This window comes from Nocardiopsis coralli (assembly GCF_014892575.1).
In the GTDB taxonomy this organism is placed as follows: domain Bacteria; phylum Actinomycetota; class Actinomycetes; order Streptosporangiales; family Streptosporangiaceae; genus Nocardiopsis; species Nocardiopsis coralli.
Genome location: NZ_JADBGI010000028.1, coordinates 1 through 89,544 on the forward strand (window position 1 = coordinate 1; position 89,544 = coordinate 89,544).

The 89,544-nt window shown below is 71.4% G+C and carries 70 protein-coding genes, 1 tRNA gene, 2 pseudogenes and 1 riboswitch; of the genes and pseudogenes, 44 read left to right on the forward strand and 29 right to left on the reverse strand.

Translation table 11 applies throughout. The annotated features are described in order from the left end of the window. Positions 1 to 99: 99 nt before the first annotated feature. From serB to IDM40_RS23890, 3 genes are all read right to left on the reverse strand, one after another. On the reverse strand, positions 100 to 1,323 hold the full coding sequence (gene serB, locus IDM40_RS23880; RefSeq protein WP_193124311.1) for a phosphoserine phosphatase SerB: 1,224 nt from the start codon (positions 1,321 to 1,323) through the stop codon (positions 100 to 102). A 101-nt stretch (positions 1,324 to 1,424) separates the two neighbouring features. Beyond that, positions 1,425 to 2,078, reverse strand: a complete 654-nt coding sequence (locus tag IDM40_RS23885; RefSeq protein ID WP_193124312.1) for a DUF1707 SHOCT-like domain-containing protein — start codon at positions 2,076 to 2,078, stop codon at positions 1,425 to 1,427. 182 nt (positions 2,079 to 2,260) lie between these two features. After that, positions 2,261 to 3,034, reverse strand: coding sequence for a hypothetical protein (locus IDM40_RS23890; protein ID WP_193124313.1), 774 nt, complete (start codon positions 3,032 to 3,034; stop codon positions 2,261 to 2,263). A 56-nt stretch (positions 3,035 to 3,090) separates the two neighbouring features. On the opposite strand from IDM40_RS23890, the gene IDM40_RS23895 reads away from it, so the two are divergent. The 3 genes from IDM40_RS23895 to IDM40_RS23905 all read left to right on the forward strand — a co-directional run bounded on the left by IDM40_RS23895 (position 3,091) and on the right by IDM40_RS23905 (position 6,052). Further along, positions 3,091 to 3,876: an ABC transporter ATP-binding protein gene (locus tag IDM40_RS23895; protein WP_193124314.1), complete on the forward strand. Its 786-nt coding sequence runs from the start codon at positions 3,091 to 3,093 to the stop codon at positions 3,874 to 3,876. A 315-nt stretch (positions 3,877 to 4,191) separates the two neighbouring features. Beyond that, entirely contained in the window at positions 4,192 to 5,118 is a 927-nt protein-coding gene (locus IDM40_RS23900) for an SPFH domain-containing protein (protein WP_193124315.1), read from the forward strand. A gap of 175 nt (positions 5,119 to 5,293) precedes the next feature. Beyond that, complete coding sequence (locus IDM40_RS23905) at positions 5,294 to 6,052, forward strand: sulfite exporter TauE/SafE family protein (RefSeq protein ID WP_193124316.1); 759 nt, start codon at positions 5,294 to 5,296, stop codon at positions 6,050 to 6,052. Between the two features lie 6 nt (positions 6,053 to 6,058). Here the strand turns inward: IDM40_RS23905 and IDM40_RS23910 are convergent, their stop codons facing one another. Together IDM40_RS23910 and IDM40_RS23915 are read right to left on the reverse strand one after the other, a co-directional pair. Further along, the gene (locus IDM40_RS23910) at positions 6,059 to 6,682 is read right to left on the reverse strand and encodes an HD domain-containing protein (protein ID WP_193124317.1); all 624 of its coding nucleotides are present in this window, start codon (positions 6,680 to 6,682) and stop codon (positions 6,059 to 6,061) included. Between the two features lie 421 nt (positions 6,683 to 7,103). Continuing rightward, entirely contained in the window at positions 7,104 to 7,694 is a 591-nt protein-coding gene (locus tag IDM40_RS23915) for a TetR/AcrR family transcriptional regulator (protein ID WP_193124378.1), read from the reverse strand. A gap of 486 nt (positions 7,695 to 8,180) precedes the next feature. Here IDM40_RS23915 and IDM40_RS23920 point away from each other — a divergent pair, with 486 nt between their 5' ends. The 3 genes from IDM40_RS23920 to IDM40_RS23930 all read left to right on the forward strand — a co-directional run bounded on the left by IDM40_RS23920 (position 8,181) and on the right by IDM40_RS23930 (position 12,814). Next, a complete protein-coding gene (locus IDM40_RS23920) occupies positions 8,181 to 9,641 on the forward strand; it encodes an aldehyde dehydrogenase (NADP(+)) (RefSeq protein ID WP_193124318.1) in 1,461 nt (486 codons plus the stop codon). Between the two features lie 65 nt (positions 9,642 to 9,706). Beyond that, complete coding sequence (gene add, locus IDM40_RS23925; RefSeq protein ID WP_193124319.1) at positions 9,707 to 10,756, forward strand: adenosine deaminase; 1,050 nt, start codon at positions 9,707 to 9,709, stop codon at positions 10,754 to 10,756. 90 nt (positions 10,757 to 10,846) lie between these two features. Beyond that, positions 10,847 to 12,814, forward strand: coding sequence for an APC family permease (locus IDM40_RS23930; RefSeq protein ID WP_235997896.1), 1,968 nt, complete (start codon positions 10,847 to 10,849; stop codon positions 12,812 to 12,814). Between the two features lie 23 nt (positions 12,815 to 12,837). Here the strand turns inward: IDM40_RS23930 and IDM40_RS23935 are convergent, their stop codons facing one another. Continuing rightward, the gene (locus tag IDM40_RS23935; protein ID WP_193124320.1) at positions 12,838 to 13,947 is read right to left on the reverse strand and encodes a CapA family protein; all 1,110 of its coding nucleotides are present in this window, start codon (positions 13,945 to 13,947) and stop codon (positions 12,838 to 12,840) included. Positions 13,948 to 14,746: 799 nt separating this feature from the next. On the opposite strand from IDM40_RS23935, the pseudogene IDM40_RS28385 reads away from it, so the two are divergent. From IDM40_RS28385 to IDM40_RS23960, 6 genes and pseudogenes are all read left to right on the forward strand, one after another. After that, positions 14,747 to 15,088, forward strand: a pseudogene (locus IDM40_RS28385) (chaplin family protein); the annotation flags it as partial. A 30-nt stretch (positions 15,089 to 15,118) separates the two neighbouring features. Beyond that, complete coding sequence (locus tag IDM40_RS23940) at positions 15,119 to 16,198, forward strand: chaplin family protein (protein ID WP_407940042.1); 1,080 nt, start codon at positions 15,119 to 15,121, stop codon at positions 16,196 to 16,198. Between the two features lie 161 nt (positions 16,199 to 16,359). Beyond that, positions 16,360 to 17,226 (forward strand): SURF1 family cytochrome oxidase biogenesis protein, encoded by an 867-nt coding sequence (locus IDM40_RS23945; RefSeq protein ID WP_193124322.1) that lies wholly within the window; start codon positions 16,360 to 16,362, stop codon positions 17,224 to 17,226. 37 nt (positions 17,227 to 17,263) lie between these two features. Next, complete coding sequence (locus IDM40_RS23950) at positions 17,264 to 18,097, forward strand: class I SAM-dependent methyltransferase (protein ID WP_193124323.1); 834 nt, start codon at positions 17,264 to 17,266, stop codon at positions 18,095 to 18,097. 67 nt (positions 18,098 to 18,164) lie between these two features. Then, complete coding sequence (locus IDM40_RS23955; protein ID WP_193124324.1) at positions 18,165 to 18,614, forward strand: GNAT family N-acetyltransferase; 450 nt, start codon at positions 18,165 to 18,167, stop codon at positions 18,612 to 18,614. 43 nt (positions 18,615 to 18,657) lie between these two features. Then, positions 18,658 to 19,590 (forward strand): quinone oxidoreductase family protein, encoded by a 933-nt coding sequence (locus tag IDM40_RS23960; RefSeq protein ID WP_193124325.1) that lies wholly within the window; start codon positions 18,658 to 18,660, stop codon positions 19,588 to 19,590. A 38-nt stretch (positions 19,591 to 19,628) separates the two neighbouring features. Here the strand turns inward: IDM40_RS23960 and IDM40_RS23965 are convergent, their stop codons facing one another. After that, a complete protein-coding gene (locus IDM40_RS23965; protein WP_193124326.1) occupies positions 19,629 to 20,252 on the reverse strand; it encodes a MerR family transcriptional regulator in 624 nt (207 codons plus the stop codon). A gap of 102 nt (positions 20,253 to 20,354) precedes the next feature. Between IDM40_RS23965 and IDM40_RS23970 the strand changes: the two genes are divergently transcribed. Genes IDM40_RS23970 through IDM40_RS23980 form a run of 3 tightly spaced genes read left to right on the forward strand, consistent with a single transcriptional unit; the run spans position 20,355 to position 22,092 of the window. Next, positions 20,355 to 21,371 carry a hypothetical protein gene (locus tag IDM40_RS23970; protein WP_193124327.1) on the forward strand — a complete coding sequence of 339 codons (1,017 nt, stop codon included), beginning with the start codon at positions 20,355 to 20,357 and terminating at the stop codon, positions 21,369 to 21,371. Then, positions 21,308 to 21,559 carry a Smr/MutS family protein gene (locus IDM40_RS23975; protein WP_017615318.1) on the forward strand — a complete coding sequence of 84 codons (252 nt, stop codon included), beginning with the start codon at positions 21,308 to 21,310 and terminating at the stop codon, positions 21,557 to 21,559. The genes IDM40_RS23970 and IDM40_RS23975 overlap by 64 nt, the downstream gene beginning before the upstream one ends. 14 nt (positions 21,560 to 21,573) lie before the next feature. Continuing rightward, a complete protein-coding gene (locus tag IDM40_RS23980; RefSeq protein WP_193124328.1) occupies positions 21,574 to 22,092 on the forward strand; it encodes a GNAT family N-acetyltransferase in 519 nt (172 codons plus the stop codon). A gap of 9 nt (positions 22,093 to 22,101) precedes the next feature. On the opposite strand, the gene IDM40_RS23985 is transcribed toward IDM40_RS23980, so the two are convergent. Then, positions 22,102 to 23,430: an outer membrane protein assembly factor BamB family protein gene (locus tag IDM40_RS23985; protein ID WP_193124329.1), complete on the reverse strand. Its 1,329-nt coding sequence runs from the start codon at positions 23,428 to 23,430 to the stop codon at positions 22,102 to 22,104. Positions 23,431 to 23,629: 199 nt separating this feature from the next. After that, positions 23,630 to 24,571 (reverse strand): PfkB family carbohydrate kinase, encoded by a 942-nt coding sequence (locus IDM40_RS23990; protein WP_193124330.1) that lies wholly within the window; start codon positions 24,569 to 24,571, stop codon positions 23,630 to 23,632. A gap of 175 nt (positions 24,572 to 24,746) precedes the next feature. On the opposite strand from IDM40_RS23990, the gene IDM40_RS23995 reads away from it, so the two are divergent. Continuing rightward, complete coding sequence (locus IDM40_RS23995) at positions 24,747 to 25,541, forward strand: VOC family protein (RefSeq protein WP_193124331.1); 795 nt, start codon at positions 24,747 to 24,749, stop codon at positions 25,539 to 25,541. A 131-nt stretch (positions 25,542 to 25,672) separates the two neighbouring features. Beyond that, the gene (locus IDM40_RS24000; protein ID WP_328807113.1) at positions 25,673 to 26,743 is read left to right on the forward strand and encodes an ArsO family NAD(P)H-dependent flavin-containing monooxygenase; all 1,071 of its coding nucleotides are present in this window, start codon (positions 25,673 to 25,675) and stop codon (positions 26,741 to 26,743) included. An 85-nt stretch (positions 26,744 to 26,828) separates the two neighbouring features. Here the strand turns inward: IDM40_RS24000 and IDM40_RS24005 are convergent. Next, positions 26,829 to 26,915: transfer RNA gene (locus IDM40_RS24005), tRNA-Ser, on the reverse strand. 384 nt (positions 26,916 to 27,299) lie between these two features. On the opposite strand from IDM40_RS24005, the gene IDM40_RS24010 reads away from it, so the two are divergent. Next, positions 27,300 to 32,807, forward strand: coding sequence for a COG1361 S-layer family protein (locus tag IDM40_RS24010; RefSeq protein ID WP_193124333.1), 5,508 nt, complete (start codon positions 27,300 to 27,302; stop codon positions 32,805 to 32,807). An 83-nt stretch (positions 32,808 to 32,890) separates the two neighbouring features. Here IDM40_RS24010 and IDM40_RS24015 read toward each other — a convergent pair whose 3' ends face one another. Next, entirely contained in the window at positions 32,891 to 33,418 is a 528-nt protein-coding gene (locus IDM40_RS24015; RefSeq protein ID WP_193124334.1) for a SigE family RNA polymerase sigma factor, read from the reverse strand. 241 nt (positions 33,419 to 33,659) lie between these two features. Here IDM40_RS24015 and IDM40_RS24020 point away from each other — a divergent pair, with 241 nt between their 5' ends. Both IDM40_RS24020 and IDM40_RS24025 read left to right on the forward strand, forming a co-directional pair. Then, complete coding sequence (locus IDM40_RS24020; protein WP_193124335.1) at positions 33,660 to 34,631, forward strand: hypothetical protein; 972 nt, start codon at positions 33,660 to 33,662, stop codon at positions 34,629 to 34,631. Then, positions 34,628 to 35,626 (forward strand): MauE/DoxX family redox-associated membrane protein, encoded by a 999-nt coding sequence (locus IDM40_RS24025; RefSeq protein WP_193124336.1) that lies wholly within the window; start codon positions 34,628 to 34,630, stop codon positions 35,624 to 35,626. The genes IDM40_RS24020 and IDM40_RS24025 overlap by 4 nt, the downstream gene beginning before the upstream one ends. 22 nt (positions 35,627 to 35,648) lie before the next feature. Here IDM40_RS24025 and IDM40_RS24030 read toward each other — a convergent pair whose 3' ends face one another. Next, positions 35,649 to 36,407, reverse strand: a complete 759-nt coding sequence (locus tag IDM40_RS24030) for a hypothetical protein (protein ID WP_193124337.1) — start codon at positions 36,405 to 36,407, stop codon at positions 35,649 to 35,651. A gap of 104 nt (positions 36,408 to 36,511) precedes the next feature. Between IDM40_RS24030 and hisC the strand changes: the two genes are divergently transcribed. Continuing rightward, positions 36,512 to 37,591: a histidinol-phosphate transaminase gene (hisC, locus tag IDM40_RS24035; RefSeq protein ID WP_193124338.1), complete on the forward strand. Its 1,080-nt coding sequence runs from the start codon at positions 36,512 to 36,514 to the stop codon at positions 37,589 to 37,591. Positions 37,592 to 37,679: 88 nt separating this feature from the next. On the opposite strand, the gene IDM40_RS24040 is transcribed toward hisC, so the two are convergent. From IDM40_RS24040 to fbaA, 7 genes are all read right to left on the reverse strand, one after another. After that, complete coding sequence (locus tag IDM40_RS24040; protein WP_193124339.1) at positions 37,680 to 38,945, reverse strand: transcriptional regulator; 1,266 nt, start codon at positions 38,943 to 38,945, stop codon at positions 37,680 to 37,682. A gap of 249 nt (positions 38,946 to 39,194) precedes the next feature. Then, complete coding sequence (gene murA, locus IDM40_RS24045) at positions 39,195 to 40,490, reverse strand: UDP-N-acetylglucosamine 1-carboxyvinyltransferase (RefSeq protein ID WP_193124340.1); 1,296 nt, start codon at positions 40,488 to 40,490, stop codon at positions 39,195 to 39,197. 375 nt (positions 40,491 to 40,865) lie between these two features. After that, complete coding sequence (locus tag IDM40_RS24050) at positions 40,866 to 41,771, reverse strand: phosphoribosylaminoimidazolesuccinocarboxamide synthase (RefSeq protein WP_193124341.1); 906 nt, start codon at positions 41,769 to 41,771, stop codon at positions 40,866 to 40,868. 8 nt (positions 41,772 to 41,779) lie between these two features. After that, positions 41,780 to 43,039: a phosphoribosylamine--glycine ligase gene (purD, locus tag IDM40_RS24055; RefSeq protein ID WP_193124342.1), complete on the reverse strand. Its 1,260-nt coding sequence runs from the start codon at positions 43,037 to 43,039 to the stop codon at positions 41,780 to 41,782. Positions 43,040 to 43,094: 55 nt separating this feature from the next. Further along, positions 43,095 to 44,378: an adenylosuccinate synthase gene (locus IDM40_RS24060; protein ID WP_193124343.1), complete on the reverse strand. Its 1,284-nt coding sequence runs from the start codon at positions 44,376 to 44,378 to the stop codon at positions 43,095 to 43,097. Between the two features lie 195 nt (positions 44,379 to 44,573). Continuing rightward, positions 44,574 to 44,990, reverse strand: coding sequence for a DUF3151 domain-containing protein (locus IDM40_RS24065; protein ID WP_193124344.1), 417 nt, complete (start codon positions 44,988 to 44,990; stop codon positions 44,574 to 44,576). Positions 44,991 to 45,086: 96 nt separating this feature from the next. Next, positions 45,087 to 46,109, reverse strand: a complete 1,023-nt coding sequence (gene fbaA / locus IDM40_RS24070; RefSeq protein WP_193124345.1) for a class II fructose-bisphosphate aldolase — start codon at positions 46,107 to 46,109, stop codon at positions 45,087 to 45,089. A gap of 291 nt (positions 46,110 to 46,400) precedes the next feature. Between fbaA and IDM40_RS24075 the strand changes: the two genes are divergently transcribed. Continuing rightward, positions 46,401 to 46,784 carry a RodZ domain-containing protein gene (locus tag IDM40_RS24075; RefSeq protein WP_193124346.1) on the forward strand — a complete coding sequence of 128 codons (384 nt, stop codon included), beginning with the start codon at positions 46,401 to 46,403 and terminating at the stop codon, positions 46,782 to 46,784. 37 nt (positions 46,785 to 46,821) lie between these two features. On the opposite strand, the gene pyrE is transcribed toward IDM40_RS24075, so the two are convergent. After that, complete coding sequence (gene pyrE / locus IDM40_RS24080; RefSeq protein ID WP_193124347.1) at positions 46,822 to 47,355, reverse strand: orotate phosphoribosyltransferase; 534 nt, start codon at positions 47,353 to 47,355, stop codon at positions 46,822 to 46,824. A gap of 66 nt (positions 47,356 to 47,421) precedes the next feature. Between pyrE and cutA the strand changes: the two genes are divergently transcribed. Both cutA and IDM40_RS24090 read left to right on the forward strand, forming a co-directional pair. After that, positions 47,422 to 47,781 (forward strand): divalent-cation tolerance protein CutA, encoded by a 360-nt coding sequence (gene cutA, locus IDM40_RS24085; protein WP_193124348.1) that lies wholly within the window; start codon positions 47,422 to 47,424, stop codon positions 47,779 to 47,781. Continuing rightward, on the forward strand, positions 47,778 to 48,362 hold the full coding sequence (locus tag IDM40_RS24090) for a hypothetical protein (RefSeq protein ID WP_193124349.1): 585 nt from the start codon (positions 47,778 to 47,780) through the stop codon (positions 48,360 to 48,362). The genes cutA and IDM40_RS24090 overlap by 4 nt, the downstream gene beginning before the upstream one ends. Before the next feature lie 259 nt (positions 48,363 to 48,621). Here the strand turns inward: IDM40_RS24090 and IDM40_RS24095 are convergent, their stop codons facing one another. Continuing rightward, positions 48,622 to 49,347, reverse strand: a complete 726-nt coding sequence (locus IDM40_RS24095) for a hypothetical protein (RefSeq protein ID WP_193124350.1) — start codon at positions 49,345 to 49,347, stop codon at positions 48,622 to 48,624. A gap of 196 nt (positions 49,348 to 49,543) precedes the next feature. Here IDM40_RS24095 and IDM40_RS24100 point away from each other — a divergent pair, with 196 nt between their 5' ends. The 5 genes and pseudogenes from IDM40_RS24100 (at position 49,544) to IDM40_RS24120 (ending at position 59,307) form a co-directional block, all read left to right on the forward strand. Beyond that, entirely contained in the window at positions 49,544 to 52,507 is a 2,964-nt protein-coding gene (locus IDM40_RS24100; protein ID WP_193124351.1) for a sigma-70 family RNA polymerase sigma factor, read from the forward strand. 194 nt (positions 52,508 to 52,701) lie between these two features. After that, positions 52,702 to 54,465, forward strand: coding sequence for an NYN domain-containing protein (locus tag IDM40_RS24105; protein ID WP_193124352.1), 1,764 nt, complete (start codon positions 52,702 to 52,704; stop codon positions 54,463 to 54,465). Positions 54,466 to 54,494: 29 nt separating this feature from the next. Beyond that, the gene (locus IDM40_RS24110) at positions 54,495 to 55,043 is read left to right on the forward strand and encodes a hypothetical protein (RefSeq protein WP_193124353.1); all 549 of its coding nucleotides are present in this window, start codon (positions 54,495 to 54,497) and stop codon (positions 55,041 to 55,043) included. Between the two features lie 232 nt (positions 55,044 to 55,275). After that, a riboswitch (cobalamin riboswitch) is annotated at positions 55,276 to 55,466 on the forward strand. 156 nt (positions 55,467 to 55,622) lie between these two features. After that, positions 55,623 to 58,157: pseudogene (locus tag IDM40_RS24115) on the forward strand (ribonucleoside-diphosphate reductase subunit alpha); the annotation flags it as partial. Next, a complete protein-coding gene (locus tag IDM40_RS24120) occupies positions 58,048 to 59,307 on the forward strand; it encodes a ribonucleotide-diphosphate reductase subunit beta (protein ID WP_268959394.1) in 1,260 nt (419 codons plus the stop codon). The pseudogene IDM40_RS24115 and the gene IDM40_RS24120, both read left to right, overlap by 110 nt. A gap of 108 nt (positions 59,308 to 59,415) precedes the next feature. Here the strand turns inward: IDM40_RS24120 and IDM40_RS24125 are convergent, their stop codons facing one another. Continuing rightward, on the reverse strand, positions 59,416 to 59,742 hold the full coding sequence (locus tag IDM40_RS24125; RefSeq protein ID WP_193124356.1) for a CU044_2847 family protein: 327 nt from the start codon (positions 59,740 to 59,742) through the stop codon (positions 59,416 to 59,418). Positions 59,743 to 59,863: 121 nt separating this feature from the next. Here IDM40_RS24125 and IDM40_RS24130 point away from each other — a divergent pair, with 121 nt between their 5' ends. Then, complete coding sequence (locus IDM40_RS24130) at positions 59,864 to 60,145, forward strand: DUF397 domain-containing protein (protein ID WP_193124380.1); 282 nt, start codon at positions 59,864 to 59,866, stop codon at positions 60,143 to 60,145. Here IDM40_RS24130 and fxsT read toward each other — a convergent pair. From fxsT to IDM40_RS24145, 3 genes are all read right to left on the reverse strand, one after another. Beyond that, entirely contained in the window at positions 60,082 to 63,915 is a 3,834-nt protein-coding gene (gene fxsT / locus IDM40_RS24135; RefSeq protein WP_193124357.1) for an FxSxx-COOH system tetratricopeptide repeat protein, read from the reverse strand. The genes IDM40_RS24130 and fxsT overlap by 64 nt on opposite strands. Positions 63,916 to 64,094: 179 nt before the next feature. Then, entirely contained in the window at positions 64,095 to 65,960 is a 1,866-nt protein-coding gene (locus IDM40_RS24140) for a VMAP-C domain-containing protein (RefSeq protein ID WP_193124358.1), read from the reverse strand. A 21-nt stretch (positions 65,961 to 65,981) separates the two neighbouring features. Continuing rightward, positions 65,982 to 66,158 (reverse strand): hypothetical protein, encoded by a 177-nt coding sequence (locus IDM40_RS24145; protein WP_193124359.1) that lies wholly within the window; start codon positions 66,156 to 66,158, stop codon positions 65,982 to 65,984. 331 nt (positions 66,159 to 66,489) lie between these two features. Between IDM40_RS24145 and putP the strand changes: the two genes are divergently transcribed. The 5 genes from putP to IDM40_RS24170 all read left to right on the forward strand — a co-directional run bounded on the left by putP (position 66,490) and on the right by IDM40_RS24170 (position 72,240). After that, the gene (gene putP / locus IDM40_RS24150) at positions 66,490 to 68,073 is read left to right on the forward strand and encodes a sodium/proline symporter PutP (protein ID WP_193124360.1); all 1,584 of its coding nucleotides are present in this window, start codon (positions 66,490 to 66,492) and stop codon (positions 68,071 to 68,073) included. 101 nt (positions 68,074 to 68,174) lie between these two features. Beyond that, the gene (locus IDM40_RS24155) at positions 68,175 to 68,756 is read left to right on the forward strand and encodes a putative glycolipid-binding domain-containing protein (protein WP_193124361.1); all 582 of its coding nucleotides are present in this window, start codon (positions 68,175 to 68,177) and stop codon (positions 68,754 to 68,756) included. A gap of 117 nt (positions 68,757 to 68,873) precedes the next feature. Then, positions 68,874 to 69,713, forward strand: coding sequence for an ammonia-dependent NAD(+) synthetase (nadE, locus tag IDM40_RS24160; RefSeq protein WP_193124362.1), 840 nt, complete (start codon positions 68,874 to 68,876; stop codon positions 69,711 to 69,713). Between the two features lie 280 nt (positions 69,714 to 69,993). Continuing rightward, positions 69,994 to 71,325: an acyltransferase family protein gene (locus tag IDM40_RS24165; RefSeq protein ID WP_193124363.1), complete on the forward strand. Its 1,332-nt coding sequence runs from the start codon at positions 69,994 to 69,996 to the stop codon at positions 71,323 to 71,325. Positions 71,326 to 71,418: 93 nt separating this feature from the next. Further along, complete coding sequence (locus IDM40_RS24170) at positions 71,419 to 72,240, forward strand: alpha/beta fold hydrolase (protein ID WP_193124364.1); 822 nt, start codon at positions 71,419 to 71,421, stop codon at positions 72,238 to 72,240. Between the two features lie 84 nt (positions 72,241 to 72,324). Here IDM40_RS24170 and IDM40_RS24175 read toward each other — a convergent pair whose 3' ends face one another. Next, entirely contained in the window at positions 72,325 to 73,170 is an 846-nt protein-coding gene (locus IDM40_RS24175) for an SDR family oxidoreductase (RefSeq protein WP_193124365.1), read from the reverse strand. Between the two features lie 187 nt (positions 73,171 to 73,357). Here IDM40_RS24175 and IDM40_RS24180 point away from each other — a divergent pair, with 187 nt between their 5' ends. The 3 genes from IDM40_RS24180 (at position 73,358) to IDM40_RS24190 (ending at position 77,542) form a co-directional block, all read left to right on the forward strand. Beyond that, positions 73,358 to 74,617, forward strand: a complete 1,260-nt coding sequence (locus tag IDM40_RS24180) for an AGE family epimerase/isomerase (RefSeq protein ID WP_193124366.1) — start codon at positions 73,358 to 73,360, stop codon at positions 74,615 to 74,617. Further along, positions 74,614 to 75,600 carry a carbohydrate kinase family protein gene (locus IDM40_RS24185; RefSeq protein WP_193124367.1) on the forward strand — a complete coding sequence of 329 codons (987 nt, stop codon included), beginning with the start codon at positions 74,614 to 74,616 and terminating at the stop codon, positions 75,598 to 75,600. Before IDM40_RS24180 ends, IDM40_RS24185 begins: the two co-directional genes overlap by 4 nt. Before the next feature lie 487 nt (positions 75,601 to 76,087). Beyond that, entirely contained in the window at positions 76,088 to 77,542 is a 1,455-nt protein-coding gene (locus tag IDM40_RS24190; RefSeq protein WP_193124368.1) for a phytoene desaturase family protein, read from the forward strand. Positions 77,543 to 78,040: 498 nt separating this feature from the next. On the opposite strand, the gene IDM40_RS24195 is transcribed toward IDM40_RS24190, so the two are convergent. Further along, a complete protein-coding gene (locus tag IDM40_RS24195) occupies positions 78,041 to 79,186 on the reverse strand; it encodes a carboxylate-amine ligase (protein WP_193124369.1) in 1,146 nt (381 codons plus the stop codon). 342 nt (positions 79,187 to 79,528) lie between these two features. Here IDM40_RS24195 and IDM40_RS24200 point away from each other — a divergent pair, with 342 nt between their 5' ends. The 6 genes from IDM40_RS24200 to IDM40_RS24225 all read left to right on the forward strand — a co-directional run bounded on the left by IDM40_RS24200 (position 79,529) and on the right by IDM40_RS24225 (position 87,304). Beyond that, positions 79,529 to 82,381 carry a LuxR C-terminal-related transcriptional regulator gene (locus tag IDM40_RS24200; RefSeq protein WP_407940041.1) on the forward strand — a complete coding sequence of 951 codons (2,853 nt, stop codon included), beginning with the start codon at positions 79,529 to 79,531 and terminating at the stop codon, positions 82,379 to 82,381. A gap of 92 nt (positions 82,382 to 82,473) precedes the next feature. Continuing rightward, complete coding sequence (locus IDM40_RS24205; protein ID WP_193124371.1) at positions 82,474 to 83,265, forward strand: ABC transporter ATP-binding protein; 792 nt, start codon at positions 82,474 to 82,476, stop codon at positions 83,263 to 83,265. Further along, the gene (locus tag IDM40_RS24210; protein ID WP_193124372.1) at positions 83,262 to 83,978 is read left to right on the forward strand and encodes an ABC transporter ATP-binding protein; all 717 of its coding nucleotides are present in this window, start codon (positions 83,262 to 83,264) and stop codon (positions 83,976 to 83,978) included. Before IDM40_RS24205 ends, IDM40_RS24210 begins: the two co-directional genes overlap by 4 nt. Positions 83,979 to 83,988: 10 nt before the next feature. Further along, complete coding sequence (locus tag IDM40_RS24215; RefSeq protein ID WP_193124373.1) at positions 83,989 to 84,840, forward strand: branched-chain amino acid ABC transporter permease; 852 nt, start codon at positions 83,989 to 83,991, stop codon at positions 84,838 to 84,840. Between the two features lie 3 nt (positions 84,841 to 84,843). Further along, a complete protein-coding gene (locus IDM40_RS24220; protein WP_193124374.1) occupies positions 84,844 to 85,917 on the forward strand; it encodes a branched-chain amino acid ABC transporter permease in 1,074 nt (357 codons plus the stop codon). A gap of 46 nt (positions 85,918 to 85,963) precedes the next feature. After that, positions 85,964 to 87,304 carry an ABC transporter substrate-binding protein gene (locus IDM40_RS24225; RefSeq protein WP_193124375.1) on the forward strand — a complete coding sequence of 447 codons (1,341 nt, stop codon included), beginning with the start codon at positions 85,964 to 85,966 and terminating at the stop codon, positions 87,302 to 87,304. A 94-nt stretch (positions 87,305 to 87,398) separates the two neighbouring features. Here the strand turns inward: IDM40_RS24225 and IDM40_RS24230 are convergent, their stop codons facing one another. Beyond that, positions 87,399 to 87,983 (reverse strand): ATP-binding protein, encoded by a 585-nt coding sequence (locus IDM40_RS24230; RefSeq protein ID WP_193124376.1) that lies wholly within the window; start codon positions 87,981 to 87,983, stop codon positions 87,399 to 87,401. Next, a complete protein-coding gene (locus tag IDM40_RS24235; RefSeq protein ID WP_193124377.1) occupies positions 87,980 to 88,684 on the reverse strand; it encodes a hypothetical protein in 705 nt (234 codons plus the stop codon). Before IDM40_RS24235 ends, IDM40_RS24230 begins: the two co-directional genes overlap by 4 nt. Between the last annotated feature and the right edge of the window lie 860 nt (positions 88,685 to 89,544).

The window sequence follows — 89,544 nt, forward strand, 5'->3', positions numbered from 1 at the left end:
TTCCCCTTTTTTTGTGCCCACACTTGTGAACATGTGAAAGATAGTCGGATGCAGAAAAGGGGCCGCACCTCGGTGCGGCCCCTCCATGGAAGAATGCGCTCAGTCGTGCGAGCCGTCGTGCCGGTCGGCCTCGTCGATCTCCTCCCGGGTGACCCCGAGGATGTAGGCGATCGTGTCCAGGTACGGCACGTTCACTGCGGCGTCGGCCTGCCGGCGCACGACCGGTTTGGCGTTGAAGGCGACACCCAGCCCTGCCGTTTGCAGCATGTCCAGGTCGTTGGCGCCGTCACCGACCGCCACGGTCTGGCTCAGCGGGACGCCGGCCTCTCCGGCGAACTGTTCCAGCGTGATGGCCTTGCCCTTGCGGTCGATGATCGGCCCCACCAGCTTCCCGGTGAGCTTGCCGTCGACGATCTCGAGGGTGTTCGCGGCCGAGTAGTCCAGGCCCAACGACTCGACGAGTCCGTCGGTGATCTGGGTGAACCCGCCGCTGACGATGCCGCACTCGTAACCGAGACGCTTGAGGGTGCGCACCAAGGTGCGGGCGCCGGGGGTCAGCTCGACCTCGTCCCGGACCCGGTCCAGAGCCGAGGCGTCGACACCCTCCAACAGGGCGACCCGGCGGCGCAGGGACTCCTCGAAGTCCAGCTCGCCGCGCATCGCCTCCTCGGTGACCCGGGCGACCTCGTCGGCACAGCCGGCATGGGCGGCGATGAGTTCGATGACCTCGCCCTGGATCAGGGTGGAGTCGACGTCCATGACGATGAGGTGCTTGGCGCGGCGGTGCAGGCCGCTCGCCTGGACGGCGACGTCCACCCCCTGGGTGGAGCCCTCCACGGCGAGCTCGGCACGGAGCTGCTCGGTGTCCCCTCCGGAGATCTCCATCTCCACGGAGGTCACGGGGTAGGCGGAGAGCCGTTCGATACGGTCGATGTTGGCGCCGGAACGTGCGACGCAGGAGGTCAGGGCGCCCAGAGCGCCCGGTCGCAGAGGCGCGGCGAGCACGGTCACATGGAGCTGTTCGCCCCCTGTGCCCTTCACTCTGCCGTTGCCCTCCGCGTACTCGACCACCACCTCGAGGTCGATCGCGGTCTTGTCGAGGGCGGCGCGGACCTCCTCGAAGACCCGCTTGCGGCTGACCCCGGGTGCGACCCGCTCGTCCACGTCGATGACCGTGCCCAGGACCAGGCGTCCGGCGAGGACGACCTGCTCGAGGTCGACGACGGTCACGGGAAAGACGGAGAGGGTGCTCAACAGGCGTGCGCTGATGCCCGGGCGGTCGCGTCCGGTCACCGTCACCAACAACGTGGAATCATCATTCATGGCGTCATCCACGGTACTCGGGCCGAAGGCGGTGACTGCGCGCAGGGAGCCCCTACGACCAGCGATGTCACTATGTGGACGGTCACTGGTCGGGGTCCGTATCAGTCCTGCTTACGGCCCTTCTTGCGCTTTGGGCCCTTGGCCTTGACGTCGACACCGCCGAGCATGCAGGTCCCCGTCAGCCGGACGACGGGGGCGTTGGGGTCGACGATCTGGTCGGTCCCGTGCAGGTCGGTGCCGCCGAGGATCGCCGAGGTGTTGTTGATCACCCGGACCCCGTTGGGCACGGTGATGTCGACGCCGCCCATGATCACGGCGAGCTGGATGGTCACCTCGTGCTGGCTCAGCACCGCCTCGCGCAGGTCCAGTTCCACGCTCCCGCACAGCACCGACGCGTTGGTGCGGGGTTCGACCAGCCACCGGCCCTTGCGCTCGCACGAGCCGAAGACCGCGACGAGGTTCTCCGAGCCCTTGCTCTGCCCGGCGAGGTCGCGGGCCTCGCTCCCCAGGACCTCCATGCTGCTGGGCTCGGCGAAGGAGGAACGGTCCGGGGAAGAGAGGAAACCGGGCGCGCCCGCACCGGGCAGATCCTCGGTGATGGGGGCGAGCTCGCCGACGGTCTTGGCCTTGTAGAGGGTGTCGAGGCGCTCCTCGTGCTCGCTGGGGCTGAGCCTCCCCTCGGCCAGGGCCTCGCGCAGCCGTTCGGCGACCTGGTCACGGTCGGAGTCTGAGGCTCGAATGTGCTCGGGCTGCATGATGGCGGGTCTCCTCTGGCTCCTGTCTGCGGGCAATGCCCTCTTCGGCCACGTCCCCAGTATCGTTCTTCCCGTCCTCCGGGCGGATCAGGTATCTCCCCTGGATCAACCCGGAGTCGGTGCCCCGCCTTCCCAGGGTCCCACCGGCATGGGCCCCGAGAAAGGGGCGCCGGGCGGCTCTGTCAGCCCGGGCGGCCCGGCTGCAGCACGGCTGCGTGCGCGGCGACCATGGCCCGGCGCACCGCGGCGTCCAGACGGCGCAGCGCCTCGACGCGTGTGTCGATCTGGTGGACGCTCAGCCCCCTCGCCCCGGTGGGGTCGGCCAGCTGCACGACCTTCGCCAGACGTTCGGCCTGTGTGGCGACGCGGTGGGCTCGCGGCGGGTACCCGTGCGCGAGGGGAGGGGCCTCCCGGGTTCCGAGGTCGCCGAGCTCCCGGTGCACGGACGGGGCGAACGAAGCGACGTCGTCGACCCCCTCGAGAGCCTCCGTGACCTGCACGAGCGTGAGCTTCATCTCGGTCTCGGCCTCGGGGAGCGAGGGGATCTGGGGGCGGGTGTCCTCCGCCCGATACGGGGTCCAGGAAACACCGACATAGGATGAACCACGCCGGTCGGCGGAGGGCACCAGGCCCACCTGCTGATCGGTGAGCTGCACCAGGACCCCCTCTCCGGCCTCGATGGCGGCCTGGTTGAGCTCCTTGGGTCCGACGAGGCCCAGGGGGTCACCCCAGGTGGGGAGCGCCAGGCGGAAGGCGGACAGGCCCAGGCCACGCAGCCGGATCAGGGCCGCTCGCAGCGGTACGTCGCTGTCGAACGGCAGATCGCTTGCGGGTACTGTCCCGATCAGGTTGGGGCCACCGCGACGCTCGACCGCGTCGACGGCGTCGTCCAGCCCGACGTGTCCGGTGAGCCAGGCGTTGCCCCAGGCGACGAGCGGTGCGGACGTCAATTGCATTGCTTCAGGGTAGGGCGGCCCGTGCACCTGCGTGGGACGTGTCGTGAAGGAGGACTATGGACGGGCGAGTACTCGGCCTGGACGGGGTCACGGTTCGGCGTGACAAGGCGGAGCTGCTCAGCGGCGTCGACTGGTCGGTCCGGGAGGGCGAGCGCTGGGTCGTGCTCGGCCCCAACGGTGCGGGCAAGACCACGCTGTTGAACGTGGCCCACACGCAGCTGCACCCCACCGAGGGCCGGGTGGAGGTGCTCGACGAACAGGTCGGCGAGGTCGACGTCTTCGAGCTTCGCTCCATGGTGGGTTACGCCGGTGCCGCGGTGGCAGCCAAGGTCGAGGAGGGCACGACCGCCCTGGACCTGGTCGTCAGCGCCGCCTACGGGTACGTGGGCCGGTTCCGCGAGGAGTACGCCGGCCCGGACCTGGGCCGTGCGCGGACGCTGCTCGGGCACTGGGGCGTGGGCAGCCTGGCCGAGCGCACCTTCCACACGCTGTCCGAGGGCGAGCGCAAGCGTGTGCTCATCGCCCGTGCGCTCATGGCCGACCCCGAGCTGCTGCTTCTGGACGAGCCGGCGGCCGGACTGGACCTGGGTGGGCGTGAGGACCTCGTGCGCCGCCTGGGCAAGCTGGCCCTGGACGAGGCCGCCCCCTCCCTCGTGGTCGTCTCCCACCACGTCGAGGAGATCCCCGTCGGGTTCACGCACGCCCTGCTGCTGCGCGACGGCAGGACCGTCGCGGCCGGTCCGCTCGACGAGGTCATGACCCCCGACCTGCTGTCGCAGACCTTCGGGCTCCCCCTCAAGGTCGAGCGCGACGGTGAGCGCTGGACCGCACGCGCGGCCTGACGACGAGACTCGGGGGCCGGGTGGGATCTGTTCCCGCCCGGCCCTTCGTCGATAGGGAACGGGACAATGTGGAGAATCTATTGTCCAAAACCGTAATTGTGGTCCATATATGGCTCACCGGTTCATTCATGGGGTAGCGTCGACGATCGGTGAGCGGATCGCTCCATTCCGGCACGCCCGGTGAATCGCAGGGTCGGTGGGTCGGACATGCGGGCTCCGCACCCCCAGCACCGGACGCCCCCGTCAGGAGACCCTCGGAGCCGCCCAGATGTCGCCCTCGCCCCTCGACCCTCGGCACGTTCACGGGGGTTGCGCATGACCTCGATCATCATCGTTGCGCTTTTCGTAGCCGTCCTCCTGGTCATCTTCTGGCGCAGTGTGCGCATCGTGCCGCACTCGATGGAGGACGTGGTCGAGCGGTTCGGTAAGTTCCACCGCACCCTGAGTTCCGGTTTCAACGTCGTCATCCCCGGCGTCGACCACGTGCGCGAGCGCATCGACCGCAGGGTCCAGGTCGTGAGTTTTCCGCCGCAGTCGGCCATCACCGAGGACAACCTGTCCGTCGAGGTCGACTCCGCGGTCTACATCCGGGTCGTGGACGCCTACCGGGCCACCTACGAGGTCGCGAACTTCATCCAGGCGGTAGAGCAGCTCACTCTGGCGACGCTGCGCAACGTCATCGGTGGCATGAACCTGGAGGGCACGCTCACCTCCCGCGACCAGATCAACCGCGAGCTCAAGTCCGTGCTGGACGAGGCCACCGCGAACTGGGGCATCGAGATCAGCCGTATCGAGCTCAAGGGCATCGAACCGCCCTCCTCCGTGCAGGAGGCGATGGAGATGCAGATGCGCGCCGACCGGGAGAAGCGTGCGCAGCTGCTCAGCGCCGAGGGTGAGAAGCAGTCGGCGGTCCTGCGCGCCGAGGGTGAACAGCAGTCCGCCGTGCTCAAGGCCCGCGGTGAGGCCGAGGCGATGGAGCTGACCGCGACCTCGGACGCGAAGGCGCAGACCACGCGGGCCCGCGGTGAGGCCGACGCCATCCACATGGTCTTCAAGGCGCTGCACACCAGCAAGGTCGACCCGGACGTGCTCGCCTACCACTACCTGCAGAAGCTTCCGGAGATCGCGCAGGGCGACGCCAACAAGGTCTGGATCGTGCCCGCCGAGATGGGGCAGGCGCTGCAGGGTGTCGGCAGCGCGTTCGACCGGCTCAAGGACGAGGTCGTCAAGGTACCCGGCTGACCCCAGGGCAGGCCCGCCCGAGTGCGCCCCCTCCCGTGCCGCTGCGGGGAGGGGGCGTTCGCCGTTCCGGGTGCTGTGTCCGGGTCACCCCGGTCCGATCGCCCCATGACCCGCTCTCGTAGTCTGTTGGCGCCCTCGGGGGTCGAGGGCTCAGCGCGTGGAAAGGCTGGGGCGCATGGAACTGTGGGAGGCGGCGCTGATCCTCCTGGCCGGTGTGGCCGCAGGGGGCATCAACGCGGTGGCCGGTTCCGGCACCCTGTTCACCTTCCCCGTGCTGCTGGCGCTCGGCTACCCGCCGGTGGTGGCGACGGTCTCCAACAGCATCGGCCTGGCGCCGGGGAGCTTCAGCGGCACGTGGGCCTACCGCCGGGAACTGGCCGGACAACGGGCCCGGGCGCTGCGGCTCGGTGTGATGTCCTTCCTGGGAGCGGTGACCGGTGCGCTGCTGCTGATCTCGCTGCCCGCGGGTGTGTTCGAGTCCGTGGTGCCGTTCATGATCGGCCTGGCGTGTGTGCTGATCATCCTCCAGCCGCGCATCACCGCGTGGGTGCGTGCGCGCCGGCCCAGCCGCGAGGACGGGGGGCCGCTGCTGCCGCTGGGCGCCTACGGTGCGGGCACCTACGGGGGCTACTTCGCGGCGGCGCAGGGGATCATCCTCCTGAGCATGCTGGGCACGGCCATCGACGACGACCTGCAGCGCATCAACGCGCTGAAGAACTTCCTGACCACGATCGCCAACACCACCGCTGCGGCGTTCTACATCGTGCTCGCCTCCCCGGCGTGGCCGGTGGTCGGGCTCATCGCGCTCGGCGCGATCACCGGCGGGTACCTGGGGGCGCGGTTCGGGCGGAAGCTGAGCCCGACGGCGCTGCGGGTGTGTGTGGTGATCGTGGGTCTGGCGGCGGCCGTGCAGCTGCTCCTGGGCCGTGTCTGAGCCGGATCAGGACGCGAAGTACCCGCGCCGGTCGGCGTCGTCGATGAGCGCGGTGGCGTATGCGCCCAGGGCGTCGGAGCCCTCGGCGATGAGCTTGACCTTCTCCATGATCTCGGCGCGGGTGACACCGAAGCGCGACCAGGTGCCGCCCTCGTTGTGCCAGTTGGCGAGCATGGGGTGCAGGCGGTCGATGGCCCGGGCGAAGCGGGCCTCGGAGGTCTGCCGCGCCTCGAACTCCTCCCAGACCTCGCGGGCGCGCTGGGCCTGGTCCTCCGGCAGCAGCGGGAAGATGCGGTCGGCGGCCTCGCGTTCGCGGGCGGCCTGGGTCTCGGCGTCGGCCCGGTCGAAGACGAAGGTGTCGCCGGCGTCGATCTCGACGATGTCGTGCAGGACGAGCATCTCGGTGACACGTTCGATGTCGGTGCCCGGGGGTGCGTACTCGGCGAAGGTGCGTGCGAACAGGGCCAGGTGCCAGGAGTGTTCGGCGGAGTTCTCGCGGCGGGATCCGTCCACCAGCAGGTTCCGGCGCAGGACACGCTTGAGCTTGTCCACCTCCAGGAGGAAGCGGAGTTGCGCGTTCATGCGTTCGTTGTCGACCCCGCTGGCAAAGACCGGTGCCGGTTCCGTCACGTGGTTCGCCCTCCTGAGGGATGAGTCGGAACTGTCGGGTGAGGGCCGCTTCACGGCCGTCCCTGGATGATCCCATGGACCACGGACCGTCCTGGGCGCCGGAGTCCGCGGGGATCGGCACCGCGCGTGCAGGAGGGGTCGGGGGGTGCCGGCTGCGGGGCGCGGTGGCCCTGACGGTACCTCTCGTACGGACCGCTCGGGTGGTCTGCGGCCGGACCTGCGCCGAAGTGGTGGTGAACGCGCGGGCACCCGCGGTGGTGGAGCGGTCGGCGAGCTCCCCGCCGGGGTCGGGGGCGGAGGTCTCGGCTTGGGGTGGGGGCCGATCACGCGGCCGGGGTCGGGGGCCACGATGTGATACAGCGCATGTTCGGGTGGCTGGGGCAGGGTGCCGTCCACGGGGTGCCCGGTCGGGGTGATGCGGTCACTGCGGCGCCGTGTCCGCGGCGGGTTCCGAGAACTGGCGCAGGTAGCTGCGGACCAGGCGCTTGGCCTCCAGGACGAGGAGGGCGTCGCCGTCGGGGTCGTTGCGGAAGGCGAGCTTGAGGACCGCGTCGGCGGCCTCGACGGAGACGTGCACGGCCCGGTCGAGCTCCTCGCCGTCCTCCAGTCCGTGGTGGGCGACGATGATCTGGCGCAGCCGCACCGAGATGACCCGGTTGTTGTCGGCCCCGCGGTCCAGGAGCTGGGGGTCGACCACGTCGCCGAAGTGGAGGCTGCGGAACCCGGTGACGGTGCGGTGCATGTCCACGTACTCGTCGACGATCGCGTCGACGACGGCGGTCCAGTCGGAGCGGTCGGCGCCGGCGAGGCGGTCGGTGATGCGGGTGGCGAACTGGTCGAGGAAGCGCAGTCCCAGGGCCTGGGTGATGGCTTTCTTGTCCGGGAAGAACTGGTAGACCGAACCGATGGCCACGCCTGCGCGTTCGGCGATGCGTGTGGTGGACAGGTGGGCGTAACCGACTTCGTCGAGGAGTTCGGCGCAGCAGTCCAGCATGCGCTGTACCCGGAGCATGCTCCGCTGCTGCGCGGGCAGGCGTCGCAGGGGCGCCTGCGCGAAGCCGAGTTCGGCATGGGCGAGGCCGTCCTTGCCGCGGATGGGTCGCTTGCCGTGGCCCCGGGCGGAGGCGGTGGCGCGGTGGGGCCGCGGTGGTGTGGAGCTTCGGGAATTTGTCGTCACGAAACCTATGATGCCTTTCCGGAATCACCTGGTTCCGGGGAAATTTGAGTTTCGGTCCGAAGAATCGTCTGGAACCGCTCCCGGTGGGGGTGGTTCGGGTGTTCTCCGAGGTCGTCGGCGGGGTGCCGCTGTTCTGTTCCGCCGTGGCCACATGTGGCAAATGTGACCGATGTCCATTTCTGTGGCGGAGGGGGACGTATGCGATCACGGACGTGCCCCATCGGCCCCGACCCGGCACCCCCGCCCCGGAGGGCGCACGTGACATGGTGGGAACGACGGTGCCCGACCCCGTGCCCGCACCCCTCCAGGAGGAACACAGCCATGACGACCCCCCGCACCGAGACCTCACCGGAAGAGCTCGACACCACCGTCGAAGGGGCCGCCGCCGCTGCCCCGCTCCTGGCCGCCTTCGCCCCCCACGACCGGGCCCTGCTCCTGCGGACCGTCGCCGAGGTGCTCGATGCCGGCGCGGACGAACTCGTGCCCCTCGCCATGGCCGAGGCCCACTACCCCGAAGCGCGCTGCCGCAGCGAACTCGCCCGCACGACCTTCCAGCTCCGGCTCTTCGCCGACGTCCTGGAGGAGGGCTCCTTCCTCGGCGCCTCCGTCGACCCCGCCGACCCCGAGTGGGGCACACCCCGGCCGGACCTGCGGCGCCTGCTGCTGCCCCTCGGCCCCGTCGCGGTCTTCGGCGCGAGCAACTTCCCGTTCGCCTTCTCCACCGCCGGCGGCGACACCGCCTCCGCCCTCGCGGCCGGGTGCCCCGTCGTGGTCAAGGCCCACCCAGGCCACCCCGAGCTCGCCCGCCGCACGGCGGACCTCGTCGCCGTCGCCCTCGCCGAGGCCGGGGCGCCCGACGGCACCTTTGCGCTCGTCGAGGGGGTCGATGCCGGGCGCCTCCTCGTCACCCACCCGCTCGTCCGCGCCGTCGGGTTCACCGGTTCCGTCTCCGGCGGCCGGGCTCTGCACGACCTCGCGGTGTCGCGCCCGGACCCGATCCCCTTCTACGGCGAGCTCGGCAGCATCAACCCCGTCTTCGTCACCCGCGCCGCCGCGTCCGCGCGCGGGGCCGAGATCCTGTCCGGGTACGCCGAGTCGGCCACCCTCGGTTCCGGCCAGTTCTGCACCAAACCCGGCGTGCTCCTTCTGCCCGAGGAGACCGACCTCGCCGCGCTCACCGGCGACGTCGCCGAACGCGGCCCCGCGCCCCTGCTCAACGACCGGGTCGAACAGGGTTTCACCGCCACCCTCGGGACCCTGGCCGAGCACCCCGCCACCGAGGTGCTCGTGCGCGGAGGCCCCGGCGACGACGGGTGGACACCGACCCTGCTGCGCACCGACCTCGACTCCCTGATCCAGAACGCCGACGTCCTGTTGGAGGAGTGCTTCGGGCCGGCCACTCTTGTGGTCACCTACCAGGACGAACGCCGACTCCTGGAGGCGGGAGCTGTGCTGGGCGGCCAGCTCACCGTGACCGTGCACGGCGAGGAGACCGACCTCATCGCCCCGTCCCTGCTCTCCCTGGGCGCGTCGCTGGCCGGCCGGGTCATCTGGAACGGCTGGCCCACCGGGGTCGCCGTCACCCACGCCATGACCCACGGCGGCCCGTACCCCGCGACGACCGCGCCGACCCACACGTCGGTGGGCACCGCGGCGATCACGCGGTTCCTGCGCCCGGTCAGTTTCCAGTCCGTGCCGCAGTCCCTGCTGCCCCGGGCGCTGCGCGACGACAACCCGCTCGGTGTGCCCCGGCGGGTGAACGGGGTGCCCGAGCAGTCCTGACGGGTCGTCGTCAGGCTGTCCCGCCACAGGTGGGGAGGGCCGTCCGCCGCGCGTACGCTCACGGCATGGACTCCCTCCTCACACCGCCCGACGTCGACGCCCTCGTCCGCGACCTGCCCAAGGTGGAACTGCACGTCCACCTCGAGGGCTCGATGCCGCCCGAGACCTTCTTCGAGCTCGCCACGGCCCACGGCCTCACCGACGTGCCGAGCACGCTCGAAGACCTACTCGACTGGTACACCTTCAACGATTTCCCGCACTTCGTCGACGTCTACCTCGCCTCGGTGCGCGCCCTGCGGGACGAGGACGACTTCGCGCTGCTGGCCTCGGCCGTGGCGCGCCGCCTCGCCGCGCACAACGTCCGCTACGCCGAGATGCACGTCAGCCTCTACGCCCACCTCGTGCGCGGGGTCCCGGCAGAGACCGTGTTCAACGGGATCGAACGCGCCCGGGTCGAGGCCGAGCGCGAGCACGGGATCCAACTGCGGTGGATCCCCGACTTCCCCGCCGACTTCGGTGTCGAGGCCGCCGAACGTACCGTCGCCGCCACCCTCGAGCACGGCCCGCCCAGTGTCGTCGGGTTCGGCGTCGGCGGGGTCGAGACACCCTTGGAGCAGTACGCCCACGTCTTCGACCGCGCCCGCTCCGCCGGGCTCGCCAGCCTGCCGCACGCCGGGGAACACGGCGGGCCCGTCCGTGTGCGCGAGGCGCTGGACGTCCTGGGCGCCGAACGCATCGGGCACGGCATCGACGCGTTGCGCGACCCCGACCTGGTCGCCCGCCTCGTCGACGAACAGATCCCCGTCGACGTGAGCCCGACCTCCAACGTGTGCACCCGCGCCGTCGACCGGATCGAGGAGCACCCGTTGCCGGCCATGCTCGACGCCGGGCTCCTGGTCACCCTCAACACCGACGACCCGCCCATGTTCGGCACCGACCTCACGCGTGAGTACCGCACCGCCCACGCCCTGGGGCTGCGCCCGGCCGACCTGGTCCGGCTCGCCGCGAACGGGGTGCACGCCTCCTACCTCGGGGCCGCCCGGCGCCGGGTCCTGCTCCGCGAGATCGACGGTGTGGCCCGCCGGCACGGTGTGGATCTGCCCGCGCTCGTCTGACCCCCCGGAGCCACGGCCGGGCGACACGCTTCCGCGCAGGTCGGCGGTGGCCCCGGGGCCACCCAGCAGACTTGGGGCGGGGGTGGGGAGATGGCGGAACCGAACACCGGGGACACGGTCTGGGACGCGCCGAGGCAGGGCTCGTCCGGCCGGGGACGGCTGGGGCGGTGGCTCCTGCACCAGCGCGTCCAGGACCTGGGCGGGCCCGGGTCGCGCCCGCACACCGAGCGCCAGCACCCGTGGTGGAAGGTCATGTGCCTGACCGGCGTGGACTACTTCTCCACGCTCAGTTACCTGCCCGCCATCGCGATCCTGACCGCCGGCGCGCTCGCGCCCGTCGCGACGCTGCTCATCGTCGTGCTCACGCTGTGCGGGATGCTGCCGATCTACCGCCGCGTCGCCGAACGGAGCCCGCACGGGCAGGGGTCGGTGGCGATGCTCGAACACCTGCTCCCGGAGTGGCGCGGCAAGTTCCTCGTCCTGTGCCTGCTGGGGTTCGTGGCCACGTCGTGGATCGTCACCATCACCCTGTCGACCTCCGACGCCACCGCGCACCTGCTCGCCAACCCCTACACCCCGGGTGTGCTGGACGGGCAGGCCGTACCGGTGACACTCGTGCTGCTCGGGCTTCTGGGCGGGGTGTTCCTGGCCGGGTTCAAACAGGCGGTGCGCATAGCGATCCCGCTGGTCGTGCTGTTCCTGGCGCTGAACGCGGTCGTGGTCACGGCCGGGGTGTCCTACATCGCCGCGCACCCCGAGACCCTCGCCCAGTGGGAGGGATCCCTGTGGACCGGCGGGCCGTGGTCGGTCACCGTCACCGTGATGGTGGCGTTCCCGCTGCTGGTCCTGGGGTTGTCGGGGTTCGAGACCGGGGTCAGCATGATGCCGCTCGTGCGTTCGGAGGGCGCCACCCGCGAGGAACGCCTGCGCGCCCGCATCACCGCGACCCGGCGCCTGCTCACCACGGCCGCCGCGATCATGAGCGTGTACCTGCTCGCCACGACCCTGGTCACCGGTGTGCTCGTGCCCCGTTCGGCCGTGGAGGAGGGAGGGCCGGCCGCCGACCGCGCGTTGGCCTACCTGGCGCACGAACTCCTCGGCAACGGATTCGGCACCGCCTACGACGTCAGCACGATCCTCATCCTGTGGTTCGCGGGGGCGTCGGCGATGGCCGGTCTCATCAACATCGTGCCCCGCTACCTGCCCCGGTACGGGATGGCCCCCGCCTGGGGCGCCGCGGTGCGCCCGGTCGTTCTCGTCTACACGGCCCTGGCCATGGTCATCACGGTGCTGTTCGGCGCGAGCGTGAACGCGCAGTCGGGGGCCTACGCGACCGGGATCCTCGCGATGCTGGTCACCTCGGCCGTCGCGGTGACGCTCATCGTGCACCGGCAGCGCCGGAGGTGGGCCGCTGCAGGGTTCGGCCTGCTCACGGCGGTCTTCACGTACGCCCTGCTCGACAACGTGGTCAACCGGCCCGACGGTCTGCTCATCGCCGTCGCGTTCGTGTTCTTCATCGTGCTGGTGTCGGTGGTCTCGCGGGCCCTGCGCACCACCGAGCTGCGCACCGACCGGGTGCGTCTTGACGCCGCGGCTCTGCGGTTCGTGCGGGAATCGGTCAGCCACGGCAAGCTCCACCTGTTCGCCAATCACCCCCGCACGGGTGAGGCGGACGAGTACAGCGACACCGAGGCCGAGCGGCTGCGCCTGGACCCACTGCCGCCGTCGGTGCCCCTGCTGTTCGCCGAGGTCCAGGTGCACCATCCCTCGGAGTTCGCCGAGACCCTGGAGGTACGCGGGGTCGACGTGCGCGGCCACCGGGTGCTGAGGGTGACCAGCCCGGCGGCGGCCAACGCGCTCGCGGCGGTCCTGCTGTGCCTGCGCGACGTCTCCGGGGCCGTCCCGCACTGTTACTTCGCCTGGTCGGAACTGCCGCCCGCCCGCGCCCTCTACCGGTACGCGGTGCTGGGCGAGGGCGAGACGGCCGCGTTCACCCGGGAGATCCTGCGGGAGGTCGAGCCCGACCCCGCCGCCCGCCCCGTCGTGCACGTGAGCTGAGTGGCGGGGCCGGTGCGCGGTGGTCAGGCCGGGGAATCGCTCAGGTCGAGGCCGCACTCCTGGCGCATGTCGACCCAGGCGGCGTGGGCGTCCTCGGCGTCCTGGCCCTCGTAGGGGACCGGAACCCCGTCCCGGATCTGTGCCGGCGCCCAGTCGGAGTCCGTGACCGAGCCGCCGTCGAAGGTCAGGGTGAGCACGCCGGTCTCGGCGGTCGGGCCGGAGAAGTTGTAGAAGACGAAGTTGCCCAGCCCGTAGTGCACGTAGGAGTCGCCGAGGAACCCGCCGGGGGAGAGCACGTGCGCGTGCCCGCCCACGACCGCGGCGGCCCCGGCCGCGGTCAGCTCCTCGGCCAGGTCCGGCGCGTGCGGCAGCGGGCAGTGGGCGCCCTCCAGTCCCCAGTGCAGGTACACGGCGACGTTGTCGTACTCCTGGGAGGCCTGCTCGACCGCGTCGACCAGGTGGTCCTTCATCTCGTTCTTCGTGGTGGCCAGGCCGGGGGAGTCGTCGCCGGCGGTCCACTCGGGGATCAGGTGTTCGTCGAGCACGTCGGTGGCGCCGAACACCGCGAGGCTCTGGCCGTTGACCTCGGCGGTGAAGGGTTCGTAGGCCTGGTCGGCGTCGCGCCCGGCACCGACCAGGTCCACCTCGGAGTCGTCACCGTGGTCGAGGGTGTCGAGGAGGCCGTCCTCCCCGTAGTCCATGCCGTGGTTGTTGGCGAGGGTGGCCGCGTCGATGCCCGCGTGTTCCAGGGCCTCCAGGGCGGTGGCGGGGGCGCGGAAGACGAAGTCCTTGCCTGCGACGGCGGTTCCGCCCTCGGTGACGGCGGTCTCGAGGTTGACCATGGACAGATCGGCGGCGGAGAGCTGTTCGGAGATCGGGTCGAGCGCCGTCTCGGGGTCGTCGAGCCGGGGGCGGAGCAGGCCCTCGAACATGACGTCGCCGCCGAAGGCGACGGTGACGGGGCCTTCGGCGGATCCCTCGTCGGCGACGGTCTCGTCGGGGGCGAGGGCGCCCTCGTCGACCTCGGCGGGATCGCCGGGGGAAGTACAGGCGGCGGTCAGAGACAGGGCCAGCAGGGCGGTGCCGGCCTGGAGGTTCGTGCGTGCGCGGGGGCGCGTGCCTTCGGGCAGCATGCGTGCTCCAGTTCGCCAGAGGATGCGGGTGCATCCCCTCGGTCGGATGCACGCCACGGCTCCGGGGTGGCTGTTGTGACCGGTTCCGGCCTCCGGTGCGGGCCCACCTGTCACGGAACGGTCAGGAGGTGCGTCCGGTCCGGGGTGCGGAGAATGAACGACTTTGGTCGGTGGAGGGCGGGACGTTCGGCGGGGTCACTCCGCCGCTCCGTGGGGGTATCCCTGGATGACCAGCGCTCTTGTGTTCACAGGGGTCTGGTCGTGTGCCGCGGACGCCGGGTGGTGGGTGCCCGGCGTCCGCGGCGCTCCGATGTCCGGCGCGACACGGGGCAGAATGGAACCTTCGTGCCTTTCCCGGCATTTCGTGTTGCAAGGGATGAGGCGCTGAAGGGCGCCCGAAAAAATGAACCGACTAAGCTCTTTAGTGTGTTCGTCGTTCTGGTTCACTCGCATATTTTTCTTCTTTTTCCATGACTCTCGGCTATGGATTATGTTCCCAGGGTTGCTTTGCATGCAGCCTTGAGCTGGCTATATGACACAGTGCTGTTGGCCTGTGTCTGAGAGTATCTGCACGTGTGGCGCCCGTTTTCCGAAAACGCTTGTGTGTCCCGTGTGGCTTGCTAACGTTTCGGTCCGTCGGCAGTTCGACACGGAATGCGACCCCCTCGTGGCCGCACCGGCGTCCCTGTCCGAAGCGGGTCACCCCGCCGTCCCGCCCCGCACGCGGTGACGGACCCGCCCCCGCCGCCCGAACGGCCGGCGGCAGTCCCCTGCGTTCGTCCCTGCGAAAGGCAGCACCATGCGCAATACGCTCCGTTACTCCTTCGCCACGGCGCTCACCGCCGGCCTGGTCGTGACACCCATCGCCGCCGCCTACGCCGACACCGTCACCGACGGATCCGGCGGGGTCGGCAGCGGCAACCAGATCAACGTTCCCGTCGACATCGAGGCCGACCTGTGCGGCAACTCGCTCGCCGTGCTCGGGATCTCCCAGGCCGAGTGCACCAAGGTCTCCGAGGTGCTCTACGAGTCCAGCGGCCAGGCCGAGACCGACGGCTCGGGCGGTGTGGCCAGCGGGAACCAGATCGTCATCCCCGTCGACGCCGCCATCGACGCCTGCGGCAACTCGGCCGCGGTCGGCGGTGTCTCCGAGGCCGACTGCGTCGAGGTCGTGGAGAAGCTCGAGGAGGAGGTCGGCGGCGAGGCCTCCGACACCCTGAGTACCGACGGTTCCGGCGGTGTGGCCAGCGGGAACCAGATCGACGTCCCGGTCGACGCCGCCCTCGACATCTGCGGGAACTCCGTGGCCGTGCTCGGCGGGTCCAGCGCCAAGTGCACGACCGTCATCAACGTCATCCAGGCCTCCGACGCCAACTCCGCCGAGGGTGAGGGCGGCGGTGACGGGGGCACCTCCACCGACGGTTCCGGCGGTGTGGCCAGCGGGAACCAGATCGACGTCCCGGTCGACGCCGCCATCGACATCTGCGGGAACTCCGTGGCCGTGCTCGGCGGGTCCAGCGCCAAGTGCACGACCGTCATCAACGTCATCCAGGCCTCCGACGACAACTCCGCCGAGGGTGAGGGCGGCGGTGACGGGGGCACCTCCACCGACGGTTCCGGCGGTGTGGCCAGCGGGAACCAGATCGACGTCCCGGTCGACGCCGCCCTCGACATCTGCGGGAACTCCGTGGCCGTGCTCGGCGGGTCCAGCGCCAAGTGCACGACCGTCATCAACGTCATCCGGGCCTCCGACGACAACTCCGCCGAGGGTGAGGGCGGCGGTGACGGGGGCACCTCCACCGACGGTTCCGGCGGTGTGGCCAGCGGGAACCAGGTCAACGTCCCGGTGAACGCGGCCCTCGACATTTGCGGCAACGCGGTCTCCGTGCTCGGCGTCGCCGAGGCGCAGTGCCTCGAGACCATCTCCGAGGAGGAGCCGCCCGAGGACGGCAAGGAAGAGGTGCCCGAGGACGACGGCCCGGGCGAGGTCCCCGAGGAGGACCCCGAGGAGCCCCCGCGTGAGGAGGAGCCGGGCGACGACGGCAAGGACGAGGACCCCGCCGACGACGGTGCGTCCGAGGCCCCGGCCGACGAGCAGAAGGCCCCCGAGGAGGCCGCCGCCGAGCTGCCCGTGACCGGTGGCGCCCTGACCGGCCTTGTGGCCGCCGGCCTCGCCGCGATCGGTGCCGGTGGCGCCGGTCTCTACTTCACCCGCAAGCGCAAGGCCGCCGCGGTGGGCGCCGAGGACTGATCGGGGAGCCCCGAAGAACAGCCCGCCTCCCCTCTTCCCCAGGGGAGGCGGCGCGATCCCCCGGACGGCGCGGGGTCACCGGAGCGCTCCGGTGACCCCGCGCACGTGTGTCCGGCGGGGGCGGTGCGGACCGGCCGCGACCGTCTCCTAACCTCGAAGACGTGCTCAAAGTCCTGTTCTCCTCACGCATGCTGGCCTTCCACGCGCTGGTGATCCTGGCCGTGCCCAGCTTCATCTGGCTGGGTTTCTGGCAGCTCGACCGGTGGGAGACCCGCAGTGCGCAGGTGAACCTGCAGCAGGACAACGTCGCCGCCGAGGCCGTCCCCGTCGAGGACCTCACCTCCGTGGGCACCGACGTCGCCTCCGACGACCGCTGGCGCACGGTCGAGGCCACCGGCACCTGGGACACCGACAACGAGGTGCTCCTGCGCAACCGCGACGGGTCGCAGGGTGTGGGCTTCCACGTCCTGACCCCGCTGGTCACCGACGAAGGGCCGGCCCTGTTGGTCAACCGCGGGTGGATCGAACGCGGTGAGGACGCCCACGACACCCCCGAACCGCCGGCCGTGCCCGACGGCGAGGTCACGGTCCAGGGCCGCCTGCACTACTCCGAGAACGAGGACAACACCGGCCTGTCGAACCGCGACGACCTGCCCGAGGGGCAGATCATGATCGTGGACGTCGACGAGCTGGACGAACGGCTGCCCTACGACGTGTACGGGGGTTACGCCGAGCTCACCGACCAGGACCCCGTCCCGGAACACCCGCCCGAGCGGGTCCCGCTGCACGAGGAGGACTCGGGGATGAGCGCCTCCTACGCCGTCCAGTGGTGGGTTTTCGCCGCCGTGGCCGTCGTCGGATGGATCGTGCTCATGCGGCGCGAGGTCCGTGACGCCCGCGAACAGGAGGCCGCCGGCGGTGACGGGGGCGAACCCGGGCCCGGACCCGCGGACGGCACCGGCGGGCCCGACGACGGCCCTTCCGACAGCGGGGCGGACACACCCCGCGCCCAGGCAACGGTGGAGTGACACGGGCCCTCGCGCCCGTGGATTCGAAGGGGACAGCGTGCCCGAGGAGACCGACTACCCCGAATCCGGGCGTCCCGCGCGCCGTGGAGTGGGGCCGACCGAGAGCGCCCGCGCCGGACGCCACTGGTGGGACGGCGCCGCCGACGCCTACCAGGCCGAACACGGCCCCTTCCTCGGCGACGCCGACTTCGTGTGGGGTCCCGAGGGGCTGACCGAAGCAGAGGCGCGCCTGCTCGGCACCCCCTACACCCTGCGTGATGCGCGTGTACTCGAGATCGGGTGCGGCGCCGGACAGTGCGGACGGTGGCTGCGAGCTCAGGGTGTGCGCCGTGTCGTGGGCTTCGACATCTCCCACCGCCAGCTGCTGCACTCCCGACGCATCGACGACGCCACCGGACACCAGCTGGCCTCAGTGCAGGCCGACGCGCAGTACCTGCCCTTCGCCGACGCCTCCTTCGACGTGGTCTTCTCGTCGTTCGGCGCGCTGCCGTTCGTCCCGTCGGCGGCGACCGCGATCGACGAGGCCGCGCGGGTCCTGCGCCCGGGTGGGCGGCTGGCGTTCTCGGTGACCCACCCCGTGCGGTGGGCGTTCCCCGACGACCCGAGCGAGCGCGGGCTCACGCTGATCCAGTCCTACTTCGACCGGACCCCGTACGTGGAGGAGGACGACGCCGGGCGTGCGGTCTACGTCGAGCACCACCACACCGTCGGCGACTGGGTGCGGGCCGTCGCCGGCGCGGGGCTGGCGCTGGCCGACCTGGTCGAGCCCGAGTGGCCCGAGCACAACACGCAGGAGTGGGGCGGTTGGGGGCCGGTCCGGGGGAGCATGCTGCCCGGGACGGCGGTCTTCGTGGCCGACAAGCCCGCCTGAGACCCGGTTTCTCTCGCCCGGGACGGGTAGGCCTGACGCGTCCTGTACCCCCCCGGAGGGAGCCCTCGTGTCCGACGTCCAGGTCCGTGCCGCCCGCCCCGAGGACCACGCCCGCATCGTCGCGGTCTGCGACGCCTGGTGGGGGCGCCCGGTGGCGCACATCCTGCCTCGGCTGTTCCTCGACCATTTCCACCGGACGAGTCTCGTGGCCGAGGGCGGGGACGCCCTCGCCGGCTTCCTGGTGGGGTTCCACTCGCCGTCCGAGCCCGCCACCGCGTACGTGCACTTCGCCGGTGTGGCTCCCGAGCACCGGCGTTCCGGTCTGGCCCGTGGTCTGTACCGTCGTTTTTTCGACGGGGCCCGGGCAGACGGCCGGACCCTCGTCCGGGCCGTCACCTCACCCGTGAACGAGGGGTCCATCGCCTTCCACCGTGGTATCGGGTTCACCGTGACCGGGCCGCACGCCGATCACGACGGCCCCGGCGTCGACCGCATGGTCTTCGAACGACCGCTGTGACCCGCATGGAATACGCGCTCCGAGGCGGCCGGTTGCCCCGGACATGAAGGCCGTAGGAATCACAGAAGCAGGAGACCCCGACGTCCTCCAGGTGCTGAACCTGCCCGAACCGCAGCCCGGGCCCGGGGAGGTACGCATCCGTGTGCGCGCGGCGGCGGTCAACCCGACCGACACCCTGTTGCGCTCCGGTGCGCGCGGCGCCCCCGACGGACCGGCCGTGCCGGGGATGGACGCCGCCGGAACCGTCGACCGGCTCGGGCCCGGCGTGGATACCGACCGCCTCGCCGTCGGGCAGGACGTCGTGGTGCTCGTCGTGCCCCGGGGCGCACACGGCGCCTACGCCGAGCAGATCGTGGTGCCCGCCGCCTCCGTCGTGCCCGCACCCGCGGGTGCGGAGCCCGCGGCCGCCGCGACCCTGCTCATGAACGCCATGACCGCACGCCTGGCCCTGGACGCGCTCGCGCTGTCGCCGGGAGACACCCTGGCCGTGACCGGTGCCGCCGGCGCGTTCGGCGGGTACGCGGTCCAGCTGGGCAAGGCGGACGGGCTCCGGGTGATCGCCGACGCCAAGGACTCGGACTCCGACCTCGTACGCGGGCTCGGCGCCGACGACGTCGTCGAACGCGGGGAGGACGTCGCCGACCGCATCCGCGGGCTCGTCCCCGACGGGGTTCCCGGGCTCGCCGACGGTGCGCTGCTCAACGACAAGGCGGTCCCCGCCGTGGCCGACGGCGGAGGGCTGGCGACCGTGCGCGGCTGGAACGGGCCCGCCGAACGCGGGGTGACGGTGCACCCGGTGATGGTGCCGGACGGCGCCACCGACACCGCCGGGCTGGACCGGCTCGCCCGCCAGGCCGAGGAGGGCGTGCTGAGCCTGCGCGTGGCGCAGGTGCTGCCCGCGGACCGCGCGCCCGAGGCGCACCGCCTCCTGGAGGCCGGCGGTGTGCGCGGGCGCATCGTGCTCGACTTCGGCTGAGTCCCGCGCCGACGTGTACGCGGCCCTGACCGCCCGGGTCAGGGCCGCTGCCGGTCCCGGGATGCGCTCGCCTGCGCAAGGCGCCGCAGAGAGGCCAACAGGCTGTCGCCCAGGACCGTCCCGACCACGGCTTTCTCGAGCAGTTCGTCGACGTCGGTGAGGCCCTCCACGTACTGCATGTCGGCCTGGGCCAGCTGTTCCGCGGCCTCGGCGTAGCTGTCGAGCCAGTCCCGGTCGAGCTCCATTCCGAGGCTCCGGAAGGTCGCCAGGATCTGTGCGAGGCGGTGGCGCATGGGGGAGTCCGGATAGACGAACCAGCCCTGCTGCTCGGCCAGGGCGTCGGCGAGTTCCAGATCGCCCCCCTCGGGGCCCGCGGGCTCGCGGCCGCCCGAGTCGACCGTCATGAGTGTGCGCCCGAGCAGGTCGTGGTTGCTGACGCTGTTCCCGTCGATGCCCTCCAACAGGGACCGGGTGTCGGCGAGGGAGAGGCCGCCGACCTCGGTGAGTGCGCGGATGAGACGGAGCCGGCGTACGTGGCTCCCGTCGTAGCGCGCCTGGTTGGGGCTGGTGCGTTCGCCCCGGTGGAGCAGCCCTTCGCGCAGGTAGTACTTGATGCTCGGTACCGGACTTCCCGAGTGCTCGCTCAGTTCCGAGATGCGCATGAGGTTCCTCCGTCGGTTCCGGCCCCTTGTGGTTCACGCCTCAAAGATGGATAGTGAAAGTATCGATAGTAGATACTCCGACTATCCATAAGAGGTTCCTCCATGGTAACGCTCCGGGAAATACGCTCCTGGCACCGCCCCCTGGTCGACACCGCCCTGCTCTGCGTGGTCCTCCTCCTCGTCTCCGCCGTCGGGCTGGCTCTCGACCAGCGCCTGATCAACGGCGAAGCCGCGTGGGCCAAGCCCGCCAAGTTCGCACTGTCCATCACCGTCTACAACCTCACCCTCGCGTGGTTGCTGCACCTGTCGCACCGGTGGCGGCGCCTGGGGTGGTGGATGGGGACCGCCGTCGCCGTGGCCACCGCGGCCGAGATGGCCCTGATCATCACCCAGGTCGTGCGCGGGCGTATGAGCCACTTCAACAGCGAGACCGTGTTCGACGCGGCCGTGTACTCGGCCATGGGCACCATGATCGGCGGACTCTGGGTCGCCACCTTCGTGATCGCCGTCCTGCTCATGTTCCAGCGCCTGCGGGACCGCTCCACGACCTGGGCGATCCGTATCGGTGTGTGGATCGCGCTCGCCGGCATGGCCGTGGGGCCGCTCATGACCGCGCCCACCCCTGCCCAACGAGAGGAACTCGTCGACGGGGGCGGTGTCGACGTCCTGGGCGCGCACACCGTCGGGCTGCCCGACGGAGGCCCGGGCCTGCCCTTCGTCGGGTGGAGCACCGTCGCGGGGGACCTGCGGGTGGGGCACTTCGTGGGGATCCACGGGCTCCAGGCGATGATCCTGCTGGCGTTCCTGCTCGTCCTTCTCGCGTCGCGCGTGCCCCGACTGAGCGACGAGCGTGCCCGCACGCGTGTGGTCGCGGTCCTCGGCGCCGCCTACGCCCTGCTGACCGCGCTCACGGTCTGGCAGGCCCTGCGCGGGCAGTCGGTCGTGGCCCCCGACGCCCTCACGCTCGCCGCCCTCGTCGCGCTCGGCATGGCCACGGCCCTGGGGCTCGTGTGGGCCCTGCACGTATCATCCCGGCAAAGCGACGAGGAGGAAGCGTGCGGCTCAAGCTCGACCTACACGACATCTTCAACAAGGGCCGGAGCATCGACCAGGCCCTGAACGACATCATGGACGAGGCCGAGCAGAAGAAGGCCAAGACGGTCGAGATCATCCCCGGCAAGGGCTCCGGCCAGCTCAAGAAACGCGTGCTGCGCTTCCTCGACCGCAAGGACGTCAAGGCGCGCTACCACCGGGTGGAGAAGGATTCCAAGAACTTCGGCCGGCTGTTCGTGCACTTCAAACACTGACCGGAGGCCCACCCGTGGGTGAGAGACAGAGCCGCCTGATCAGCGAACGCCTGGTCCTCGAGCCCTTGTCGGAGGCCCATGCCGACGCGGTGGTCGACCTGTTCGCCGATCCGGCCATGAGCCGCCTGTTGGGGGCCGACCTCTCGGACCCGGACCTCGCGCGCACGATGGTCGAGAACCGGCTGGCCTACGACGGCCCGCCGGAACTCGGGCACTGGGCCGTCCTGCTCGACCACGAGCTGGTCGGCCTCGCGCACCTTCGCCCCTCGGCCGAACTCCCGGGGGAACTGCCGGAGATCGGCTGGTACCTGGCCGCCCGCCACGGTGGAAGGGGGTTGGCGACCGAGGCGGCCCGCGTCCTGCTCCGGCACGGACTCGACGACCTGGCCCTGCACTCGGTGTGGGCGCTGGTCCACGTCGACAACGCCCCGAGCCTCCGCCTGGCCCAGCGCCTCGGGTTCCTGCCCGTGGGCGAGGGCCACCACTACAACGGCCCCCACCGCGTCCACGTCGCGCTTCCGGGACCCCGGTGAAGGAGTGCGTCACAGAGCGACGACGGTCGAAGGGTCCTCCTCCCAGTTCGTGGGCTCGATGAAGTACACACGTCCGTCCTGCCACCACACCTGGTCGGCCTCGGGGCGCTCGATGTCCTTCATCTGCCGCGTAAGGGGCTCGGCCTCCCCCGTCCGTGCGTCCAGCACGTAGAACTGCCATTCGCGGGGACCGGTCAGGAACCTGCACTTGTCGTCGGAGGGTCCTCCGCCCCGGATCACCAAGAGCTGTCCGTCCTGCACGGCGACGGCCGCATGGTCGTCACCGTCCCACGAGGTCTCCCAGAGCTCCCGCCCGTCGGACAGGTCGTGCGTGTGGACGGAGCCCCCGCAGGCGGTCCCCGCCCTCATGTGCACCCGGTCCTCGCCGAACAGCAACGGCGGCCCGTCATGGATGTGGTCGCCCACATTGCCCCAGGTGTCCGCCCTCGACCAGGTCAGGCCCCCGCTCTCGTCGAAGACCAGGACCTGCTCCCAGTGGGGGTCGTCGAACCCGTCATCGGTGAGATCGGGGTCGTGGTCGCGTTCGGGCCCGCGCCTGTGTCCGAGGTCCAGGTGGACCATCACGGGATCCGCGTTCAGCAGTGTGGTCGAGGCCAGATCGCGGTCGATCTCGACGGGTCCGCGGTCGAAGGCGAAGGACGAGGTCTCCTCCCCGTCACCGGCATCGACCGTGTGCACCGAGATCTGATCGCCGGCCCCGCAGTCCGCCGCCACCATCGTGTGTGTGCCGTCCTTGCCGAGGAGGTCGGTGGCGGGGCACGGGGTTCCGTCGACGGTGAACCCCTCGTGCGACCACGAACGCGAACCGCCGGAGAGGTCGAAGCCCTGCAGCTCACCGTCGACCCGCACCACGACCCCGCTCTCGTGCACGCTCACGTCGAGCTCCTCGAGGTAGCGCTCCTCGGGGTCCCCGTCCTCCAACAGCGGACCACTGCGCCAGAGTTCGGACCCCTCGTCGAGGTCGACCGCGAGCACGTCGTCGCACGAACGCTCCGGGTCCTCCTCGGTCCGGCGCGGATCGGGGTCCACGTGTTCTCCGTCCAGGAGCACCACCCCGACCCCGTCGGAGGGTTCCTCGGCCATGCCGCACACCCGGGTGTCGGGTTCCAGAGTCCAGAGTTCCTCGCCGTCGTCGGTCGCGACCGCCGTGAGCCCGCCCTCGGAGATCTGCACGATCCGGTCATCGGACCACCACCCGCCGACGTCCTCGCCCGGAAGCCCTTCCGCTGTCCATTCAGGGGATTGCGACACCTCGGGGAAGGGCACGATCCGGCCGCTCTGGACCATGGCGAGGACGCTCAGGACCAGCGCGCCCACCACCGGGAGGGCAAGGCAACCGAGACTGCGGTAACGCCGCCGTGGGGAGCTCACGTCCGGGGATCCCGCCGGGCCGGGGCTCCGTCCGGGGTCCGGCTCAGGGTTCGGGGCGGTGTTGGGGAAGGTCATGCTGCTCCCGGGGAACGGGTTCGGTACTGGTCCGTGCGACGCACCCCCGCCCGCCCCGGGTTCGCAACCGTCACACGCCGGTGATGCGGTTCTCCTCGGCGAACGCGGCCAGCTCGGCGCGGGTCGGCGCGGTCGCCGGGCCGCGCAGGGTCACCGCCCGCGCCGCCGCGGCGTTCGCGCGTCGGGCCGCCCCTTCCAGGTCCAGCCCCTCGGCGAGCGCGGCCAGCAGCGCTCCCACGTGGGAGTCCCCGGCCCCGTTCGTGTCCACGGCCGCCACCGGGACCCCCGGGACCCGCACCGGCTCCCGGTCGGCGACGGCCACCACACAACCGTCCACGCCGTCGCGCACCACCGCGGCCCCGCCCGGCCGCACCCGGGACGCAAGGTCCGCGGCCGCCCGCTCCGGCCCCGCGCCCCCGGTGAGCGCCGCCGCCTCGGTCGCGTTGGGGCTGAACACGTCCACGCGCTCCATCACCTTCGCCAGCAGCTCCGGATCGATCGCGCCGACCACCGGGGCGGGGTCCAGCGCCACCCGCACCTGCGGGTCCAGCCCGACGATCCACGCCGCCAGGTCCTCCGCGCGCGGTCCCGGGAGCAGCGAGTACCCGACCGCGTAGACCGTGTCACCGGGTCCGGGATCGAGGGAACGCAGCGCCGTGGCGGGCAGCTCGCTCTCCGCACCCAGGCTGGTGACGAAGGTGCGTTCGGCACCGGAGTCCACGAGCGCCACGCAGAACCCGGTGTCGGAACCCGGGAGTGGGTCGTGCACGGCCTCCACACCTTCCGCCCGCAGCGCCGCCCGGGCCAGCTCCCCGTTGGGCCCGGTGCCGTGCGCCCCTCCGTAGACCACGGGCATCCCGGCGCGGGCGGCCGCGGCCATCACGTTGAACCCGCCCCCGGGCAGCGCGACGGCACTGTCGGCGAGGGTGTCCCCGCCGGGCTCGGGAAGACGGTCGACGGTCATGACCAGGTCGATGATGACCGGACTCACATGGATCAGGCGGCCGTTCACGCACGCCCTCCTCTCGTTCGGGACACCCCCAGCATCCCGCTCTCGAGCCGCCCCCGCCACGCGCAGGCAATGGTCGGCAAGACCGAGTTGTGCGAGTTTTTGCCGTGGGGAACCCCTGAACGGTGGTGCTCCGGGTCAGACTCGTTCCAGGGCGCAAGCAGCGAGAGGGGATGGCATGATCACGACCGATTTCAGGCCGGGGACGCCCTGCTGGCTGGAGCTGAACACACCCGACGTGGCGGCCACGGCCGACTTCTACCACCGGGTGTTCGGGTGGACCCTGCACGAGATCGGGTTCGATGCCGGGGGGTATCAGTTCCTGCGCCGGGGGGACAGCGCCGCAGCGGCGATCGGCCCCCTGGAGCACGAGGAACAGCGCCCCGCGTGGACCCTCATCTTCGCCGTCGGCGACATCGAGGACGCCATCGACGAGACCGAGAACCGTGGCGGTTCGGTCTACGTGGAGCCCTTCGCGGTGCCTCCGGTGGGCCGTATGGCGATCCTCATGGATTCCCTGGGCGGGGTGTTCGGCGTCTGGCAGAGCCAGGAGTTCGGCGGGTTCGAGGTGGTCAACGAGCCGGACAGCTTCGGCTGGGCCGAGCTGTGGACACCCGATGCCGCGGCCTCCAGGTCCTTCTACAGCGGGGTCTTCGGCTGGCAGTACGAGATCCTCGACCAGGGTGAGAACGGCGAGTACGCGGTGGCCCGCAACACCGGTGCCCCGCTCGAGGAGTCGCACGGCGGGATCATGGAACTCGGACGCGAGTACCTGGCCGACACCGAGGGCGCGCCCGACTGGCACCCGGTGTTCATGGTCGCCGACTGCGACGCGAGTGCCCGCCTGGTGCGGGACAGCGGCGGGAAGATCTACATGGGGCCGGTCGACATCCCGCAGGCGGGGAGGATGGCGGTTTGTGCCGACCTGGTCGGCGCCGAGTTCGCCCTGCTCACGCCTTCGCCGGCCGGCTGACCCTCTCCCTGCGCGCCCCTCCGCCCCGATCTCCTGGGGGCGGAGGGGTTTTGCGTGCGCGGGGCCCGGCGCGGGGGCCGGTCATGGGGTTGGGATACTGGGCGTCGCTCCAGCGACCCCGGGAGGACACCGTGGACACGGCCGTGCGCACCGTCGACGTCGCCGTCATCGGCGGCGGCCCGGCAGGCCTGGCGGTCGGGTACTACCTCCGGAAGGCGGAGGCGGACTGCGTCATCCTCGACGGGCAAGGCGCCCCGGGCGGGTTCTGGAACGGTTCCTGGAACGAGTACTGGGACTCCCTGCGGTTGCTCTCCTCGGCCGAGCACAGCTCCCTCCCGGGATGGCCGATGCCGGAGGAGCCGGGGCAGGAACGCCCGTCGGCACAGCACGTCGCCGACTACCTGGCCGAGTACGAGCGCCGCCACGACCTGCCCGTGCACCGTCCGGTGACCGTGAGCGAGGTGCGCCGTGCCGGCGGGGCGCTCGAGGTGGTCGGCTCCACGGGGACGTGGAGGGCCCGGCACGTGGTCAGCGCGACCGGGACCTGGCGGCGTCCCCACACCCCCGACCACCCCGGCCGGGAGCTCTTCGAGGGCAGGCAACTGCACACCGTGGACTACCGCCGTCCGGAGGAGTTCGCCGGCCGGCACGTGGTGGTCGTGGGCAGCGGCAACTCCGCGGCGCAGCTCCTGGCCGAGCTCTCGGAGGTCGCGCACACCACGTGGGTCACCCGGCGCCCTCCGCGGTTCATGACCGGCGACGTGTACGGCCGTGTGCTGTGTGACACGGCCACCCGGCGCGCCCAGGGCGGGACGACACACGGGAGCGCCGGTTCCCTGGACGACATCGTCATGGTTCCGAGCGTGCGCCGGGCGCGGGACCGGGGCGTGCTCGAGGCGCGGCCGATGTTCGAGCGGCTCACCCGGACCGGGATCGCCTGGGCGGACGGCACCGAGCAGTCGGCCGACGCGGTCCTGTGGTGCACGGGGTTCCGCCCGGCACTGGACCACCTGGCCCCGCTGGAGCCGTTCGACGCCGACGGCCGGATCCCCGTCGACGGGAACCGCTGCCTCCGCGAGCCGTACCTGCACCTGCTCGGCTACGGCGGTTGGACCGGGGCCGCCTCGGACACGCTGCTCGGCGCGGGGCACACCGCCGAGGCCGCCGTCGACCGGATCGTCGAGGACCTGAGCGCGGGTTGAGGCCTTGTGCCGGGCCGCGGACACGACCGGTGGCAAAAAGAAACCTGGGGTCTCCCGCAGTGCGGGAGACCCCAGGTTCGGAGCGCGGAGGATATGGGATTTGAACCCATGAGGGGGTTGCCCCCCAACCGCATTAGCAGTGCGGCGCCCTAGGCCTCTAGGCGAATCCTCCTGGCTGCGCTCAGCCTACAGGGCGCCGAGGGGGCGCGCAAAACGGTTGCCCTGGTCGGGGCGGTCCTGTGGTGCGGGTCACGAGTCATGGGTTGCCTCCGATGCCCGTCACGCGGCTTTGTGTCCGTTGTGCCCAGAAAGGACTCATGGCCAAGAATGGGAGTTAATTCCACTCTGTGGCCCTTTAAGATCTGTGTTTGAAAATCCTCCATGGAGGTGCAAAGAAAGAACATTTCGGCTGGTCAAAGCGTTTCTTGCTGCGTTGGGTGTCCGAGTATTCCTCTGGGCTGATCCGGCCCTTGTGGTCGGCGATCGAGGGATCGGGGGAAAAGTGCGGCAAGAGAGTCTTCAGCGCTCGAAGAGGGGGCGCCGTCCGCGTGTGTTCATGGGTGGGGCCTTCGCCTGGCTTGCGATGTTTCTACTGCTCATGGGGTTGGCGCCGCCTGGTGCGGGCGCGGAGCCGGAGCGGGTGGCGCAGCAGCAGGCCATCCCCGACGAGGGCGGGAATCGACCCGGTGCGTCCGAAATGTGCAACGGGTACAATTTCATCGCGGCGTCCCGAAACTATGCGACGCCCCCGACGGAGATCTACCGTTCCGACCCCCTCACCGGTGCTCTCCAAAAACTCGGGGCCGAGGGTGATCAGATCGCCGAGGGCGCGAACGGGCTCGCTTTCAGCAACCTCGACGGATTCCTCTATGCCTTCGACATGGAGGGTCCGGAGGGGCAGCGCTTGCTGAAGATCTCTCCGGCCGACGGTTCGGTGGTCGAGCGGTTCGATCTGGACCTCTCGGACGAATCGATCGTCGACGCGACCGCCACACTCGACGGGACCGCGCTCATCACCCTCTCCAACGGTGGCCAGTACTGGCGCGTGGTCAACATCGACCCCGGAGCCGGCCCGGTCGGCGAGATCCTGGAGGAGTACGAGCGTCCCGAGGTCGGCGTGGTCTGGGACATCGGGCTCAACCCCGCGGACGGGCTGGTCTACACGGTCGGTGACGGCCACCTCAGGCAGTGGGACCCCGACAACGGGTTCCAGCTGCTCGACGAGGTCCCCGTGGACAACCCGAACTCCGCGCGCGGTGTCACCTTCGACGAGGTCGGCCACATGTTCGTGTGGAGCGACGGCCAGCCGAAACAGACGTACATGTTCGACCTCACCGAGGGGGACCTCGACACCCCGCCGGTGGCGCTGGCGCAGCAGGGATCGATCGAAATCGGCACCAACTACGCCCGTGAGGTCGATGCCGCGGGCTGCCTCATGTACGGGTCCTTCGGCGACGCACCCGACGAGAACCACGGCACGCTCCTGGCGTCCGACGGCGCGCAACACACCGGTGGCGGGGCCGTCCCCGACCCGGACGCCCCGCGGGACCTGGCCCTGGGCGATCGCATCAACTACACCGAGGACGCCGTGTACAACGACGGCCTCCCCCTCAACGGCCACAACAACCCCGGGCACGACGCGATCGACGCCATGCCGAACATCGCCCGTACCGCCGACTCCTACGAGGTGGACCTCAGGGTCACCAACAACACGGGGGAGGCGGCCACCCTGGCCGGGTGGATCGACTTCAACGGGAACGGCACGTTCGACGAGGACGAACGCACCTACGTCACCGTCCCACCGGGCGCCGGGTCGGCGACCCTGAGATGGGAAGACATCGGAACCGTGGCCGAGGGCGAGCTCTTCGCACGCTTCCGCCTGTACCCGGGCGACGTGGACCCCGGGGACCTGAGTCCCACGGGCACGGTCGTCGGCGGTGAGGTCGAGGACTGGGTGGTCCGCGGCGGAGCCGACCCCGAGACGTGGGTGCACAAGAGCGCCGACACCGACGAGGCCGTGGTCGACCAGCGGGTCGCGTACACGGTCGCCGTCACCAACGGCAGCTCCGGCCCCCAGACCCCGGACGTCAGCGACGACATCTCGGGTGTGCTCGACGACGCGGACCTCGACGAGGGGAGCCTGCGGGCCGAGATCGACGGCAGGGAAGTGAGCCCTCCGCGGTTCGACCCCGGATCAGCCACGTTGATCTGGTCGGGGAGCGGTGACGAGAGACTGGAACCCGGCCAGACCCTGACCATCACCTACGAGGTCACCGTGCGGGGCGAGCCGTACGACGCCCGGGACTTCGAGATGCTCAACACGGTCACCGTGCCTGGTACCAACTGCCCGTCCGGAGCGGTCGACCCCGCGTGCACGGCCCGTGTCGACATCCAGCAGGCCGACGTCGACGTGCGCAAGGCCGTCACCGGTTCACCGGCCGAGGTCGTCGCGGGTGAGCCGTTCTCCTGGACCACCGAGGTGACCAACCTGGGTGCCGACACGGCCGTGAACACCGTCGTGACCGACACCGTGCCCGACGGCGTGGACATCGAGGACGCCTACTACGAGACCCCGGGCGGTGCCAGGTACTGGTGTGACATCTCGGGTCAGGACGTCACCTGCGACCTCGGGGACATGCCGGCGGGAGACGTGTACACCCTCACCATCGAGGCGAGGGTCGCGCCGGACTCCACGGGCGAGATCCCCGAGAACACCGTCCGCGCTACGACCGACTCCGTCGACCTGGACCCGGAGAACGACGAGGACACCTCCGACCCGGTGCCGATCACCCAGAACGCTGACATGTGGGTGGAGAAACACGTGGTGTCGGGGGTCGTGCACCCCGGTGACCAGGTCGAGTGGGAAGCCACCGTCCGCAACGACGGGCCCTCCACCGCGACCGGCGTCGTACTCACCGACACCGTTCCGGACGGAGCCGAGAACGTCTCCGTGGCCGACGACGGCGGGATGAACTGCGAGGTGTCCGGCCAGGAGGTGCGGTGCGAGGCCGACCGGCTCGAACCGGGGGAGTCCCTCACCGTGCGGATCATCGCCGATGTGGTTTCCGGTACGGCCGGCATCGACGGGAACCCGGTTCAGGTCGAGAGCGAGACCCCGGACGGCAACCCTGACAACAACGAGGACACCAGCGAACCGATCGTGGTGGACCCCGCGGCCGACGTGTCCGTGACCAAGCAGGCCATGGACGACACACCTGTCGCCGGCGGACCGGTCTCCTGGACGCTCGACATCGCCAACGACGGGCCTTCCGCGGCCGAGAACGTCGTGGTCACCGACCCCGTCCCGGACGGTGTGACCGACGTGGCCACCGACGACCCCCGGTGCAGTGTCTCGGGCGGCACGGTCACCTGTCACCTCGGCACGATGGCCGAGGGCGAGAGCGTGCAGATCACACTGTCCGGAACCCTGTCGCCGGACGCACAGGAGCTGCCGGGCAACGAGGTCTCGGCCGGCTCCGACACCCATGACCCTGACGAGGAGAACAACACCGACGGGACCGACCCGGTCCCGGCCGACACCAGCGCCGACGTCTCCACCACCAAGCGGGCGGTCAACGAGTCCGTCGACGCCGGAGACGAGGTCAGCTGGGAGGTCGTCGTCGACAACGCCGGCCCGTCCGTGGCCCGGGACGTCACTCTCGAGGACACCGTCCACGACTCGGTGACGGGTCTGTCCGCGGAGACCACCGCCGGTTCCTGCGACGTCTCCGGTCAGGAGGTCTCCTGCAGCCTGGGCGACCTCGGGGTCGGTGAGCCGGTCACGGTCACCATCACCGGGACCCTGGACGGCGAGGCCACCGAACTGCCGGAGAACACCGCCAGGGCGGACAGCGGGACCGACGACCCGGATCCTGACAACAACGAGAGCACCTCGCCGCCGATCGAGGTCGGCACGTCCGCCGACGTCGAGGTCACCAAGGAGCTGCTGACCGACCGGGTCGTTCCGGGTGAGCAGGTCCAGTGGCAGGTCGTGGTCGGCAACAACGGCCCGTCCACGGCGATGGGGGTCGAGGTAGCCGACACCCTGCCCGCCGGCCTCACCGGCACCACCGCCGAGATCGAGGGCGGCACGGGCGACGAGTGCCTGGTCAGCGGGGAACGGGTCGAGTGCGCGCTCGGCAACCTGGCCTCCGGCGCGACCGTGACCATCACACTCACCGGAACCCTGTCGCCCGAGGCCCGTGTGCTCGGCGAGAACACCGTCGAGGCCGGTTCGTCGACCCCGGACCCGGAACCCGACAACAACACCGACACCACGGAGGAGACCGAGGTCCATCCGACGACCGACCTGGCCGTCACCAAGGAAGGGCCGGCCACCGCCACACCGGGCGGTCAGGTCCAGTGGAACGTCGTGGTCAGCAACAACGGACCGTCCGACGCCACCGGCGTGACGCTCATCGACACCGTCCCCGACGGGGTCACAGGCGTCAGTGCCACCTTCGGTGAGGAGACCGCCGAGTGCGCGGTCTCGGGCCAGGAGGTCACCTGCGACATCGGTGAGCTCGCTGCGGGCACGGGGACCCCGGTGACCATCACCGGAACCCTGGCCCCGGACGCGACCGTCCTGCCGGCCAATACGGCCGACGTTGTCGGTGACGACGAGGACCCGGACGAGGACAACAACACCGACACCTCCGAGGAGGTCCCGGCCGAGCTGTCCGCCGACCTGGCCGTCGACAAGACCCTGACCACCGACCCGGTCCAGGCCGGCGAGGAGGTCGCCTGGGAGGTCACGGTCACCAACAACGGACCGTCCGACGCGGCCGGCACGGTCGTGAACGACGTCGTCCCGGACGGGGTCACGGGGGTCAGCGCGTCGTTCGGCGACCCCGCGGAGGAATGCACGGTCGGCACCCGGCACGTGCAGTGTGACCTGGGCACCCTGGCCGGCGGGGAGACGGTCACCATCACACTGACCGGCACTCTGGACGCGCAGGCCACCGAACTCGGTTCGAACGTCGCCCGGGTGGGCTCCGAGGTCCCCGACCCGAACCCGGACGACAACGAGGTCACCACCGACCCGGTGGCCCTTGACCCCGTCGCCGATCTGTCGGTGCAGAAGGACCTGCTGACAGACCCGGTCGTGGCCGGTCAGGATGTGAGCTGGCAGGTCACCGTGGCCAACGCGGGCCCGTCGGAGGCCACCGGCGTGACCGTCACCGACACCCTGCCCGAGGAGGTCTCCGGGGCCTTGGTCACGTCCTCGTTGGGCGACTGCGAGGTGGACGGACGCGAGGTCACCTGCACGGTCGACACGATCCCGGCCGGGGGCTCGGTCGCGGTGTGGATCACTGCGCTGGTCGACCCGGACGCGACCGGGATCGGTGCCAACACCGCTCGGGTGGAGTCCGAGGTCACGGACCCGAACCCGGACGACAACGAGGTCACCACCGACCCCGAACCGGCCGTACCGGTGGCCGACGTCGGTGTCATCAAGGCGGTGACCACCGACCCGGTCGTGGCCGGTGAGGAGGCCTCCTTCAGGGTCCTGGTCACCAACTACGGCGTGTCCACGGCACGGGGTGTGAGCCTGGGCGACGCCGTGCCATCGGGCCTGAGCGACATCGAGGTCTCCGACCACGACGGCTGGGACTGTTCGGTCAGCGGCAACGACGTCTCCTGCACGGCCGACACGCTGGAGGTCATGGGCACGCTCGGGGTCACGATCACCGGCCGCCTGGCCGGCGACGCGACGGAGCTGCCGGCGAACACGGCACTCGTCTCCACCGAGTCCGAGGACCCGCACCCGGAGAACGACCGGAACACCACCGACCCGGTCCCGGTCGGGCCGGACCCGTCGCCGAGCCCGACGCCCACGCCCACGCCCACGCCGACTCCGACACCGTCGCCCACCGGACCCACGGGGAGCCCCGAGCCGGGGCCGGACGAGCCGACCGCGCCGCACGCCGACGGCGATCTGCCACGCACCGGCATGCTGCTCGTGCCGTTGGTCGGGGTCGGTGCGGTCCTCGTGGCCGCGGGTACCGCCCTGTACCTCGGGGTGGGACGCCGCCGCAGCAGCAGGGGGACGTCGATGGACTGATCCGCGGGTGATCGCGTGAGAGAAGGGGAGGGGCCCGGACCGGGTCCCTCCCCTCCTGTGTGCGGCGGCCCCGCGAGGGACGCTCAGACGGTCGTGCGCTCGATGATGAGGTCGGCGTCGTGGCGCAGTTTCTCGGTGGCGCGGGAGAGTGTGCTCTTGACCGTCCCGAGCGTGACACCGAGGCGTTCGGCGATCTGGGCCTCGGTGAGGTCGTCGTAGTAGCGCAGCACCACGGTGGCGCGCTGCCGGTCGGGGAGGCGTTCGACGGCGCGTGCCACGACGTCCGCGAGGTCGCTGCGCCAGGTGGGGTCGTCCACACGCTGCTCGGGGATCTCGTCGGTGGGGTAGACGTCGAGCCGGCTCCGGCGCCACTCGGAGATCTGGGTGTTGACCATCGCCCGCCGCACGTAGCCGTCCAGGGCACGGGGGTTGGTGATGCGGTCCCAGGAGAGGAAGGTCTTGACCAACGCCGCCTGCAGCAGATCCTCGGCGTCGGCATGGCTGTTGGTGAGGTTTCGGGCCATGCGCAGAAGTGCGGGTCCGCGCTCCGCGACGTATCCGCTGAAGTCGTCGAACCTGGGGCTCTGGGCGGTACCCGCCACGGCGCTCACCGACCCTCTCCGTGACGTGATGTTCCTTCTGTCCCGTTTCCTCCCCTCACTGTCACACAGCGTGAGCAAACGCTCGGGTATGTGGACTCCATGTGATCGCAAACGGCCGTCCGTGCAGGCCACGCCGTCGGCACGGCATCGACACGAACCGGTGCGTACCGGCGTGTAACCGGAGCTCGGAGGGCCACGTCGGCAGAATGGGCACTGAGGACGAGTCGGGTTACAGGGGGGCGCAAGCGACATGTCAGTGACGACCGAGAGCGGAGCGGACCGGGCGCGGTTCACGGCCGCGGTGCTCGGGCCCGACACGGCACCCGTGCCCACGCCGCTCGGGACCCGTGTGGCACGCGGTGTGGTGGTCGGCGTGACCTCCTACATGCTGTGCCTGGCCACCGAACGCGGCGAGGAACGGTTCCTGTTCGAACGCATCACCACGTTCTGGCGGGGCGGCGAGGTCGGGCCCGAGGACCTGAGGGTGGGCGACGACGCCGTGGTGCGCTGTTCCCACGACGGGCGCCTGGTGGCCGAGCGGGTCTGGGCACAGATCGCCCGGGCCGCCGGCGTGATCGTGTCCCGTCAGGGGGAGGCGGTCGAGATCGACCCCGGGCACGGGAAACCGCGCAGGAACGTGGTCCTGCCCTACCGCACCTCCGGACGCATCTCCGTCCGGCACCCGCGGCTGGAACCCGGCTACGTGTTCGACGCCGTCGGGGTATGGCGCGACGGCGAAATCTGGGCGGCCCGGCCCGCCACCACCCAGCCGCCGTATCCGCTGCGCTCCACACCGCGCCGACCTCCGGTGCGCACCCACACGGACACACTCAACGGCATCGCGACCTGGTACGACCCGTCGTGGGGCCGTGCCACGCACCTCGACCCGCGGGCCCTGGCCACCGGCGCGGCCTACCCCGTGCTGGACCGGGACAGCCACGCCGCGGGCTGCGACGCACGCACGTCGTGTGTGCCGCTGCCCCAGTTGTCGGTGGGTGCACGCATGACTCTGCGCAACGACTGCACCCGTGAGGCGGGTGTGCTGGAGGTGCTCGGCTGCGCCGCGGCCGACAGCTGGCTGTGCGACCTGTGCCCCACGTGCGGCGGCCAGGGCGCCGGGCGCGTCGCCTCCCTCACTCTGGCTTCCTTCGTCGCCCTCGGCGGGCGTCCGGAGGAAGGGTGCTTCAACGCCACCGTGACCGTAGCGAGCGGGGAGGGATGAGCATGCCCGCCGAGCTGATCCAGATCATCGAGGCCGCCAGGGAGGTCCAGCTGCCGCTCCTGGCGGTGCTGCTGTTCCTCGGGGCCGCCGCCAAACTCGTGCCGGGGAGCGCCGGGGGCGGACTCGGCGTCCTGGTGCCCCAGAGGCTCAGGACCCCGGCCACCGCCGCCGTCGGCCTGCTGGAAGCGGCGCTCGCGGTGGGCCTCGTCGTGTACAGCGGTGTGCTGGGTGAGACGGCCCGGGCCCTGACCGTGGCCATGTTCGCCGCGTCGGTGGCGGTGCTCCTGCTCGTGCGCCGCCGTGACCCGGAGGCCGGGTGCGGGTGTTTCGGAGGGCTCAGCCGTGAGCCCGTCGGGTGGCGCACCCTCACCCGGGCGGGCCTGCTCGCCGCGGCCGCAGCGGCCACGTTCGGCCTGGCCCCCACCGGGTGGGAGGTGGCCGCCTCGTTCACCTGGACCCACGCCGCCGTCCTGGGCGTGGAATTCCTCGTGCTCGCCGCGCTCAGCCCCGAGCTGCGCGCCCTGGCCGCCCGGTACCTGCGCAGGGAACCGTGCGAGCTGCGCCGCCACCCGGTCCGCCGGGCGCGGCGCCGCCTGTTCCGGAGCCAGGTGTGGCGCACCAACCGGCACGTGCTGCTGAACGAGGGTCCGGAGGATCAGTGGCGGCACGGCTGCTGGAGGTTCATGCGCTACGACGGCATGCGGTACGGGCGCAGGGTCGACGTCGTCTTCGCGGTCCGCTCGGGCGGAAAGCGACGCACCGCCGTGCGCGCCGCCGTCGTCGACCGTGAGAGCCAGGACGTGGTGGCCACCTACGGGGCCGTCTCGACCCGGCCGCTGCCCGGCCCGCCCCGCAAGCTCCCGGCCCCGCGCCGTGCAGCACGGGAGGAGTCCGTGCTCCGCGACGACGCCAAGGCCGAGCGCACGCTGCACGAGGCCGTGGAGAACCGGTCCGGCGAGCCCTGGAAGGACCTGGACACGGGCCGGCCGGTCTGAACACGGGGGAGGGCGCACCCCGCTAGAGGGTCTGGTTCTGCCGCTCGACGGCGGCCTCGGTGAAGCCGACCAGCATCTCCTCGTAATCGGCGAGGTCGCCCTCCCCCATCACGGTGGTCGTGCCCAGCACGTCGCCGTTGCGGTACAGCAGGCTGAGCATGGTGCTCGCCTGGCCCTCGGACTCGACCTCGATGGTGTGGGCGCGCGACTCGTCCCCCAGGTCCTGCACGTCGAGGTCGCCGATGTTGTAGTCGGAGCTCGTGCCGTCCTCGTACGTGGCGGTGTACTGCCCGCACTCCGCCGGGGGCTCCTCCGCGAGCGCGTCCGAGGCCTCCTCCGGGCCCATCTGGACCAGCATGCTGGAGACGGCGCCCTCCTCCCACTCGTAGTTGGCCACGGACGTCGGGGCCTCCTGGACCGTGTCGAGACCGGACCAGCGGTTGGTGGCGTCGACGCACTCGGGTTTGTCGAGTTCGGTGGCGTCGCGGATCTCCGCGCTGTACTGGACGGTGCTCAGTTCGGAGTAGGTCCCGGCCTCACCCCCGTCGGCCACCTGGGTGACGTCCTGGAACTGCAGGAGCTGGGCCTCGTGCAGCTCCTCGGCCGAACCCTGTTCCTCGGCACCCCCGCCGCCGCACGCGGCCAGTCCCAGGGCCAGGGCCGCGGCGGCCGTCGCGTGTACACCCCGCGGCCGGTGGGCGGATGACCGGATGTCTGGACGGTGTCCCTTGTGACCAGTGTCGACCTGGTGGGAGTGTGGGGGACGATGACCTGAACGCATGGTGTTATCTCCTCGTTTGTGCAATATTGCCGCTGGGAGCGGTGACCGACCCCAGTCGCTCAGCGTGATTCGGGGTTAGCACAAAGTATTGAGGAAGGACGAAGGTGTCGGAGTCGAAACCGCCATATCTGCGGTCCGTACTGGAGAGCATCCCGGCCTACAAGCCCGGGAAGAAGGTCGTCGGCCCCGACGGGCGCTCGATCAAACTGTCCTCCAACGAGAGCCCCTACGGCCCGCTCCCGTCGGTGCGCGAGGCCATCACGCGCGCCACCGCCGAGCTCAACCGGTACCCCGACCCCGGGGCGGCCGAGCTCACCGCCGCCCTGGCCGACCGCCTTGACGTGCCCGAGGAACACCTCGCGCTCGGTGCCGGATCGGTCGGCCTGCTGCAGCAGCTCCTCGAGGCCGTCGGCGAACCCGGCGCCGAGCTCGTCTACGCGTGGCGCTCCTTCGAGGCCTACCCGCTGCTCGCCGAGCTCTCGGGCGTGACCTCCGTGCGGGTGCCGCTGCGCGACGAGACCCACGACCTCGACGCCATGGCCGAGGCGATCACCGACCGGACCCGCATGGTCCTGCTCTGCAACCCGAACAACCCCACCGGCACCACCGTGGGCGCGGACGAACTCGCGGCCTTCCTCGACCGCGTGCCCGACCACGTGCTCGTCGTCCTGGACGAGGCCTACCGCGAGTACGTGCGCGACGCCTCCGTGCCCGACGGGCTCGACCTCTACCGCGACCGGCCCAACGTGGCGGTCCTGCGCACTTTCTCCAAGGCCTACGGCCTGGCCGCGGTCCGCCTGGGCTTCCTCGTCGCGCACCCGCAGGTCGCCGCAGCCGTCGGCAAGACCCTGGTGCCGTTCGCGGTCAACCACCTCGCCCAGGCCGCCGGCGTGGCCTCCCTCGCCGCCGAGGACGAACTCCTGGAGCGGGTCGCCGCCACCGTCAAGGAGCGCACGCGCGTGCGCGACGCCCTCCTCGACGCCGGATGGACCGTGCCCCCGACCGAGGCCAACTTCGTCTGGCTGCGCCTGGGGGACGACACCCTCGACTTCGCCGCCGCGTGCGCCGAGGCCGGTGTCTCCGTGCGCCCCTTCGACGGCGAGGGTGCCCGGGTCAGCATCGGCACGCCCGAGGAGAACGACGTCCTGCTGTCCGTGGCCACCCAGTACCCGAAGCGGCGCTGAGACCCGGCACGCAGAGACGCCCGAACATGACGGAGGGGGTGCCCCCGCTTGGGAGGCACCCCCTCCGTGTGTGTCCGGGAGCGGCCGGCTACTTGCCCGCCGCGTCCTTGTCGAGCTTCTCGACGATGAGCCGGTACAGCTGGCGCGGACGCCCCGGCTGCAACGTGCGGTTGGGCGGCAGGGGCCAGGCCAGGCCCTCCTCCACCAGGGTGCGCAGCAGGCGCCGTGCGGTGCGAGAGGTGACCCCGAGCATCCGCCCGGCGTTCTCGGCGTCCACGACGAGCGGACCGTCCTCCTCGGAGATCTTCTCCGACAACCGCATCAGGGTCTCGCGGCCCTTGGTGCGCAGCGGCTCGGAGGACTGCCGTGCGGGCGCGCGCTGGGCCGGGACCAGGGAACGACCCTCGCGGTCCACCGCGAAGCTCTGACGCGACGCCTGAGCGCGGTTCAGGGCGGCCCGCGCGTGGGTCTCGGCGTCCTGGGTGGTACGGCCCATGCCGATACCGACCTCGATCGCGATACCCAACTCGGCCTTGATGCGTTCGACGAACGGCGGCTGGCGGAAACCCTCGGTCGCCGTCACCAACGACCCGCGGGTCGCCGTGATCATGAACGAGTGGTCGTCCAGCCGGTGGGCGGTCGCGTTGATGCGGTGCGCCTCCTGCAGCAGCAGGCGGTGCAGTGACAGGCGCAGCTCCTCGCGCCAGTAACGCGGGGTCGAACGCCGGGAGGAGTCGCGCAGTGTGGGCACGTCGACCACGACCACCCCGAGCTGGGCCTCCTCAAGGCGGTGGTGCGCCCCCAACAGGCCGGCGGTCTGCAGGGCGCTGCGCACACCGGCGTTGGTCGGACGCAGGCGGATCACCGGGACACCGATGGCCTCAAGGCGCTCGGCGACCCCGCGCACGCACGTGATCGCCATCTTCGTGGCCTTGCGGCGCCACAGCCCCTCGTGGAACGAGGTCAGCTGCGCGGTGTTGGTGAGCTCCTCGTGCACGTGGATGCCGTCGACGGGCAGGTCGACCTCGGAGTAGGCCTCGACCACGTCCGCGCGCCCGAGCACGTCGAGGCTGGCTCTGGTGGGGTCGAAGCGGTCGTCCAGGGTCGCTCGGAGCAGGGCCTCGTGCAGGCTCGCACCGCCGAGCGGCACGAAGGTCGCCGGCATCGTCAGGACGCCGGCCTTCCGTGCGAACTCGTACGGCACCGGGCTGGCGAACAGGTACGCGTCGATCGCCGAACCCAGCCTGACGACCTTGTCCGTCGCCTCTTGCTCATCTCGGTACGCGGCGGCGATGAGTCTGGCGTTGAGGGGCCCAGTGGACCCCGGACCCATGAGCATGACGCGCTCGACCACCTCATGGGGTCCTATGACGCCGATCGTCAAATCGCCAGTACGCTGGGCACTCACCTCGGGCTGCTCCCCGCTACCATTCCACGCTCTTCACTATGTGCGCCCACTGGTTTTCCCGACCCGATCTCTGTCACGGCATGATTGCCGAGATCGTACCCATTGTGCGGGGCCCAGGAAGATCGTTTTCCACAACAACGCCGAAAGCCCGGGTGGGAGGGGACCTCCCACCCCGGCTTGATCTGCGTTTACGGCCTAGGAGAAGTTCACGCGCTCCACGTCCGCTCCGAGAGCGGCCAGGCGTGTCGCGAACTGGGCATGGCCGCGGTCCACCAGGTAACCGGGCGCCACGATTGTCTCACCTTCGGCGACCAGTCCGGCGAGGACCAGAGCAGCACCGGTACGGAGGTCGTGTGCGATGACCTCGGCGCCGCGCAGCTCGGTCGAACCGTGCACGATCGCGCGGGTGCCCTCGACCTCGATCTTCGCGCCCATCTTGTTGAGCTCGTCGGCCAGGGCGAACCGGCCGTCGTAGATCGCCTCGTGGATGTAGCTCTCGCCCTCGGCCAGCGTGGCCAGCGCCATCAGCGGCGACTGGAGGTCCGTGGCGAAGCCGGGGAACGGCGACGTGACGGCGTTGATCGGACGCAGCGGCACGGACGGGTCGCGCTGTACGTGCAGGACCGCGCCCTCCTGGGAGAAGCCCACACCCATCTGCTCGAGTTTCCAGCGGGCCACACCCAGGTGGTCCAGGTGGGCGCCGACCAGGCTGACCTCGCCACCGGTGGCGGCGACGGTCATGGCGAACACACCGGCGTCGATGCGGTCGGACATGATGGTGTGCTCGACGGCGGTGAGCTCGTCGACACCCTCGACCGTGATGAGGCCGGTGCCGCCGCCGCTGATCTTCGCGCCCATGGCGGTCAGGAAGTCGATGACGTCGAGGACCTCGGGCTCCAGGGCCGCGTGCTCGATGACCGTGGTGCCCGGCGCGAGCACAGCGGCCATGAGGAGGTTCTCGGTGCCGGTGTGCGACGGGGTGTCGAGGTACAGACGACCGCCGCGGAGGTTGGAGGCCTCCACGTTGATGTGGTTGCGCTCGGCGTCCTCGGTCACCTCGGCGCCCAGACGGGCGAAACCGCGGTAGTGGAAGTCCAGGTTGCGGCTGCCGAGGTTGCAGCCGCCCACACCCTCGATACGGGCCGAGCCGGTGCGGTGCATCAGCGCGGGGACGAAGAGGACGGAGCCTCGGAACTTGGCCGCGATGTCCGCCGGAAGGACAGCGCGCTCGGGGTCGTTGAGCTGCGACGCGTCGATGACGACGGTGCGCTCCTCCTCGTGGAAGGCCACCTTGGCGCCAACGTGCTCAGCGAGCTCCAGTGCGCGGTAGACGTCCTCGATGACGGGGACGTTCCGCAGCACGGTGCGACCCTTGGCCGCGAGGAGCGCGGCTCCGATCATCGGCAGGACGGCGTTCTTCGCGCCTTGGATGAACGCTGTTCCGCTGAGGGGGCGCCCGCCGCGGACGCGGTAACGAACCTCCTGGCCCATGCTCATGTGCTCCTTCGTCAGGCAGATGTGGTGAAAGGTCCACCCTCGTCGGGTTTCGCCTATGTGAGGTGAGACGCGGGTTTCCCCTGGAACGTTGCGACCATCTTGCGCGTGACCTGCGCGGCCAGTGAGCCGGTGACTCGCGATGACCCTATAGCAACGGTTCGCGTGTGACAGACCCAGAACGTGGTATACCCGCGGATCGCGGATGGAGTCCCGGCAAACGGCCAAAGTGGTATTCGTCCGACGGGAAAGACCAGGGATGCCGAACGCGTGGCTACCGACCGGGGGTCGGCGCGCACGACGCACACCACCATACGTGGTCTCGAAAGTGAAACGGCGCCCCCGTGTGCTGAATCACCGCACCAAGGGGACTCACAGAGAGGGTTCGCCGCCGGTCAACCGCCGATGGATCTCGGTGTAACGGCTCAGGGTGCGCTCCACCACGTCGTCGGGCAGCGCGGGCGGCGGGGTCTCCGAGGCGCGGTCCCACCCCGAGGCGTCCGAGGTGAGCCAGTCGCGCAGCACCTGCTTGTCGAACGAGGGCTGCGGCTTGCCCGGGACCCACTCGTCGGCCGGCCAGTAGCGCGAGGAGTCGGGGGTCAGGACCTCGTCGCCCAGCACCAGGGAACCGTCCCGGTCGCGGCCGAACTCGAACTTGGTGTCGGCCAGGATCACCCCGCGCTCCGCGGCGATCTCGCGGCCCCGCTCGTACAGGCGCAGCGTGATGTCGCGCAGCTCCGAGGCCAGGGCCGTTCCGTGCACGGACGCGACGGCGTCGAAGGAGACGTTCTCGTCGTGCTCGCCCACCTCGGCCTTGACCGCGGGCGTGAAGACCGGCTCGGGCAGCAGGGACCCGTCGGTGAGCCCGTCCGGGAGCGGGACCCCGCACACCGTGCCGTCGTTGCGGTACTCGGCGAGGCCGGAACCGGCCAGGTGCCCGCGGGCCACACACTCGACCGGCACCATCTCCAGCGGTCTGCACACCAGGGTGCGGCCCGCCCAGTCGGCGGGCGCGCCCTCGGGCGGGACGTCGGAGACCACGTGGTTCGGCACCAGGTCGCCCAGGCGCTCGAACCACCACAGCGACAGCTGCGTCAGGATGCGGCCCTTGCCGGGGATCTCGGTGGGCAGCACCCAGTCGTAGGCCGAGATGCGGTCACTGGCCACCATCACCAGGAGCCCGTCGGCGGTGGAGTAGAGGTCGCGCACCTTGCCGGTGTGCAGATGTGTGAGGCCCTCGACCCGGACGGGCTCCGGTCTGACCACGAAACCGCTCATGGTGCCCTTCAGTCCTGCAGCTCTGCGGCGGCGCGTTCGGCGATGTCGGTGCGGTGGAACGACCCGCGCAGCTCGATGCGCGAGGCCGCCTCGTAGGCGCGGTCGCGGGCCTGGCGCAGGTCGGCACCGGTGCCCACCACGTTCAGGACGCGGCCGCCGTTGGCCTTCACCCCGCCGTCGGGCGCCCAGGCCGTGCCGGCGTGCAGCACGTAGGCGCCCTCGAGCGCGTTGGCGGCGTCCAGGCCGTGCACGAGGTCGCCCTTGACCGGGTCGCCCGGGTAGTTCTCGGCGGCGACCACCACGGTCACGGCCGCACCCGGCTTCCAGTTGAGCGAACCGATCGCGCCCAGCCCGGCGGTGTCGGTGGCCTGCAGGACGGCGCCGACCGGCGTGGACAGGCGGTCCAGGATCACCTGTGTCTCAGGGTCGCCGAAGCGTGCGTTGAACTCGACCACACGCGGGCCCTTGGACGTCAGGGCCAGGCCCACGTACAGCAGGCCCTGGTAGCGGGCGCCGCGCCGGTTCATCTCCACGAGCGTGGGGCGCACGACCGATCCCATCACCTCGTCGGTGAGGCCGGGCGGGGCCCACGGCACCGGGGCGTAGGCGCCCATGCCGCCGGTGTTGGGGCCCAGGTCGCCGTCGTGGGCGCGCTTGAAGTCCTGGGCCGGCAGCAGCGGGAGCGCGTGCTTGCCGTCGCTCAGCACGAACAGCGACACCTCCGGGCCGTCGAGGAACTCCTCCACGACCACCCGGCCGCCGCACTCGCGCGCGTGGCGTTCGGCGGCCGCGCGGTCCTCGGTGACCACGACACCCTTGCCCGCGGCCAGGCCGTCGTCCTTGACGACGTAGGGCGGGCCGAAGGCGTCGAGGGCCTCGGCGACCTGGCCGGCGTTCCGGCACACCCGCGCCTTGGCGGTGGGCACGCCCGCGGCCTCCATGACCTCCTTGGCGAAGGCCTTGGAACCCTCCAGGCGTGCGGCGTCGCGGTCGGGGCCGAACACCGGGATGCCCCGGTCGCGCAGGGCGTCGGCCACCCCCGCCACCAGCGGCGCCTCCGGGCCGATGACGACCAGCTCGGCGCGGATGCGCGCGGCCAGTTCGGTCACCGCGAGGCCGTCGGTCACGTTGATGACGTGGTTCTCGGCCAGTTCGGAGATGCCCGGGTTGCCGGGGGCACTGTGCAGGTCGGTGATGCCCGGGTCCAGGGACAGGGCTCGGACGAGTGCGTGCTCGCGGCCTCCGCCGCCGAGAACGAGGGCTTTCACTACAGGGGGCCTCTTCGTGCTGGAGGGACTGGTGCGGACTGGGGACGGTCCGGGCTCAGACGAGAGGACGCAGCTGGAGCGTCTCGTCGCGGCCGGGGCCGACACCGATGGCGGAGATGGGAGCCCCCGCCATCTCCTCCAGAGTACGCACGTACGCCTGCGCGTTCTTGGGGAGTTCGTCGAATTCGCGGGCGCCCGTGATGTCCTCGGTCCACCCGTCGAGGTACTCGTACACCGGGGTCGCGTGGTGGAACTCGGTCTGGGTCATCGGGATGTCGTCGTGGTGCACCCCGTCGACCTCGTAGCCCACGCACACCGGGATGCGGTCCAGGCCGGTGAGCACGTCGAGCTTGGTGAGGAAGAAGTCGGTGACGCCGTTGACACGGGTGGCGTAACGGGCGATCGGGGCGTCGAACCAGCCGCAGCGGCGGTCGCGGCCCGTGGTCACGCCGTACTCGCCGCCGTGGGTGCGCAGCCACTCGCCCTCCTCACCGAGAAGCTCGGTGGGGAACGGGCCGGAGCCCACACGGGTCGTGTAGGCCTTGAGGATGCCCACGACCTTCGTGATGCGGGTGGGGCCGATGCCCGAACCGGCGGCGGCACCGCCCGAGGTCGGGGAGGAGGAGGTCACGAACGGGTACGTGCCGTGGTCGATGTCCAGCAGCGTGCCCTGGGAACCCTCCAGGTAGACCGTCTTGCCCTCGTCCAGCGCCTTGTTGAGGATCAGCGAGGTGTCGGCGACGAAGGGGCGCAGTTCCTCGGCGTAGCCCAGGTACTCCTCGATGATGGGCTCGGCGTCGAGGCCGCGGCGGTTGTAGACCTTCGTGAGGAGCTGGTTCTTGTCGTTGAGGGCCAGCTCGATCTTCTTGCGCAGGATCTTCGGGTCGAACATGTCCTGCACCCGCACGCCCTGGCGCGAGACCTTGTCGGCGTAGGTGGGGCCGATCCCGCGGCCGGTGGTGCCGATGCGGCCCTTGCCGAGGAAGCGCTCGCTGACCTTGTCGAGGGCCCGGTGGTAGGGCATGATCAGGTGCGCGTTCGCGGAGATGAGCAGGTTGGAGGTGTCGACCCCGCGCTCCTTGAGGCCGTTGAGCTCCTCGAGCAGCACTCCCGGGTCGATGACCACGCCGTTGGCGATGACCGGGACGACGTTCGGGGACAGGATGCCCGACGGCAGCAGGTGCAGGGCGTACTTCTGGTCGCCGATGACCACCGTGTGGCCGGCGTTGTTGCCGCCCTGGTAGCGGACCACGTAGTCGACCTGGTCGCCCACCAGGTCGGTCGCCTTGCCCTTGCCCTCGTCGCCCCACTGGGCACCCACGAGCGTGATCGCCGGCATTGGTTCTACCTCTTCGCTCGACACCGGAGCCGGGGTGCAACAGGCCCCGAACATGGATGAACCCCTGGCGCAAGGCAGCGACAGGGGCCGTTGCGTATTGAGCGTACACGACCTGCGGTTCCCGGTTAAGAGGAGGTCTGTCCGCCTCTTGCCGCCGGGCAGGTGGGATATGCCGCACGCTCACGCGGTGCGGTCTCAGGCGTTGAGGGCCTTGTCGGCCTCGGCGCTGGACTCGCGCAGGAACGTGGAGCAGCGCTCGGCCTCGGCGGTGTCCCCGATCCGCTCGGAGGCCTGGGCGAGGGCGTGCAGGGCGCGCAGGAAACCGCGGTTGGGCTCGTGGTCCCACGGGATCGGACCGTGGCCCTTCCATCCCGACCCGCGCAGCTGGTCGAGCCCGCGGTGGTAACCGGTGCGTGCGTAGGCGTAGGCGGTGACCGGCTGGTTGTCGGCCAGGGCGAGCTCGGCCAGGCGGGCCCACGCGGCCGAGTAGGAGGGGAAGCGGCCGGCGACCGGCGTCGGGTCGTCGGCGGCCTCGAGGGCCTCGCGCGCCTCCGCGTTGTCGGGCAGGCGCGTCTCGGGCGGCTCGTTGAGCAGGTTCTGGTGCAGGTTCATGCCTTCCATCCTGCCACCGGGCCGGAACCGCACACGCGGACGCCCGGCGGCCGGGGCGGCCGCCGGGCGTCGGGGGACACGTTCGTCCGGGTCGGTCTAGCGCAGCTTGGTGCCGGCCGACTTGAGGTGCTGGGCGGCCTCGACGACGCGGGCGGCCATGCCGGCCTCGGCGACCTTGCCGTAGGCGCGGGGGTCGTAGGCCTTCTTGTTGCCGATCTCGCCGTCGATCTTCAGCACGCCGTCGTAGTTCTTCATGATGTGGTCGACGACCGGACGCGTGTAGGCGTACTGGGTGTCGGTGTCGACGTTCATCTTCACGACGCCGTAGTCGATCGCCTCGTGGATCTCCTCCATGGTGGAGCCGGAGCCGCCGTGGAAGACGAAGTCGAACGCCTTGGCCTTGCCGTACTTCTCGGCGACGGCGTCCTGGGCGTTCTTGAGGACCTCGGGGCGCAGCTTCACGAAGCCGGGCTTGTAGGAGCCGTGCACGTTCCCGAAGGTCAGTGCGGTCATGTAGTAGCCCTTCTCGCCCAGGCCGAGCACCTCGGCGGTGCGCAGGGCGTCCTGGGGCGTGGTGTAGAGCTTCTCGTTGATCTCGCCGACGATGCCGTCCTCCTCGCCGCCGACCACGCCGACCTCGATCTCGAGGATCGTGTTGGCGGCCTTGGACGCTGCCAGGAGCTCCTCGGCGATCTGCAGGTTCTCCTCGAGCTCCACGGCCGAGCCGTCCCACATGTGGGACTGGAACAGCGGCTCCTGGCCCTTGGCGACGCGCTCCTTGGAGATGTCGAGCAGGGGGCGCACGAACCCGTCGAGCTTGTCCTTGGGGCAGTGGTCGGTGTGCAGGGCGACGTTGACCGAGTACTTCTCGGCGGCCACTCGGGCGAACTCGGCGAAGGCGACGGAGCCCGTCACCATGTCCTTGACGGAGGCGCCGGACAGGAACTCCGCGCCGCCGGTCGAGATCTGGATGATGCCGTCGCTCTCGGCCTCCGCGAAGCCGCGCAGGGCGGCGTGCAGCGTCTGGCTGGAGGTCACGTTGATCGCCGGGTAGGCGAAACCCTCGGTCTTGGCACGCTGGAGCATCTCGGCGTAGACGTCGGGGCTGGCGATGGGCATGACTTTGCCTCCCTGGGTTCGGCGGTGTCGTCCAAGTATCGCGAATCCCCGGAGCCGTTGAAAAGGTCTAGACCAAAGTGCCCGGCCTTGTCGGGTTCACGTGAGCTGCGGGGTGTCCGTTCCCTGCGGTTCTTCCGGGGGAGACAGGGGGCGGGATGATCTGTGAAGATGTGACCGAATTGTGTGATCGGTGGGGCTACTGGTCGACTGCTGTCGCTTTTTGCCGTGATACACGCTACATTCGACGCCGTGGGAAGGCATAGGAACGATCCTCGAGGCGTTGGTCAGGTGATGGCCATCGTTGTGGCCGTCGTGCTTTTGGTCGGCATGGTCGGCTTGGGCGTGTTCTTCTTCTACCGGTCACTGCCGTCGACAGACACCAGTGTCAACGCCAACGCCTCCGAGGCATCCGTCGAGGAAGAACGGCCCGACAACCTGGGCGCTCTGTACATCCAGGTCACCGGGGAGTCCAGCAACGTCCACGTCCGGGAGCCCGGCGGCGACGTCCTCCTCGACTACGAACTCAGACAGGGCCAGTCGGTGAACTACACGACCGCCGACGGCGGGCTCGAGGTCACCGTCGAGGACCCGACCGCGGTGGAGGTCTTCGTCAACGGCGAGGAGCGCGACATCTCCGACCGCGACCCGGAGTTCAGCTTCAGCATCGACGGCTGACCCCGGGCCACGGCACACCCCCGGGACGGGACGCCCCTCAGACGTCCAGGTCGGAGACCCCGTAGACCGACCGGTACTCCAGCCCCTGCGAGGCGACCGCCTCACGCGCGCCCCGGTCCAGGATCAGCGCCACGGCGACGACCTCGGCACCCTCCTCGCGCAGCGCCTCGACGGCGGTCATCACCGAACCGCCCGTCGTCGAGGTGTCCTCCAGCGCCAGGACCCTGCGGCCCCGCACGTCCGGACCCTCGATGCGCCGCTGCAGCCCGTGCGCCTTGCCGGATTTGCGCACCACGAAGGCGTCCAGCTTCCGGCCGCGGGCGTGCGCCGCGTGCACCATCGCCGTGGCCACCGGGTCGGCGCCCAGCGTGAGACCGCCGACCGCGTCGAACTCCAGGTCGGCGACGTTGTCCAGCATCACCGAACCCACCAGGGGCGCCGATTCCCCGTCCAGGGTCACCCGGCGCAGGTCCACGTAGTAGTCGGCCTCCTGGCCCGAGGACAGGGTCACCTTTCCGCGGACGACCGCCTTATCGTTGATCTGACGCAGGAGTTCATCACGTTCGCTCATGATGAGTGAGCCTAGAACACCGAGATCCCGGAACGACGCCGGGATCCCAGGTCGTGAGGGGTGACCATGACGAAGTCCGGCGAGACCGTCCGCGCCGACGGCACCGTGCGGGTCGAGACCACCGTCGACACCGAGGACGGAGCCCAACGCGTCGCCAGGGCGGTGATCGAGCACCAGGTCGCCGCGTGTGCCCAGGTCAGCGGCCCCATCACCAGCTTCTACCGCTGGGAGGGCGAGGTGCAGAACGACCCCGAGTGGATCGTGGTGATCAAGACCACCGCCGACCGCCTGGAGACGCTCACGGCCCGCATCCTCGACGTGCATCCCTACGACGTCCCCGAGATCGTCGCGGTCCCCGTCGTCGGCGGCAACCCCGCCTACCTCGACTGGGTGCGCGAGGAGACCCGGGCGGGCGGCACGGCGTGATCGCTGTCTGCCTCCCCCCGCCCCTGGGCACCCCCGGGCGCCTGGCCGAGCTCGCGCCCGAGCTGGCCGAACGCGGCCTCGACCCGGCCGTGGTCGAGGTGGCCGACGACGACCGTGCCCCCTACGCCGCGCGATACGTCGCCCGCGCCAGCCTGGAGACCGGCCGGGCCGTGCCCGCCGGCGACCCCCGCGCACCGCTCGCCCTCGTCGCGGAGGGCGGCGCCGGCCCCCTGCTCGGCGCCGTGGGCGCGGCCCAACGCGCCGCACACCGCCCGGTGTACGCCTACGTGTTGGTCGACGCGTGGCTGCCGCAACCGGGCAGCCCCACCCGCGCCGACATCGCCGCCCGCCAGAGCCCCGAGGGCGCGGCACCCGAGTTGCCGGACGCCCCCGACGGGTACCTCACCGAGCACCTGCCGACCGTCGCCGACTGGCCCGACGCGCCCTGCGGCTACCTGTGCGTGGACCCGGCCTTCGCGCACGTGGCCAAGCTCGCCGGGATGCGCGGGTGGACCGTGCGCGAGGCGCGCCCCGAGCACGCCGGCGCGGCCCTCGCCGAGCTGATCCACGCCCTGCGCTGACGTGGTGGAACGCAACCAGAAGAAGGGGGGACGCGCCGGCCTCCCCATTGCCGGCGCGTCCCCGGGCGCCCCGGGGCGCCCCTCTCCGGAGGGCTCACGGGCCGCCCCCGACGGGGCCAGAGGGCCCGGAGTCGCGCTCCGGCGGGGCCGGCCCCCGTTCCTCTCCCCTCACGGGAACGGCGGCCGGCTCGACCGTCCGGTGCGGGGTCCCGCTCCCCTCGTTGCGGGCCCGCGCGCCGCACCGGACGGCGCTTGTGGGTCAGGTGCCTGCCAGGATGTCGAGCAGGGTCACCGCCTCCCGGTGTGTGGCGGGCAGGGACACTTCGCACACCGACGCGCCCGCGTCGCGGCACGGCCCGGAACGCAGGGCCGACACCTCCGCGGCCGTCGTCGGGGCTGCGGGTACCAGGGCGGCGACGCGGCCGCGCGAGAGCACGCACACCGATTCGCCGCGGGTGAAGAAGCGGCCGAGCTCGTGCCCCAGCACGATCAGCCGCGCGGCGCGCCGCCACGGGTCCAGGCCGGCGGCGAGCGAGACCACGAGCAGGCGGTGGCGCGCGGCCGCGGGCTCGGCCTCCTCGGGGCAGCGGTAGAGCTCGGCCAACCGGGTGCGCAGGTAGGCGGCGTTGGCCAGGCCGGTGAGCGGGTCCTGGCACGTGTCGGCTCCGCGGCCCGCGTCGGTCCACCCCTCGGCCAGGGCACGGAGGAGTTCCAGGGGTGGTGTTTCCCACCCGGCCACGTCCGTGAAGGCGGCCAGGTCGATCATGCTCTGCCCCACACCGATGCCGCCGCGGGCCCGGGCGGCCCCGAGGCGGGTGCACGGTCCGGTCAGGTCCCGGCCGTCGTCGTGCGCGGCGCACACCGCGTCCACGGCTGGGGTCCACCAGTCCTCCGGCGGGTCCCAGCCCCGCGCGCGGCTTCGGCGCCCCCACGGAGCGCGCAGATCCAGGGCACGGGTCCCGGTGTCCACGTCTGTCTCGCCCACGTCAGTTCCCCCAGGTCGTTCGGTCACCTCGACGGCCCCGTCGAGGCCCTCCGTCACACGACTTACGGAGATCGGTGGCGGCTATGACGCGGATGCGGGATATTTTTCCGAGTAAGTTGTGCACGGGCTCCCTCGCCCTGTGCCGACCGCCCGTCTCCCGGTCTGCGGAGGGCTCCCCCCGAAGAAAGGACGTTGGGTGACCGACGCCCGAGGCAACGACACAGAGACACTCGTCGGTGACGCTGAGCTGATCGCTCAGGTACGCGACGGGGACACCGGGGCCTACGCGGTTCTGTACGAACGGCACTCGGCCGCCGGGCGCGGACTGGCACGGCAGCTCCTGCGGGGCGACGCCGAGGTCGACGACGCCGTGGCCGAGGCCTTCACACGTGTGCTCAGCGTGATCCAGCGCGGCGGCGGCCCCACCGATGCGTTCCGCCCCTACCTGCTCACCGCCGTGCGCAACGCGGCCCACGACCGCGGCCGCGGCGACAAGCGGCAGGTGGCAACCGAGGACATGGAGAGCGTCGCCCCGGGTCAGCCCTTCGTGGACCCGGCGCTGGAGGGCCTGGAACGCTCCCTCATCGCGCGTGCGTTCCTGTCGCTGCCCGAACGCTGGCAGGCGGTGCTGTGGCACACCGAGATCGAGGGCGCCAAGCCGGCGGAGGTCGGCCCGCTGCTCGGGATGAAGGCCAACAGTGTCGCCGCGCTCGCCTACCGTGCCCGCGAAGGGCTGCGCCAGGCCTACCTCCAGATGCACCTGGCCGGCGGCGCGGCACCCCAGGCGTGCCGTCCCACCATCGACCTGCTCGGTGCGTACGTGCGCGGAGGCCTGGCCAAGCGGGAGAGCGGCCGGGTCGACACCCACATGGACGGTTGCGGGCACTGCCGCGAGGTCTACGCCGAGCTCATGGACGTCAACGTCGGGCTGCGCGGGATCGTGCTGCCCCTGTTCGCCGGGTCCGGGGCCGCCGGCTACTTGGCGGCCGGTCCGGGCGCGGTCGGCGGCGCGGGCTGGAACCGCATGTCCAAGGGACAGCAGCAGGCCTCGGCCGGGGGAGTGGCGGCCGCCGCCGTCGCGGCCGCGGTCGCCCTGGCCCTGGTCAGCGCCGACGAACCGGTCACCCAGGACACACCCTCTGCCGCGGCGCCCGAGGCCCCGCCCGCCGAGGAGGACCCGCCGGCGCCGGACAGCCCCGACGACCCCGATGCCCCTGAGGACCCCGACGATCCCGACGACCCGGACAGCCCGGACGCCCCGGACGCCCCGGACGCCCCGCCGGAGGACGACGACGAGGAGCCCGCCCCGGACGACCCCGCGGCCCCCGACGACCCGGACACCCCCGACGACCCGGAGGAGGAGCCCGAGCCGCAGGAGGCGGTTCTGCCCGCCGACGTCCCCGAGGAGGACATCCCCGTCGACGACGAGTTCCCGGCCTTCGCCGCCGGGGTCGACCCCGTGGGCTCCCTGCTCCAGGGCTCCGACGGGATCATGGTCCTGGACGTGCGCAACATCGGTCAGGCCACCGCCGACGACGTGATCGCCGACTTCACGCTCCCGCCCGGCGTGACCCTGGTGGAGGCCGGCGGCGCGGGCAGCGCCCTCCCGGCCTCGTCGGGCACGGGCGACTGGAGCTGCTCGTCCGGGGGCGGCGGCGAGGGCACGTGTGTGCTGTCCGGGCTCGGCGAGGGGGAGAACGCCACCCAGTTCCTGGACGTGCGTGTGGACCAGGGCGCGCAGACCGACGTTCCCGGCTCGGTCACCGTCAGCTCGGGTGAGGTGAGTACGACCGTCGACGGTGAACGCGGTGTGGCCACCGAGGGTGTGGCCGCGCGGTACGCCGCCGCCGGACAGGTCAGCTCCGATGCTGTGGGCAACACCCTCATGACCTGCGTGGAACCGGAGAAGCCCGAGAAGCCCGAGCCCTGGTGGCCGTGGCCGCTGCACGGGTGGAGCCACCCCGGCGTCCCGGAGGGGCCCGACGCCCCGGAAGCCCCCGAGGACACCGAGCCCCCGGCCGAGGACACCGAACCCCTGCCCGAGGACACCGGGGACCTCAGCCGGGCCCCCGCCGACCCCGGCGACGGGGAACAGGGCACGGACCCGGAACAGGACCCCGGCGCCGGCCTGCCCGGGCTCCCGGACACACCCGAGACGCCCGAGCTCCCCGGCCTGCCCGACCCCGGTGACGGATCCGGCCCCGAGGAACCCGACCCCGGCGACCCCGACGCGCCCGACGGCGAACCGCCCGCGGAGACCCCCGATGCGCCCGACGCCCCGGAGGCCCCTGAAGCGCCCGAAACACCGGAGGCCCCTGAAGAGGACGCCGACCCGGACACCGGTCACCCCGGCCCCTGCGCCGAGGCCCGCGAACGCGGCGGCGAACACCGCGACAACGACCACTTCGAGATGGAGCCGCTCGACCGCGACCACGACCCCACCACGCAGGCGTCCAGCTCCGCGCAGTGGGAGATGCCCGAGGGCGGTTCCGTGCTCTGGGCCGGGCTCTACTTCTCCGGCGCCGGAGAGCCGTCGGCCCCCACCGCCCGGGTCAAGGGCCCCGGCATGGCCTCGTACACGACGGTCCCGGCGGCCGAGCACGACACCGCCGAGCTCCCCGGGTACGGCGCCTACCAGGCCTTCGCGGACGTCACCCCGATGGTCGCCGAGCACGGCGCGGGGGAGTGGTGGGTCGCCGACGTCCCGCACCTGGAGGGCACCGGGGTGCACGCGGGGTGGAGCCTGGTCGTGGTGCTCGAGGACCCCACGGTGGACGTGCACAGCCAGACTATGGTCATGGACGACACCGTGACCGTCTTCCAGGGGGCCTCCGACGCCCACTTCCCGGTGTCCGGACTGCTGCCGGGCTCGGTTCCGGGCGACCTGAACGCGGTGGCCTGGGAGGGTGACGCGGATCTGGGCGGGGACCAGGTCACCGCCGGCGGCACACCGTTGGCCCCGACCGACGGCCACCACGGCAGCGCGCAGAACGCCTTCGTCTCGTCGTCGCGTGGTGCGGTCGGCGACCCCTTCACCTTCGGGACGGACGTGGTGCGATTCGACCCCGTGGTCGGGCGGGATACGGATATCCGAATCCGGTCGGATCAGGACGCGGTCCTGGTGGGCGCGATCGCCCTGGACGCCCCCATGCGCCGCTGATCCGGGGGCCGAGGTCAGGGGCGGGTTCCGACCGGGGCCCGCCCGCTCGCAGCACACCCCCGAAAGGCAATCCGAGGGTAGTCGGACCGTAACTGTGTGTATTAAGAAGCGGCACGCAAAAGCATACAGAGTTGGCTAGGCTGAGCCCCGGTCATGGAGATGACCCCTCAGACGAAAGGGAAGGGGGCGGTGTCGTGGACCGCTGCGCGTTGTTCGTCGACGCGGGATACCTTCTCGCGGACGGCGCGATGGCCGTGCACGGAACCCGGAACCGGGGCTCCGTATCCTGGGACTACGCCGGACTCGTCCAGTTCCTCAACGAGGTGGCCCGCGACCGTACCGGTCTGCCGCTGCTGCGTTGTTACTGGTACGAGGCGGTCGCCGATGAGCGGCGGTCCCAGGAACAGGACGGCATCGCGGACATCCCCGGTATCAAGTTCCGGGGAGCCAGGATCAGACCCGGGCGCCGTGAGGGCGTGGAGAGTTACGTCCAGCGCGACCTGACCACCCTCGCCAGGACCGGGGTCCTGTGCGACGCCGTACTGGTCAGCGGGGACGAGGACATGTCCTCCGTGGTCGCCGACGTCCAGGACATGGGTGTCCGTGTCACCGTCGTGCACATCTCCGTGGAGGGGAACTGGACCATCTCCCGAGCCCTGCGCCGGGAGTGCGACGACCTCATCGAGATCGGCGCGGGCCACCTCCGCCCGCACGTCGAGCTCCTCGACGGCGGTGCCGCGTCCCAGGAAGAGGCGGCCAAGACCACCGACGCCTTCTCCACCGGCCGCCGCGCCGCACCCGAGACCCCCCACCAGGTCGCCGGCGCCTCCGCCGGTGAGCGGGTCGACCCGGCCACGCCCTCCACAGGCGGGCTCGAGGCCATGTTCGCCGGCACCGGCGGGACCCCTGCCCCCCAGGGCAGCGCGATGGACCAGCTGCGTGCCATGCGCCGCTCCATCGCCGAGCAGCGCGGCGGTGACCACCTCGCCGGGCCTGCCGAGGGCCGGCCCTCGGGCGGGATCGACGCCAACGGGTTCCCCTCCGGCCGGCAGATGCCGGTCGCCGGGACGGGTGCCTACCCCGGTGCCTCTCACCCCGACGCGGGCCGCCCCCAGCAGCCCCCGCAGCACCAGGGTCCGCCTCAGCACCAGGCACCCCCACAGCAGCAGGGGCCTCCGCAGCACCAGATGCAGCAGGCTCCCCCCGGGCACCCCGCTCCGCCGGGACAGGCACCGGCCGGTGCGCAGCCCGGCTACGGCTCCACCGGCGGGCAGCCCTCGATGCAGGGCATCGACCCCAACGGCTACGGTGCCCCCGGGCGCCCGCCCCACGGTCGTCCGATGACCGGGCCGCAGCCGCCCTATCAGCAGGGCACGGGGCCCCAGCCCTCGTTCGCCGCCGGGACCGGCCCCCAGCCGTCCTTCGCGGGTGAGGCACAGGCCGGGCACGCGCCACCGCCCAGAGACTCCCCACCGCCACCGCAGGATCCGCGGTTCGGTACCGGGGAGAACCCCGGATACGGGGGTGCGGCCGACCCAAACCCTACCTATGGGACCAGTACGGCAACTGAGGCCGCCCACGGCGGCGGGCCCACCCCACCGCACGGGGTGAGGCCACCGACTGGTCCCGAACACGACGCCGGTTTCGGCCCGCCCGTTCACCAGGAATCCGGGTCCGCTCCGGGATATCCCCAACACGGGAGGGCCGCCGCGCATACCGTTGAGGATGCGGTGCACGTCGCGCACGAAGAAGGAAGCGGCTTCGCGGAGTCGATCGCGCGCGAGGCGCCCGCCCTGTGGGTCGAGGCCGTCCTCGCCCGCAGGCCCCGGATGCCCTCCGACCTGGAGGCACGTCTGCTCCAGGGGTCAGCACTGCCGGTCGACCACCTGTTGCGCGACGAGGTCCGGGAAGGACTGCGTCAGGGGTTCTGGCAGGCGCTGGAGCGTGCCAGGCCCTGACCCCGGTGTGTGTGGAGTGCGAGGAGGGCATGGGGGCGATGCGCGTGACCCACGTGACGACGGCCGAACTCGACCGTTTGGAGTTCGACGCCGTTCGGTCCGGTGAGCACGGCAGGGTCGCCGCGCAACTGCACGACCTGGCCAACCGCGCCGATGCCGGAAGCGAGATCACCCGCGCCGAACTCTTCGTGCGCGCCGGTGAGCAGTGGGAGATCGCCCAGGAGTACGAGCGCGCCTGCGCGGCCTACCAGCGCGCCATCGACGACGGCGGGCGCACCGTCATCGACCCGCGGGCCCTGTGCGCCGGGGCCCTCCTGCAGATGGATGAGACCGAGCGCGCCCACGCCCACCTGCAGCGACTGGAGAAGGACGTCCTCGACGGTCTGCCCACCTACCTGCACATCGCCGAGGTGCTGTACGCCCACGGCGACCTCGAGGGCGCCGAGTGGTGGGCCACATCCGGCGCGCGCAGCCGCCACCGCGGCGGGGACGACCTGTTCGAGGAACTGCTGCGCATCAGGTTCCGGATCCGTTCCGATCTGGGGCTGGACGAGGACGATCTCGACCGCTCGATCTGAGTGCCGCGGCCGCTCGTTGCGCGGCCGGACCCGGACACCGTGCTCTCCCGGCCGCCGCACGCCGGTGCGGGTGCGCCGATCGGGTGCGCCCGGTCTGATTGAATGGGGCGCCCTTCCCCGCAGGCCTGCGCCCCTGTTTCCCCTTGCCCGGAACCCGGTGTGTGAGATGTGCCGGGCGGATCGGTGACACGCGATCATCTTGCGGTGTTTCAAGCTCCCCTCCCCCAGATGTAGTATCTGACCCGCCGATGGTTCACCCCGAGTGGGTGAGGCAAGAGGGAACCCGGTGAGAGTCCGGGACTGCCCCGCAGCGGTGAACGGGAACGAAGGCCGTCATAGGCACTGGGTCCGCACGGACCCGGGAAGCGACGGTTGTGTAGGACGCCCGTGAGTCCGAAGACCTGCCACCGGTGCACGCGTTCGACGCGTGCGACGCTGGGGGCTTCGAGGGCGAGCTCACCGCGACCACACCGGTCCCCACGACCGCTGCGCCCCGGGCGCACGAGGTCCCGCCGGTGTGTGCGCGCTTTCTCCTCGTCGGTCCCCGCAGGGACACCGATACGAGGTTGGAGCCGCTCTATGACCCTTGACGTCCAGGCCGCGCCCGAGGCCGCCGGGACCGCCGCGCCCCCCGCGGCCGTCGACCGGATCGAGAGCGTCGTGGCCGAGGCCTGTGCGCGGTTGGCGGGGGCCTCCGCCGACCGGGTGCTCGCCGAGGCCCGCCGCGGCTTCTTCCCGGGCATCTCCGACGACGAGGTCGAGCTCGCGCTGGTCATGGCGGCCCGCAGCTTCGTCGAGGCCGACCCCGACTACTCCTTCGTCGCGGCACGCCTGCTGCTGGACAAGCTCCGCCGCGAGGCCCTGACCCATGTCGCCGGCGCCCCCGACGCCGCCGGCCAGAGCGAGATGGCCGTGCGGTACCAGGGTTACCTCGCCGCGTACGTGCGCAAGGGCATCGCGCTGGGCCAGCTCGACCCGGAGCTCGCCCGTTTCGACCTCGACCGCCTCGGCGCCGCCCTGCACGCCGACCGCGACGAGCAGTTCACCTTCCTCGGCCTGCAGACCCTGTACGACCGGTACTTCCTGCACGACGACGGTGTGCGCTACGAGCTCCCGCAGGCCTTCTTCATGCGGGTCGCGATGGGGCTGGCCCTCAACGAGGACGACCGCGACGCGCGTGCGATCGAGTTCTACGAGCTGCTGTCCTCGTTCGATTTCATGGCCTCCACCCCGACCCTGTTCAACTCCGGGACCTCGCGCGCCCAGCTGTCGTCGTGCTTCCTCACCACGGTCGGCGACGACCTGGGCGACATCTTCCACGGCATCAGCAACAACGCGAAGCTGTCGAAGTACTCGGGCGGGCTCGGCAACGACTGGACCCCGGTGCGCGGCCTCGGTTCGCACATCCGCGGCACCAACGGCAAGAGCCAGGGTGTGGTGCCCTTCCTCAAGATCGCCAACGACACCGCCGTCGCCGTCAACCAGGGCGGCAAGCGCAAGGGTGCGGTGTGCGCGTACCTGGAGACGTGGCACATCGACGTCGAGGAGTTCCTCGACCTGCGCAAGAACACCGGTGACGACCGGCGCCGCACGCACGACATGAACACCGCGAACTGGGTTCCGGACCTGTTCATGCGCCGTGTCGAGGAGGGCGGCGAGTGGACCCTGTTCTCCCCGGACGAGGTCCCCGAGCTGCACGACACCTACGGCCCCGCCTTCACCGAGGCCTACGAGCGCTACGAGGCCGAGGCCGACGCCGGGCGGCTCCGCGTCTTCAAGCGGGTGCCGGCCGTGGACCTGTGGCGGCGCATGCTCACCATGCTGTTCGAGACCGGCCACCCGTGGATCACGTTCAAGGACCCCTCGAACCTGCGCTCGCCCCAGCAGCACGCGGGCGTGGTGCACTCCTCCAACCTGTGCACCGAGATCACGCTGAACACCAGCGCCGACGAGGTCGCGGTCTGCAACCTGGGCTCGGTCAACCTCGCCCAGCACGTGGGCCCCGACGGCATCGACCGCGAGCGCCTGCGCCGGACCGTGCGCACCGCCGTGCGGATGCTCGACAACGTCATCGACGTGAACTTCTACACGATCCCCGAGGCCGAGCGCGCGAACATGCGCCACCGCCCGGTCGGGCTGGGGCTCATGGGGTTCCAGGACGCGCTGTTCCGCCTGCGCCTGCCGTTCTCCTCCGAGGGCGCCGTGGACTTCGCCGACGAGAGCATGGAGCTCATCAGCTACCACGCGATCGAGGCCTCCTCCGAGCTGGCCGGTGAGCGCGGCTCCTACGAGAGCTTCGACGGGTCGCTGTGGAGCAAGGGTGTGCTGCCCATCGACTCCCTGGAACTGCTGGACGAGGCGCGCGGCGGCGCCCTCGAGGTCGACCGCGGCACGACCCTGGACTGGGACACGCTGCGCGAGCAGGTGCGCGAGCGCGGCATGCGCAACTCCAACGTCATGGCGATCGCCCCGACCGCGACCATCGCCAACATCACCGGCGTCAGCCAGTCGATCGAGCCCGTCTACCGGAACCTGTTCGTGAAGTCGAACATGTCCGGCGACTTCACGGTCGTCAACGAGTACCTGGTGCGCGACCTGCGCGACCGCGGCCTCTGGGACGAGGAGATGGTCTCCGCGCTGAAGCTGCACGACGGCAGCCTCGGCGAGATCGACCGTGTGCCCGAGGACCTCAAGGCCCTGTACGCGACCGCCTTCGAGGTCGACCCGACCTGGATGGTGGACGCCGCCGCCCGCCGCCAGAAGTGGATCGACCAGGCCCAGTCGCTGAACCTGTACATGGCCGGTCCGAGCGGCCGCAAGCTCGACAACCTGTACCGCCGTGCCTGGCGTTCGGGGCTCAAGACCACGTACTACCTGCGTTCGCAGAGCGCCACCCACGTGGAGAAGAGCACCATCAAGGGCACCGACGGCCGCCTCAACGCGGTCTCGGCCACCCCCGAGCCCGCCGCTGCACCCGCGGCCGCGCCGTCGCCGGGCCCGTCCCCTGCGCCCTCCCCGTCCCCGAGCCCGTCGCCGCGGCCCGCCCCGGCTCCGGCCGAGGACGAGTTCGACGTCGACGAGGACCAGGCCTGCGCGATCGACGACCCCGAGTGCGAGGCCTGCCAGTGACGGCCGGTCCGTCGCACGCGAGCCCGCAGACCCCACGCAAGGATCGGAACACCACCTCATGAGTACAACGAACACGGTCGACGCCGGCACCGGCCTCGGTGAGATCGAGAGCGGCGCCGAGCGCGTCGACGTCGGCGACAAGGCGATGATCAATGCCCGCGCGGACGTCAACCAGCTCCTCCCGCTCAAGTACACGTGGGCGTGGGACAAGTACCTGGCCGGGTGCAACAACCACTGGATGCCGACCGAGGTCGCCATGCAGGCCGACATCGCGCTGTGGCGGTCCGCGGACGGGCTCACCGAGGACGAGCGCCTCATGCTCAAGCGCAACCTGGGTTTCTTCGCCACCGCGGAGTCCCTGGTCGCCAACAACATCGTCCTCGCGGTCTACCGGCAGCTCACCAACCCCGAGTGCCGCCAGTACCTGCTGCGGCAGGCGTTCGAGGAGGCCGTGCACACGCACACCTTCCAGTACATCTGCGAGAGCCTCGGCCTGGACGAGGGCGAGCTCTTCAACATGTACCGCGAGGTCCCCTCGATCACGGCCAAGGACTCCTGGGCGCTGAAGTACACGCAGAACCTGGAGGACCCCGAGTTCTCCACGGGCACGCCCGAGGCCGACCAGGCGTTCCTGCGCGACCTCATCGCGTTCTACGTGATCTTCGAGGGCATGTGGTTCTACACCGGGTTCGCGCAGATCCTGTCGCTGGGCCGCCGCAACAAGATGGTGGGCATCGCCGAGCAGTACCAGTACATCCTGCGCGACGAGTCGATCCACCTGAACTTCGGCATCGACGTGATCAACCAGATCAAGATCGAGAACCCGCACCTGTGGGGCGAGGAGTTCCAGGCCGAGGTCCGCCAGATGCTGATCGAGGCCTGCGAGCTGGAGATCGCCTACGGCCGCGAGACCATGCCGCGCGGCATCCTCGGGCTCAACTCCGAGCTGTGCGAGACCTACATGCGCTTCATCACCGACCGCCGGGCCGAGCAGATCGGCCTGGCCCCGATCTTCGGGCAGACGGAGAACCCGTTCCCGTGGATGTCGGAGGTCATGGACCTGCAGAAGGAGAAGAACTTCTTCGAGACCCGCGTGATCGAGTACCAGACCGGTGGCGGCCTGGACTGGGACTAGGTCACGCGAGGGAGCCTGCGTAGGGCTTCGAGGGGCGTCGAGGACCGGTTCTCCCCGGAACGGTCCCCGGCGCCCCTTCGTCGTGTCCGGGGTCGGGCCGGGGCGGGCTCAGCTCCCCGACCAGGTGAGGGTGACCTTGAAGGTCGCCTCGCCGTTGCCCTTGATGATCACGGCGTCGGCCTCGGCGCTCACGCTGAGCCCGAACTCCACCTCCGCTCCGGAGGGCCCGCCGGGGATCTCGGAGAAGCCGTTGATCTGCTCGGAAACGGCCTCGGCGACCTTGCGAATTCGTAGGAGGACGTCGTCGAGGTGCTTTTGCCCGGTGGCGTCACCGGGCTGTTTTCCCACGTTGTGCGCCCCTTGCCTGCGCGGTTGTGCGGGTTCGATCTTGACGGTGGTTCCGTCGTCGGTGACGAAGTCGATCGCATTGTTCACCGGAGCACCTCTGGTGTGGTTTTATCGCGGACTTCCGTAATTGTCCGGTTGGAACGTAAAATGGTGGGATGTGCCGTCAAGCGTCGGTCGTCGCTCAGAGGAGAACGTGGGTCAACTGGACATGGCAACGCTGGAGGGCGAGACGTTGAACTGGGCCGACGGACGCCGGGCGGACACCTGGCGCAAGTCCCGCCGCTCGAACGACCAGGGTGCGTGCTGCGAGGCACGCCTCGGTCGCGGTACGACATACGTCCGGGACTCCCAGCATCCCGCCGGTACGGAGCTGGGGTTCCCGGTCGGGGAGTGGGCCCGGCTGCTGGCGGCCGTGCCCCTCCCGGGTCACCAGGAGATCGGTAGGAAGTCCGCGTCGAGCCGGACGACCCCGTCCATGCCCCGCACGTAGCGGTGGTCGGGGCCGTACCCGGCCACGAACTCGCTCCGCAGCTGCGCCCACTCCTCCCCGACGTCCGCGCCGAGGGCGCGGCGACTGATGAGCTTGTTGCGCCGGGCGATGAGGGTGAACAGGTGGTCGGGGCCCAGGCCGGCCTCGCAGGTGTCCAGGGCCTTGGTGTCCTGCTCCAGGGCCTCCTGGAGCCGGCCCAGGGCGTACAGGTCGTTGCCCAGGTTGATCTCCACGGGCGCCAGCGGCCCCGGTTCCGACGGGAGCAACCGGGCGAGGTTGTCCAGGGCGATCCGGTCCAGCTCCAGCGCATCGTCGAACCGACCGACCCCGCGCAGCACGATCGCGGCGTTGACCCGGGTGATCCACGGGGCGAAGTGGTGCTGCGCGTAGTGGTTGTCCACGGTGTGCAGGAGCCGCTCGGCGAGCAGCTCGGCCCGCTCGTGGTTCTTGGTGAAGGCCAGGCTCACCGCGTGGATGTTGTAGACGAACACCTCGGTGCGGTTGCGCAGCTGGTCGCGCAGGTAGTGTGCGTCGGCGACCCCCTGGGAGAGTTCCAGCGCCAGCTCGTGGTTGCCCATCCGCCGGGTCAGGAGCGACTGGAACAGGGGGATGTCCACCGCGTGCGAGCTGTCCGCGGCCTCCTCCGATTCGAAGCGGTGCAGGCAGTCCTCCAGCATCGTGGCCGCCTCGTCCATCCGGCCCAGGCCCAGCAGATCGATGGCCAGGGCCTGCTGTGAACGCAGGGTCGGGATGCCGTTGGCACCGAACATGTGGCGGCGCCGGCGCACGTTGGCCTCGTCGATCTCCAGGGCCTCGGCGAACCGGAAGAGCACGCGCTGTGCCACGGCGACGTCGTGTGCGGCCACCAGGGCGTTCTCGTCCTCCTCGGTGTAGAGCTCGACCACCCGCTCGCGGATGGCGTGGAACTCCTCCATCGCGTGCTCGAACTCGCCCAGGTGGCCCATGGCGATGGCGCGGGCGCGGCGGGCGCTCAGGACCTCGTCGCTGTCCTCGCCGTCGAGCTCCCGGCGCTCGGAGAAGATCCGGTCGGCCTCCTCCAGGGCGAGGGAGTACTCCCCCTGCAGGCGCAGGGTGGTGTTGCGCAGCAGTTCCATCTCGAAGCGCTGTGCCGGGTCGTCGTACCAGGAGCTGATCGCCGAGTCGATCAGCCTCTGGCCCATGATCGGGTTGTTGGTCTCCAACAGGTACACCGAGATGTTGCGCACCAGGTTGCGGACCTGCACGTCACGGCTGCGCCAGGCCTGCGATTCGACGGCGTGGGCGTAGTAGATCTGGTACTCGGGCCAGTTCTGCGGGTTCTCCGGGCCCAGCGGGTCGCTCTGGGCGAGCAGCCGGTGGGCGAGGTCGCGCAGGCGCACGCGCTCGTCCTCGGCCAGCTTGTTCCGCACGACCGCCTGGAAGCTCCCGTGGAACTGGAAGGTGTAGTTGCGGCGGTCGAGGTCGACGAGGCTGTGGCGGCTCATGTACCGCAGCACCTTGTTCAGGGTCCGGTCGTCGCCGAGGATCTGCGACAGTGCCCGGTTGTCGCTGATCCCGCGGGCGCGGTGGAACAGCGTGCGCTTGAGCGGGCGCGGCGCGAAGAACGAGCACAGCTGGATGAACTCCCGCACGAGCTGCTTGAGCTCCCGGTCGCGTTCGTTGCCGCGGCTCAGGTTCTCCAACTGCACGTTCCAGGCGGCGGCGAGGGGCTTGCCGCCGTGCATGCCCTCACCGAACTCGCTCACCTCGTCCACGAGCGCGTCGAAACCGTGCTCGAGCTGCTCGAGGAACTCCTCCGGGCTGATGAGGGAGTCGCGCAGGTAGGCGCCCATCTGTGCCAGGGCCAGGGGGAAGTACTCGAGCTTCTCGGCGATGCGCAGGGTGAGGACGTCGTCCTCCAGGCCCTGGGGGCAGACCCGGCGCAGCAGCGTGGCGCTCTCCTCCGGGGTGAGCGCCAGCACGGTCTGGCCGTCGCTGTGGCCCTCGTTCGTCCAGCTCTGCTCCCTGGAGGTGATGAGGATGTCGCCGCCGCGCCCGGTGGGCAGCCCCTGTTGGCGCAGGAGTTTGAGGTCCTCGACGTCGTCGAAGATCAGGAGCCAGTAGCCGACGTCGTCCCGGAACTGCAGGGCCTCGTGGACCCGCTCGACGGTGCGCTCGTAGTTGCCGAGGTCGCCCGGTATGCCGAGGAAGCGCGCCAGGTTCAGGTAGGCCTGCTGCACGTCGGCGTCGTTGTTGGCGGAGAACCACCAGATGAGGTCGTACTCGTCGCGGTGCTGGTGGGCGTACTGGATCGCGATCTGGGTCTTGCCGATACCGCCGCCGCCGGTGAGCAGGTAGAGCCCGTTGTAGACCTCGGGGGAGTCGAACGAGGACCGGATGTGCTCCAGGTATCCGGTGCGGCCGGTGAAGTGCCGGTTGTGCTGAGGGAGGCCGCGCAGTTGGGCGGAGCTGCGGCGGCGCCTGCGGCTGAAGCCTCCGGTCCGGCTGATGGGCTCCGAGCCGGCGGACTCCGTGTCGAGGGGGTCGGTGGTGCTCACGTCGGGGGTCTGCTCCTCTCGGGGGGACGGTGGTCCCTCGGGCTGTGGTTCGCGTGCTGCGCCGGGCGGGGCGGCACGGGGCATGGGCGGGTCGATCCCGAGGGCGTCCTCGATCCGGGTGGCGAAACGGCGGTACTCGCCGGGCATCTGGCGAAGTGCGGGCAGGACCGCCCGGGCCAGGCCCTCCTCGCGCTCGGGTAGGTCGATCCTGGGGGGCGCACCGGTCTCCAGGCGCGACAGCCACTCGTAGACCTGCGCGGCCTCCTCGAACTCGACGCCGAGGGCGAAGAAGACCGACCGCATCGTGCTGAGGTCGCCGAGCCGGCCGAGGAGCTGTTGGCGCAGCCCCGGCAGGAACTCCAGGGCCGCGGCGGCGGGGTCGTGCAGGTCGCCGGCGGGGCGCGTTGGGTCCAGGAGACCGCTGCCCAGCACCTCGGCGATCTCGGTGCGCCGGGTGCGCTCCTCGCCGGGGTCGCGGGGGATGCCCTGGTGGAGCATGTGGGCCACCGGCAGGTTGACGGGGGCCTGCGCGAGGCGTTGGGCGAGCATGCGCGCGCCCAACGAGGCGTGGGTGAGGAAGTGCGCGACGGGGTCGGGCACGAGGGTCGGGTCGTCGCTGCGGCTGCCGTCCACGGGCAGTGCCCACACGTCGGCCTCCCAGCCGGCGGCGGGGGAGGGCAGCAGGTGGTCCTCCTGCGGGTTCTCGGGCGACAGGACCGGAAGGGCGGTGGACCCCTCGGGCAGGACGGCGTCGTCGTCGGGGTGCGCGGGGGACCAGGCGGCCGGGTCGTTGGTGCGTGCCCCGGTCAGCCGCATGGGGAAGGGGTGGACCGGGCCGCGGTGCCAGGTGGAGCGGTCGAGCAGGTGCACGACGTGCAGGGGCAGGCGGGTGTTGAGCTCCGCGAGCCAGGAACGGAAGTGGGGCTGGCGCCAACCGCGGTCCTGCGCGTCGGTGATCACGAGCCCGGCGGTGGCCCCTGCGGGCAGGGGTGCGTCCAGGGGCCAGGGGCGGACGGCCCCGACGTCGCCGTCACCGTGCGCGCGGCCCAGGGGCGTGGGGGCGAAGGTGCGTACCGCGGTTCCGGCGTCCCGTGCCTCGCGCAGCAGCTCAGCGACCTCGTCCTCGTGCACACACATCAGGGGTGAGGTGTCGAGGAGGATCACCAGGTGTGAGGGGTCGCTGGTGAGGCTGCTGAGGGTGAAAGCGGGAATGTGCGTGTTCTGGGGTGTCATGTCGTATTTTGCCCCCGTCGTTCCTTTTCAAGGGCTCCTGGAAATCGGTACCCCGTCCTCGGACTTTCCGACGCACGAGTCTGCCGTCGATTCTGCCACCCGCGCGCGCTGGGGCGAAGAGTTCACCGAATGCGTTTCCGAGAAACACCGCACGTGTGTTCCTGCCGGGGAAAATGCGTTCACCGGTCCCCTGGTGTGTCCCTGAACAACGCGTCGCCGTGTTCGTCGTGCACCACCACGATCCCGTGTTCCTTCAGCTCCGCCTGTTCCCGCAGGAGCGCCGGCAGGGACAACACGTGGCGGCGGTCGTCAGGCCGCGCGCTGAGAAGCTCTCCGAGTAGGGTGGTCAGCTCCCGGCGCGGGCCGCGCAGGACCGTCGGGACCCCTGCTTCGAGCACGGCGTCGTACACGCTGTGGACATCGGCCCGGTCCGTCTCGACCAGACAGACCGTCAGCCTTCCGTCGGTGAGGTCGGCGCGAACCTCCTCCTCGACCCGGTCCCACGTGGCGAGCAGGGTGCCGGCGTCCAGCAGGGGGTGTTCGCGCTGGCGGGCCGTGCGTTGGCGCCACGGGCGCTCCCGCGCGGACACGGGTCTGGGCGGGCGCACCCGCTCGCGCACGTGGTAGACGAGCTCGTACTCCTCGGCGAGCGTCGGGGCGTCCGGGCGCTCGCCGTGGTGCCCCCTGAGCGAGCCCAGGTCCAGGCCGAGCAGGCGTTTGGGCAGCAGGAAACTCAGTCGCGCGGACCCGCGCCCGGGTACGACCCCGCCGGCGCGGCTCACGAGGTCCCCGACCCGGTCGCGCAATTGGTAGCGCTGGACCAGCACGGTCTCCTGTTCCCGGTGCTCGTAACCCCGCCCTGTGCGGTGGGCGATGCCGTGGGAGAGCTTGTAGGCCCCGGTCACCGGTTCCACCTCGAAGGTCAGGACCGTGCCGGACCGGTGACCGGACGCAGGAGCCTCGGGCCCGGGGCCGTCGGCGGGGGCGTCCGGCCCGGGGGAGGGGGCTGCGGCCCGCCGGTCCAGTTCGGCGTCGAGTATCTGTGCCCACTCGTCCCCGAGGTGCTCGCGGGACTCCTGGCCCAACCACCGGTCGGCGGCCTGCGGCACGGGTCTTTGGGCGCGCAGTTCCCGGAAGACGTGGTGCACCCACAGGAGCCGGAGCGGGGGAGTGTCATCGGTCGGGACGAGGTTCCACAGCCCCATCAGCACGTCCCACGCGGTGGGGTCCGTACCGATGCGTTCACGGGTGCGCCGGTACTCCTCGTCGTCGAGCAGGTGCGTGTGGGGGAGGGTCTCCGCGGAGACCGCGTCGAAGTAGTCGTGCAGGCGCTCGTAGACCACCGCGCCGACCTGTGCCTCGTCCCTCATGCGCCGGACCGGGGTCGAGCCGGGGTCGGTCGCGTCCTGCTCGCCGCCGGGCATGTCGTCGGTGGTCAGGAAGAAGGTCGTGCCGCTCGGGCGCCCGCTGTCGAAGGGATGGAAGTAGTTCTGCTGGACCAGCCCGACGAGCTCGGCGGACTCGGTGATGAGGCCGCAGCCGCTGAACCCTTCCCTGATCGGCTGGACCTCGTTCTCGGGCAGGGTCGCCTGATGGCTCGCGCGCGAAGGTCCTGCCGGCCCCACGTAGAGCAGGGACGAGTGCATGGCGAAACCCTCGGGGTAGCCGGTCGTGCGCAGGGGGTCGCCCTGGCGCAGCTGCGAACCGGCCATCAGTACGGGGTGGCCGGTGTCGGGGAAACCGGGGGAGGTCAGCCACAGTGCTGCCACGTCGATCTCCCCGTGGCCCGCGGACCACACCTCGACCCCGACCGAGGCCTCCCACGTGCGGCCGTCGGCCTGGCCGAGGAGGACTCGGGCGTCCTCACCGGGGTGTTCGGAAGAGTCGGTGGGCAGCCCGAGCGCGGTGTTGACCACGTGGGCACAGGTCACGAAGAAGCGCGGGGACAGGTGGACGGCACCGCCGACGGGGTGGCCGTCGGTTCCGAGCACACGCAGTTGCCAGGGGGGTTCGCTCTGGGGAGCGGGTCGGGGGGTGGGGGTCACGCTGGGGGCCTCTTCCACTCCTCAGGCCTGGGGATCCCGGTCGGCCTCCGGGTCGTAGTTGCGCATCGTCATCGAGTTGCACTTGGTGCACAGCCGCCGTGCCGAACCGGGTGACGCGGGTTGCCAGTCGTGTTCTCCCCGCGGGCAGATCCCCGAGGGGCCGATGCTGCGGCCGGTGGCGGCGGGCTGAGCGTCCATGCGGTCACCGTAGTCCGCGGCGGCCCCGAGCAACAGTCCGTTCCCGGATTCGGGCGGTCCGGTCCCCGGGGGTTCGGCTGTCGGGTGGAATTGCGCACATGCGGTACCGTCCCTGGCGCCCTGTATGTCCGATCGGACGAACACCGGCGCGCGCAGGTGGCCCACTGCACAATCTGCCCTGGTCAAGGACTCGACCGGGTATCGAAGCGGTGATGTTCCACGAACGACACGTTGTGCCGGGACGGACGAACGGACATGATCTCGGTCATCGTCCGTCAACCGCGCGTAGGGAGTCTCCGACCACGCGCCTGATCATGTGGGGAGATGCCGGTTGAACCCCGACTCCTTGCTGGAACCGGTCGTGGCCTTCACGATCTATCTCAGCCTGATGGTCGTCATGGCCGTCTACTTCTACAACAAGACGAAGTCGCAGTCGGACTTCGTCCTGGGCGACCGCAAGCTGGGCAGTTTCGTGACCGCCCTCAGTGCCAACGCCAGCGACTTCAGCGGCTGGCTGCTGCTGGGGTTGCCCGGTGCGATCTACGCGTCCGGTTTCGGTGAGGCCTGGATCGCGGTGGGCCTGGCCAGCGGTTTCCTGGGCAGTTGGATCCTGCTGGCTCCACGCCTGCGCGTCTACACCCACCGGGTCACCGACTTCCTCACCGGCGGCGAGTCCAACTCCCTGACGTTGTCGTCGTTCCTGGAGAACCGCTTCGCCGACCGCACACGTCTGCTTCGCGCGGTCTCGGCGATCATCATCATCGTCTTCTACTTCTTCTACGTCGCCTCCGGCATGACGGCGATGATGGCCCTCCTCGACCAGGTCTTCGGCCTGGGGCCGGTTCCTGCCGTGCTGATCGGGCTCGGGTTCGTCGTGGCCTACACCGTCATCGGCGGGTTCCTCGCCGTCTCGGTGACCGACACCGTGCAGGCGATCATGATGTGGGTCGCCCTTCTGATCGTCCCCATCGTGGCGATCAGCGCCATCGGCGGCCTCGGCGAGGTGCGCGACGGGGTCGCCGCGAGCAGTGAGTCCCTGCTGTCCGCGTTCGGCGGCGCGAGCCTCGACCCGGAGACCGGGACCTGGGACCCGACCGGAGCCCTGGGCTGGGTCGTCATCGTCTCGGGGCTGGCCTGGGCCTTCGGCTACTTCGGCCAGCCGCACATCCTCGCCCGCTACATGGGCATCCGCTCGGTCAAGCAGATCCCGATGGCCGCGACGGTCAGTGTCACCTGGGCCGTCACCGCCATGGCGCTGGCTGTGCTCGTCGGCTACATCGGGATCGCCTACTTCGACGCGCCGCTGAGCGACCCCGAGCAGGTCTTCCCGGCGCTCATCAACGCCCTCATGAACCCGTGGGTGGCCGGCTTCCTCATGGCCGCGATCCTGGCGGCCGTGATGAGCACCGCCGACTCGCAGCTGCTGGTGGCCTCCTCCGCCATCACCGAGGACGGGTACCGGGCGTTCGTCAACAAGCACGCCTCCCCGACGCAGCTCATGTGGATGAGCCGGGCCACCGTCGTGGTCGTGGCGGTCGTGGCAGCCCTGGTGGCCCTGTTCGGCGACCAGTCGGTCATGGAGCTCGTCGGGTACGCCTGGGCCGGGTTCGGTGCCGGGTTCGGCCCGGTGCTGCTCATGGCCGTGTTCTGGCGCCGCATGACCTGGGCGGGCGCGCTGGCCGGCATGATCGCCGGCGCCGGCATGGCCGTCGTCTGGGACATCTTCGACGAGAACGTCCTGGGCCTGGGCCTGTACGCCATGATCCCGGCCGTGGCGCTGAGCTTCCTGTGCATCGTGGTCTTCAACCCGCTGGGCAAGGTCACCCCGCAGATGGAGAGCGACTTCGAGGCCATGGAGCACGAGATCAAGCACGGCGAGCCCCCGGTGCGCCGGGAACCGGCCGCAGAGGCCTGATCCGGCCCGTGTGAGCCCGTCGGGGCCCGTGTCCGCGAACCCGGACACGGGCCCCACGTGCATTTCTGGCGCCCGTGGCCCCGCACCGGTAGAACGGTTGCATGTCGTCACAGACGGAACACCCCGCCGTGTGGACCCGTACCGATGTCCCCGAGGGCCTGGGTCTGGGGACGCTCACCCCCCGACCCGACGGTTACGGGCTGGAGGCGGGCGAGACCGTCATCGAGGACGGCGAGGCCTTCTCCACCCGGTTCGGTGTCGACACGGACCTGGCGTGGGTGACCCGGCGCGTGCGTGTGGAGGTGCTGTCCGCGCAGGGGAGCTCCCGGCTCGAGCTCACCGCACGCGACGGCAGTTGGGCGCTCGGCGACGGCACCCCGCTGCCCGACCTCCTCGGCTGCTTCGACGTCGACGTGGCCGCCACCCCGCTCACCAACACCCTGCCGATCCGGCGCCTGGGCCTGCGCCCCGGCGAGCACCGCGACATCGCCGTGGCCTGGGTACACGTCCCGTCGCTGACCGTGCGGCGGGTGCGGCAGCGGTACCTGCGCAACGGGCCCGCCGACGGCCTGGACCACTACACCTACTCCGACCCCGAGCACGGCCGGTACCGGCTGTCCGTCGACGCCCGCGGGCTGGTCGTGGACTACGAGGGTCTGGCCCGCAGGGTCCGGCGGCCGTAGACCCCGGCCCAGAAGCTCAGGGGTGGTGGCCGTCACCACGGGCGAACGGGGTACACGCGGGGCGCGCGAACCTGGATAATCGGCGGGCACGAGCACCACACCGACGGGGGGAACGCCGTGACCGACACCCAGTTGAGCCCGGAGCGCCGCGAGATCATCCGCGACCTCGACGTGGCCGCCACCTTCGACGCCGGGGTCGAGGTCCAGCGCCGGGCGGGTTTCCTCGCCGAACGGCTCATCACCACCGGCACCACCGCCCTCGTGCTCGGCATCAGCGGGGGTGTGGACTCCCTGACCGCCGGGCGCCTGTGCCGCCTCGCCGTCGACCGGGTGCGCGAGCAGGGCCACAACGCCCAGTACGTGGCGATGCGCCTCCCCTACGGCGAGCAGAAGGACGAGAAGGACGCCGCCCGGGCCGTGGAGTTCACCGAGCCCGACCGCGTCCTGACCGTGGACGTCGCCCCCGCGAGCGACGCCATGTCCGAGTCCGTCCGTGCCGCCGGGATGATGTTCGACGGCGACGTCTCCGAGGACTTCGTGTTCGGCAACGTCAAGGCACGCCAGCGCATGATCGCCCAGTACACGGTCGCCGGCGGGCTGCGCGGGCTCGTGGTGGGCACCGACCACGCCGCCGAGGCCGTCACCGGTTTCTTCACCAAGTACGGCGACGGCGGTGTCGACATCGTCCCGCTGACCGGCCTGACCAAGCGCCGGGTACGCGCCCTGGCCGAGTCGCTCGGTGCCCCGGCCGACCTCGTGGACAAGACCCCCACCGCCGACCTGGAGTCCCTCGCTCCCCAGCGCCCCGACGAGGAGGCGCTCGGCGTGAGCTACGACAGCATCGACGACTTCCTCGAGGGCCTTCCGGTGCCGGAGGACGTCGAAAGCACCCTCGTGGCGCGTTACCGGGCCACCGCGCACAAGCGCGCCGTTCCGACCGCCCCCTCGGCCCCCTGACCAGCGCTTCTCGCCCCGGTGGTGGTGCACGCACCACCACCGGGGGTCGGGTCCTCCGCATATGCTGCGGGGTGCGGGACCCATCGCGGGCACGTGTCCGGTGCACCTAAGGTCGTATCCGAACACGCGGTCGGGCACACGGACGTGCCCTCACCGCGACGCATCACCGCCGGTGCGCCCTTGACGTACCGCGACCCCCTGCAGCCGACCGGCCGAGCACCTTTCCCCCGGGCACGTGTGTGTCCACAGGGTGTGGGCGGCGGCGACGAAGGAGCGATCGATGGCCGTGACCACCCCGACGACAGCCGTGGCACCTGCGCCGGCACCGGCACCGGCGGTACCCGACCGGGACCGGTTCCTCGACGCGATCCGGCTGCTCGTCATGGTGCTCGTCGTCGCCCAGCACTGGTGGCTTCCGGTGCTGGCCGTGGAGGAGGGCACCGGGGTCCTGGATGCCGGGAGTGTGATCGCCACCGAGGGCGGGTTCGCGCTCACGTGGGTCTCCCAGGTCATGCCGCTCATCTTCTTCGTCGGGGGCGCGGCCAATCTCATCAGCTGGCGGGCCGCCTCCCGCCGGGGCACACCCGCCTCCACCTGGTACGCGAAGCGGTTGCGGCGGCTCGCCTGGCCGGTCGTGCCGCTCGCTGCCGTGTGGATCGTCGCCTGCCACGTGGCCGTCATGGCCGGGGCGCCCCACCAGCCGATCCTCGTCGGGGCCGGGGCAGCCGGGATGGTCCTGTGGTTCCTGTCGGTGTACGTGCTCGTGGTCGTGGCCACGCCCGTCCTGGCCCGTGCGCAGCGGTACCTGGGCTGGTGGGTGCCGGTCGGGCTCCTCGCCGGCGCCGCCGTCGTCGACGCCCTGCGGTTCGGCAGCGGGTTCGACGGCGTCGGGTACCTCAACGTCGCGTTCGTGTGGCTGGGCGTGCACCAGCTCGGGTTCCACTACGCCGACTCCACGATCCACCGCCGGTACGCCGTGGGCATGGTCGTCGGCGGCGCGGTCACGGCGGCGCTCCTGGCGCTGGTCGGACCGCACTCGCTCAACATGACCGGGGTCTTCGCCGCCGAGACCTCCAACGTCGCGCCGCCCACCCTGCTGCTGGCCGCGCTCGGCGTCCTGCAGGTCGGCGCCGCAGTTCTGCTGCGCGACCGCATCGCCGCCTGGACCGACCGCCCCGGGCCCGCCCGCCTGCTCGACCGGGTGTGCCCCCAGCTCATGACGGTCTACCTCTGGCACATGCTGCCGATCAGCGTCGTGGCCGGGGTGCTCGTCTTCGGCCTGGACATCCACACCCCCGAACCCATGACCGGGCTGTGGCTGCTGTGGGGCGTTCTGGGCGTGGCCGTCCTGCTGCCGCTGGTGGTGCCGCTCGCGCACTGGGCCGTGCGGTTCGAGAACCCGCCCGCCGCGCTGGACGGGGCTCCCGGCCTGGTGCGGGTGCTGCTCGCCGCGGCGCTCATCGGCGGGGGACTGCTCGCGCTGACCGTCGCCGGCCTGGGGACCGGGATCTCCACCCTGCTCGGACTGCTGGCGGTCCTGGCCGGGCTCGTGCTCACCCGGGCGCCCGCACGCGAGGCCGCGACCGCCCGCGGGGCCACGGCCGCACGGTAGGCGCGGCGGGGGCCGGGCCGCCGGTTCCGCGGTTTGACGGTCTCTTGGGGCGGTCGGCCGGGCCGGGCGCGGCGCGTCGGGTAGACCGAGTGCATGGATCCCACACGCATCGCCTACGAACGGCGCGGCCGGGGGCGTCCACTGCTGCTCCTGCACGGACTGGGGGACCGGCGGCAGAGCTGGACGGGTGTGATGCGCCGGCTCGTCGACACCTACGAGGTCATCTGCGTCGACCTTCCGGGTTTCGGCACCACGCCCGCGCCGCCGATCGGTGAGCCCTACAACGTGTACTCCATGACCGAGACCGTGCGGGAGTTCTGCGAGCTGCACGGGTTGGACCGTCCGCACCTGGCCGGGAACTCGCTCGGCGGCTCGATCGCCCTGGAACTGGCCGCCCGCGGCGCCGCCGGTTCGGTCACCGTGTTCTCGCCCGCGGGGTTCTCCGACCGGCTCGCACGCTGGGGCATGCACACCGTCGGGCGTCTGGCGAACGCGGCCGCGCAGCTTCCCACCGACGTCAAGGAACGCCTGGCCGACACCCCGCCCGCCCGCGCCGCCGCCCGGGTGGCGCTGCGGGGCGACCCGGCGTCGCCCGACGCGAAGGCCACCCGGTTCGGGGTGCAGGGGCTGGAACCCGGGGCACCGTACGTGCGGATGGTGCCGCGCATCGCCGAGTACTCGTTCGTGCAGCGCTACGTCGACTGCCCCGTCACCATCGCCTGGGGCGACCGGGACCGCACCCTGCTGCCGTCCAGCGCCGTGCACGCCCACGAGCGGGTGCCCAACGCGCGGATGGTCTCGCTCATCGGCAGCGGCCACATCCCGATGGCCGACGACCCCGTCGCCGTCGCCGAGCACATCCGGTGGACCTGCCGCTCCGCCGACCGCGGCCACGCCCCGCGGCAGCCGCGGTGAAACACGGAGGATCTTGCTACCAGAGCCGACTTCAGCGCCGATACCGGCTCTGGTAGCAAGATCCTCGGTGCGGTGCCCCGTGCTTCACACGCTGAAACCGCCGTCGGCGCTGATGACCTGGCCGGTGACCCAGGAGGCCTCGTCCGTGGCGAGCCAGGCAACCAGGCGGGCGGGGTCGTCGGTGGCGGCCATGCGCCCGAGTGCGAACTGCGGGGTGACCGCGGCGATGTCGTCCTCGCTCATGTACCCGGTCGGGACGGGGCCCGGGTCGACGACGTTGGCGGTGATGCCGCGCGGCCCGAGCTCCGCGGCCAGGGTCGGCGCGAGCTGGGCGATCGCGCCCTTGGCGGCCACGTAGGCGATCTCGCCGGGCATGCCCCCGTGCATCTGGCCCGAGGTCATGAGCACCAGGCGTCCGGCGGGGTTCCGGGGGTCGGCGTGGGCGGTGGCGCGGCGTGCGGCGAACGCCTGCGCGAGCAGGATCGCCGAGCGGGCGTCGACCGCCCAGTGGCCGTCCAGCATCTCCGGGGTCACGTCGGCCAGCCCCGCGTCTCCTCCGTTGCGGGCGTGGTTGGAGACCAGCACGTCCAGGCGTCCGAACTCGGCGAACGCCGCGTCGACCACACGCGCGGGCGCGCCGGGGTCGGCCATGTCGGCGCTCACGTGCGCCACCGTCGCTTCCGGGTCCCCCCGCACCTCGCGGAGCGCGTCGAGCACCGCGTCGAGGTCGTCGGTGCCCCACGGCATCTCTGCGTCGTGCGGGAGGAAGTGGTGCACCATCACCGACGCCCCGTACGCGGACAGCCGGCGGGCGGTGGCGAACCCGATCCCGTCGCGGCGGCTCGCCCCCGTCACGAGGGCGGCGCGTCCGCGCAGGGGCAGGGGATCGCGGGCAGGGTCGGGCAGGCGGTGTGCGTCGCCGCTGGTCATGGGGTTCCTCCTCGTCGCCGGGGTGCGCGGCCGACCCTGGCAGAACCGGCACCGGGACGCACGTGTTTTTCCGGCGCCGCGGCCCGGGCGGCGGCGGTTGTCCACAGGCACAAATCAGGGTCTTCCGGCACGGGGACCGGGCCCGATACCGTTGGCGCGCACTCGACCATGACGGAGGAGAGGGCCGTTGACCCCACACCCCGCCCCCGGCGCAACCGCATGGCTCCGGCAGGAGGAACACAGCCTGTTCGCCTTCGCCACGGCCTCCGCGGTCCCCGACGGTTTCGGCTGGCTCGACACCCGGGGCGCGGTCGTCGACGACCGGCCCACCGAGACCTGGATCACCGCCCGCATGACCCACGTCTTCTCCCTCGCCGACCTGCGCGGCGAACCCCGCGCGGGGCGCCTGGCCGACCACGGCGTGCGGGCGCTGGCCTCCGGTCTGCTGCACGACGCGGACCACGGGGGATGGCACGACGCCGTTCCGGGCGATGCGGGTTCGGAGGGCCGCGATCAGCGGGCGCGCAAGGGCGCCTATCCGCACGCGTTCGTGGTGTTGGCCGCCGCCTCGGCCACCGTCGCGGGGCGTCCCGGCGCACGTGAGCTCCTGACCCGTGCGCTCGGTGTGATCGAGGAGCACTTCTGGGACGAGGACGCCGGCGCCCTGCTGGAGAGCTGGGACCCCGCCTGGACCACCACCGAGGACTACCGCGGCGCGAACAGCAACATGCACGCCGTGGAGGCCTTCCTCGCCGCCGCCGACGCCACCGGGGACCACCGGTGGACCCGCCGTGCCCTCCGCATCGCCGAACGCCTCGTGCACGGGGTCGCCCGCGAACACGGGTGGCGCCTGCCCGAGCACTTCACCCCCGACTGGCAGCCGCTGCCCGACTACAACCGGGACGAACCCGACCACCCCTTCCGCCCCTACGGCAGTACCACCGGACACCTGATGGAGTGGTCCCGGCTGCTCGTCCACCTCGCGGTCGCGCTGGAACAGGCCGGGGAGCCCGTGCCGCCCTGGCTGGAGATCGACGCGCGTGCGCTCTACGACCACGCCGCCGAGCGCGGCTGGGGCACGGACGGCAACGACGGGTTCCCCTACACCCTCGACTGGGCCGACACCCCCGTCGTGCGCGAGCGCATGCACTGGGTCGCCGCCGAGGCCACCCTGGCCGCCTGGGCCCTGGACCGCCGCTTCGGTGAGGACGCGCGCGCCGGCCACTACGACCGTTGGTGGCGTTACGCGGCCCGCCACCACGTGGACACCGAGCACGGCGGGTGGCACCACGAGCTCGACCCCGAAGGGCGCCCCGCGGGCGGCGTCTGGTCGGGCAAACCGGACACCTACCACGCCTACCAGGCGGTCCTCCTGCCCCAGGGCACACTCGCGCCCTCGGTGGCCGGGGGCCTGCTGCCGACGACGACCCCCGGAGGGAACCTGTGAGCGACCCGCGCCTCGTCGTGGTCGGCGAGAACGTCATGGACCTGTTGCCCACCGCGCACGGCGCCGAAGTCGTGCGTGCTTCGCCGGGCGGGGGACCGGCCAACACCGCCGTGGCCGCCGCCCGCCTCGGTCTGCCCACCCGGTTCCTGGCACGGATCGGCAGCGACGAGTTCGGCGCACGGATCCGGGCCCGGCTGCTCTCCGAGGGGCTCGACCCGGAGGGGCTCGTCGAGGCCGAGGAACCCTCCGCGCTGGCCATGGCCACCTTCCGTGAGGACGGGTCGGCGCACTACGACTTCCGCATGGCCGACGCCGCCGACTGGTTCTGGCGGCCCGGCGAACTCCCCGAGCGCCTGCCGCCCTCGGTCGGTGCCGTGCACGCGGCCTCCATCGCGCTGTTCCGCGAACCCGGGGCCACCCTCATCGAGGCGTTGATGAGCAGGGAGAAGGACCGCGGGGAGGTGACGTTGAGCGTCGATCCGAACATCCGCGAGCAGGTCATCGGTGTTCCGGACACGGCTCGCGCGCTCGCGCTGCGCCACCTCGCACAGGCGCACCTGGTCAAGGCGAGCGACGAGGACCTCGGTTTCCTGTTCCCGGAACTCGGTGCCGAGGAAGCGGTGCGCGCCGTCGCCGACCTGGGGCCCTCACTGGTCGTGGCCACGCTCGGGTCGGACGGTGCTCTGGCTCTGCGCCGCGGAACCGGGACGGCAGGGGCGGCCGAGGCGCGGGTTCCCGCCCCGGAGGTCGCGGTCGCGGACACGGTCGGGGCGGGCGACTCGTTCATGGGCGCGCTCCTGCACTGGCTCGACCGCAACGGATCCCTGGGATCGGACCCGGCCGCGCGCCTGGCCGGACTGGGTGAAAGTGACCTCCGCGCGCTGCTCGCCCACGCCGCCGCGGCCGCCGCGCACACCGTCACCCGGGTGGGAGCCGACCCGCCGACCGAGGCCGAACTGGGCACACCCGACCGCACCGGGTGAGCCCGCGCCGGTTCAGGAGGGCTTCACCCGCGCCGGGCCACATGCGTCCGGCGGGGGCGGGCAGGCCGTTCACGCTCGGGTGGCCCGTCTTTCGGCGGGCGCGCTTCGCCCCTTCGGGCCCGGGGGATACCGGCTCTGCCGTGCGAGCGGCGGCCCTCGGCCGTGCCGGTTCGGTTTGCGTCCGGCCGACGGACGGGGCGCTGCCCGACGGGGTTCGCCCGCGGTTCGGTCGGCTCCGGTCTTGAGAGGGTGTGCTCGCCCCGGCACACCGGTGACCGGCTGATTGAGTGGTGGGCGGTCGTCGGACGGGGCGCTGCCCGACGGGCTGTGCCGGCGCTGATCCGCCGGATCGGGGCTGCGCCCCTGTGGACCCGAACGGGTCTGCCATGGGGCGCGTGAGCGGGGCACCGGTTCGGGTGTGCGGCATCGGGCAGGTGAGACCACCAGAGGGCGGGCGAACCCGCCGCCACGTGAGTGAGGGGGACCGATGAGCGAGGCCGAGCCCGACGCCGTTGTCGTCGGCAGCGGGCCCAACGGGCTCGCCGCCGCGGTGACCCTCGCCCGCGCGGGACTGGGTGTGCAGGTGTACGAACGAGCCGACACCCCCGGCGGCGGGCTGCGCACGGTTCCGCTGCTCGACCCCGACGTGGTGCACGACGTGTGCGCGGCGGTGCACCCCATGGTGTGGCCGTCGCGTTTCATGCGCCGCTTCGACCTGGAGGCGCGGGGCGTGCGGATGCTGCGCCCGGACCTCGCCTACGCCCACCCCCTGCCCAAGGGCGAACCCGGGCTCGCCCACGCCGACCTCGACCGCACCTGCGCCGGCCTGGGCGAGGACGGGCCGCGCTGGCGGCGGCTCATGGAACCCCTGGTGCGCCGCGGGCGCGGGGTGGGCGACCTGGTCCTGTCCGACCTGCGTTCCCTGCCCGCGGACCCGTGGGCGGCGGCGCTCCTCGGCCCCAGGGCGCTGGCCCAACGCGCGGGCGGGCGCCCCCTGCGCACCGAACGTGCCCGCGCCCTGCTCACCGGGGTGGCCGGACACGTCATAGGGCCGTTGCCGTCACTGCCCGGTTCCGCGGTCTCGCTCCTGCTCGGGCACCTCGCGCACACCCCCGGCGGGTGGCCGATCCCCGAGGGCGGGAGCGCGTCCGTGGCCGACGCGTTGATCGCGGACCTGCGCGCACACGGGGGACGGATCCACACCGGGTCCGAGGTCACCGACCTGCGCGACCTCCCTCCGGCACGCGCCATGCTGTTGGACGTGGCGCCGCGCGGGCTGCTCCACATGGGCGGGGGCCTGCTGCCGGACCGCTACCGCATGGCCCTGGAACGCTTCCGCTACGCGCCGGGGGCGGCCAAGGCCGACTTCGTGGTCTCCGGGCCGATCCCCTGGAGGGACCCCGAGGTGGGGCGCGCGGGCACGGTGCACCTGGGCGGGACCCAGGCACAGATGTTCCACGCGGAGTCCGAGGCGGTGCGTGGACGACAGGTCGAGGAGCCCTTCGTGCTGCTGGTGGACCCGGCCGTCACCGATCCTTCGCGCGAGGTCGGGGGGCTGCGCCCGGTGTGGGCGTACGCGCACGTGCCGAACGGGGACCCCCGCGACCCGGTCGACCTGGTGCGGCGCCGGATCGAGTCCTTCGCGCCCGGGTTCACCGACACGATCGTCTCCGCGCGGGGGGTGCCCGCCTCCCGGATGGCCGAGTACAACCCCAACCACGTCGGGGGTGACATCGCCGCCGGCGCGATGACGGTGTGGCAGACCCTCGCCCGCCCCGTTCCGGCGCTGGACCCGTACCGCACGCCTCTCACGGGGGTCTACCTGTGTTCGTCCTCGACCCCGCCGGGACCGGGTGTGCACGGGATGTCGGGCCACCTGGCGGCGCTCTCCGCGCTGCGCCGGGAGTTCGGGATCCACGAGGCCCCCGACCTCGCCCCCTGATCCAGGACCCTGACCCCTGAGGTCCACCCGGCCCGGACGCTAGCCGAACGGGCTCGTGCGCTCAAGTGTCGAGAGACCCGAGGACGCTCGGACCGTGGTGCGCGCGCAGAACGCGCGCCCCTACGCACGTCGGCCGGGAGCGTGCCGGGCGTTGCCCGTCGGGCCGGCCGGCATCCGCGCAGCGGCGTGAGCAGGGCGTCCGACGTCTGCCTCATGGCCGTCGCACCATGCAGGCGATCCCTCCTGATCCACGTCGTGCGCGGGGCTCGGCGTGCGTGGGGCTCGAGTATCGCGCCAAGTGCGCGCACGCCCGGGCGTGCAGGTGACCGGTACGCATGCTCCAGCCCACCGGTTGATGCGCCCGCGCATCCTTGGGCGCTGGGCGCGACCGGCCCCGTGCAGGTCGACCCCTCCGCCTGCATACGTCCCACCTGCGTGTGTCTTGCCCGTAGCGCGCTTCGACCTCGCGACGCGTTCGTCGCGTGGGAACGGAACGGATCAGGCCGGCAGACCCTCGCGGGTCTGCTCCGCGAGCATGTCGACCACGTCGGCCGGGCTCCGCCGGCGCTCGTACGCGCGGCGCTGGCGCGCAGCCCCCGACCCCGCGGCGTGCACACGTTCCAGCAGGTCCGCGGCGACCTCGGCGTCGTCGGGCGTCAGCCCCGGCAGCGCGGCGCGCAGCAACCGGTCGGCGGCGCGGTGCCCCTGCACCACGTCGCCGTTGAGCGGGTCGGGAACCTCGCCCTCCAGGCCGTCGCGGGCCGACCGCCACAGGGCGGCGCGCAGCGTGCGCCCCGGGATCGCCGGCGCGGGACGGCCCAGGCGCACGTCGGCCAGCGCACGGGTGGCCAGGCCCCGCGTGAGCAGCGTGACCAGCAGGGACTCCTCGGCGGTCGCGGCGACGTCGCCGACCCGGACCTCCAGGGTGGGCAGGTGGTCGGACAGCCGCACGTCCCAATAGACCATGTGCGGGTCCAGGATCGCACCGCTCTCCGCGAGCGCCCGCACCGCCCGGTCGTGCGCCCCCAGCGTGCGCAGCAGCGGGGGAGGACCGGCCGACGGCAACCGGGTCCACGTGATGGTGCGCCAGCTCGCGTGCCCGGTGTCGCGGCCGTCGTGGAAGGGCGAGTTCGCGCTCAGGGCCGTGAGGAACGGCAGCCACCGCCGCAGATGGTCGCTGACCTGCACGGCGCACGCCCGGTCGGGGATGCCCACGTGCACGTGGCACCCGCACACAACGTGGGCGTCGCGCAGCGCCCCGAAGTGGTCGGCGATGGCGGTGTAGCGTTCCCCCTCGCTGAGCCGGACCGTCGCCGGGTCGCCCAGCACCGGGGTCCCCGACGCCACGACCGCCAGTCCGGAACGCTCCGCGGCGTCGGTGAGGGCTCCCCGGGCGCTGATGAGGAACTCGTGCGCCTCGGTGCTGGTGGTGCACACGGGGCTGTTGGCCTCCAGCTGCACCTGCGTGAACTCCCCGCACAGCTGCGGGTCGCGCGTGCGGGCGAGCACCTCGTCGGCGCGGGAGGTGATGCGGCGGGTGCGCGGGTCCACGAGGAAGAACTCCTCCTCGACGCCGAACGTGGGCGGGGCCGCCGGGACGGTGGCGGGCCGGGGGTCGTCTGCGGCCAGGGAGTGGTGCTCCATGGATGGTGGTCCCTCCTGCCGTCGGTGCCCGCTCTGGATATCCCGGGACCGGGCGGCGGCGACAGTGTCGCGGGGAACACAAAGGGGTATCCCTGACGTCTTTGTCGCCTATGCACCCTTTGTCTGCCTCGCGGGATCGGGGGTCCCCGCACGTAACGTTGTGATAACCCGGCCGACGCATCACCGGGGTCCACGGGCGCCCTGAAGCCCCTCGAAAAGTGGCCCACGTCACTCGGAGAAATGCAGGTGGGTGCCGCACCAGGACCCCTGTCCCGCCCGCCTCCGACCCCCTCCCGCACCCGCCCCGGGACCCCCGCGCCGGGTATCGGTGAAACCACCAGTGTGCCCCCGCGCACCTGCCGCGACGCCGCCCCCGTGTGCAACGGTGAGCACGTGGACGCGATGCTCACGATCCCCCCGAGCGTGCGGCTCCGGGGGAGGGACACAGAACTGCGGGTCCTGGGCGCGGCACTGGACGGCGCCAGGGCCCGGCGCGGCACGTCCCTGCTCCTGACCGGCGGCCCCGGAACGGGCAGGACCGCTCTGCTCGACCACGTCCGCGCCGACGCCGACGACTTCACCACCCTGTCCACCGCGGGCGTGGCCGACGAGGCCGACGTCCCCCTGGCCGGGCTCCAGCGCCTGCTCACCCCGATCGAGGCCGCCGTCGACCTGCTCGCCGAACCCCGGCGCGGGCGCGTACGCGAGGCCCTCGTGCAGGGGAACCCGGGGGACCGCTTCGGCCTCGGAACCGGCGTGCTCGACCTGATCGCCCGCGCCGCCGAGGAACGCCCCCTTCTCCTGACCGTCGACGACGCCGACCTGCTCGACCGGGACTCCCTCGACGCGCTGGCCTTCGTCGCCCGCCGTCTGGACTCCACCCGCGTCGCGCTCGTCATGGCCTCCCGGCCGGCCACCCGCGCCCCGGCCGACGGCCCCCGCCCGCTGGTGCCCGGGGTCGACGAACACGTGCTCGCCCCGCTCGGGACCGGCCCCGTGCACGACGTCCTCACCTCCGCCGCGCCCGTCACCCTCGCCCAACCGGTGCGCTCGGCGCTCGTTGCGGCTTCCCACGGCAACCCCGCGGCACTGGTCGGCCTCCTGGACGCGCTCACCCACGACCAGCTCACCGGCGCAGAAACCCTGCCCGATCCGCTCCTGCTCCCCGCACGGCTGCGCGCACAGCTCCTCGGCCCCGTACGTGACCTGCCCGGACCCACCCGCCGCCTGCTCCTGCTCGCCGCCCTGGGCAGCGAGCGAAGCCTCACCGATCTCCTCGACGCCGCCGGGGACACCTGCTCCGAGGCCCCGAACGCCTCCGCCCCCGGCCCCGCCGGTCTCGAACCGGCCGAGGAACGCGACCTCGTCCGGGTGCACGACGACACCGTGCGCTTCACCGATCCCCTCCTGCGCGACGCCCTCGCCCAGGACGCCCCCGCCAACCGCGCACGCGAGGCCCACCGCGCGCTGGCCGCCGTGACCGACCACGCGCACGACCCCGTCGCCTTCGCCCGCCACACCGCCGAAGGCGCCGCCGCCCCCGACGCAGGGCTCGCCGACGACGTGCACCGCGCCGCCCGCCGCGCCGGCCGCGTGGAGGGTCGCACCGCCGCCTCCCTGGCCTTCGAGCGCGCCGCCCGCCTCACCCCCGACCCGGACGCCCGCGCCTGCCGCACCGCCACCGCCGCCTACCAGGCGTGCATGGCCGGGAACACGCCCCGCGCCGCCGACCTCGTCGCCCGGGCCCGACCCCTGGCGGTGAGCGACCGCCGCCACGCCATCATCGACCTCATCGACGCCCAGCTGGCGATGCGCGACCAGAACAGCATCGATGTCGCCGAACGCCTGCTCCGCGTCGGGCGCGAGCTCATGCCGCACGACCGCCCCCTGGCCCTGCGCGCCTTCGTGCGTTCGGCCGACTCCGCGTCCCTGGCCGGCGACCCCGTCCTGCACGCTCACGCGGTCGACCTCGCCCTCCCGCTGGTGCGCGACGACGACCCCGCGGTCATGCACCGGATGGCCGATTTCCTGGAGGGCTGCGCGATCTCCTTCCGGGGCGACTACACCGGCTCCACCCCGATCCTGCGCCGGGCGGTGCGGTTGGCCGACGGCGACGCGGGCCCCTCCGAGCTCATCTGGGCCGGGATCGCCGGGCTCCGCCTGGGCGACAACCCGTTCGTGCGCGGGGTGATGACGCGCGCCGCCGACCGGGGCAAGGCCCTGGGCGAGCAGGCCACCATGCCCGCAGCCCTGGGGTTCCTCGTCTTCTCCGAGTTCTGGAGCGGACGTTTCCCCTCCGCCGCCGGCACCGCGCTCACCGGCCTCCGGGTCTCGCGCAGCAGCGGGCAGAGCATCTGGGCCACCCACCACCTGGCCTCGCTCGCGATGATCGCGGCGATCCAGGGCGACGTGGAGACCTGCCAGATCCGCGCGCGGGCCGTGGCTTCGCAGGCGGGGGAGAAGAGCCTGGGTCTGGCCGCCGCCGTCGCGTCCTGGGGTTCGGCCGTCCTGGAACTCTCCCGCGGGAACGCCGCCGATGCCTTCTTCCGGTTGCGCTCCCTCGCCAACGCCGGGCCCGGACAGGGCCACCCCACGATGCGCTTGCTCACCGCCCCGCACTTCGTGGAGGCCGCCACCCGCATGGGCGAGACCGCGTGGGCGGCCGCTTCCCTGGCCGGGTACCGACGCTGGGCCGAGTCCGTGGACAGCCCCAGCGCGCTCGCCCTCGCCGCCCGGTGTGAAGGGCTTCTGACCAGCGGAGACGAGTCCGCCGACCACTTCGAGACCGCCCTGGCCCTGCACCGCGCCGGGGGCGACGACGACGTCGAACACGCCCGCACCCAGCTCCTCTTCGGCGCCCACCTGCGCCGGGCCCGCCTACCCGGCCGGGCCCGCGAACACCTCCACAACGCCCAGGAGTCGTTCGAGCGCTTCGGTGCCCGTCTGTGGGTCCGTCAGACCCGCGCCGAGCTGCGTGCCCTGGGGACCGCCGACCGCGGCCCCGATCTGCCCGCCACCAGCGAACTCACCGCGCAGCAACAGCAGATCGCCCGCCTGGTCGCCGAGGGTGCGACCAACCGGGAGGTCGCCGCGCACCTGTTCATCAGCCCGCGCACGGTCGAGCACCACCTGCGCGGCATCTTCCGCAAGCTCAACATCCGTTCCCGGGTGGACCTGGCCCGGCTCCTCAACTGACCCCTTCGGGCCCGGTCGACCGCACGCCCGCGGACCCGTGTCATACCAACTGGTCGGTACGCGTATCGGTGACCTGGAGAAAGGCACATCCCATGACAGCGACTACCACCGGCGAACTCCTCGGAGCGGAGGACATCACCGTCCGCTTCGGAGGCCTGACCGCCCTCGACCGCGTCGGGCTCCACGTCGGACCCGGCTCCGTGGTCGGCCTCATCGGCCCCAACGGCGCCGGCAAGACCACCCTGTTCAACGTGCTCTCCGGGGTCCTGCGCCCCAGCGAGGGCACCCTCACCTGGAAGGGCGAACCCGCCGTCGCCCGCCGCCCCCACGAGAGCGCCCGCGCAGGCATCGCCCGCACCTTCCAGGGCCTCAACCTGTTCCCGAAACTCTCCGTGCTCGACAACGTCGTCGTCGGCGCCGACCGCACCGCGCGTGGCGGACCCCTCTCCATGCTCACCGGCCTCGGCCACCACCACAGCGACGAAAAACGCCTCCGCGCCCGCGCCATGGAGGCCCTCGAGTCCTTCGGCGCCGCCCAGTACGCCGACCGCCTGCCCGGAACCCTCCCCTACGGCGTGCAGAAACAGGTCGCCCTCGCCCGCGCCTGCGTCGCCGACCCCGAACTCCTGCTCCTCGACGAACCCGCCAGCGGCCTGTCCAGCGACCAGATCGACGCCCTCGCCGAACAGATCCGCACGTTCAGCGAGGACATGGCTGTCGTGCTCGTCGAACACCACATGGACCTGGTGATGCGCGTGTGCGACCACATCGTCGTGCTCAACTTCGGCGAGGTCATCGCCACCGGAACCCCCGACGAGGTCCGCAACGACCCCGCCGTCACCCGCGCCTACCTCGGCACCGCCGGCAACGGAGACCCCGAATGAGCGACACACCCCTCCTGAAGATCGAGGACCTCACCGCCCACCACGGCGCCGTGTGCGCCCTCGACAGCGTCAGCATCGACGTGCCCGAACGCGGCCTCTGCGCCGTCCTCGGCGCGAACGGGGCCGGCAAGTCCACCCTCCTGCGCACCCTCACCGGGCTGCACCCCGCCACCTCCGGACGGGTCACCCTCGACGGGGAGGACATCACCCGGCTGCCGGCCGAACGCGCCGTCACCAAGGGCCTCGCGCACGTGCCCGAGGGCGGGGGCGTCATCGTCGAGCTCACCGTCGAGGAGAACCTGCGCCTGGGCGGGCTCTGGCGCGCACGCCACGACCCCGAGACCCTCGCGGAGGTCCTCGACCTCTTCCCGCCCCTGGTCGAACGGCGCGGCAAACCCGCCGCCACTCTCTCCGGCGGCGAACGCCAGATGCTCGCCATCGGCCGCGCCCTCATGGCCCGGCCCCGCGTGCTCCTGCTCGACGAACCCTCCCTCGGGCTCGCACCCATGGTCACCGAGCAGATCTTCACGCTCCTGGGCGACCTGCGCGACCGCACCGGCCTCACCGTGGTGCTCGTCGAACAGAACGCCGCAGGTGCCCTGGGCGTCACCGACCACGGGTTCGTGCTCAACCAGGGCCGCGTCGCAGCGGAGGGCCCCTCCGACGACCTGCTCTCCGACGACCGCACGCGCCACGCCTACCTCGGTTTCTGAGGAGCCCCCCATGGACCACTTCATCAACCTGACCCTCAACGGGCTGGCGCTCGGGGCGGCGTACTCCGCACTGGCCCTGTCACTGGTGCTCATCTACCAGGCCACCCGGCTGGTCAACTTCGCCCAGCCCGCGTTCGCCCTGCTGTCGGTCTACGCCGCCTTCGCCGTTACCCAGATCACCGGCTCGTACTGGCTCGGGTTCGGCGCCGCCCTCATCACCGGTATGACCGCCGGTGCGGCCGCCGAACGCTTCATCGTACGGCCCATCGCCCGTGTCTCCCCGCTCAACGGGGTCATCGTCACCCTCGGGATGCTCCTGGTCGTGCAGGGCGCCGTCGGCATGATCTGGGGCAACGAACAGCACGGGTTCGGATACGCGTTCAGTTACGTCGGCCGGTTCTCACCCGCGGACATCTTCGCCGTCAGCGCCGTGGCCGGTGTCGCGCTCCTGCTGTTCCTGCTCTACCGCTTCACCGCGATCGGACTGCGCATGCGCGCCGCCGCCCACCACCCCGAGGCCGCACGGCTCAGCGGGGTGCGGGTCGGCCTCATGCTCACCGCCGGGTGGGCGATCGCCTCCTTCATCGGCGCCCTCGCCGGGATGCTCGCCGCGCCCCCGTTCCTGTACCCCAACGTGTTCGACATCGTGTTCGTCTTCGGGATCACCGCGGCCGTCGTCGGCGGCCTCGACAACCCCTTCGGGGCGATCCTCGGCGGGATGCTCATCGGCCTCGGCGGCTCCTGGGTCTCCGGTTACCTCGGCCCCGAGCTCGCCACACTCTCCGCCCTGGTCATCGTCGTGGTCGTGCTGAGCGTGCGCCCCGACGGCATCCTCTCCCGACCGACCGCGCGAAAGGTCTGACCCATGTCCACCACCACCGGACAGCGCCCCGAGCCGTCCACGGAGGCCGCGTCCACGCCCCCGCCGTCCCTGCCCGAGAGGTGGCGCGCCCTGCCGCTGCCGGCCCGCAACCTGCTCGGGGCCGCCGCCGCGCTCCTGGCCGTCATCGCGTTCCTCGCGGTCACCGGCGACCTCACCGCGCTGCGCCTGGCCACCGTCGGGTACACGTTCCTCGCCATCGCCGGTCTGCAACTGCTCGTCGGCGGCAGCGGACAGATCTCGCTGGGCCACGGCGCGTTCATGATGATCGGCGCGTACTCGATGGCGCTGCTCGTCCTGCACCTGCCGATGCTCCCGCTCGCGACCAACCTGCTCATCGTCGTGGCCGTCTCCGCGGTCGCGGGGATCGCCGTGGGGGCCGCCACCGCCCGGCTGCACGGGCCCTACCTCGCCGGTGCCACGCTGATCCTCGCGGTCGGGCTGCCCGGCATCGCGCACCGGTACCACGACCTGTTCGGCGGCTCCAACGGTCTCAACATCCGCACGGTCGGTGCGCCACCGTTCCTCGACGGGATCGTCACCACCAGCGAGTGGCGTGCGCTCGTGGTCTGGTTCACCGTGCTGCTCGTACTTGCCGCGCTCGCGACGATCTCCGGCGGGCGCCTGGGTCGGCGCATGCGCGCGATCCGCGACGACGAGACCGCCGCGGCGATGTCCGGCATCCCCGTCGGGCGCACCAAGGTCGTCGCCTTCGTCATCGCCTCCGCGGCCGGCGGGCTCGCAGGAGGGCTGCAGGCCTACGTCCTCGGAACCGTCACACCCAGTTCGTTCTCCCTGGTGCTGTCCCTGACGTTGATCGCCGCCCTCGTGCTCGGCGGCATCGGCAGCCTCTGGGGCGCGCTGTGGGCGGCCGTCGCCATCGTCTACCTGGAGGTCTGGGCCTCCGACCTGGCCAAGGTGATGGATCTCGACCACAACGTGCAGCACAACCTGCCGATCGTGCTGTTCGGTGTCGTGCTGATCCTCGTGCTGCGCTTCTGGCCGCTCGGCCTGCACGGCGGCCTGCAGGCCCTGCGCAACCGCATCGCACGCCGCTGACCACCCGTACCGGGTTCCTGACCGGACCGGATTCTTGGAGGAGACCATGCCGGCGAACAGACGAGGCCGTCACCTGGCACGGGCGGCCGCCGCCGGGGCGCTCGCCCTGGTCATGACCGCCACCGCCTGCACCGGGGCGGGGCAGATCGAAGAAGGGGTGCCCGCCGACCTCGACGTGGCCCCCGGCGTCACCGACGACTCCGTCGTCATCGGCGCCCACCACCCCCTGACGGGGCCCGCCGCGCCCGGGTACCTGTCGATCTCGCGGGGTGCTTCCGCCGTGTTCGACTACGTCAACGAGCAGGGCGGGGTGAACGGGCGCGAGATCGACTACCGGGCCGAGGACGACGCCTACGACCCGTCCATGACGATCGACGTCACCCGCGAGCTCGTCATCCGCGACGAGATCTTCGCGATGATGGGCGGCCTGGGAACGCCCACGCACAGCGGCGTCATCGACTACCTCAACGACGAGGGCGTGCCCGACATCTTCCCGTCCTCCGGGGCCCTGGCCTGGAACAACACCGAGGTTCATCCGCTGACCTACGGGTGGCAGGCCGACTACACCAAGGAGGCCAAGGTCCAGGGCGAGTACATCGCCGAGCACTTCCCCGGGCAGAGCGTCGGTTACCTGTACCAGAACGACGACGTGGGGGTGGATTCCCAGGCCGGCCTCGACCAGTACCTGGAGGACGAGGTCGTGGCACGCCAGCACTACGAGAGCGAGGTGACCGACCTGAGCGCGCAGATCGCGGAGCTCGACCGGGCCGGCGCCGACGTCGTGGTGTGCTCGTGCATCCCCGCGTTCACCGCGATGGGCATGCTCGAGGCGTCGCGCATCGGGTTCGATCCCCAGTGGATGGTCTCCAGTATCGGCGGGGACACCGCGACGCTCCAGGGGCTGTTGCAGGAGTTCACCTCCGACACCCCCGCCGAGGGCACCCCCGCGGACGCGTTCCTGGAGGACACCCTCGTCACGACCTACCTGCCGCGCGTGGAGGACCCCGAGGACGAGTGGGCACAGTTCTTCATCGACGTCTACGAGGAGTACGGGGGTGAGGACCAGATCACCAACACGCACATCTTCGGGATGTCGCAGGCGGTGATGTTCGCGCAGGCGCTCAAGTCGGCCGGCCCGGACCTGACCCGGCAGGCCCTCGTCGACGCGTTGGAGAACGAGGAGTGGCGCGGGCCCGGACACGTGCCGTTCGCGTCCTCCGACGGGGACCACGGTGGCCACGAAGGGGTCTTTGTCGTGCAGCACCAGAGCGACGGGACCCAGGACTGGGTGCAGGAGGCCCGCGTGACCGACCGTGAGGACGGGCCGATCGAGCAGGTGGAGGGCTTCGACCGCGCTACGCCCGAGGAATTGGAGTTCCACGACTGAGATCACGCGTAGGTGCGTCGACGGCCCCTGAACCCCGGACCGGGTCATACGTGACTCGGAACGGTGGCCAGGGGCCGTCGGTGTGTGTAGCGCGTCAGCCTGCGACGTGGAGTTCGGTGAAGACGTAGGAGGCGAGGTGGTGTGGTGTCGGGGTTCGGGGTGGGACGGCGAGGTCGGCCCATACGTGGGTGCCGAGGTCGGCCCAGGGGGCGGTCGGAAGATGTCCCCAGGCTGTGGACAGCGTTTGGACCATGAGCAGTCCGCGTTGGCCCTCGGCCCAGGCCCAGTCGTCGTCGGAGCGCTGATCCGGGATACGGGGGAGGGCGCCTGAGCCGCCTTGGTCGGTGAAGCCGAGGCGGATGCGGTCATTCTGCCAGTTCAGGAAGCGGATGACTTCGCCGTTCGGGCGGCCTGAGTCGGTGTACTTGACGCAGTTGGCGAACAGCTCGCTGGCGCAGAGCACGATCGTTTCGACGAGGTCGGTGTCGAACCCGTTGAGGTCGTGGGTCAGGTGGGTGCGGACGTCGCGCAGGTGGCAGAGGTGGCCGGGGTAGGTGCGCGGTTCCCACACGGTGGGGGCGGTGGTGGCGGCCGGAGAGATCGGACCGGTCGGACCGGTCGGAGAGTTCGGACCGGGCGCAGTGGTCGGTGTGGGGTCGGTCTGCTGGATGAGGTTCATGCGCCCGCCCCCTGGAGGACTCGGGTCTGGCCCTGGCTGACACTCGAGCTTCGGCGCTGTTGTTGGCGGGCGCGGATTCGGGAGAGGTGGGGGAGGCCGTTCATGCGTGCGGGCACACGCGGGCTCGGGGTGCGCGGGGCGGGGACGTGGAAGGTGTCGGTCGGGGTCGGGGTCGGGGCCGGGGCCGATGGCTCGGGTTCCGGTTCCGGGTCCGTGTCGGGAGCGGGGTACTGGTCGAGCGTGTAGGTGCGGGTTCCTTCCGGGGGCGGGCCGAAGGAGAAGTTGGTGTCCGGGCCGAATTCCAGGTGGTCCAGGTTGGCGCCCCAGGCGCGCAGGCGGGCGGTGGCGCGGTCCTGGGCGCGGGCCGCATCGGCTTCCGTCTCGGCTTTGGCCTCAGCCACTGCCTTGGCTTCGTGGGCGGTGAAGTAGGGGCGGACCAGGGCGATCTCGTCGGCGTCGAACTCGGCCGTCGAGGGCTTCAGAGTCGGGGTCTCCTCAGGGGAGTCGTGCACGGTCGGGTGCGAGGGGAGGCGTTCCGGAGCTGCGGGGGTCATCGGGGCGTAGGGGCGCACGCGCGTGGAGCGGCGGCGCCGGAGCTGCTCGGCCGAGTGACGGCCCCTGGGCTGGGAGAACAGTCCCGAGATGAGTGCCCGGATCAGGTTCCAGGCAGCGGCGAACACGGCAGCGATACACTTGGGCATGCTGGCAATTCCTTTGGCTAAAGGGATAGAGGTTGCTGGCCACGGCCCCGGGCGGCTTTTTAACCGTCGCGGGGTCACCGTGTTTTTGAGTTGTGGAGGACCACCTCGGCCGCAGTTTCCTGTGCGGACTGGGCTGCCGAAGCGGCTGAAGCTACCGACGCTNCTAAAGGGATAGAGGTTGCTGGCCACGGCCCCGGGCGGCTTTTTAACCGTCGCGGGGTCACCGTGTTTTTGAGTTGTGGAGGACCACCTCGGCCGCAGTTTCCTGTGCGGACTGGGCTGCCGAAGCGGCTGAAGCTACCGACGCTGGTTCGGTCGCCGAAGCTGACCAGGGCGGCGAAGTTGACCACAGCGCCGAAACAGCCGAGGTTGCCGGACGGCCGAAGCCGACACCCGGGAGAGGGGCCTGGAGGTCGATGGCCAGGCTCAGCGAGGCGGGTGAATCCGGGGACCCGTGGATCCGTGCGGGTCTGTGGATCCATGCGGATTCGGCTGGATCAAGGTGATGTCAGAATCGTAGAGCAACCGAACACAGGTTTGGCGAGCTTTCCCCGAGAAAAGTAGCAGGAATCTTGTTCTCCCAGCTCAGGCGGGGAGGGCGTGGGTATCAGGTTCAGAATTCAACAATTCCGAACTGTCCACATTGCCCGAATCTGCGTCTTTTTGTGTGCCTGGGCTGAACCTGCGGGTGAACGCCGACCATGGACATGAGGCGGCCGCCGAGGGTGGCAGCCGACCTGCGGGAGCGCGGCTTCAGGTGTGGAGTGCAGTGATGGGGCGGCGGGGTGGTGGTTCGGATGGGTGTTCTGTGGTGTTGCCTCGGGGTGGTGGTTCGTCGGGGCCGGGATCGTAGCCCGGCC

What these genes read in the sequence shown, in the direction of transcription:
- IDM40_RS24210 (WP_193124372.1), top strand. Translation starts at nt 83,262, where the DNA reads ATGAGCGACACACCCCTCCTGAAGATCGAGGACCTCACCGCCCACCAC.
- IDM40_RS23915 (WP_193124378.1), bottom strand. Translation starts at nt 7,694, where the DNA reads ATGCTCCGGGTACAGCGCATGCTGGACTGCTGCGCCGAACTCCTCGAC.
- IDM40_RS24030 (WP_193124337.1), bottom strand. Translation starts at nt 36,407, where the DNA reads ATGCGTTCAGGTCATCGTCCCCCACACTCCCACCAGGTCGACACTGGT.
- IDM40_RS23935 (WP_193124320.1), bottom strand. Translation starts at nt 13,947, where the DNA reads ATGCTGCCCGAAGGCACGCGCCCCCGCGCACGCACGAACCTCCAGGCC.
- IDM40_RS24175 (WP_193124365.1), bottom strand. Translation starts at nt 73,170, where the DNA reads ATGACCAGCGGCGACGCACACCGCCTGCCCGACCCTGCCCGCGATCCC.
- IDM40_RS24195 (WP_193124369.1), bottom strand. Translation starts at nt 79,186, where the DNA reads ATGGAGCACCACTCCCTGGCCGCAGACGACCCCCGGCCCGCCACCGTC.
- IDM40_RS23895 (WP_193124314.1), top strand. Translation starts at nt 3,091, where the DNA reads ATGGACGGGCGAGTACTCGGCCTGGACGGGGTCACGGTTCGGCGTGAC.
- IDM40_RS24145 (WP_193124359.1), bottom strand. Translation starts at nt 66,158, where the DNA reads ATGGACGCTCAGCCCGCCGCCACCGGCCGCAGCATCGGCCCCTCGGGG.
- fxsT (WP_193124357.1), bottom strand. Translation starts at nt 63,915, where the DNA reads ATGACACCCCAGAACACGCACATTCCCGCTTTCACCCTCAGCAGCCTC.
- IDM40_RS24165 (WP_193124363.1), top strand. Translation starts at nt 69,994, where the DNA reads ATGGCCGTGACCACCCCGACGACAGCCGTGGCACCTGCGCCGGCACCG.
- IDM40_RS23920 (WP_193124318.1), top strand. Translation starts at nt 8,181, where the DNA reads ATGACGACCCCCCGCACCGAGACCTCACCGGAAGAGCTCGACACCACC.
- IDM40_RS24220 (WP_193124374.1), top strand. Translation starts at nt 84,844, where the DNA reads ATGTCCACCACCACCGGACAGCGCCCCGAGCCGTCCACGGAGGCCGCG.
- IDM40_RS24060 (WP_193124343.1), bottom strand. Translation starts at nt 44,378, where the DNA reads ATGCCGGCGATCACGCTCGTGGGTGCCCAGTGGGGCGACGAGGGCAAG.
- IDM40_RS23960 (WP_193124325.1), top strand. Translation starts at nt 18,658, where the DNA reads ATGAAGGCCGTAGGAATCACAGAAGCAGGAGACCCCGACGTCCTCCAG.
- IDM40_RS24225 (WP_193124375.1), top strand. Translation starts at nt 85,964, where the DNA reads ATGCCGGCGAACAGACGAGGCCGTCACCTGGCACGGGCGGCCGCCGCC.
- IDM40_RS23905 (WP_193124316.1), top strand. Translation starts at nt 5,294, where the DNA reads ATGGAACTGTGGGAGGCGGCGCTGATCCTCCTGGCCGGTGTGGCCGCA.
- IDM40_RS24170 (WP_193124364.1), top strand. Translation starts at nt 71,419, where the DNA reads ATGGATCCCACACGCATCGCCTACGAACGGCGCGGCCGGGGGCGTCCA.
- IDM40_RS24050 (WP_193124341.1), bottom strand. Translation starts at nt 41,771, where the DNA reads ATGAGCGGTTTCGTGGTCAGACCGGAGCCCGTCCGGGTCGAGGGCCTC.
- IDM40_RS23930 (WP_235997896.1), top strand. Translation starts at nt 10,847, where the DNA reads ATGGCGGAACCGAACACCGGGGACACGGTCTGGGACGCGCCGAGGCAG.
- IDM40_RS23890 (WP_193124313.1), bottom strand. Translation starts at nt 3,034, where the DNA reads ATGCAATTGACGTCCGCACCGCTCGTCGCCTGGGGCAACGCCTGGCTC.
- murA (WP_193124340.1), bottom strand. Translation starts at nt 40,490, where the DNA reads ATGGGCCAGGAGGTTCGTTACCGCGTCCGCGGCGGGCGCCCCCTCAGC.
- pyrE (WP_193124347.1), bottom strand. Translation starts at nt 47,355, where the DNA reads ATGAGCGAACGTGATGAACTCCTGCGTCAGATCAACGATAAGGCGGTC.
- cutA (WP_193124348.1), top strand. Translation starts at nt 47,422, where the DNA reads ATGACGAAGTCCGGCGAGACCGTCCGCGCCGACGGCACCGTGCGGGTC.
- IDM40_RS23885 (WP_193124312.1), bottom strand. Translation starts at nt 2,078, where the DNA reads ATGCAGCCCGAGCACATTCGAGCCTCAGACTCCGACCGTGACCAGGTC.
- IDM40_RS24215 (WP_193124373.1), top strand. Translation starts at nt 83,989, where the DNA reads ATGGACCACTTCATCAACCTGACCCTCAACGGGCTGGCGCTCGGGGCG.
- IDM40_RS23965 (WP_193124326.1), bottom strand. Translation starts at nt 20,252, where the DNA reads ATGCGCATCTCGGAACTGAGCGAGCACTCGGGAAGTCCGGTACCGAGC.
- add (WP_193124319.1), top strand. Translation starts at nt 9,707, where the DNA reads ATGGACTCCCTCCTCACACCGCCCGACGTCGACGCCCTCGTCCGCGAC.
- IDM40_RS24010 (WP_193124333.1), top strand. Translation starts at nt 27,300, where the DNA reads ATGGGTGGGGCCTTCGCCTGGCTTGCGATGTTTCTACTGCTCATGGGG.
- IDM40_RS24155 (WP_193124361.1), top strand. Translation starts at nt 68,175, where the DNA reads ATGTCGTCACAGACGGAACACCCCGCCGTGTGGACCCGTACCGATGTC.
- IDM40_RS24065 (WP_193124344.1), bottom strand. Translation starts at nt 44,990, where the DNA reads ATGAACCTGCACCAGAACCTGCTCAACGAGCCGCCCGAGACGCGCCTG.
- IDM40_RS24075 (WP_193124346.1), top strand. Translation starts at nt 46,401, where the DNA reads ATGGCCATCGTTGTGGCCGTCGTGCTTTTGGTCGGCATGGTCGGCTTG.
- fbaA (WP_193124345.1), bottom strand. Translation starts at nt 46,109, where the DNA reads ATGCCCATCGCCAGCCCCGACGTCTACGCCGAGATGCTCCAGCGTGCC.
- IDM40_RS24190 (WP_193124368.1), top strand. Translation starts at nt 76,088, where the DNA reads ATGAGCGAGGCCGAGCCCGACGCCGTTGTCGTCGGCAGCGGGCCCAAC.
- IDM40_RS24130 (WP_193124380.1), top strand. Translation starts at nt 59,864, where the DNA reads ATGGCAACGCTGGAGGGCGAGACGTTGAACTGGGCCGACGGACGCCGG.
- IDM40_RS24110 (WP_193124353.1), top strand. Translation starts at nt 54,495, where the DNA reads ATGGGGGCGATGCGCGTGACCCACGTGACGACGGCCGAACTCGACCGT.
- IDM40_RS24025 (WP_193124336.1), top strand. Translation starts at nt 34,628, where the DNA reads ATGAGCATGCCCGCCGAGCTGATCCAGATCATCGAGGCCGCCAGGGAG.
- IDM40_RS24205 (WP_193124371.1), top strand. Translation starts at nt 82,474, where the DNA reads ATGACAGCGACTACCACCGGCGAACTCCTCGGAGCGGAGGACATCACC.
- IDM40_RS24230 (WP_193124376.1), bottom strand. Translation starts at nt 87,983, where the DNA reads ATGAACCTCATCCAGCAGACCGACCCCACACCGACCACTGCGCCCGGT.
- serB (WP_193124311.1), bottom strand. Translation starts at nt 1,323, where the DNA reads ATGAATGATGATTCCACGTTGTTGGTGACGGTGACCGGACGCGACCGC.
- IDM40_RS24020 (WP_193124335.1), top strand. Translation starts at nt 33,660, where the DNA reads ATGTCAGTGACGACCGAGAGCGGAGCGGACCGGGCGCGGTTCACGGCC.
- IDM40_RS23900 (WP_193124315.1), top strand. Translation starts at nt 4,192, where the DNA reads ATGACCTCGATCATCATCGTTGCGCTTTTCGTAGCCGTCCTCCTGGTC.
- IDM40_RS23970 (WP_193124327.1), top strand. Translation starts at nt 20,355, where the DNA reads ATGGTAACGCTCCGGGAAATACGCTCCTGGCACCGCCCCCTGGTCGAC.
- IDM40_RS24235 (WP_193124377.1), bottom strand. Translation starts at nt 88,684, where the DNA reads ATGCCCAAGTGTATCGCTGCCGTGTTCGCCGCTGCCTGGAACCTGATC.
- IDM40_RS23995 (WP_193124331.1), top strand. Translation starts at nt 24,747, where the DNA reads ATGATCACGACCGATTTCAGGCCGGGGACGCCCTGCTGGCTGGAGCTG.